Origin of the sequence: Photobacterium profundum (assembly GCF_003026285.1) — a bacterium.
Classification (GTDB): Bacteria; Pseudomonadota; Gammaproteobacteria; order Enterobacterales; family Vibrionaceae; genus Photobacterium; species Photobacterium profundum.
Genome location: NZ_PYOD01000010.1, coordinates 1 through 115,343, shown reverse-complemented (window position 1 = coordinate 115,343; position 115,343 = coordinate 1). Strand labels below are relative to the sequence as shown.

The 115,343-nt window shown below is 43.2% G+C and carries 103 protein-coding genes, 2 tRNA genes and 1 other RNA gene (1 of these 106 running past the window's edge); 57 read left to right on the top strand and 49 right to left on the bottom strand.

The window, feature by feature from the left end; all coding sequences use genetic code 11:
• The 4 genes in view from rng to tldD are tightly spaced (at most 45 nt apart) and all read left to right on the top strand, a layout consistent with a single transcriptional unit that may run on beyond the window.
• Positions 1-1,298: the 3' portion of a ribonuclease G gene (gene rng / locus C9J48_RS19720; RefSeq protein ID WP_006232405.1), read on the top strand. 172 nt of this gene lie to the left of the window's left edge; the window shows 1,298 of its 1,470 coding nt (coding positions 173-1,470); its start codon lies off the left edge, out of view; its stop codon occupies positions 1,296-1,298.
• 20 nt (positions 1,299-1,318) lie between these two features.
• Positions 1,319-5,212, top strand: a complete 3,894-nt coding sequence (locus C9J48_RS19715) for a YhdP family protein (protein ID WP_006232406.1) — start codon at positions 1,319-1,321, stop codon at positions 5,210-5,212.
• Positions 5,213-5,257: 45 nt separating this feature from the next.
• Entirely contained in the window at positions 5,258-6,076 is an 819-nt protein-coding gene (locus tag C9J48_RS19710; protein ID WP_006232407.1) for a carbon-nitrogen hydrolase family protein, read from the top strand.
• Positions 6,077-6,094: 18 nt separating this feature from the next.
• Positions 6,095-7,540 carry a metalloprotease TldD gene (gene tldD, locus C9J48_RS19705; RefSeq protein ID WP_006232408.1) on the top strand — a complete coding sequence of 482 codons (1,446 nt, stop codon included), beginning with the start codon at positions 6,095-6,097 and terminating at the stop codon, positions 7,538-7,540.
• A 101-nt stretch (positions 7,541-7,641) separates the two neighbouring features.
• Here the strand turns inward: tldD and yjgA are convergent, their stop codons facing one another.
• The gene (yjgA, locus tag C9J48_RS19700; protein ID WP_006232409.1) at positions 7,642-8,166 is read right to left on the bottom strand and encodes a ribosome biogenesis factor YjgA; all 525 of its coding nucleotides are present in this window, start codon (positions 8,164-8,166) and stop codon (positions 7,642-7,644) included.
• A gap of 123 nt (positions 8,167-8,289) precedes the next feature.
• On the opposite strand from yjgA, the gene pmbA reads away from it, so the two are divergent.
• The gene (pmbA, locus tag C9J48_RS19695; RefSeq protein ID WP_006232410.1) at positions 8,290-9,633 is read left to right on the top strand and encodes a metalloprotease PmbA; all 1,344 of its coding nucleotides are present in this window, start codon (positions 8,290-8,292) and stop codon (positions 9,631-9,633) included.
• Positions 9,634-9,759: 126 nt separating this feature from the next.
• On the opposite strand, the gene mgtE is transcribed toward pmbA, so the two are convergent.
• The 12 genes from mgtE to C9J48_RS19635 all read right to left on the bottom strand — a co-directional run bounded on the left by mgtE (position 9,760) and on the right by C9J48_RS19635 (position 19,118).
• The gene (gene mgtE / locus C9J48_RS19690) at positions 9,760-11,118 is read right to left on the bottom strand and encodes a magnesium transporter (RefSeq protein WP_006232411.1); all 1,359 of its coding nucleotides are present in this window, start codon (positions 11,116-11,118) and stop codon (positions 9,760-9,762) included.
• A 220-nt stretch (positions 11,119-11,338) separates the two neighbouring features.
• Positions 11,339-11,614 carry an HPr family phosphocarrier protein gene (locus C9J48_RS19685; protein WP_006232412.1) on the bottom strand — a complete coding sequence of 92 codons (276 nt, stop codon included), beginning with the start codon at positions 11,612-11,614 and terminating at the stop codon, positions 11,339-11,341.
• Complete coding sequence (rapZ, locus tag C9J48_RS19680; protein ID WP_006232413.1) at positions 11,614-12,462, bottom strand: RNase adapter RapZ; 849 nt, start codon at positions 12,460-12,462, stop codon at positions 11,614-11,616. The genes C9J48_RS19685 and rapZ overlap by 1 nt, the downstream gene beginning before the upstream one ends.
• 36 nt (positions 12,463-12,498) lie before the next feature.
• The gene (gene ptsN / locus C9J48_RS19675) at positions 12,499-12,948 is read right to left on the bottom strand and encodes a PTS IIA-like nitrogen regulatory protein PtsN (RefSeq protein ID WP_006232414.1); all 450 of its coding nucleotides are present in this window, start codon (positions 12,946-12,948) and stop codon (positions 12,499-12,501) included.
• Between the two features lie 2 nt (positions 12,949-12,950).
• A complete protein-coding gene (gene hpf / locus C9J48_RS19670) occupies positions 12,951-13,238 on the bottom strand; it encodes a ribosome hibernation promoting factor (protein WP_006232415.1) in 288 nt (95 codons plus the stop codon).
• Between the two features lie 26 nt (positions 13,239-13,264).
• Positions 13,265-14,779, bottom strand: a complete 1,515-nt coding sequence (locus C9J48_RS19665) for an RNA polymerase factor sigma-54 (protein ID WP_006232416.1) — start codon at positions 14,777-14,779, stop codon at positions 13,265-13,267.
• 53 nt (positions 14,780-14,832) lie between these two features.
• Complete coding sequence (lptB, locus tag C9J48_RS19660) at positions 14,833-15,558, bottom strand: LPS export ABC transporter ATP-binding protein (RefSeq protein ID WP_006232417.1); 726 nt, start codon at positions 15,556-15,558, stop codon at positions 14,833-14,835.
• 9 nt (positions 15,559-15,567) lie between these two features.
• Positions 15,568-16,071 (bottom strand): lipopolysaccharide transport periplasmic protein LptA, encoded by a 504-nt coding sequence (gene lptA, locus C9J48_RS19655; protein WP_006232418.1) that lies wholly within the window; start codon positions 16,069-16,071, stop codon positions 15,568-15,570.
• Complete coding sequence (gene lptC / locus C9J48_RS19650) at positions 16,052-16,615, bottom strand: LPS export ABC transporter periplasmic protein LptC (RefSeq protein WP_006232420.1); 564 nt, start codon at positions 16,613-16,615, stop codon at positions 16,052-16,054. Before lptC ends, lptA begins: the two co-directional genes overlap by 20 nt.
• Positions 16,612-17,169 (bottom strand): 3-deoxy-manno-octulosonate-8-phosphatase KdsC, encoded by a 558-nt coding sequence (gene kdsC, locus C9J48_RS19645; RefSeq protein WP_006232421.1) that lies wholly within the window; start codon positions 17,167-17,169, stop codon positions 16,612-16,614. The genes lptC and kdsC overlap by 4 nt, the downstream gene beginning before the upstream one ends.
• A complete protein-coding gene (locus tag C9J48_RS19640) occupies positions 17,169-18,140 on the bottom strand; it encodes a KpsF/GutQ family sugar-phosphate isomerase (protein WP_006232422.1) in 972 nt (323 codons plus the stop codon). Before C9J48_RS19640 ends, kdsC begins: the two co-directional genes overlap by 1 nt.
• Before the next feature lie 12 nt (positions 18,141-18,152).
• The gene (locus tag C9J48_RS19635; protein WP_006232423.1) at positions 18,153-19,118 is read right to left on the bottom strand and encodes a calcium/sodium antiporter; all 966 of its coding nucleotides are present in this window, start codon (positions 19,116-19,118) and stop codon (positions 18,153-18,155) included.
• 496 nt (positions 19,119-19,614) lie between these two features.
• Between C9J48_RS19635 and mlaF the strand changes: the two genes are divergently transcribed.
• From mlaF to murA, 7 genes are all read left to right on the top strand, one after another.
• Positions 19,615-20,430: a phospholipid ABC transporter ATP-binding protein MlaF gene (gene mlaF, locus C9J48_RS19630; protein ID WP_006232424.1), complete on the top strand. Its 816-nt coding sequence runs from the start codon at positions 19,615-19,617 to the stop codon at positions 20,428-20,430.
• 219 nt (positions 20,431-20,649) lie between these two features.
• Complete coding sequence (gene mlaE, locus C9J48_RS19625; RefSeq protein ID WP_006232425.1) at positions 20,650-21,432, top strand: lipid asymmetry maintenance ABC transporter permease subunit MlaE; 783 nt, start codon at positions 20,650-20,652, stop codon at positions 21,430-21,432.
• Between the two features lie 88 nt (positions 21,433-21,520).
• Positions 21,521-22,000: an outer membrane lipid asymmetry maintenance protein MlaD gene (gene mlaD, locus C9J48_RS19620; protein ID WP_036804056.1), complete on the top strand. Its 480-nt coding sequence runs from the start codon at positions 21,521-21,523 to the stop codon at positions 21,998-22,000.
• Positions 22,001-22,011: 11 nt separating this feature from the next.
• Entirely contained in the window at positions 22,012-22,656 is a 645-nt protein-coding gene (mlaC, locus tag C9J48_RS19615; RefSeq protein WP_006232427.1) for a phospholipid-binding protein MlaC, read from the top strand.
• Positions 22,649-22,960 carry an STAS domain-containing protein gene (locus C9J48_RS19610; RefSeq protein WP_006232428.1) on the top strand — a complete coding sequence of 104 codons (312 nt, stop codon included), beginning with the start codon at positions 22,649-22,651 and terminating at the stop codon, positions 22,958-22,960. Before mlaC ends, C9J48_RS19610 begins: the two co-directional genes overlap by 8 nt.
• Before the next feature lie 19 nt (positions 22,961-22,979).
• On the top strand, positions 22,980-23,234 hold the full coding sequence (gene ibaG / locus C9J48_RS19605; protein WP_006232429.1) for a BolA family iron metabolism protein IbaG: 255 nt from the start codon (positions 22,980-22,982) through the stop codon (positions 23,232-23,234).
• 10 nt (positions 23,235-23,244) lie between these two features.
• The gene (gene murA, locus C9J48_RS19600; RefSeq protein ID WP_006232430.1) at positions 23,245-24,501 is read left to right on the top strand and encodes a UDP-N-acetylglucosamine 1-carboxyvinyltransferase; all 1,257 of its coding nucleotides are present in this window, start codon (positions 23,245-23,247) and stop codon (positions 24,499-24,501) included.
• A gap of 98 nt (positions 24,502-24,599) precedes the next feature.
• Here murA and degS read toward each other — a convergent pair whose 3' ends face one another.
• From degS to zapG, 3 genes are all read right to left on the bottom strand, one after another.
• Positions 24,600-25,688 (bottom strand): outer membrane-stress sensor serine endopeptidase DegS, encoded by a 1,089-nt coding sequence (gene degS / locus C9J48_RS19595; protein WP_006232431.1) that lies wholly within the window; start codon positions 25,686-25,688, stop codon positions 24,600-24,602.
• A 263-nt stretch (positions 25,689-25,951) separates the two neighbouring features.
• Positions 25,952-27,322: a Do family serine endopeptidase gene (locus C9J48_RS19585; RefSeq protein WP_006232433.1), complete on the bottom strand. Its 1,371-nt coding sequence runs from the start codon at positions 27,320-27,322 to the stop codon at positions 25,952-25,954.
• A gap of 150 nt (positions 27,323-27,472) precedes the next feature.
• On the bottom strand, positions 27,473-27,910 hold the full coding sequence (zapG, locus tag C9J48_RS19580) for a Z-ring associated protein ZapG (RefSeq protein WP_006232434.1): 438 nt from the start codon (positions 27,908-27,910) through the stop codon (positions 27,473-27,475).
• 178 nt (positions 27,911-28,088) lie between these two features.
• On the opposite strand from zapG, the gene zapE reads away from it, so the two are divergent.
• The 8 genes from zapE (at position 28,089) to sspB (ending at position 34,468) form a co-directional block, all read left to right on the top strand.
• Positions 28,089-29,192 (top strand): cell division protein ZapE, encoded by a 1,104-nt coding sequence (gene zapE, locus C9J48_RS19575; RefSeq protein WP_006232435.1) that lies wholly within the window; start codon positions 28,089-28,091, stop codon positions 29,190-29,192.
• Between the two features lie 287 nt (positions 29,193-29,479).
• Entirely contained in the window at positions 29,480-29,908 is a 429-nt protein-coding gene (gene rplM, locus C9J48_RS19570; protein ID WP_006232436.1) for a 50S ribosomal protein L13, read from the top strand.
• Between the two features lie 15 nt (positions 29,909-29,923).
• Positions 29,924-30,316: a 30S ribosomal protein S9 gene (gene rpsI, locus C9J48_RS19565; protein ID WP_006232437.1), complete on the top strand. Its 393-nt coding sequence runs from the start codon at positions 29,924-29,926 to the stop codon at positions 30,314-30,316.
• A gap of 329 nt (positions 30,317-30,645) precedes the next feature.
• Entirely contained in the window at positions 30,646-31,236 is a 591-nt protein-coding gene (gene petA / locus C9J48_RS19560; RefSeq protein WP_006232438.1) for a ubiquinol-cytochrome c reductase iron-sulfur subunit, read from the top strand.
• A complete protein-coding gene (locus C9J48_RS19555) occupies positions 31,236-32,501 on the top strand; it encodes a cytochrome b (RefSeq protein WP_006232439.1) in 1,266 nt (421 codons plus the stop codon). The genes petA and C9J48_RS19555 overlap by 1 nt, the downstream gene beginning before the upstream one ends.
• Positions 32,498-33,235 carry a cytochrome c1 gene (locus C9J48_RS19550; RefSeq protein WP_006232440.1) on the top strand — a complete coding sequence of 246 codons (738 nt, stop codon included), beginning with the start codon at positions 32,498-32,500 and terminating at the stop codon, positions 33,233-33,235. The genes C9J48_RS19555 and C9J48_RS19550 overlap by 4 nt, the downstream gene beginning before the upstream one ends.
• Positions 33,236-33,322: 87 nt before the next feature.
• Positions 33,323-33,961, top strand: a complete 639-nt coding sequence (gene sspA / locus C9J48_RS19545; protein ID WP_006232441.1) for a stringent starvation protein SspA — start codon at positions 33,323-33,325, stop codon at positions 33,959-33,961.
• The gene (gene sspB, locus C9J48_RS19540; protein ID WP_006232442.1) at positions 33,962-34,468 is read left to right on the top strand and encodes a ClpXP protease specificity-enhancing factor; all 507 of its coding nucleotides are present in this window, start codon (positions 33,962-33,964) and stop codon (positions 34,466-34,468) included. It abuts the gene before it with no gap.
• 59 nt (positions 34,469-34,527) lie between these two features.
• Here the strand turns inward: sspB and C9J48_RS19535 are convergent, their stop codons facing one another.
• Genes C9J48_RS19535 through C9J48_RS19520 form a run of 4 tightly spaced genes read right to left on the bottom strand, consistent with a single transcriptional unit; the run spans position 34,528 to position 37,848 of the window.
• Positions 34,528-35,067 (bottom strand): BON domain-containing protein, encoded by a 540-nt coding sequence (locus tag C9J48_RS19535; protein ID WP_006232443.1) that lies wholly within the window; start codon positions 35,065-35,067, stop codon positions 34,528-34,530.
• A 3-nt stretch (positions 35,068-35,070) separates the two neighbouring features.
• A complete protein-coding gene (locus C9J48_RS19530) occupies positions 35,071-35,661 on the bottom strand; it encodes a phosphoheptose isomerase (RefSeq protein ID WP_006232444.1) in 591 nt (196 codons plus the stop codon).
• A 2-nt stretch (positions 35,662-35,663) separates the two neighbouring features.
• Positions 35,664-36,041 carry a YraN family protein gene (locus C9J48_RS19525; protein WP_011219787.1) on the bottom strand — a complete coding sequence of 126 codons (378 nt, stop codon included), beginning with the start codon at positions 36,039-36,041 and terminating at the stop codon, positions 35,664-35,666.
• Positions 36,016-37,848, bottom strand: a complete 1,833-nt coding sequence (locus C9J48_RS19520) for a penicillin-binding protein activator (RefSeq protein ID WP_006232446.1) — start codon at positions 37,846-37,848, stop codon at positions 36,016-36,018. The genes C9J48_RS19525 and C9J48_RS19520 overlap by 26 nt, the downstream gene beginning before the upstream one ends.
• Before the next feature lie 61 nt (positions 37,849-37,909).
• Here C9J48_RS19520 and rsmI point away from each other — a divergent pair, with 61 nt between their 5' ends.
• From rsmI to lpxC, 16 genes are all read left to right on the top strand, one after another.
• Positions 37,910-38,770, top strand: a complete 861-nt coding sequence (gene rsmI / locus C9J48_RS19515; RefSeq protein ID WP_036803949.1) for a 16S rRNA (cytidine(1402)-2'-O)-methyltransferase — start codon at positions 37,910-37,912, stop codon at positions 38,768-38,770.
• A gap of 136 nt (positions 38,771-38,906) precedes the next feature.
• Positions 38,907-39,289: RNase P RNA component class A (gene rnpB, locus C9J48_RS19510), an RNA gene on the top strand.
• 560 nt (positions 39,290-39,849) lie between these two features.
• Complete coding sequence (rsmH, locus tag C9J48_RS19505; protein WP_006232450.1) at positions 39,850-40,797, top strand: 16S rRNA (cytosine(1402)-N(4))-methyltransferase RsmH; 948 nt, start codon at positions 39,850-39,852, stop codon at positions 40,795-40,797.
• Complete coding sequence (gene ftsL, locus C9J48_RS19500) at positions 40,794-41,114, top strand: cell division protein FtsL (RefSeq protein WP_006232451.1); 321 nt, start codon at positions 40,794-40,796, stop codon at positions 41,112-41,114. The genes rsmH and ftsL overlap by 4 nt, the downstream gene beginning before the upstream one ends.
• A 3-nt stretch (positions 41,115-41,117) precedes the next feature.
• Positions 41,118-42,872 carry a penicillin-binding transpeptidase domain-containing protein gene (locus C9J48_RS19495; RefSeq protein ID WP_006232452.1) on the top strand — a complete coding sequence of 585 codons (1,755 nt, stop codon included), beginning with the start codon at positions 41,118-41,120 and terminating at the stop codon, positions 42,870-42,872.
• A gap of 14 nt (positions 42,873-42,886) precedes the next feature.
• Positions 42,887-44,407, top strand: coding sequence for a UDP-N-acetylmuramoyl-L-alanyl-D-glutamate--2,6-diaminopimelate ligase (gene murE / locus C9J48_RS19490; protein ID WP_006232453.1), 1,521 nt, complete (start codon positions 42,887-42,889; stop codon positions 44,405-44,407).
• On the top strand, positions 44,404-45,810 hold the full coding sequence (gene murF / locus C9J48_RS19485) for a UDP-N-acetylmuramoyl-tripeptide--D-alanyl-D-alanine ligase (protein WP_006232454.1): 1,407 nt from the start codon (positions 44,404-44,406) through the stop codon (positions 45,808-45,810). Before murE ends, murF begins: the two co-directional genes overlap by 4 nt.
• Complete coding sequence (mraY, locus tag C9J48_RS19480; protein ID WP_006232455.1) at positions 45,807-46,889, top strand: phospho-N-acetylmuramoyl-pentapeptide-transferase; 1,083 nt, start codon at positions 45,807-45,809, stop codon at positions 46,887-46,889. The genes murF and mraY overlap by 4 nt, the downstream gene beginning before the upstream one ends.
• Positions 46,890-48,233: a UDP-N-acetylmuramoyl-L-alanine--D-glutamate ligase gene (gene murD / locus C9J48_RS19475; protein WP_006232456.1), complete on the top strand. Its 1,344-nt coding sequence runs from the start codon at positions 46,890-46,892 to the stop codon at positions 48,231-48,233.
• Complete coding sequence (ftsW, locus tag C9J48_RS19470) at positions 48,227-49,462, top strand: cell division protein FtsW (protein ID WP_006232457.1); 1,236 nt, start codon at positions 48,227-48,229, stop codon at positions 49,460-49,462. Before murD ends, ftsW begins: the two co-directional genes overlap by 7 nt.
• Positions 49,449-50,513, top strand: coding sequence for an undecaprenyldiphospho-muramoylpentapeptide beta-N-acetylglucosaminyltransferase (gene murG, locus C9J48_RS19465; protein WP_006232458.1), 1,065 nt, complete (start codon positions 49,449-49,451; stop codon positions 50,511-50,513). Before ftsW ends, murG begins: the two co-directional genes overlap by 14 nt.
• A gap of 15 nt (positions 50,514-50,528) precedes the next feature.
• On the top strand, positions 50,529-51,989 hold the full coding sequence (gene murC / locus C9J48_RS19460; RefSeq protein WP_006232459.1) for a UDP-N-acetylmuramate--L-alanine ligase: 1,461 nt from the start codon (positions 50,529-50,531) through the stop codon (positions 51,987-51,989).
• Positions 51,990-52,259: 270 nt separating this feature from the next.
• Positions 52,260-53,021, top strand: coding sequence for a cell division protein FtsQ/DivIB (locus tag C9J48_RS19455; RefSeq protein ID WP_006232460.1), 762 nt, complete (start codon positions 52,260-52,262; stop codon positions 53,019-53,021).
• Between the two features lie 15 nt (positions 53,022-53,036).
• Positions 53,037-54,293: a cell division protein FtsA gene (gene ftsA / locus C9J48_RS19450; protein ID WP_006232461.1), complete on the top strand. Its 1,257-nt coding sequence runs from the start codon at positions 53,037-53,039 to the stop codon at positions 54,291-54,293.
• 33 nt (positions 54,294-54,326) lie between these two features.
• On the top strand, positions 54,327-55,511 hold the full coding sequence (gene ftsZ / locus C9J48_RS19445) for a cell division protein FtsZ (protein WP_107281224.1): 1,185 nt from the start codon (positions 54,327-54,329) through the stop codon (positions 55,509-55,511).
• A gap of 186 nt (positions 55,512-55,697) precedes the next feature.
• A complete protein-coding gene (gene lpxC, locus C9J48_RS19440; RefSeq protein WP_107281223.1) occupies positions 55,698-56,612 on the top strand; it encodes a UDP-3-O-acyl-N-acetylglucosamine deacetylase in 915 nt (304 codons plus the stop codon).
• A 97-nt stretch (positions 56,613-56,709) separates the two neighbouring features.
• On the opposite strand, the gene C9J48_RS19435 is transcribed toward lpxC, so the two are convergent.
• Positions 56,710-57,171: a DUF721 domain-containing protein gene (locus C9J48_RS19435; RefSeq protein ID WP_006232464.1), complete on the bottom strand. Its 462-nt coding sequence runs from the start codon at positions 57,169-57,171 to the stop codon at positions 56,710-56,712.
• Between the two features lie 354 nt (positions 57,172-57,525).
• Here C9J48_RS19435 and secA point away from each other — a divergent pair, with 354 nt between their 5' ends.
• The gene (gene secA / locus C9J48_RS19430; RefSeq protein ID WP_006232465.1) at positions 57,526-60,258 is read left to right on the top strand and encodes a preprotein translocase subunit SecA; all 2,733 of its coding nucleotides are present in this window, start codon (positions 57,526-57,528) and stop codon (positions 60,256-60,258) included.
• A 176-nt stretch (positions 60,259-60,434) separates the two neighbouring features.
• Positions 60,435-60,833, top strand: a complete 399-nt coding sequence (gene mutT, locus C9J48_RS19425; RefSeq protein WP_006232466.1) for an 8-oxo-dGTP diphosphatase MutT — start codon at positions 60,435-60,437, stop codon at positions 60,831-60,833.
• 90 nt (positions 60,834-60,923) lie between these two features.
• Here the strand turns inward: mutT and yacG are convergent, their stop codons facing one another.
• The 8 genes from yacG to nadC all read right to left on the bottom strand — a co-directional run bounded on the left by yacG (position 60,924) and on the right by nadC (position 68,229).
• Positions 60,924-61,139 (bottom strand): DNA gyrase inhibitor YacG, encoded by a 216-nt coding sequence (gene yacG / locus C9J48_RS19420; protein ID WP_006232467.1) that lies wholly within the window; start codon positions 61,137-61,139, stop codon positions 60,924-60,926.
• A gap of 8 nt (positions 61,140-61,147) precedes the next feature.
• Positions 61,148-61,885, bottom strand: coding sequence for a cell division protein ZapD (gene zapD / locus C9J48_RS19415; protein ID WP_006232468.1), 738 nt, complete (start codon positions 61,883-61,885; stop codon positions 61,148-61,150).
• 54 nt (positions 61,886-61,939) lie between these two features.
• Positions 61,940-62,542 (bottom strand): dephospho-CoA kinase, encoded by a 603-nt coding sequence (gene coaE / locus C9J48_RS19410; protein ID WP_036803953.1) that lies wholly within the window; start codon positions 62,540-62,542, stop codon positions 61,940-61,942.
• A 2-nt stretch (positions 62,543-62,544) separates the two neighbouring features.
• On the bottom strand, positions 62,545-63,444 hold the full coding sequence (locus C9J48_RS19405; protein WP_006232470.1) for a prepilin peptidase: 900 nt from the start codon (positions 63,442-63,444) through the stop codon (positions 62,545-62,547).
• A 147-nt stretch (positions 63,445-63,591) separates the two neighbouring features.
• Complete coding sequence (locus C9J48_RS19400; RefSeq protein WP_006232471.1) at positions 63,592-64,812, bottom strand: type II secretion system F family protein; 1,221 nt, start codon at positions 64,810-64,812, stop codon at positions 63,592-63,594.
• Between the two features lie 55 nt (positions 64,813-64,867).
• Entirely contained in the window at positions 64,868-66,553 is a 1,686-nt protein-coding gene (gene pilB, locus C9J48_RS19395) for a type IV-A pilus assembly ATPase PilB (RefSeq protein ID WP_006232472.1), read from the bottom strand.
• A gap of 6 nt (positions 66,554-66,559) precedes the next feature.
• A complete protein-coding gene (locus C9J48_RS19390) occupies positions 66,560-67,012 on the bottom strand; it encodes a pilin (RefSeq protein ID WP_006232473.1) in 453 nt (150 codons plus the stop codon).
• Positions 67,013-67,341: 329 nt separating this feature from the next.
• On the bottom strand, positions 67,342-68,229 hold the full coding sequence (nadC, locus tag C9J48_RS19385) for a carboxylating nicotinate-nucleotide diphosphorylase (protein WP_036804057.1): 888 nt from the start codon (positions 68,227-68,229) through the stop codon (positions 67,342-67,344).
• Between the two features lie 209 nt (positions 68,230-68,438).
• Between nadC and ampD the strand changes: the two genes are divergently transcribed.
• The 5 genes from ampD (at position 68,439) to lpdA (ending at position 76,415) form a co-directional block, all read left to right on the top strand.
• The gene (gene ampD, locus C9J48_RS19380; RefSeq protein ID WP_006232475.1) at positions 68,439-68,999 is read left to right on the top strand and encodes a 1,6-anhydro-N-acetylmuramyl-L-alanine amidase AmpD; all 561 of its coding nucleotides are present in this window, start codon (positions 68,439-68,441) and stop codon (positions 68,997-68,999) included.
• 331 nt (positions 69,000-69,330) lie between these two features.
• Positions 69,331-70,104, top strand: coding sequence for a pyruvate dehydrogenase complex transcriptional repressor PdhR (pdhR, locus tag C9J48_RS19375; protein WP_006232476.1), 774 nt, complete (start codon positions 69,331-69,333; stop codon positions 70,102-70,104).
• An 80-nt stretch (positions 70,105-70,184) separates the two neighbouring features.
• Complete coding sequence (aceE, locus tag C9J48_RS19370; RefSeq protein ID WP_006232477.1) at positions 70,185-72,848, top strand: pyruvate dehydrogenase (acetyl-transferring), homodimeric type; 2,664 nt, start codon at positions 70,185-70,187, stop codon at positions 72,846-72,848.
• A 13-nt stretch (positions 72,849-72,861) separates the two neighbouring features.
• Positions 72,862-74,739 (top strand): pyruvate dehydrogenase complex dihydrolipoyllysine-residue acetyltransferase, encoded by a 1,878-nt coding sequence (gene aceF / locus C9J48_RS19365; protein WP_006232478.1) that lies wholly within the window; start codon positions 72,862-72,864, stop codon positions 74,737-74,739.
• Between the two features lie 248 nt (positions 74,740-74,987).
• Positions 74,988-76,415, top strand: coding sequence for a dihydrolipoyl dehydrogenase (lpdA, locus tag C9J48_RS19360; RefSeq protein ID WP_006232479.1), 1,428 nt, complete (start codon positions 74,988-74,990; stop codon positions 76,413-76,415).
• Between the two features lie 90 nt (positions 76,416-76,505).
• On the opposite strand, the gene C9J48_RS19355 is transcribed toward lpdA, so the two are convergent.
• The 3 genes from C9J48_RS19355 to C9J48_RS19345 form a co-directional block, all read right to left on the bottom strand.
• The gene (locus C9J48_RS19355) at positions 76,506-77,003 is read right to left on the bottom strand and encodes a hypothetical protein (protein ID WP_006232480.1); all 498 of its coding nucleotides are present in this window, start codon (positions 77,001-77,003) and stop codon (positions 76,506-76,508) included.
• Positions 77,004-77,012: 9 nt separating this feature from the next.
• Complete coding sequence (locus tag C9J48_RS19350) at positions 77,013-79,085, bottom strand: LruC domain-containing protein (RefSeq protein ID WP_006232481.1); 2,073 nt, start codon at positions 79,083-79,085, stop codon at positions 77,013-77,015.
• 202 nt (positions 79,086-79,287) lie between these two features.
• On the bottom strand, positions 79,288-81,204 hold the full coding sequence (locus tag C9J48_RS19345) for a methyl-accepting chemotaxis protein (protein WP_006232482.1): 1,917 nt from the start codon (positions 81,202-81,204) through the stop codon (positions 79,288-79,290).
• A gap of 64 nt (positions 81,205-81,268) precedes the next feature.
• On the opposite strand from C9J48_RS19345, the gene C9J48_RS19340 reads away from it, so the two are divergent.
• The gene (locus C9J48_RS19340) at positions 81,269-83,599 is read left to right on the top strand and encodes a patatin-like phospholipase family protein (RefSeq protein WP_006232483.1); all 2,331 of its coding nucleotides are present in this window, start codon (positions 81,269-81,271) and stop codon (positions 83,597-83,599) included.
• Positions 83,600-83,835: 236 nt separating this feature from the next.
• The gene (gene acnB / locus C9J48_RS19335) at positions 83,836-86,433 is read left to right on the top strand and encodes a bifunctional aconitate hydratase 2/2-methylisocitrate dehydratase (RefSeq protein ID WP_006232484.1); all 2,598 of its coding nucleotides are present in this window, start codon (positions 83,836-83,838) and stop codon (positions 86,431-86,433) included.
• A gap of 84 nt (positions 86,434-86,517) precedes the next feature.
• Here the strand turns inward: acnB and C9J48_RS19330 are convergent, their stop codons facing one another.
• The 4 genes from C9J48_RS19330 to C9J48_RS19315 form a co-directional block, all read right to left on the bottom strand.
• On the bottom strand, positions 86,518-87,006 hold the full coding sequence (locus C9J48_RS19330) for a DoxX family protein (protein WP_006232485.1): 489 nt from the start codon (positions 87,004-87,006) through the stop codon (positions 86,518-86,520).
• Between the two features lie 228 nt (positions 87,007-87,234).
• Positions 87,235-88,371: a glycerate kinase gene (locus C9J48_RS19325; RefSeq protein WP_006232486.1), complete on the bottom strand. Its 1,137-nt coding sequence runs from the start codon at positions 88,369-88,371 to the stop codon at positions 87,235-87,237.
• A 13-nt stretch (positions 88,372-88,384) separates the two neighbouring features.
• The gene (locus C9J48_RS19320) at positions 88,385-89,650 is read right to left on the bottom strand and encodes a GntP family permease (protein WP_006232487.1); all 1,266 of its coding nucleotides are present in this window, start codon (positions 89,648-89,650) and stop codon (positions 88,385-88,387) included.
• Positions 89,651-89,829: 179 nt separating this feature from the next.
• Entirely contained in the window at positions 89,830-90,987 is a 1,158-nt protein-coding gene (locus tag C9J48_RS19315; RefSeq protein WP_006232488.1) for a sugar diacid recognition domain-containing protein, read from the bottom strand.
• A gap of 77 nt (positions 90,988-91,064) precedes the next feature.
• Between C9J48_RS19315 and C9J48_RS19310 the strand changes: the two genes are divergently transcribed.
• From C9J48_RS19310 to C9J48_RS19285, 6 genes are all read left to right on the top strand, one after another.
• A complete protein-coding gene (locus tag C9J48_RS19310; protein ID WP_006232489.1) occupies positions 91,065-91,433 on the top strand; it encodes a YacL family protein in 369 nt (122 codons plus the stop codon).
• 188 nt (positions 91,434-91,621) lie between these two features.
• Positions 91,622-91,960, top strand: a complete 339-nt coding sequence (locus C9J48_RS19305) for a P-II family nitrogen regulator (RefSeq protein WP_006232490.1) — start codon at positions 91,622-91,624, stop codon at positions 91,958-91,960.
• Positions 91,961-92,014: 54 nt separating this feature from the next.
• Entirely contained in the window at positions 92,015-93,244 is a 1,230-nt protein-coding gene (gene amtB / locus C9J48_RS19300) for an ammonium transporter AmtB (protein WP_006232491.1), read from the top strand.
• Positions 93,245-93,451: 207 nt separating this feature from the next.
• Positions 93,452-94,465: a Fe(3+) ABC transporter substrate-binding protein gene (locus C9J48_RS19295; protein WP_006232492.1), complete on the top strand. Its 1,014-nt coding sequence runs from the start codon at positions 93,452-93,454 to the stop codon at positions 94,463-94,465.
• Positions 94,466-94,658: 193 nt separating this feature from the next.
• Positions 94,659-96,287, top strand: coding sequence for an ABC transporter permease (locus C9J48_RS19290; protein ID WP_006232493.1), 1,629 nt, complete (start codon positions 94,659-94,661; stop codon positions 96,285-96,287).
• Entirely contained in the window at positions 96,287-97,327 is a 1,041-nt protein-coding gene (locus C9J48_RS19285; RefSeq protein WP_006232494.1) for an ABC transporter ATP-binding protein, read from the top strand. Before C9J48_RS19290 ends, C9J48_RS19285 begins: the two co-directional genes overlap by 1 nt.
• A gap of 96 nt (positions 97,328-97,423) precedes the next feature.
• Here C9J48_RS19285 and C9J48_RS19280 read toward each other — a convergent pair whose 3' ends face one another.
• Positions 97,424-98,032: a TetR/AcrR family transcriptional regulator gene (locus C9J48_RS19280; RefSeq protein ID WP_006232495.1), complete on the bottom strand. Its 609-nt coding sequence runs from the start codon at positions 98,030-98,032 to the stop codon at positions 97,424-97,426.
• A gap of 228 nt (positions 98,033-98,260) precedes the next feature.
• Between C9J48_RS19280 and hpt the strand changes: the two genes are divergently transcribed.
• Positions 98,261-98,794, top strand: a complete 534-nt coding sequence (gene hpt, locus C9J48_RS19275; RefSeq protein ID WP_006232496.1) for a hypoxanthine phosphoribosyltransferase — start codon at positions 98,261-98,263, stop codon at positions 98,792-98,794.
• A gap of 117 nt (positions 98,795-98,911) precedes the next feature.
• Here the strand turns inward: hpt and can are convergent, their stop codons facing one another.
• Positions 98,912-99,568, bottom strand: coding sequence for a carbonate dehydratase (gene can / locus C9J48_RS19270; protein WP_006232497.1), 657 nt, complete (start codon positions 99,566-99,568; stop codon positions 98,912-98,914).
• A gap of 127 nt (positions 99,569-99,695) precedes the next feature.
• Here can and C9J48_RS19265 point away from each other — a divergent pair, with 127 nt between their 5' ends.
• Together C9J48_RS19265 and C9J48_RS19260 are read left to right on the top strand one after the other, a co-directional pair.
• Positions 99,696-100,634 carry an ABC transporter ATP-binding protein gene (locus tag C9J48_RS19265; protein ID WP_006232498.1) on the top strand — a complete coding sequence of 313 codons (939 nt, stop codon included), beginning with the start codon at positions 99,696-99,698 and terminating at the stop codon, positions 100,632-100,634.
• Positions 100,631-101,401, top strand: a complete 771-nt coding sequence (locus C9J48_RS19260; protein ID WP_006232499.1) for an ABC transporter permease — start codon at positions 100,631-100,633, stop codon at positions 101,399-101,401. The genes C9J48_RS19265 and C9J48_RS19260 overlap by 4 nt, the downstream gene beginning before the upstream one ends.
• Positions 101,402-101,504: 103 nt before the next feature.
• Here C9J48_RS19260 and panC read toward each other — a convergent pair whose 3' ends face one another.
• The 4 genes from panC to pcnB are packed head-to-tail and all read right to left on the bottom strand — an operon-like array spanning position 101,505 to position 105,098.
• A complete protein-coding gene (gene panC, locus C9J48_RS19255; protein ID WP_006232500.1) occupies positions 101,505-102,392 on the bottom strand; it encodes a pantoate--beta-alanine ligase in 888 nt (295 codons plus the stop codon).
• A 10-nt stretch (positions 102,393-102,402) separates the two neighbouring features.
• Positions 102,403-103,197: a 3-methyl-2-oxobutanoate hydroxymethyltransferase gene (panB, locus tag C9J48_RS19250; RefSeq protein ID WP_006232501.1), complete on the bottom strand. Its 795-nt coding sequence runs from the start codon at positions 103,195-103,197 to the stop codon at positions 102,403-102,405.
• 27 nt (positions 103,198-103,224) lie between these two features.
• Positions 103,225-103,710 (bottom strand): 2-amino-4-hydroxy-6-hydroxymethyldihydropteridine diphosphokinase, encoded by a 486-nt coding sequence (gene folK / locus C9J48_RS19245; protein ID WP_006232502.1) that lies wholly within the window; start codon positions 103,708-103,710, stop codon positions 103,225-103,227.
• Entirely contained in the window at positions 103,707-105,098 is a 1,392-nt protein-coding gene (gene pcnB, locus C9J48_RS19240) for a polynucleotide adenylyltransferase PcnB (RefSeq protein WP_036803959.1), read from the bottom strand. Before pcnB ends, folK begins: the two co-directional genes overlap by 4 nt.
• On the opposite strand from pcnB, the gene C9J48_RS28295 reads away from it, so the two are divergent.
• Positions 105,051-105,182 (top strand): hypothetical protein, encoded by a 132-nt coding sequence (locus C9J48_RS28295; RefSeq protein WP_258191565.1) that lies wholly within the window; start codon positions 105,051-105,053, stop codon positions 105,180-105,182. The genes pcnB and C9J48_RS28295 overlap by 48 nt on opposite strands.
• Positions 105,183-105,231: 49 nt before the next feature.
• Here C9J48_RS28295 and gluQRS read toward each other — a convergent pair whose 3' ends face one another.
• The 4 genes from gluQRS to C9J48_RS19220 form a co-directional block, all read right to left on the bottom strand.
• The gene (gluQRS, locus tag C9J48_RS19235) at positions 105,232-106,122 is read right to left on the bottom strand and encodes a tRNA glutamyl-Q(34) synthetase GluQRS (RefSeq protein WP_006232504.1); all 891 of its coding nucleotides are present in this window, start codon (positions 106,120-106,122) and stop codon (positions 105,232-105,234) included.
• Between the two features lie 165 nt (positions 106,123-106,287).
• Positions 106,288-106,737 carry an RNA polymerase-binding protein DksA gene (gene dksA / locus C9J48_RS19230; RefSeq protein ID WP_006232505.1) on the bottom strand — a complete coding sequence of 150 codons (450 nt, stop codon included), beginning with the start codon at positions 106,735-106,737 and terminating at the stop codon, positions 106,288-106,290.
• A 136-nt stretch (positions 106,738-106,873) separates the two neighbouring features.
• Positions 106,874-107,578 carry a DNA/RNA nuclease SfsA gene (sfsA, locus tag C9J48_RS19225; RefSeq protein WP_006232506.1) on the bottom strand — a complete coding sequence of 235 codons (705 nt, stop codon included), beginning with the start codon at positions 107,576-107,578 and terminating at the stop codon, positions 106,874-106,876.
• 39 nt (positions 107,579-107,617) lie between these two features.
• The gene (locus C9J48_RS19220) at positions 107,618-108,253 is read right to left on the bottom strand and encodes a 2'-5' RNA ligase family protein (protein WP_006232507.1); all 636 of its coding nucleotides are present in this window, start codon (positions 108,251-108,253) and stop codon (positions 107,618-107,620) included.
• A gap of 62 nt (positions 108,254-108,315) precedes the next feature.
• Here C9J48_RS19220 and hrpB point away from each other — a divergent pair, with 62 nt between their 5' ends.
• Both hrpB and mrcB read left to right on the top strand, forming a co-directional pair.
• A complete protein-coding gene (gene hrpB, locus C9J48_RS19215) occupies positions 108,316-110,826 on the top strand; it encodes an ATP-dependent helicase HrpB (RefSeq protein ID WP_006232508.1) in 2,511 nt (836 codons plus the stop codon).
• A 146-nt stretch (positions 110,827-110,972) separates the two neighbouring features.
• Positions 110,973-113,447 (top strand): penicillin-binding protein 1B, encoded by a 2,475-nt coding sequence (gene mrcB, locus C9J48_RS19210; RefSeq protein WP_006232509.1) that lies wholly within the window; start codon positions 110,973-110,975, stop codon positions 113,445-113,447.
• A gap of 97 nt (positions 113,448-113,544) precedes the next feature.
• Here the strand turns inward: mrcB and C9J48_RS19205 are convergent, their stop codons facing one another.
• The 3 genes from C9J48_RS19205 to C9J48_RS19195 form a co-directional block, all read right to left on the bottom strand.
• Positions 113,545-114,801, bottom strand: coding sequence for a cyclic di-GMP phosphodiesterase (locus C9J48_RS19205; protein WP_006232510.1), 1,257 nt, complete (start codon positions 114,799-114,801; stop codon positions 113,545-113,547).
• Between the two features lie 293 nt (positions 114,802-115,094).
• Positions 115,095-115,170: transfer RNA gene (locus tag C9J48_RS19200), tRNA-Thr, on the bottom strand.
• A 46-nt stretch (positions 115,171-115,216) separates the two neighbouring features.
• Positions 115,217-115,292, bottom strand: a tRNA-Asn gene (locus tag C9J48_RS19195).
• Positions 115,293-115,343: the final 51 nt, after the last annotated feature.

Here is a 115,343-nt window from a genome sequence, read left to right as displayed (position 1 = left end):
TGGATATTGGTTTAGATAAAGCGGCATTTTTACACGCATCAGATATTGTTCCTCATACAGAATGTGTTGCTGAAAACGAGAAAAAACAATTCCAAGTTTTGGACATTTCAGAATTAGTTCGTCAAGGGCAAGACATTGTTGTTCAGGTGATTAAAGATCCTCTCGGAACGAAAGGCGCACGTCTAACGACCGACGTTACATTACCTTCGCGTTATTTGGTCTTTATGCCAGGGGCGAGCCATGTTGGTGTGTCTCAACGCATTGAAAGTGAAGAAGAACGTGAGCGTTTAAAAAAGGTTGTTAAATATCACTGTGACGATCTTGGTGGCTTTATTATTCGTACTGCAGCCGAAGGTGCAAGTGAAGATGAGCTAGGGCAAGATGCAGCATTCCTTAAGCATCTATGGCGCAAAGTTATCGAACGCCGTGCCAAACTGAAGCCAAAATCGATGCTGTATGGTGAGCTGGGTTTAGCGCAACGTATTTTACGTGACTTTGTAGGCACAGAATTAGATCGTATTCAGGTCGACTCTCGTCTTGGCTTTGAAAAATTAAAAGAGTTCACTGAAGAGTTTGTCCCTGAAGTGAATGACAAAATTGACTACTATGCCGGTGAGCAGCCAATTTTTGATTTGTTCGATACCGAGAATGAGATTCAGCGCTCGCTAGATCGTAAGGTTGAATTGAAGTCTGGTGGTTACCTGATCATTGATCAAACAGAAGCGATGACGACGGTTGATATTAATACCGGTGCCTTTGTGGGCCGTCGTAATCTAGAAGAAACCATTTTCAACACTAACATCGAAGCAACTAAAGCCATTGCCCGTCAATTACGCTTACGTAATCTGGGTGGCATCATCATTATTGATTTTATTGATATGGCAATTGAAGATCACCAACGCCGAGTTCTCGCTACATTAGAGCAAGCTCTGTCTTTCGATCGGGTTAAAACCAATATCAATGGCTTTACTCAGCTAGGCTTAGTAGAGATGACGCGTAAACGTACCCGAGAAAGTATTGAACATGTACTGTGTGGTACTTGTCCTACTTGTGAAGGGCGTGGCACGGTTAAAACCGTTGAAAGCGTGTGTTATGAGATCTTGCGTGAAATTACGCGAGTGAATCGTGCTTACGATGCCGATCGTTTTGTCGTTTATGTGTCACCCGCTGTTGGCGATGTGCTGGCGGGTGATGAGTATCATGCATTGGCTGAATTGGAAGTCTTTATTGGTAAGCAGGTAAAAGTGAAACCTGAGCCGCTTTATATCCAAGAACAGTTTGATGTAGTGATGATGTAATTGATTGTAGAGGTTATCGAGTGACAACAGTTCCAGTTCGTCTGGTACGTGGATTAATGTGGCTAGTACTGACATTGTTGGTGCTGGCCGCTATTGCTATTAGTGGTCTGCGTCTTTTTCTTCCTCAGCTAAACGAATTCCGTGAGCCGATCCGTCAATGGGCATCTGAGCAGGCAGGCATGAGTCTGCAAATTGACAGTGTTGAAGGGCATTGGCGCAGTATTGGTCCGTCGTTAATGTTGCAAGGCATTGATATTGCAGCAAGTGATAATTCTCAATCACTGGCGTCGGTTGGTTCGATTGATATGCAGCTTGATATCTGGCAATCAGCCTGGCAATTTCGTCCAATTTTCAAAAATATTACAATCAATCAACTAGGTATCGATTTAACACAAATCCCAGGTTTTGACCTTTATGCGGGTTCTTCCCCAAAAGTCCCAGCAAACCAAGCTACGACTGCCGTCCAGAAATTAGAACGTTTATTTTTCGTCCGCCTTGGGGACTTTTCTTTAACAGATTCCAAAGTGTCGTTGTTAACACCTGCTGGTGAAAAAAAGCAGGTGGATATCAGTGAATTGAAATGGGTAAATGTTAACGGCGAGCATCTTGCGGAAGGGGTAATCAGCATTGCTGATACGCACCTTAGCCAGCTTAAAGTTATCGCTAATTTATCTGAGAAAGGCGATCTACCGAGTTTATCGGGACATATTTACGCGCAAGCTCAGAACTTGTCGATTACGCCGTGGTTGAATAAACAGTTAACAAAAGGCACCGAAATTACAAGCAGTGATATCGGCTTTGAGGTGTGGTTAGATTTATTCGACGGTAAAATAACTAACAGTCGCGTTCAAATTGAAAATAGTAAGGTTGAATGGAAAAGAGCGGATCAACTACATAGCATTCAGATCCAACAAGGTGTTGTTGCTTTAACACCAACGACGTTGACCGATGATGTCACGGCTTGGCGAGTTGATAGTGATGATCTAAAAATTCAAACAGATAACACGCAATGGCCCGATCTCGATCTTGTTGCGCAATGGCAGCCTAAAAAGTGGATGTTGGCTGTAAATAGCCTTGATATCGCACGTTTACAGTCTTTGGCTAGCTTCTTTCCTGCGGATAACAGCGCTGTATCTATGTTGAATACGTTAAAGCCTACGGGAAATTTAACCGATATTCGCGTTGCCAGTACTGGTGAAGAGTCACCTCGTTTTTCTGCAAAACTAAAACACTTTGGTATGCAGCAATGGGAGCTTTTACCGGGCATCAGTAAGTTAGATGCTGATATTTCCGGCGATTTAGCATCAGGTAAAGCGGTTCTAAAACTGAAAGATGATGCATTACCTTATGGTGAGGTTTTTCAAGCCCCTTTAAAAATTGATAATGCGGATGTAACCGCTTATTGGCAGGTAAACGATCAAGGCTGGCGATTATGGAGTGACAAGCTGCATGTTGCGACCCCTCACTTAAAAGTCGATGGTGAGTTTCGTTTAGATTTTCCTGCAGAAAAGCCTGCATGGTTATCTTTCTATGGTGAAGCCTCGCTCAATAATGCCGGAGAGACGTGGCGTTATTTACCTACATTAGCTTTAGGGCATGATTTAACGGATTATCTCTCAGCAGCAATTCGTGGTGGTAAAGCGGATGTTGCTCAGTTGCTTTGGTATGGAGAGCTTTCTGATTTTCCTTATAAAAATCACGAGGGAATATTTCAAGCGAAGGTGCCACTGAAAAAGGCAAAATTTAGCTTTGATACTGCTTGGCCGATATTAACGGATCTACAATTAGATTTATTGTTTGAAAATGACTTTATGTACCTTGATTCGCGCCATGCGATCACTATGGGGGCTACCGCTTCTCGTGTCACGGGAGCTTCAGAGCTCAGCCCTGATGGACATTTAAAGTTAAAGGTGGATATTGCCGCGAAAGGAGATGCGGTACGTGACTATATGCTGGCGACGCCATTAGTCGATTCTGTTGGTGCAGCATTAACCACGGTAAAAGTAACTGGTCCTGTTACCTCTCGCTTTAAGCTTGATATTCCTTTCGATGGCACTGATGTGAGGGCGTGGGGTACTGCTGACTTTAAAGATAATCAAATTGCGATTGAAACCCCAGCTATACAGTTAGCAAATGTTAATGGGCAATTAATTTTTGATAATGATGTGATTAAAGCTACTGACTTAAAAGGTCTCTTACTCGAACAGCCGATCAACGTTGGTTTTAATGGCAGGAGTGTTGATACAGGTTATAACGTCGACATTGATCTTGGTGGTGATTGGCAAGTTAGTCAACTTCAGCAACAACTCAATGATCCACTGCTCAATCACGTATCAGGGCAGGCGCAATGGAAAGGTACTGTTGGCGTTAGCCTGCATGATACGGGCTTTAATTATAAGGTGGATTTACAGGCCCCACTTTCACGTATTAATAGCAATCTCCCTTATCCGTTAACTTATGAAGGGGCGTTGTCTCCCAAGCAATTTGCTACTGTAAAAATAAACGGTACTGCTGAGGCATTATCTGGGGGAATTGTCGTACCTGATGCGAAGTATCAAGCTCAAATAAGCTTACTGCAGTCTCGCCCAGTGATTAAACAGAGCTTTTTAAGTATCGGAAAGGGAAAGTTAAAGCCTTTGCCATTGTCTGGGCATCAGGTGCGAGTGAATAGTAATCGTATTAATGGCGATCAATGGATTGATTTGATTAACGAGATCACGAGTGATTTGGATCTGGCGGAAGCAAAAGGCAAGAAGCAAGGTATGCCTCAAATACCGATGCCGACACAGCTGGATATTCAATTGAAGACACTTACTCTCGCATCTCTAGATTGGCATGATCTGACTTTTAACGCACAAAGAAAACGGAGCCAATGGGGCTTTACCCTTGATAGTCGAGAGTTAAAAGGGAATGCCGTTTGGGTTGATAATAACCCGTTAAAATTAACGTTAGATAATGTGTACTTAAATTTCCCCAAGCTATTATCTACAGATAAACAGGATAAAACCAAGTACGTACCACAACGCGATATTCCAGAAGCCACTGAACTTGATAAAACCTTGATGGCGAATATGCCTGATATAGATTTACAGGTGAACAGTATGTGGTTGCAAGGCTATAGCTTGGGTAAAGTATCAGGAAAACTGCGCAAAGATAATAATACGCTGGTGCTGCAAAACCTTCAGGTGAAATCTGGGGCAACAGCATTGAACCTTGATGCCCACTGGACATTAGACGGTGGGCAAAATGAAACCCAGATAGCTTTTGATGTTGAAGGTAAAAACAGCTCTGATTTAATGGGTCGTTTTGGGATTTCGGGCGGCATTCAGGATGCTTCATTTAGCAGTTATGCATCAATTCAGTGGCAAGGTTCGCCGTGGTCTATTCATAGAGAAACCTTGACGGGTGAAATTAAAACAGAAACTGGTAAAGGCATTATTAGTGGGGTTGGTGGTGCGGGTCGTTTACTGGGTTTATTTAGCCTAGATTCGATTATGAGAAAGCTGCAGCTTGATTTTTCTGGCGTATTTGATGATGGCTTAGCCTTTAATTATATCAAAGGGTCGGGGAAAATTGAGAATGGTGTATTTAATAGTGACAATATAAAAATGCAGGCGTTAGCAGGCGATCTTACCATTAAAGGTTCTGCTAATTTAGTGAATGAAACGGTTAATGCTCAAGTCAGGTTTACCCCTGACTTTACATCGGGTATACCTGTATTAACGGCCTTTGCTGTTGCGCCTCAAACCGCATTGTATGTGTTTGCTATCTCAACAGCATTATCACCCGTGTTAGATGTCTTTACTCAGGTTAATTATTTGGTGAAGGGACCATTGGATTCTCCAACAGTCACCGAGCGTTCTCGATTTAAAGGTGAGATCGTCGTTCCTGAATCAATCGATAAAAAGAAATAATAGATTGATGAAATTAAGAGAAAGTAGAATTTCAGGGAGTGAGTTATGACAAAGATTGGTTTAGTGCAAATGAACTCAGGTCCCGATCCTGAGGCAAATCTTATTCAGCTTAAAAAGAAGCTTAAAGGGTTACAATTACAAGGTGCGCGTTTAGTTGTAACGCCTGAAAACACGCTTGTTTTTGGTTCTAATCATGACTATATACGCCATGCTGAAGCTTTAGGCGATGGTCCTTTACAAACGGAACTTGCTGCTTTTGCAAAACAGTTAGGTATTTGGTTGTTAATTGGGTCGATGCCCATCCTTCAGCCTGATGGCAAGATCACTTCAACAGCACTACTGTTTGATGATCAAGGGATATGTACTGCCCACTATAATAAATTGCATATGTTTGATGTAGAGATTGAAGATAAACACCATAGTTACCGAGAGTCTGATACTTTTCAACCTGGCAATGAGATAAAAGTAGTAGAGACTCCCTTTGGTAAAATTGGATTATCAATCTGTTATGATGTGCGATTCCCTCAAATGTATTCCGCACTACGAGAACAAGGTGCCGATATTATTGTTGTGCCTGCGGCTTTCACAAAAGTAACAGGCAAAGCGCATTGGGATATCTTATTACGTGCTCGAGCCATTGAAACCCAATGTTGGCTAATTGCCGCTGCGCAATGGGGTGAACATAATCAAGGTCGAGAAACCTGGGGGCATTCAATGATTATTGACCCTTGGGGGCAGGTGTTAGCCTGTCAGCAACAAGGTACTGGTGTGTTAACGGCTGATATAGATTTAGATTTCAGTCAAACTATAAGAACAAATATGCCGTTGGTTGAGCACGCCCGTTTTAGTGTGCACCCGCGATAAATGACAAGAGCAGAATTAATGTCCCTGAAAACTGTAGAAAATACCATGCTAACCCAATCTGGGTTAGGGCGTGAAGAGCTTCATAAAATCTTGAGCATGATTGCGGTTCGCGATGTGGATTATGCTGATATCTATTTCCAATCATGCTGGCATGAATCTCTGGTGCTGGAAGACAGTATCATAAAGGACGGTTCTTTTAATATTGACCGCGGCGTTGGTGTGCGTGCTGTAGCGGGTGAAAAAACCGGCTTTGCTTATTCAGATCAGATTAACGAGTTAGCGTTAACGCAAAGTGCGAAAGCAGCGCGTGGTATTGTGCGTCAGGGCGGCAATGCGAGTGTTAAAGCCTTTAGCCCTATTTCGCCTTCTGGTATTTATGCACCCGTTGATCCATTAGGCAGTTTTGATAAATTTCAAAAAATAGCATTACTGGAAGAAATCGACAGTTATATCCGTACTAAAGAACCATTAGTTAAAGAAGTATCAGTCAGTATTAACGGTGTTTACGAGCAAGTATTGGTTGCTGCGCTTGATGGTACTTATGCTGCTGATATTCGTCCGCTTGTCCGTTTATCTATCAGCGTATTAGTTGAGAAAGGTGATAAACGTGAACGTGGTAGTGCTGGTGGTGGTGGTCGTTACGGTTATGAGCATTTCTTGCATGAAGAAGATGGCAAGTCAGCGGCACTCAACTTTGCCGATGAAGCAATTCGTCAGGCGCTGGTGAACCTTGAAGCTGAAGCAGCCCCTGCGGGTACAATGCCCGTTGTGTTAGGTAATGGTTGGCCTGGGGTATTATTACACGAAGCCGTCGGTCATGGTTTAGAAGGTGACTTCAACCGTAAAGGGTCTTCGATGTTCTCGGGTCAGATGGGGCAGCAAGTTACCTCACCACTTTGTACGATTGTTGATGACGGTACGTTAGTTGATCGTCGTGGTTCGATTAATATCGATGATGAAGGTGTGCCAGGGCAATATAACGTCTTAGTCGAAGGCGGTAAGTTAAAAGGGTATATACAAGATAAGTTGAACGCTCGTCTTATGGGTGTTGATCCTACCGGTAATGGCCGTCGTGAATCATATGCCCATTTACCTATGCCACGTATGACCAATACATATATGCTACCAGGTGAGCATGCGCCTGAAGAAATTATTTCAAGCGTGAAAAATGGTATCTACGCCCCTAACTTTGGTGGTGGTCAGGTGGATATCACATCTGGTAAATTTGTTTTCTCTGCATCTGAAGCATACTTAATTGAAAACGGTAAGATTACGCGTCCAATTAAAGGTGCAACCCTGATTGGCAGCGGCATTGAAGCGATGCAGCAAGTATCGATGGTGGGTAATGATCTATCTATTGATCGCGGAGTTGGAGTCTGTGGTAAAGCTGGGCAGAGTGTACCTGTAGGTGTCGGTCAACCGACATTGAAGATTGATTCGATGACGGTAGGTGGTACAGAGTAATTTTCTGTTACTTACTTAATTGATATAAAAATGCCAGCATCCGTTGCTGGCTTTTTTATGCTCTGATTTCAAGCATGGAACCTTGCTATATTGCCGCTAGATTAGTTTTCTAGGTACAGCTCTTTCAGATATTGAAAAATTTCACGGTAAGCTTTTGCTGGCTTATTATTTGCTTTTTCTTTATTCGCTTGGCGAGTTAGTTGACGCAAGTGCTGACGGTCTGCATCAGGATGATCAACCATTATGGCATTAATCATACTGTCGCCATTTTCGATTAAACGATCACGCTTTTGCTCAAGCTTCTTCAAAGCAACAGTGTGCTGTGAGTGCTTGTTACGTAGTTTATCAAGAGCTGCTTGAATCGGATCAAGATCGATATGCTTCATCACTTTACCGATGTATTGCAGTTGACGACGGCGAGCTTCATTCTTGAAGCGCTGTGCATCTTTGATTGAATCCATTAACTCTTCTTCAAGCGGGATTTTCGCTAAAGCATTTGGTGTTAGAGCAACAAGCTCTTCGCCTAGCTTTTGGATTGCATCCATGTCGCGTTTCATCTCGGTTTTACTTACCCAAATGATTTCTTCTTCTGGTTCCCAAGGTGCTTTTTGGTTTTTACGGCTCATAACTGGCTCACTAAGAATGCTAATGTATCTATTTTATCAGTTTACTAACGATTTTGGGCGTAAATTACATTATTCTGTAACTATCATAATTATATAACGATTAAAAGCCAGATAAGTGATCCTATGGACGTAAGAGAACAGGTTGCACATCAGCGTGTTGAGCTGGAAGCTGCAGTTGCTAAAGCGTTAGAAGTCGCAGGACAGCAAGCCGATGCTGCTGAAGTTGCTATTAATAAAACCACGGGTATCAGTGTTTCCACGCGCATGTGTGAAATCGAGAATGTGGAATTTAACAGTGATGGTGCTCTGGGTATCACAGTGTACCGTGGCCAACGTAAAGGCAGTGCTTCTACATCAGATTTGAGTGAAAAAGCCATTGCCCAAACAGTTGCAGCTGCACTTGATATTGCTCGATACACCTCAGAAGATCCCTTTGCAGGCCCTGCTCCTGCAGAATTGATGGCAAAAAATATTCCAGAATTAGATCTGTTTCATCCTGATGAACCAGAGCCTGATTTTGCAGCATCGATTGCCTTTGCTGCAGAGCAAGCGGCATTAGATTTCGATCCCCGTATTAAGCAAAGCGATGGTGCAAGTTACGATAGCCATTACGGCGTGCGTGTTTATGGTAACAGCCATGGCATGCTTGCGAGTTATGCTTCTAGCCGCCACAGTACGAGCTGTTGTGTGATTGCTGAAGGTAAGAATGGTCAGATGGAGCGAGACTACAGTTACACGTCTTCACGCGTAGCCTCTGAACTTTGGACGCCTGAGCGTGTAGGTCAGCACGCCGCAGAGCGTACGCTAGGTCGTATTGATGCACAGAAGTTGTCGACACGTGAAGCACCGATCATGTTTTCTGCTGATATAGCGACAGGTTTGTTTGGCCACCTGATTATGGGGATCAGTGGTTCGAACTTATATCGAAAGTCTTCATTCCTATTGGATCAGCTTGGTGAGCAGATTTTCCCTGAATGGTTAGGCATTAGCGAGCGCCCACATATTCTTCGTGGTATGGCGAGTACGCCATTTGATAGCGAAGGTTTGGCGACGCGGGATTTAGAAATTATTACCGATGGTGTGCTGCAAACATACCTGATGACAAGTTATGCTGCGCGTAAATTGGGGCAGCAGCCAACGGGTCACGCTGGTGGTATTCATAATTGGTTAGTGAAATCGACGGGTGAAAGCTTTGAGCAGATGCTGAAAAAGATGGATCGTGGTTTATTGGTTACAGAGTTAATGGGCCAAGGCGTTAACATTGTAACGGGAGATTACTCGCGTGGTGCTGCTGGCTTTTGGGTTGAAAACGGTGAGATTCAATATCCTGTCAGTGAAATTACCATTGCTGGTAACTTAAAAGATATGATGAAAAACATTGTCGCAATCGGAGCAGACACGGAAACACGTAGTCAAATCCAAACAGGCTCTATTTTGTTAGACACAATGAAGATTGCTGGCGAGTAATAATATATCACGACGAGCTATCTAAGGCGGTATTAAGCCAATAAAAAGGGGGGGAGGTTTTTATCTTAAGTGATAAATACCTCGTCCCTTTTTATATGAGGCTAAATAGAAAAAGCTAACGGTTTTCTAGATTAAAAAGATCGTTGCAAGACCGAGGAAAACCGACAGGCCAACAATATCGGTGATGGTAGTTAACGCCATACCTCCAGCAAGCGCTGGGTCGATATTATATTTTTTCAATAGTATTGGAATTGTTACACCCGCCACACCCGCCATAAAGAGATTGGTGAGCATCGCACCGGCAATAATGGCACCGAGTACAATATTTCCTTTCCACACGACCACCACGCCGCCGATAATCGCCGCCCATAGTATGCCGTTAATTAAACCGACTCGGGCTTCTTTGCTTAGCAACCAGCGCGTGTTTGAATCACCAATGTGTCCAACCGCTAAACCTCGAATAACCAAGGCAACAGTTTGGTTTCCTGCCACACCACCCATAGAGGGGACGATTGTCATCAAAACAGCAATGGATGCCATTTGTGCCAGCGTTTCTTCAAACATGTTGGAAACAGATGCGGCAGCTAATGCTGCAAGAACATTGACACCGAGCCAAATACTTCGTCGACGTGCCGATTTCATTACTGGTGCGAAGGTGTCTTCGTCATCATCAAGACCCGCCATACTCATCATCGAGTGTTCAGCATCTTCTCGAATAATATCGACCACATCATCGATAGTGATACGACCGACGAGATGATTATTCGCATCAACGACAGGGGCTGAAACCCAATTTCGACGTTCGAATAAGTTGGCGATTTCGCTATCATCCATATCGACAGGAATCGCTTCATCAGCATCTTCCATAACCTCACGGATTTCGATATCAGGCTGCGTGGTTATTAAGGCCGAAAGAGAAAGGTGGCCAATTAATTTTTCTTGTTCATTAACCACGTACAAGGCATCAGTTGCTTCAGGGAGCTCCCCTTTCATGCGTAGATAACGTAGAACAACATCTGCCGTAACATCACCACGAATTGTGATGAAGTCGGTGCTCATCATTCCGCCAGCGGTCTCTTCTGGGTAGGCGAGGGCTTTTTCTATTCGATGACGGTCGGTGGCATCCATTTGCGCCAACACTTCCTGATATCTCTCATCAGACAAGCTACGCAATACATAGGCGACGTCATCACTCTCCATCCCCTCGGTTACGGCTGCCAGTTTTTCTGGCTCCATTTGCGAGACGATACCGTCTTTTACATCTTCTGATAGCTCATCAAGAATCTCACCTTGCTCTTCAGGATCGGTTAGCTGCCAAAGTACCTGACGTTCTTTAGGCGGAGAAGCTTCTAAGAGGTGAGCAATATCCTCCGGTTCCATATCTTGAAGAATACGGCGGACATGAACAAACATCCCGTTCTCTAGGGCTGTGTTCACTTCTTGCAGTGTTTGATGTGTTTGATCTTGTTCTAAAGCATCCGCCATAGGCAATGGGACCTTATGAATTGATGGCGCAATAATTTGAATTTTAACGTATTACAAAGGCTGTTGTCTCACCAGATTTAAGAGGAATTAAATATTTAATGCTGGTGTTAAAACGACAATAACGGTGAAGGTGTTAATAGTCGCTATAAATTACGTCTTTTACCGTCATTATCGATTCATTTATCGATGTTTAGTGTTTATTTAACTGCTAGAACATCGATTAATTATCTTCATCAAAACCTGCTTCTATGAGGTCAGTGACAGCATTGAGCGCTTGCTCGGCATCACTTCCTTCTGCACTAACGTTGATTTGCTGACCTTGCGCTGATTCAAGCATCAATAATCCCATTACGCTGTCTGCGGTAGCACTTTTCTCATCATTACTGATAGTGATAGTTGCTTCGAAACTTTGGGTTAATTCAACCAGCTTTATAGCTGCTCTTGCATGTAGACCTAGGCGGTTTTTAATGAACAGTTCACGGCTTAATACTGGCATTATTTACTTTCCAGTGTACGGTGGCGAATTTGTACTTGTTGTCCATCATGAAGAAAATGATCTGCGAGTTGTTGGGCAACATAGACAGAGCGGTGTTGACCACCAGTACAACCAATCGCAACGGTAAGATAGCTGCGGTTATTTTTTTCGAGCAGAGGCAGCCAAGTTTCGATGAAGTTACGGATCTGGTAAATCAATTTATTGACTTCAGCATGCCCGACAAGGAATTCTTTGACCTCTTGATCTAAACCTGTTTGGGGTTTGAGTTCAGGAACCCAATGCGGATTAGGCAAAAAGCGAACATCAAATACGTAATCGGCGTCTGTGGGTAAACCATGTTTGAAACCGAACGATTCAAATACTAATATCAGCTTACGTGATTCTCGCCCAAGTACACGTGCTCGAACCGTCTCACTTAAATCATGAATCGATTTATTGGTTGTATCGATCACTAAGTCAGCGTGTTCTTTAATATCAGCGACAATCGCACTTTCAGACTGAATAGCTTGCTCTAAGCTCATATCATGTTTTGAAAGAGGGTGTAAGCGTCTGGTTTCGCTATAACGTTTTACCAATTCTTTGTCGTCAGCATCAATAAATATGACGTTAACATCCAATTTATCATCGAGTGAATTCAATGTTTTTTGGATCGCGCCTGATTCAGAGGGCATGTTACGTACATCGATACTTACCGCAATATCTTGTTCGTTATTTTCAACCGTGCTGATAAATTGTGGCAGTAGAGTCACGGGAAGGTTATCAACACAGTAATAACCAAGATCTTCTAACACACGTAGTGCTACGGATTTTCCTGAACCAGAGCGTCCACTTACGACCATTAACTGCATGGTTAACTTACCTCAATCATTACGGGGTATAGATAATTATGATTCATTTGTCATGATTTGATAAAGCTCTTCATCACTTTTAGCCGTTCGTAATTGTTTACAAACCTGCTTATTACTGAGCTTTTCTGCCATGCTTGAAAGGGTCTTTAAGTGCTCTTTGCATTGTGCATCTGGCACGAGTAAAGCAAAAAGAAGATCGACAGGTTGGTTATCGATGGCATCAAATTGAATGGGATCCTGACACTGAATTAGAATAGCGATAGCTTGATCACTGTTTTGAATTCGACCGTGCGGGATAGCTATACCGTTACCAATTCCTGTACTGCCCATTTTTTCACGATTTAAAATACATTCAAATAGAGGCTGTGGATTTTGGTCAAGGTGCTCAGCGGCAATCTCGCTGATAATTTCTAGGGCGCGTTTTTTGCTGGAGCAGTGAACTGCACTTTTTGTGCAGTCCAGGCTCAATACGTTACTAAGATGCATGATTAGTGACTGTTGAGCTTATCTTTGTGTTTGTTTAATTGACGGACGAGTTTATCAGTCAATGAGTCTATAGCGGCATACATATTTTCAGAATCCGCTTTTGCGTGGATTTCACCACCGTTAATGTGCAAGGTAGCTTCGGCTATTTGATGTAGTTTATCTACGGTCAAAATCACTTGAACATTATTAATTTTATCGAAAAAGCGCTCTAGCTTGTCAAATTTAGTTGTGACATATTCGCGAAGCGCTTGAGTAACTTCAACATGGTGCCCAGTGATATTGATTTGCATAGACATCTTCCTTTCGTTATATCTGGTTAGATCAGACGTTTTCGTTGGTTAGATGGCGAAATTCCCAAGGATTCACGGTATTTAGCAATGGTTCTTCTCGCTACCATGATGCCTTGTTCTGCCAATAAAGTCGCAATTTTACTGTCACTAAGAGGTTTTGCTTGGTTTTCTGCCGCAACTAACTTCTTAACAAGTGCTCGAATGGCGGTTGATGAACATTCACCTCCGCTATCGGTATTAACATGACTTGAGAAAAAGTATTTTAATTCGAATATGCCACGTGGCGTATGCATGTACTTTTGCGTAGTAACACGAGAAATCGTTGATTCGTGCATTTCAACGTCGAGCGCAATATCATTCAGTACCATCGGTTTCATGGCTTCTTCGCCATACTCAAAGAAATCTTGCTGATGCTCAACAATACAACGAGATACTTTTAAAAGGGTTTCATTTCGGCTTTCTAAGCTTTTAATTAACCATTTAGCATCTTGTAAATGGGTGCGGATAAATAGGCTATCAGCACTGTTGCGTGTCGTTTTGCTGAGTGCAGCGTATTGTTGATTCACTCGAATGCGAGGTACGCTATCAGGGTTGATGGTGACTACCCACTTGCCATGATCTTTTATAACAGACACATCAGGAATGACATATTCAGTTTCTGACGCAATAATACGATTGCCAGGGCGTGGGGCTAAATTATGAATCAGTTGCATGACTGATTTGAGTTCACTCTCTTTTAATTTAGTTTCACGCATCAACTGGCGATAATCACGGTTACCCAATAAATCAATATGTTGATTGAGCAAAACTTTCGCTTCAATTAGCCATGGTGTATCTTTGGGGAACGTTGCAAGCTGAAGTAGTAGGCATTCTTGCAAATTTCGAGAGGCAACACCTAAAGGGTCAAATTGTTGCACCCGTTTCAATACGGCTTCTACTTCATCTAACTCAACTTCTTCATCGCCCATACTTTCCAGAATGTCATCAGCTGAACAAGTCAGATAACCTCTATCGTCAACGGCATCAATGATAGCGGTCGCAATGGTTAAATCAGTTTCTGAGAAGGGCGTTAGGTGAACTTGCCACATCAAATAATCTTGAAGTGATTCAGTTGTTTCACCTTGATAGACGGGCATTTCATCATTAACAGCAATGCCAGTACTACCTGTCCCTGAACTATAAACATCATCCCAAGTTGTATCGACAGGCAGTTCTTCGGGCATTTCATGTTGCTCGATAACTTCTGATGTGTCGAATGGTTCAGGTTCTGATTGAATATTGTCTGATGAGTCAGTATCGGTCGGACCTTCTGAATCATTCTGTTCTGAACTCACGGATTCCGTATTTTTATCATTATCGGATGAGCTGGAATCTGAATCACTAGGGTTTTCCTCGAGCTCCAACAAAGGATTGCTGTCCAAAGCTTCTTGGATTTCTTGCTGTAGATCCAAAGTCGATAATTGCAACAAACGAATCGCTTGCTGTAATTGCGGCGTCATTGCCAATTGTTGGCCTAGCTTAAGCTGGAGCGAGGTTTTCATTCGTGTTTATACACCTTATTATTATATTTATTGGGCCTGCCATCTATTTCTAACTATAGACGGAACTGGTCACCTAGATAAACACGTTTCACATGCTCATCATTCAATACATCTGATGGTGTGCCATTTGCGATCAAATGACCTTGGCTTACAATATATGCATGCTCACAAACATCCAATGTTTCACGCACGTTATGGTCGGTAATCAGTACACCAAGGCCACGATCGCGTAAATGTTCGATGATTTTCTTAATGTCGATCACAGAGATAGGATCGACACCTGCGAACGGTTCATCAAGCAGAATGAATTTTGGATTTGCAGCGAGAGCTCGTGCAATTTCTACGCGGCGGCGTTCACCACCTGATAGCGCCATGCCTAAACTATTGCGGATGTGCTGAATGTTGAATTCATCTAATAATTCTTCAAGTTTATCTTGGCGTTGCTGCTTGGTGATTTCTTTACGGGTTTGCAGCACAGCCATTAGGTTGTCGTGAACAGATAAACGACGGAAAATAGAGGCTTCTTGCGGCAGATACCCAATACCCATGCGAGAACGATTATGCATAGGTTGAAGGCTGATGTCGGTACCATCAATCGTAATTTTACCTTCATCACGTGCCACTAACCCGACAATCATGTAAAAAGAGGTGGTTTTGCCTGCACCGTTTGGTCCAAGTAAGCCAACAATTTTGCCTGATTCCACTTCAAGGCTTACGTCTGAAACGACTTTACGTCCGTTATAACTTTTGGCTAAGTGTTCTGCTTTTAGTATTGCCATTGCCGCCGCTTATTTTTTGTTATTGTTAAGGTTTTTAGGTTGAAGAATGGTAGTAACACGCTTTTTATTACCACTTTCAGCAACTAATCTTTGCTCATCAATTTTATAGGTGATGACTTTACCTTGAATCTCGCTGCCTTCTTGAATCAAAATGGCTTCGTCAGTCATTTTTAAGAAGTCGATAGCTGTTTCATAACGCATTTTTAACGAAGCACCATCGATAGGTTTACCATCATCCATGATTTGATGGAAGGTTGCTGGCTTACCATAGGCATCGATAGTTTCTTGACCGTCCTGACCATTTGGGCGGGTAATCACGACTTTATCAGCACGAATGTCGATGCTGCCTTGGCGCAAAATAACATTACCTGTAAAGGTCACGATGTTTTTTTGAATATCCAATTCTTGGTTATCAGAGTCGATATAAATTGGTTGCTCTGTATCGTTGCTTAATGCCCAGCTTGGTGTGCTTAAACACAGAAACAGCAGAGTGCTAATTTTGTAAAGCTTCATATCTACCTTTCACATTATTCAATAAGGTTGCCACGCTTCGGTCCATATTACCTTTCATTCCTGTGCCTTCATTTTGGAAGCCAGTGCCAGTAATAACAACGTGATCTGCGGTATCAAAATCTTTGGTGATTAAATCCAGTCGTAAAGTATCGGTTTGCATAACTTTCATGATGGATTCTGGTAATAAGTTAAATATACGTACATTACCCGTCATTTGAAGGACTTGGTCTTTATCTAGTTTGGCGGTATTTGAACTGATTCGCCACTCTGTATTTTCACCATCGCGATATACCCATAATACGGGCTTATCAAAATCGGTATCACCACTCACACTAAAGTGTTCTAAATAATCAGAATCAATTTGGTAACTACGCATGCCTGATTCATTAAACGCGGTATTGGTAACAATACTACCCGTAAATAATGGTTTTTCCGCATCAGGCTCAACTTGAATATCATCTTTCCATCGATTTTCAAGCAAGTAGTAGCCAAACCATGCACAAATCACAATAAGTAGTGCACAGAATAGCCGTTGTAACGTCATATACTTAGCCCTTTATGCTGTTCTAATTCCCCTCGAGCTTCAAGAATAAGATCGCAAACTTCACGTACTGCACCGCAACCGCCTTGAATGCGAGTGACAAAGTCAGCACGCTGAGCCAGAAGTGGATGGCCATCCGCCACACAAACGGATAAGCCAATTTTTTCCATTACAGGCCAATCAATTAAATCGTCGCCAATATAGGCTGTATGTTCAGCATCAATGTTAAGGTTTGCGATAATATCGTTATAAGCCGAAATTTTATTATCTTGCCCCTGATAGATGTGTTTGATGCCCAATGCGGTCATACGATTTTCTACAATCGCAGATTGACGACCTGTAATGATCGCAATTTCAATACCTGCATTCATAAGGGACTTAATGCCATAGCCGTCACGGGTATGAAACGTTTTTAATTCTTCACCATTATTACCCATGTAAATACGACCATCTGAAAACACCCCATCAACATCACAAATTAATAAACGAATGTTTTTCGCTTTTTGATAGTTAGTTAAGCATACCGGACCATAAATTGTATCGACTTGATCTGTCATTACATAACTCCGGCTTTTAATAAATCATGCATATTTAATGCACCCACTAATTGGCCATTTTCAGTGATAAGCAATCCATTGATCTTGTTATCTTCCATCAATTTTAAGCCTTCCGCTGCTAACACATTTGCTTCAATGGTTGATGGGTTGCGTCCCATCACATCACCAATCGCGGTATTATGAATGTCCACGCGTTTATCCAGTAAGCGACGTAAATCACCATCAGTGAAAATACCCGTGAGTTGCTGCTCACTATTGACCACTGCCGTCATACCTAAGCCTTTACGTGATACTTCAAGTAGGGCGTCTTTAATGGTGGCTGCTTCATTAATAATAGGAAGCAAGTCGCCAGTGTGCATAACATCTGCAATACGCAGCAGTAATTTGCGGCCTAAAGCACCACCTGGATGTGATAAAGCAAAATCATTTGCAGTAAAGCCACGCGCTTCCATTAGTGCGATAGCCAAGGCATCACCCATTGCTAAGGTTGCCGTTGTACTTGATGTCGGTGCCAGATTCAGTGGACAAGCCTCTGCAGCAACTGTGATCTGCAAATGGACTTGCGAGAACTTTGCCATGCTTGATTCAGGTTTGCCCGTTACGCTGATCAATGGAATGCCAAGGCGTTTTATAACGGGTAGCAGTGATAAAATTTCACCGGCTTCGCCAGAGTTTGAGATTGCTAGAACGACATCACCTTTTTCAATCATACCAAGATCACCATGGCTGGCTTCACCAGGGTGAACGAAGAAAGATGGGGTGCCAGTACTTGCTAGCGTTGCGGCGATTTTATTGCCAATATGACCCGATTTCCCCATTCCCATGACGATGACTTTGCCGTGGCTACTTAAAATGAGTTCACAAGCCTGAGTAAAACAGCCATTAATGTATTGGGAGATCTGCTGTAATGCAGCAATTTCAATTTCTAAAACTTTACGGCCATGGGCGCAAAAATCAAACTTCTCTGACATAGGGAATCTCCGTTAAGCTGCCATAGTATAAAAAAGGTGGAACTGATAAGCCATAAAACAAAAAACTAGAATGCCACCTTCTACACGATTGATTCGACGACGCTTACCCAGTGCCATTAAGAGTAATAAAACCGACAAACCTAACATAACGTAAAAGTCGCGACCCATCGCGAGAGGACTAATTACTGATGGGTTAATTAAGCCTGGAATTCCCATAACGGCGAGTATATTGAATACGTTTGAGCCAATTATATTACCGACAGCCATATCATCTTCACCTTTGAAGATGCTGGCAATTGAAGCGGCAAGTTCAGGTAAACTGGTACCAATAGCAATAATGGTGAGTCCGATAAGAAGATCGCTCATGCCGAAATGTTTCGCAATGGTGACGGCTGAATCAACCAGCATACTTGCGGCATAAGGTAGTAGAATGATGCCGACAACAACCCAAATAATCGCAGCTTTGTTGCTTACGCCAGTTGGGATTTCTGATTCTTGTTCTTCTGCAAGTGGGTCGCCAATGTCTTTAGCATTGCGGCTAATTTTAAGCATCGCAAGTAAAAATATGATGAAAAGTACGACAAGCAGCACACCTTCCATAAAGCCTAGGTAGTCATCCCATAACAAGAAACCCGCAATGAGCGTAACACCAAGCATGAGAGGTAATTCGCGACGAATAATAATGGAGCTAATCGAAAGTGGCTTCATTAAAGCGGTAATGCCAAGAATAAGAGCGATGTTGGCGATATTAGAGCCCAGTACGTTACCGACAGCAGTGTCAGTTTTACCTGCAAGTGCCGCTGTTGCAGATACCATCATTTCAGGGGCTGAAGAGCCCATCGCAAGAATAGTCATGCCTATAACAAGCGGTGCAATACCGAAGTTTCTTGCTAGTGCTGCTGCACCAAACACGAGTCGATCTGCACTCCATACAAGTAAGGCTAAACCGATACATAGCAACACAATGGCTTCGAGCATTCTTATCCCTTTATTTTTTTAAATACGCTTTGCGATTAATTTAAACGTTAACGAACGAATTTTACATATTATTAGGGCAATTTTGACGGGAAGCTTAGCAAAAGGGAAGCGATAGTCGTGACTAATTGATATTGCTAATGACTATTTCTCTGGTATACCCGACTAGATTGTCTGATTACTATCTTAAAAACGATCGAGTAAGCCATATAGATAAAGGCATGCTATCATCATTAAAACAATGTTCAAAATGATGTAAGCTATTTATTATCACTATAAAAGACAGTTAAAGATGTGACCGTTAATTGATTATCGTGACTAGCTAAACTCACATAATGAGAGCGATAACGATGAAATGACAATAAACTAACCGCTATCACCTTGAGTTGGTTGCATAAAGTACCTATCATTTATAATCGATTGTAAAAAAATACATTTTTTCAAAGTGATGCGTCTCAACATGTAAGTGCAGAAGACGGAATAACTAAACAGGGCGGGTATGGAATCGAGTGAAACATTAGTCTCAATTAAAAATGTATCGTTTTCTCGTGGAGACCGGAAAATTTTTGATGATGTCAGCTTAGACGTACCTAAAGGTAAAGTGACGGCGATCATGGGACCTTCAGGGATTGGTAAAACGACATTATTACGCTTAATCGGTGGCCAGATCGCTCCCGACCACGGTGAGATATGGTTTGATCAAGTTAATGTTCCTCAGTTAAAACGTGCACAGCTTTATCAAGTAAGAAAGCGTATGAGCATGTTGTTTCAATCGGGTGCGCTATTCACCGATATGACCGTATTTGACAACGTAGCCTTCCCATTAAGAGAGCATACAGATTTGCCGGAAGACCTATTAGATACGTTAGTATTACTTAAGCTAGAAGCGGTAGGGTTGCGTGGTGCCGCAGATCTTATGCCTAATGAGTTATCCGGTGGTATGGCACGTAGAGCGGCATTAGCGCGGGCAATTGCACTCGATCCCGATTTAATGATGTATGACGAACCGTTTGTGGGCCAAGATCCTATAACGATGGGAGTATTGGTTGAATTGATTAGCAGTTTAAATCAAGCTTTAGGTATTACCTCTGTGATCGTATCGCACGATGTACCTGAAGTGATGAGTATTGCCGATAAAGTTTATTTATTATCTGGCGGTAAAATTATCGGTAGTGGTACACCTGATGAATTACGAGCAAATACTGATGAACGTGTACGTCAGTTTTTAGATGGTGATGCTGATGGACCCGTTCCTTTTCAGTACCCAGCTCGAGCATTAGAGCAAGATTTGTTTGCAAAAAGAACATCAAAATAGCGATTAAGAATAAATATATATAACAATAATCATAAGACTATTCTAGATAAGTAAATGGTCTGGTTTGTTCCTCGGAAAATAGTCAATAACGAGATAGTCATTGAATTAACGAGTGGATCTCATTGTTAAATGACTAACGTTATTTTGGCTATGTTAACCGACAAGGGTGAGTCAAATACTTATCTAAACTGGTATAAATAGGGAAAGGCAGTTTTAATTATGCTCATTGACTTTATTGCGAGCGTCGGACGTCAAGGGATTGAAAAGTTTCAGACTATCGGTCGTGCAACATTATTACTGTACGGCGCGCTAGTCAGTAAACCGCAACCGAAAAAAATGTTTCCACTGTTGATGAAGCAATTGTATTCAGTGGGTGTGTTATCTATCGCCATTATTATGGTATCAGGCTTATTTATTGGCATGGTACTTAGCCTGCAAGGCTATATTGTTTTAGTGGATTTTGGAGCCGAAACAAGTTTAGGCCAAATGGTCGCATTGTCATTGTTACGGGAGCTCGGCCCTGTTGTGACGGCATTACTTTTCGCGGGTAGGGCAGGTTCTGCATTAACTGCCGAAATTGGCTTAATGAAAGCAACGGAACAGTTGTCCAGCATGGAAATGATGGCGGTTGATCCCCTGCGGCGAGTTATAGCACCACGTTTTTGGGCGGGAGTTATTTCAATGCCTTTACTGGCGATGATGTTTAGTGCTGTCGGCATTTGGGGGGGGCAGCTCGTAGGAGTTGATTGGAAAGGCATTGACTACGGAAGCTTTTGGTCTGTTATGCAGGCTTCTGTGGAACTAGGGGAAGATATTGGTAATAGTTTTATCAAGTCAGTGGTGTTTGCTATTACCATTACATGGATTGCAGTATTCAATGGTTATGATGCAGTTCCTACCTCTGAAGGCATTAGTCGCGCAACAACACGAACCGTGGTTAATTCATCATTAGCAGTATTAGGGCTAGACTTTGTGCTAACAGCCTTAATGTTTGGTAATTAGCTCGAATAGTAAATATTTTTACTGCGCACCCGCAAAATATTAATGCGTTTAAGGTGTGCTGTTATTAATGGATGTTGGGAATAAACGGATGCATCAAAATAAGAAATTAGAATTATGGGTAGGTACATTTATCATGGCAGGTATTGCCGCGTTACTTGTACTGATTTTTAAAGTGGCAGATGTGCAGAACCTCGGTACTAATGATACGTACACTTTGAAAGCACATTTCGATAATATTGGTGGGTTAAAAGTCCGTTCACCGATAAAAGTCGGTGGCGTTTCTGTTGGACGTATTACCGATATTAGCCTCGATACTGAAAGTTTTACGCCTGTTGTGACAATGGCAATTGAGAAAAAGTACGGGTATTTCCCTGAAACCAGTTCTGCGGCTATTTTGACGGCAGGCTTATTGGGTGAGCAATATTTAGGCATAAGCCCTGGTTTTATTGATGATGATATCGAGATGCTACATGATGGCGATTTAATGGAAGATACGAAATCAGCCTTAGTTTTAGAAGATATGATTGGTCAAGTGCTATATAGCATTGGCGGCGATAGTGATAAATAAGTAGGTAGATAATGAAATTAATTCGATATGTTTTATTTTGTTTAGCGTCATTGCCATTGTTTGCCAGCGCTGCAACGGTTGATGCTACAAACCCCTATACGATGATGGCAACAGTTTCTCAGACAACGTTTGATCGTCTGAAGGCTGAGCAGGGAAAAATCCAAGCCAACCCAGACTATTTACGTATTGTCGTTAAAGAAGAGCTATTGCCTTACATTAATACGCGTTATGCCGCGTATAAAGTGTTAGGCCCTCAACTTAAGAAGACCACGAAAGAGCAGCGTAATGACTTCGTTGATGCGTTTACTGATTATCTGGTGGCTTCTTATGCACAAGTGTTAACGCAATATACCAATCAGGATATAAAAATAGAGCCACCGAAAGCCATTCCAGCGGATCGTACCATCGTTTCTGTGCGTGTTGATATTGTTGATACGAAACGCCCACCTATTCGTTTAGATTTTAAATTACGTAAAAATAAAAAAACCAAAGAATGGCAGGGTTTTGACATGGTGGCTGAAGGCGTCAGTATGATATCAACCAAGCAAAGTGAGTGGAGCGGGCAGCTTCGTACCGAAGGTGTTGATGTTGTAACAAAAAATTTGATAACCCTTGCGGCTAAACCAATTCGCCGTGAGGCGAGTGCGAATGAATAAAGCAAAGATTACGTTACAGAGCTTGGATAATGGTGATTATTGCTTGTCAGGGGTATTGGAACGTGACACAGTTCCAGCTTTTTGGCAGCAAAGATGTGAATGGATGCCACAGGGTTCAAAGGTAACACTCGATCTTTCGGGCTTATCTCGGGTAGACTCTGCCGGAATGGTGATGTTGCTTCATTTATCTCAGCAGTTAATCACTGCGGGGTGTGACTTCACATTATTAAATGTACCAGAGCAGCTCAAAACTTTGCTACGCCTAAGTCATGTTGAATCAATGTTAGCTGCCTATATAAAGTGAGCAGCAAAGAGGATAGCTTGTGGAAATCGCTGAAATTAAACAAATTCTTGAAACAGCCTTAACATTAGACGAAGTCATTGTTAAAGGTGAAGGTAGCCATTACGAAGTGATCGCAGTGGGTGCTATGTTTGACGGTATGAGCCGTGTTAAAAAACAACAAACTGTCTATGCACCATTGATGGAGCATATTGCTACTAACGCGATTCATGCGTTGAGCATTAAGACATACACGCCTGCTGAGTGGGCGCGTGATAAAAAGCTAATGTCGCTGTAAGAGGTTTATGATGCAGAAGTTTCGAATCCAGGGCGGTGGTCCATTAAGCGGCGAAGTCTCCATTTCTGGAGCTAAGAATGCAGCATTACCGATTTTGTTCGCCTCTTTATTAGCTGAGAAGCCAGTAGAAATTGCGAACGTACCAAAATTGCGTGATATCGATACAACGATGGAACTGTTGGGTCGCTTGGGGGTAAATATTACCCGCAACGGGTCAGTTCTCATTGATGCTAGTGGTGTAAATGAGTTCTGTGCTCCTTACGATCTAGTCAAAACCATGCGAGCTTCTATTTGGGCGCTTGGACCATTGGTTGCACGTTTTGGTCAGGGACAAGTTTCTCTACCTGGTGGTTGTGCAATTGGTGCTCGTCCTGTTGATCTTCATATTCATGGTTTAGAGCAGCTTGGTGCGACGATTACTTTAGAAGAAGGCTACGTTAAAGCTTCTGTCGATGGTCGCCTTAAAGGTGCTCATATTGTCATGGATAAAGTGAGTGTTGGCGCGACAGTAACGATTATGTCTGCTGCGACATTAGCAGAAGGCACAACAGTTATTGAAAATGCTGCACGTGAGCCTGAAATTGTTGATACTGCCGATTTCTTAAATGCGATTGGTGCAAAGGTCACAGGTGCTGGTACTGATACCATTACGATTGAAGGCGTTGAGCGTTTGGGCGGTGGTTATCATGAAGTGGTTGCTGACCGTATCGAAACCGGTACTTTTTTAGTGGCTGCAGCGGTTTCTGGCGGAAAAATACTGTGTCGTAATACTCGACCAGCATTGCTAGAAGCTGTATTGGCGAAGCTTGAAGAAGCAGGCGCTGACATTGAAACTGGCGATGATTGGATCAGTATCGATATGACTGATCGAGAATTAAAAGCCGTCAACATTCGCACTGCGCCACATCCTGGTTTCCCTACTGATATGCAGGCTCAGTTTTCATTGCTTAACCTAGTTGCGAAAGGAACGGGTATTATTACTGAAACGATTTTTGAAAATCGTTTTATGCATATTCCTGAACTTATTCGTATGGGTGCTCGTGCTGAAATTGAAGGTAACACAGTTATTTGCGGTGATACTGACGGTTTAAGTGGTGCGCAAGTTATGGCAACAGATTTACGTGCATCAGCAAGTTTAGTTATTGCAGGTAGCATTGCTGAAGGCGAAACCATTGTTGACCGTATTTACCACATAGACCGTGGTTACGAGCACATTGAAGGTAAATTTAGTGCACTAGGCATGAACATTGAACGTATTAGTGAGTAATCACTAATGTTGTTTGATGGATGACAAAAAAACCTCGCAGTGCGAGGTTTTTTTATATGGCAGCCTGTAAGAATCGGCTAGTTGCTAGTTGCTAGTTGCTAGTTGCTAGTTGCTACAGGCTCAGGTACTTCTGGTTCATCAGCAATAAGCACTGATAATATTAAAGGCTTGCCATTTCGAAGCACTTTCATTGCAACCGTACTACCTGGGCGTAATTCTGTCACAATATCGAGTACATTACGCATATCAGTGACAGGCTTGCCATCTATTTCAACTAAGATGTCTTGCGCCTTAAACCCTGCTTTTGTAGCGGGTCCATTCGGATCCATGCCCATCACAATAATCCCGCTCACTTGATCGGCATCGTATAAGCGCGCCATAACAGGATTAATTTCACGACCATCAATACCTATATAGCCACGAATGACACGTCCATCAGCAATGAGTTTTTTCATTATCTTATGAGTTAATTCATAGGGAATAGCAAAAGAAATACCGTATGTTTCAATATCAGTTGCTTGCTGGAAAGAGGCAGTATTGATGCCTACAAGTTCACCACGTGTATTGACTAAAGCACCGCCAGAGTTTCCTTCATTGATCGCTGCATCTGTTTGCAAGAAATCTTGGCGACCATAAAAACTCATCCCAGAACGCCCAGTCGCAGAAATAATGCCATAAGTTGTCGTTTGACCCAGATTGTAGGGGTTACCTATCGCTAACACGACATCGCCAACGACCGGGTTATAGTTAGGGTTTAGCGGAATCACGGGTAAGTTTTCAGCTTGAATTTTTAATACTGCAATATCTGTGCGCTGATCTTTACCGACAAGTTGACCAGTGAAAAAACGGCCATCTTGTAACGCGATAATAACTTGATCGGCTTGTGCTACGACATGATAGTTCGTAATGATATAGCCCTTATCACTCATGATGACACCTGAACCCAACCCTTGAGTACTCAGCTTTAAGCGATCATTCGCATCATATCGTCGGTTATAAATATTAACGACAGCAGGTGATGCTCGGCGTACGGCATTATTAAAGGATATTTGTGCTGGCTTGGTATCCGGTTCAGATAATGAAACTGAAGAGGTAAACATTTGGCTACGTAATTCAGGAATAGCCACGAGTAATATCGCAGCAGTAGCGATGCCTAGTAAGACAGAACGACTTAAGAAAGCCAGCATCAATGCTCCCTGAATATATTAAAATACGAAAAGTGACTGCGCAGGATAGCATCCCAAGACTTCGATACCAAACGGATTCATTCAGCTTATTTGGTGTAATCCATACGTTTCGTACAGTTCTTGATAAGTATCGGAGATCAAGAGAGATATACCAAATAAATTTAACGGCGATGAGCGCGATGGTGAAGCGAGGTGGAGAAGGGCTCAGATTTAATATTGCCCCGAGAGAGAAGCTCGAGGCGAGGTAAAGCGCGAATAGTCGATCAGCGAATGATCAAATAAAGTACAGCGTCTTTACGTTGTACTTCTAACGCTAATACTGCTGGTTTCTTTTCAAGTGCTTTTCGCAATTCACCTAAGTTTTTAATGGGGCTACGATTGAGCCCGATGACGATGTCACCTTTCAGTAAACCATAGCGAGCTGCGAGAGATTTTTCTGCAATGTTAGTGACTTTAACCCCTTTGGTTTTATCGCTAGAGCTTGTGTTAGCAAATTCAGCCCCGACTAATCCTGGATGTAAATTATCAGCTTTCATAGTGTTTTGAGCCATTTCTTGTAGTGTTACCGTGAAATCCTTTGCTTTACTACCATCACGCACTATGCCCAGAGTGACTTTTTTCCCCGCACCAAGTGTGGCAATTTTGGCTCGCAATTCTCCAAAGGTACGGATGTTTTTACCGTTAACCGAAACGATGATATCCCCGGCTTTTAATCCCGCTTTTTCTGCCGATGAATCAGGCATTACTTGGTTAACAAAGGCACCTTGGTTAGTCTCATAGCCAAATGCTTCCGCTAGTTCAGCGGTTAATTCACCACCTTGAACGCCAAGAACGCCACGTTTCACTTCGCCAAATTCTAATATTTGCTCGGCAAGGCTTCTGACCATATTGGATGGAATGGCAAAACCAATCCCGACGTTGCCACCATTAGGGCCAAGAATCGCGGTATTGATGCCAATAAGTTCGCCATTAAGATTAACTAAAGCACCGCCAGAGTTACCGCTATTAATTGCAGCATCGGTTTGAATGAAGTTTTCAAAGTTTTCAATGTTTAAGCCACTTCGCCCAAGTGCTGAAACAATGCCTGATGTTACCGTTTGACCTAAACCAAATGGATTACCTATTGCGACCGTATAATCCCCCACACGCAGTTGATCAGAATCAGCGAGCTTGATTTCCGTCAGATCTTTAGGTGCTTTAACTTGCAATAAAGCAATATCCGACATTTTATCACTGCCAATCAGCTCTGCCGTTAGTTCTTTACCATCATGAAATTGAACGATAATTTTGTCTGCGCCATCAATAACATGATGGTTGGTAACGATATAGCCTTTACCTGCATCGACAATAACACCAGAGCCTAAGCCTCGAAATGGCTGTTCTCTAATTTGTTCTTCGGGGAAATCTGGACCAAAAAAGAATCGGAATGAATCAGGCAGTTGTTGTGTGGATGTATGCTTCCCTTCGACCGCAATACTGACAACAGCAGGTGTCACTTTTTCTAGCATAGGTGCTAGGCTAGGGAGTTGTTGGTTATTGACAGATACAGGTAAGGCCGCGGTTGCTGTTACAGGGGCTATAACAGAGCTGATACCTAGTGCGAGAGCACTTAAAACAAGTAAAGGTTTCTTCATTTTAGTTAACTCCGATTTAACAAGTGATTATTTCGACCTGTAAACCAGAGCTAAGTTCCCAGCATTAAAGACAACTATTCATCGAACTGATTGAAATTAATGCTGGTATACCCATGATGCAAAGTCAGCAATATATGGGTATATATTTGATTAGCTAGCTTTTGATTCTTCAACTTTTTCAGGTATTTCTTCAACAGGTTTGTCGTTGAAAAGACCCGTTGCACCGCTGGCATAATCACGAGGTTGATCATGCAATGGCTCTGCTGGCTGCTTAACTGCCTCTAGTGTACTAATACGTCGAGCAAAAGGATTATCTTGCTCTGGTAAATTAGGCATTAGCTCGGTCGATGTTTTTGCCATATGCTCATAGAGTTTACTGTAGTCTTTAGCGACATTATCAAGTAGTTCTGCACTGCGAGCAAAATGGTCAACGAGTTCTTGACGGTACTGCTCAAGTTCGTATTTTGATTTATCGAGATCTTTCTTTAGTTCTTTTTGTTGTTTTAGGCTTTTGTTACCTAAACGTGCGGCAAACGCACCAACAATAGCACCAGCAACGAAAATAATAAGCGCATAAATCCAAGCCATAAAAAACTCCTTTTGACTGAATTGAAATTAGGTTTAAGCCTGTCTATTTACTATACATGCAGAGAATCAGGCATGGTACTCTATTTATTGAGATTAACGATGGTCTCACGTTAACGCAGATTGTAATTGACAGTCTTAAAAGCATTTGTACGGATCTTAACAAGGTAGTGGGTTCAGGATGACGCCAAAACAGCAATATCAACAAGACCTTAAGCAAGAAGACTTTTTTGCTGATGAGGCACAAGCAAATGCAGTTACACACCTCGATGATCTCTACCATCGCATGCTACTTCCGCAACCGGAAGTGAAACCGTCTTTAGTTGGCCGTTTTTTTAAACGGCAACATAAGCCTCTGGCGTTAACGCCCGTTAAAGGCGTCTATTTCTGGGGAGGTGTTGGGCGAGGTAAAACGTATTTGGTTGATACATTCTTCGAGTGTTTGCCAACAGAGCGAAAAATGCGGGTACACTTTCATCGCTTCATGCATCGCGTTCATCATGAGATGCAGCAGCTTGGTGCGCAATCAGATCCTCTTGAGCAGGTTGCTGATATTTTTAAAGTCGAAACCGATATTATTTGCTTCGATGAGTTTTTTGTTTCTGATATTACCGATGCGATGATCTTAGGTACGCTATTTGAAGCATTGTTTAAGCGCGGTATTACATTAGTCGCAACATCAAATATTCCCCCAGAAGACCTGTATCGCAATGGTTTACAACGTGCGCGTTTTTTGCCTGCAATCGCGCTAATTCAGGAACATTGTTTTGTTGTTAATGTCGATTCTGGTATTGATTATCGACTTCGTACTTTAGAGCAAGCTGAAATCTATCATTCCCCGTTAGATGAACAAGCCCAGATCAATATTGAACAGTACTTTATGCAACTGTCGGTAGAGCCAAGAACCCAACAACACGAGATTGAAATTAACAACCGCATGTTACCTACGGTGCGAGAAGCTGATGGGATTGTCCATTTTACTTTCAAGACGTTATGTCAGACAGCGCGTAGCCAAACCGATTACATGGAAATTGCACGTATTTATCACACGGTATTCTTATCTAACGTTATTGTAATGGGCGAAAAAGAAGATGACGCCGCGCGTCGATTTATTGCCATGGTCGATGAGTTTTATGAACGCAATGTAAAACTGATTATCTCAGCTGCGGTAGGGCTAGATAGTCTTTATTGTGATGGTCGCTTGGATTTTGAGTTTAAACGCTGTTGTTCACGTCTTATTGAGATGCAAAGCCACGATTACCTAGCAAAACCGCATTTACCTTAACAATCATTCAGAACGAATTAAGGTTAATACTGCTAATGAAGGCATCAAAAGATCTGACTTTTAAGCGATATTTTGACTAAAAAGAAAAAATATCATTTTTTTTTGAAAAAAAGGTGATTTTTTCTCCACCCTTCCCTATAATCTTGCGACCCACCGTACCTGTATCGACGAAAGTCGGGAGTGCCAACCGCTCGAAGGGGTGATGACTGGGCTCTGTACAGTGAGGGAGTATCTTTTGGGATATTCCTTTGTAAGTGAATCAATTTTATTATCGGGTAATTATTAGCATGAAAACTTTCGTTGCTAAACCAGAAACTGTAAAACGTGACTGGTATGTTGTTGACGCTGAAGGTAAAACTCTTGGCCGTCTAGCAACTGAAATCGCATCTCGTCTACGTGGTAAGCATAAGCCGGAGTACACTCCGCACGTTGACACTGGTGACTACATTGTAGTTATCAACGCTGAAAAAGTTGCTGTAACTGGCGCTAAGAGAACTGACAAGATGTACCACCACCACACAGGTTTCATCGGTGGTCTTAAGTCAATCAGCTTTGAAAAGCTTATCGATAAGAAGCCAGAAATGGTTATCGAAACTGCTGTTAAAGGCATGCTTCCTAAGGGTCCTCTAGGCCGTGCAATGTACCGTAAGCTTAAAGTTTACGCGGGTACTGAGCACAACCATGCTGCACAGCAGCCTAAAGTACTAGACATCTAATTGGGAATTATGACAATGGCAGAGAATCAATACTACGGCACTGGCCGTCGCAAAAGCTCAGCTGCTCGCGTTTTCATCAAACCGGGTACTGGCAAAATTGTAATCAACAAGCGTAGCCTTGAAGTTTACTTTGGTCGTGAAACAGCTCGCATGGTTGTTAACCAGCCGCTAGTTCTTCTAGACATGGTAGACAAGTTTGACCTAAACATCACTGTTAAAGGTGGTGGTATTACTGGTCAATCTGGCGCTATTCGTCACGGTATTACCCGTGCACTTATGGAATACGATGAGACTCTACGTCCTACTCTACGCGCAGCGGGTTATGTTACTCGTGACGCACGTAAAGTTGAGCGTAAGAAAGTTGGTCTACGTAAAGCACGTCGTCGTCCACAGTTCTCAAAGCGTTAATATTACGCGCCAGATTTTATATCTGGTTACTGTGTACCAGAAAAGCTCAGCCCTCGGGTTGGGCTTTTTTTTGTCTTGAAAATGTCGTTTTTTAATGTATTTAACTAGGTTTTGAAACAAAAAGAACATACCTCTCACATTTGTTGCAAAAAGGTAGCTTTAACTTGTCAAAAAGTGGGGTTTTCTTTATCATTTGGCTTGTTAATCATAGCTATAAATTGTAACAAAATACCTGTTGTATCTTTTTGTTTTAAAGTTAGTCGTAAGCTCCAGGGACGCATAAGGAAATAATAATAATCCAGCGCGGGAGCACATTGGAGAATGTTTGGATGAGCAATGCGCCAGTAAGTAACGGCAGACGCCGCTTCCTAACTGCGACGACTTCGGTTGTTGGAGGTCTGGGTGCAGTAGCTGTAGCCGTACCTTTTATCAAATCGTGGAACCCAAGTGCGAGAGCGAAAGCTGCCGGGGCTCCAGTTGAAGTTGATATCAGTAAATTGGAAGATGGCCAAATGGTTCGCGTCGAATGGCGTGGAAAACCAGTTTGGGTTGTGCGTCGTGGTGATGCCATTTTGAAAGAGTTAGGTGAGCATGATGCTCAGCTTCGTGATCCTAATTCGGATGAACCGCAGCAGCCTACTTATGCCCACAATAAGTTCCGTTCAGTTAAACCTGAAATCTTTTTAGCCGTAGGTATTTGTACCCACCTCGGTTGTTCCCCTACCTATTTACCAGACAGTTTTAGTGAGCAAGTGAGCGGTGTCAGTGCAGGTTTCTTCTGCCCTTGTCATGGTTCAAAGTTCGATATGGCTGGTCGTGTATTTGCTGGCGTACCGGCACCGTTAAACTTGGTGGTACCGCCGCATATGTTCGTAAACGATCATTCGATTATTATCGGTATTGATGAGGGGGCTGCCTAATGGACGCTTTACTCGGTTGGATTGAAAAACGTTTACCCGTGATGGATGCCTATAAGAAGCATTTGTCTGAATACCCTATGCCGAAAAACTTCAACTTTTGGTATATTTTTGGTTCATTAGCCATGTTGGTACTAGTTAATCAGCTAGTAACAGGTGTTTGGCTAACCATGAACTATGTACCGTCTGGTGATGGTGCATTTGCTTCTGTGGAATACATCATGCGTGATGTGGACTACGGTTGGCTATTGCGTTATATGCACTCAACGGGCGCATCAGCGTTCTTTATTGTTATATACCTGCATATGTTTCGTGGGTTAATTTACGGTTCTTATCAAAAGCCTCGCGAGTTATTGTGGCTATTTGGTATGCTGATTTTCCTTGTGTTAATGGCTGAAGCCTTCATGGGCTACTTGCTACCTTGGGGACAAATGTCTTACTGGGGTGCGCAGGTGATCATTTCACTGTTTGGTGCTATTCCTGTTATCGGTGATGATCTAACACTATGGATTCGTGGTGATTATGTTATCTCTGGTGCGACGTTAAACCGTTTCTTTGCACTTCACGTGATTGCTCTTCCGATTGTGCTGCTGTTGCTGATTGTATTGCATGTTCTTGCACTGCATGAAGTCGGTTCAAACAACCCTGACGGTATCGAGACTAAGCTTCCGAAAGGCAGTAAAGGGGAAGGTTACAAGACGCAATTCCCATTCCATAAGCAATACAGTGGTAAGTATGACGTCATTGATTCAATCCCATTCCATCCTTACGGTACGGTAAAAGATTTAGTCGGCGTCGCTGTGTTTGCATTTTTGTTCAGCTATGTGTTGTTTTTCAATCCAGAAATGGGCGGTTACTTCCTTGAGCCACCGAACTTTGAAGCAGCAAACCCGCTAAAAACACCTGAACATATTGCACCTGTTTGGTATTTCACTCCGTTCTACGCCATTTTACGTGCGGTACCTGATAAGTTGTTAGGTGTGGTTGCGATGGGGGCATCGATTGTCTTCTTATTCTTACTGCCATGGTTTGATCGTTGTAAAGTGCGTTCTTACCGCTACCGTAGCAAGTTGCACTTAGCGAATATTATTCAGTTTACAATCTGTTTTGTTGCTCTTGGTATTCTTGGTGCGCTACCTGCAACGGCACTTTATACTTTAATGGCTCAGATTTTCAGTCTTGGGTACTTCATGTTCTTCATTTTATTGTTTGTTTACAGTAAAAATGAAGCGACGAAACCACTACCAGAGAGGGTGACATTCAAATGAAAAAATTGATTGTAATGCTACTAGCTCTGTTGCCGTCTGTGGTTATGGCGGCGGGTGGTAACGTACATTTAGATGCAGCGAACAATGACATATCGGACAAGGCATCGTTACAACGTGGTGCAAAAACGTTTGTAAACTATTGTTTTGGTTGTCACGCAACGCAATATCAGCGTTATGAGCGTGTTGCTACCGATTTGGATATTCCATTGGATCTGATGAGAGATAACCTGATTTTCGATGAAAATGCGAAAGTGGGTGATCTGATGACGAATTCCATCTCTACGGAATACGCAGCGGCATCGTTTGGTGCACCTGCTCCAGATTTGACGTTGGTTGCTCGAGTGCGTGGTACCGATTGGTTATATACTTATTTACGTTCTTTTTATGCTGACCCATCACGCCCATTTGGCGTGAATAATGTCATATTCCCAAGCGTGGGTATGCCGCATGTGTTGGAAGAACTGCAAGGTGTACCAACAAAAGTATATGAAACACGTCTAGTTGATGGTGAAGAAGTTCAAGAATATGTAGGGCTAAAGTCTAATGGCGCCGGTGAATTAAACGCCGACGAATATGACGAAGTTGTACGTGATCTTGTTAACTTTCTTGAGTATTCAGCTGAACCGATGAAGCTTGAACGTCAGCGTTTAGGCTTATGGGTAATGGGCTTTATCGTTATATTCTTTGTATTAACAGTGTTGTTGAAGAAAGAATATTGGCGTGATGTCCACTGATCGGGTAATCTAGACGGTTAAGAATCTCGCAATGGGGGCTCCAGCCCCCATTGCTTTTTGTGTAATTTAATTATACTGGAGGGGTCAATGGCTGTTGCTGCCAATAAACGCTCTGTGATGACTCTGTATTCTGATGCGTCGGATATTTACAGCCATCAGGTGCGTATCGTACTAGCTGAAAAAGGTGTTAGTGTTGAAATTGAGCTGGTTGATCCAAATAACCTGCCTGAAGATCTGCTTGACCTAAATCCATACAATTCAGTGCCAACTCTTGTTGACCGTGAACTCGCTTTATATCAAGCAGGCATCATTATGGAGTACTTGGATGAGCGTTTCCCTCACCCACCTCTAATGCCTGTGTACCCTGTTGCTCGTGGTAATAGTCGTCTGATGATGTACCGCATTGAACGTAACTGGTACACGTTAGCTGAAAAAGTGAACAAAGGTACTGCGGATGAAGCAGACAAAGCACGTAAGCAATTGCGTGAAGAACTTCTAGCACTTGCACCTGTTTTTGCTGAATATTCTTACTTCATGAGTGATGAATTTAGCTTGGTAGACTGTTACCTTGCTCCGCTACTATGGCGTTTACCTGAAATGGGTATTGAGCTAAGTGGCGTTGGTTCGAAAGAAGTTAAAGCATACATGACTCGTGTGTTTGAACGAGATTCTTTCCTTGCATCTCTTACTGAAGCTGAGCGTGAAATGCGCTTGACTGGACAGTAAATGGACATGGAAAAAATGACGCCGCGTCGTCCTTATTTGGTGCGTGCGTTTTACGATTGGCTGGTGGATAACGATTTGACACCGCACTTGGTCGTGGATGCCACGTTACCTGGTGCACAAGTGCCAATGGAGTTCGTAAGTGATGGTCAGATTGTTCTGAACATTGCGCCGCGTGCGGTAGGCAACTTAGAATTGGGTAATGAAGCTGTTAGCTTTAATGCGCGTTTTAGTGGCCGTCCACATGCTGTTATTGTACCTATGTATGCCGTTGTTGCGATTTATGCGCGAGAAAATGGTGCGGGTACAATGTTCGATCCAGAACCAGCTTATGCGACTGACCTTGATGCTTTTGATGAAAATGAAGAAGCAGAAATTGACGGTATCGTAGAAGTTCAGGCAGAAACGTTAGCACCTGTAGCAGTGACTGCTGAAATAAGTGATGACAATGAACCTGATGATGAACCACCTCGCCCTAGAGGTCGTCCAAGTCTTCGTGTCGTAAAATAAAAAAACGCAGCCTTTGAGCTGCGTTTTTATTTTCTAGTGAGTGGCGTTGCTAGCGAAGTTTAACCTTCAGGGTATTGAAATACTTTGATGACATTCTTAACGCCTGACACATTACGGGCAATTTCTGACGCTGTATCGCCCTGTGTGCGAGTAACGTAACCTAATAGGTATACTTCCTGTCCTTCAGTAATGACTTTAATAGAGGCGTCTTTTAGCTGCTTACTTGCCACCATCTGAGATTTTACTTTTGTGGTGATCCAGCTATCACTACTGATCTCACCAAGTGTAGGTAGAGCACGAACCTTCACCTGATTGTAAACATGCTGCACATTACTCAGTTCTCGTACTTTTTCTCCGAGTAACGATTGGGTTTCCTGATCGACCGCTTGACCAACCAGTAAAACATTTCCCTCTGTCGCAATGGCATTTATTCTTGCCAGTTGGCGAAAAGGGGCTTTATTGACGAGCCCGCCGACTTCCATTTCAATTTCTTGATCGTGCCACTGTTGTGTCGTATTTCGAGGATCATTCGACGATAACCCCGAACAACCCTGTAATAGCATCAACAGAGCAACCACCAATACTTGGCGTAGTATCATTGTTTATCCTTCGTGCTGTGGAAATAATACTTGATCAATAAGATCACATAAGCAGTGTAACGTTAGCAGGTGACCTTCTTGAATTCGGGCTGTGCGTTGTGACGGAATGCGAATTTCAACGTCTTGCACACCAAATAAGCCCGCCATTTCACCGCCATCTTTACCGGTGAGAGCGATTATTGTCATATCACGAGTAAGTGCTGCTTCCATGGCTTTAATTATGTTTTTACTGTTACCACTGGTAGAAAGTACAAATAAAATATCACCCGCTTGACCTAACGCTCGTACCTGTTTAGAGAAGACTTCGTCATGATGGTAGTCATTCGCTACCGCAGTTAGTGTGGTTGTGTCTGCGGTTAATGATAATGCCGGTAGGCTAGGGCGCTCTGTTTCAAAGCGGTTGATCAAACAAGAAGCAAAGTGCTGCGAATTTGCAGCGGAGCCGCCATTACCACAACAAAGGATCTTATTACCGTTAAGAAGACTTTGCACCATAACTTGTGCGGCTTTAGATATCGCATCAGGTAATGCTTCTGCAGCGGCTATTTGGGTTTGGATACTTTCTTTAAAACTCTCACGGATGGTTTCTTGCATGACTAACCTTCAACTAGGGTATTGGTAAACCACTCAATCTGCTGATCGGGGCCTTGAATTGCGACCACATCAAAACGAAACTCGGTATGTTCTGTCGATAGGCTATTTTTTTTAAGCCACAACAGTGCCGCACGTTTCAGTTTCTGTTGCTTACGCCAGTTTACCGCTTCGGCGGCAGAACCAAAATGATTCTGCTTACGAAATTTCACTTCGACAAATACGACACAGCTTTTATCACGCATGATCAAGTCGATTTCACCTGATCGACAAGTGAAATTTCTTTCAACAGGTTTGAGGTGATGGCGCTGCAAATACTGCTCTGCCATTACCTCATACACCTGTCCTTGTTGACGCTTATTCAGCGGCAGGGGTGATACCATCAGTCGTAAATACAGCCCAGTCCATTTCGCGCTGAACGACGCATTGGTTATCAATACCTAACTGGCCAGTCATACCTTGAACGGTGTAATTATCAACCACACGCATCTGCGGTAATTCATTCACCATCTTATAAGCATCCATACCAAAAGCGTGTAAACGAATGCTGGTATTGCTTTCATTTGGCCATAGGCGATCAAAGCGTTCCATAAAACCTAATTCAGGGTTTATGATTAAAGGAATATCGCTAAATTCAATCCCTCGTAATTCGCTATTGTCGCTATTAGCGTTAGGGTTGCCACGTGAGCTTGCGTAAAGTTGTGGTGGTTTAACTTCTGGGTTAATTGCCACTTCGATAAATGGCTTAAGAAGTGTTAACTCACCTTTATTCGCAATCAGATAGACGGCATCAGTATCACGACGGCTACGTTGCTGCGACTCCAGCTTAACACCCGTCAATTGATTCATTTGGCTAATACGCGCTTGGCTGTCGTTCAGGCCAAAAATACGCGATATCTGTTGCTGAATCTGTTTGCGTGAGCCGAAGGTATCAATATCGGCATTACGACCTGTTAGCTGTAGCCATTGCTCGTTAAACGCTTCAGTCACACGCTCTCCAAACTTGCTCTTTGGTGCGAGCACTAACGGATATTGGTGACCCTTGGCAAACAAATGCTGGGCGGCTTGTTCTGCTTCTTGCTCTGGTGATAGCGAAAAGTAGCAAGACTGAGTTTGGCTTGCATCTAGCTGTTCTGGTTGGTTAAGTGCCAGCAGGTTGATTTGGCTGGTATTGCTTTGTTGAAATGCGGTTACTTTATCTTTGCGTAAAGGTCCGATAACAAACTGCGTACCATTGGCTTGTAATTTTGCCATGATCGCAGTCATTGACTCCGCTTCAGTGTCAAAAACCGTCAACTCAGTGTCGGTATCTCTACCTGTATCATCAAGCATTGCATTGATAAAACCATCACGCACGGCTTTACCTTGAGATTCAAATCGGCCTGTTAGAGGAAGTAATAACGCGACATTATCGAGTTGCGTTACTTCCAGTGACATGATGGCTTCAAGTTCAGTCGGCAAATATTGATGTGCAGGGTGATAAGGATTCATACTTAACCATTCATCAACGGCGCTTTTAAGGCGAACAGGTCGTTGTGAATAGGTATTTTTCAAGATGCTTAATTGAATCCAGCCTCGCAAGACTGTTTCATCTTCCTTCAAACTAACAGATTGAAGTTGGCTGTTATTATAGTTTGATAGATCTTGCCATAGGTTTTGCCAATTGGCGTTTTTTTGGTCTGATGGCAAATACTGAGCAAGCATCGTGCGTTCACGAGCGGCTTTGGAATGTTGACCTAGTTGACCAAGTAGCTCTGCGCGTAGCATAAAATAACGTTTATATTGGTTATCAGGAAGCGGCCACCAAGGTTGGAAATTTAATGTATCCAATGCCTCTTGTGGTTGTCCTTGCTGATAGCGCAATGTTGCACGTGCAAGCTGCCACTCAGCCATTTGTATTGGGCTAAGAGACATGCGGCTCAAGTGTTTTGCTTGGTTATCTGCTTGAGTCCATTGACCTTCTTTAATTAAGGCTTTTAAAGCAAGAATATTCCAGTCGATGCTTTCAATACCATCACTGGATTCTGCTTTTATGAGGTAATTTGCCGAAGTATCAGTCGCTATTGCGGTGATATTAGAGGCAGAAGCCTGTTGTTGGTTTGACGAACTACAGCCCGCCAAAATCACGGCAAGGGCTACAGGTGCCAAGAGTCGTGATACACTTTTACGCTTATGGGTAAAATTGAGCATTGAATTCATTCAACTGTGAAAAATTACTTACTATATTAATTGCAGATGAGATCTTAAACAAATGAGAGAGACCAATTCATGCATGGTAGATGTTGCAACTTTGTACATCGTACCCACACCAATCGGTAACTTAGCAGACATTACACACCGTGCATTGGATGTTTTAGCAAATGTTGATTTAATCGCTGCTGAAGACACTCGTCACACGTCGCGCTTGCTGTCGCATTTCTCTATCTCTACCCGCACCTTTGCGCTTCATGACCATAATGAACAGCAAAAAGCTGATTATTTGATCGAGAAGCTTCAAGCGGGTACCAGTATCGCACTTGTATCCGATGCTGGCACACCTCTGATTAGTGATCCAGGATATCATTTAGTTAACCGCTGTCGTCAGGCGGGTGTAAAAGTTGTGCCTTTACCTGGCCCTTGTGCGGTTATTACTGCACTAAGTGGTGCCGGTTTACCGTCTGATCGCTTTAGTTTTGAAGGATTCCTTCCACCAAAGAGTAAAGGACGTCGCGATACGTTTCAATCACTTGCTGACGACGAGCGCACATTAATTTTTTATGAATCACCGCACCGAATTACAGATTCCTTAGCTGATATGTTAGCGGTGTTAGGCCCAGAACGCCAAGTTGTGTTAGCGAGAGAGTTAACAAAAACGTATGAAACAATCCATGGGGCACCATTAGGGGAGTTAATCGATTGGTTAAGTGAAGACAGCAATCGTGTCCGTGGCGAAATGGTGGTGTTAGTTGCCGGACACCGTAAAGCAAAAGATGACTTGCCTTCTGAAGCGCTACGTACCGTGGCTTTACTAGTTAAAGAGCTTCCTCTTAAGAAAGCGGCAGCACTGGCTGCTGAGATCCATGGTGTAAAGAAAAATGCGCTTTATAAGTGGGGATTAGAAAACCTCGATTAAGATCTTAATCGCAATGCACGGCGTTTGTTTGTAATGACGTAATAAAACGGATTTATTGTTCGATATTTAGACGCTTTTTGCTTGTGTGTGATCTTTTACTGGTAACTGGTGCTGGACTCTTATAGAATCCGCCACCGGAGTTGGTCAGGCGATCGCTGCTTCGTTGATGTCCTTAGGGAGACTGACGGAGGGGAGGAAAGTCCGGGCTCCAAAGGGCAGGGTGCCAGATAACGTCTGGGGGGCGCGAGCCCACGACAAGTGCAGCAGAGAGTATACCGCCGATGACTCGCTTGCGAGAACAGGTAAGGGTGAAAGGGTGCGGTAAGAGCGCACCGCGCGGCTAGTAATAGTTCGTGGCATGGTAAACTCCACCCGGAGCAAGACCAAATAGGTCCCTAATGGCGCGGCCCGCGTTGGGGACGGGTAGGTTGCTTGAGCCTGTGAGCGATTGCAGGCCTAGAGGAATGGTTGCCACTGCGAAAGCAGCTACAAAACCCGGCTTATAGACCAACTCCACCTATTCGAATAAAAGGTGATGTTGACTTCTCTTATTGAAGTTAACATCACCTTTTGTCGTTTCTATCGTATGAAATTATCCATCAAACCTAAAACCGTTAACTTATGACGTATCTCTGACGTTAAATGTTCTTACTTGCTTGACAACTTTTTTGTCTCATACGTACACTTTGTAGTACGGTTTATGGGAAAATAAGTGCAGCACAGCCTTCGTAACGATAAATACTCATTATACTGTTATAAGTTATTGATGAATTTAGGTATATAAACGATAGCGGTTTATGTTTAAAGCTGCGATGACAGTGTCAAGGCGAAAAGGCTGTTAGCGATGACAAAGCGCTATTGTGATACCTGTGATAGTCTCTTTGTTGATACGATAATTTATCCATTTTTAGGTTTGCTGTCTTAAGCCTATTTATAACTCGTTTTATTACGTTAAAATTGGCTATAAACCGCTTTAACAGTAAATTGTTAGATACAAGATCCAACTTCAGGCTGGGGTGACATTTTAATGAACCGCTCACCTCAGTAAGCTTTCACTTTAGCTGAAACCAATTAATTATATGTCTGAACAATTTGAGCACATCTCCGTCCTACTTCATGAATCGGTTGACGGTCTAGCGATTAAACCTGACGGTATTTATATCGATGGTACTTTTGGTCGTGGTGGACACAGTCGCCTGATCCTATCTCATCTAGGTGAAAATGGTCGCCTATATGGCATCGACCGTGATCCTCAAGCAATTGCAGAAGCACAATCTATTGATGACCCCCGTTTCAGTATTATCCATGGTCCGTTTTCGGGCATGGCTCAATACATGGAAGAGCGTGATTTAATCGGTCGTGTCGACGGTGTATTACTTGATTTAGGTGTGTCATCACCGCAGCTAGATGATGCTGAACGTGGTTTTAGTTTTATGCGTGACGGCCCGTTAGACATGCGTATGGATCCTACATCAGGCATTTCAGCGGCAGAGTGGCTAGCAGAAGCAGAAGCAGATGACATTGCATGGGTGTTAAAAGAGTTTGGGGAAGAGCGTTTTGCTAAACGTATTGCACGCGGCATTGTTGAGCATCGCGAAAATCCTGATAAAGCGCCATTAACTCGTACAACAGAATTAGCGGCTTTAATCTCAAATGTATCTCCGTTTAGAGACAAGCATAAGCACCCTGCAACGCGCAGTTTCCAAGCGATTCGTATTTATATTAATAGCGAACTTGATGAAATTGAAACAGCGCTAAATGGTGCGGTTAAAGTGTTAGCACCACAAGGTCGCTTATCTGTAATTAGCTTCCATTCATTAGAAGATCGTATGGTAAAGCGCTTTATTCGCAAGAATAGCAAAGGGCCTGAAGTACCTGCGGGTTTCCCATTAACAGAAGATCAAATTAAAGCATTGGGTTCTGCTGATTTAAAGATGGCGAGCAAAGCCATTAAGCCTTCGAAAGATGAGCTAGGTGATAATAAGCGAGCCCGTAGTTCCGTACTGCGTCTTGCTGAACGTCTATGAGTCTAGACCCACAACCGCCTTCTAATTTAGCCCGTCTGATCGCACGAGATATCGTGTCGGTCGGACGCGTTCCTGCGATCTTGTTGATCCTGATATTAATATCTGCTTTGGCTGTGGTGTATGTCACCCATCAATCACGGCAACTGATAGCTCAGCAGGAGCAGCTGCTCATAGAACGGGATCAGCTAGATATAGAATGGCGGAATCAAATTCTAGAAGAGAATTCACTAGCGGAGCATAGCCGAGTTGAGCGCTTTGCCGAAGAGGAAATCGACATGAAACGACCTTCTGCTAAGAATGAAATCGTTGTGCAATAATTTATGGCATTATTTAAAAGCTCAAAGACAAAAAATCAGCGACGCCAGAAAGCGCCATCGGCATTTATTCCGTGGCGCTTTGGTGTTATATGCGGTTGTATATTTCTTGCCTTGGTCAGCCTCATCGGCCGTGCCGCATATATTCAAGTGCTCGAGCCTGGAAGATTAATTCAAGAAGGCGATTTACGCTCACTACGTGTAAAAGCCATGCCTTCAGCTCGAGGGATTATTTCAGATCGTAATGGCGAGCAATTAGCTGTTAGTGTCCCTGTTCAAGCCGTTTGGGCAGATCCTGTTCAAATTTATAAAAATGGCGGAATGCAGCAAGTTGAGCGATGGCATGCCCTCGCGGATGTGCTGGGTTTAAATCGACAAGAATTACTAGCCCGTCTGGAAAAATACCAAAAACGCCGTTTTGTTTATTTAGCCCGCCAAGTTAGCCCTGCAATGGCAGATTATGTCAGTAAATTGAAATTACCGGGTATTGGACTCAAAGATGAATCTCGTCGTTTCTATCCATCAGGTGAAGTCAGTGCCCACTTGATCGGTGTGACTGGGATTGATGGTCATGGTTTAGAAGGTGTCGAGCGCACCTATGACGGTTGGCTAACAGGTGAACCCGGTCGACGCACGGTACGAAAAGATCGTTATGGGCGTGTGGTTGAAAATATTTCTCTGCAAAAACGTGAACCCGGCAAACCACTAGAATTAAGTATTGATCAGCGTATTCAATCGGTAGCGTATCGTGCGATGAAAGAAGCCATCGTTAATTTACCAGCAACATCAGCGAGTCTTGTGCTTGCAGATGTGAATACTGGCGAAATATTAGCAATGGTTAATGCGCCATCATTTAATCCTAATAATCGTAATGATCGCCAATCGTATAAAATGCGTAACCGCGTAATCACCGATTCTTTTGAGCCAGGTTCGACAGTGAAACCGTTTGGTGTTTTAGAAGCCATGGAAAGTGGCATTGTTGATGAAAGCACACTAATTAAAATACCGGGGCGTCGTTTACGTGTTGGTAGTAATTATGTTTCTGATGTCTCTCGGATCGAGAAAGAAGCGACAGTTGGTCGCATTTTGCAAAAATCCAGTAACATCGGTATGACGAAGCTGTCGCTTGCTATGCCCATTGAAGATCTTATTGAAATGTATCAGCGCGTTGGGTTTGATGAGCCATCGGGTATTAATTTAGTGGGTGAAGCTGTGGGCTTGTTCCCTAATCGACGCCGTTGGTCTGATATTGAACGAGCAACATTTGCATATGGTTATGGCTTGTCTGTTACACCCATTCAGTTAGTACATGTTTACGCGACATTGGGCGCCAAAGGGCTGAAACGTCCATTATCGATTTTAAAAACAGAGAAAGTCGTTCCTGGCAAACAGGTTATAGATCCTGAATTAGTCGAAAAAGTACTGACGATGATTGAATCTGTAACCGATAAAGCAGGTGGCGGCGGCGGCTGGCGTGCAGCAGTTCCGGGCTATCGTGTCGGAGTGAAAACAGGTACCGCTAAAAAAGCGATCGCGGGTGGTTATGGTGATGACTATATTGCCTACACCGCAGGTGTCGCCCCGATCAGTAAGCCGCGTTTAGCAATGGTTGTGATGGTGAATGAACCGAAAGGCGAGCAGTATTATGGTGGTGCAATAGCCGCTCCGATTTTTGCTGAAGTCATGCAAAGTGCATTACAAATTTTGAATGTGCCGCCTGATGCCGATACCATTGATAAAATGAATATCGTAAATAAATAATTGAGGCGATGTAAATGTTAAGTCCTAGTCAATCGATCACACTTGGATCATTGCTTTCACCGTGGATGGCCACATCTGATTGGCAAGAAAAGTGGCGTGAACATAGTGTCGCGAATATGACGATTGATAGTCGTCAAATTGAAGTCGATGACTTATTCGTTGCTGTTAATGGTCATGCCGTTGATGGTCGTGGCTTTATTCCAGCGGCAATTCACGCTGGGGCAACTGCTGTTCTCGCTGAAGCCGATAGTATCGCTAATCATGGTGATATTGTTGAGCAAGACGGTATCGTGATTATTTATTTTCAGCAATTGAATCAGTACCTTTCAGCAATTGCCAACCGCTTTTATGCCCAACCCGATACACGTCTTAAATTATTGGCTGTGACAGGTACAAATGGGAAAACCACCATTAGCCAACTGTTAGCACAATGGGCAAACCTCATTGGTTATAACGCAGGAGTTATGGGAACGACAGGTAATGGTTTGTTAAATAGCCTTATACCTGCGGTTAACACTACGGGTAATGCGATTGAAATCCCTCATGTATTGCATGATCTTGTCGAGCAAGGTGCTGATTTTGCCGCAATGGAAATTTCATCACATGGGTTAGTGCAAGGACGTGTTAAAGCCTTGCAATTTGTTGCCAGTATCTTTACCAATTTAAGTCGCGATCATCTTGATTATCATGGTGATATGGCAAATTACGCGGATGCAAAAAAATGTTTGTTTACCGAGCATCAAGCGGGCATCCCTGTTATTAATGCTGATGATGATATTGGATTATCTTGGTTAGCCGACTTACCTAATGCGGTTGCAGTCGTAACGGATAAAGCCCGTTTAGGCGAAGGTTATCAGGGACAAGCGTTATGGTTAACGGATGTCGCGTACAGCACTCAAGGCGTTAATATAAGCTTTGATTCTAGCTGGGGGGCTGGTCAGTTTACAGCACCGCTTGTTGGTTCATTTAATGTGTCGAATCTATTGCTGGCATTAGCGACGTTATTAGCCTTAGGACACTCTATTGATAAATTGATTGCGGCAGCACCACGCTTGACTGCAGTGATTGGTCGAATGGAAGTTTTTCAACGTTCTGACAAACCGATGGTTGTAGTTGATTATGCTCATACGCCAGATGCTTTAGAAAAAGCACTGCAAGCGTTACGTGTGCATTGTCAGGGTAAATTGTGGTGTATCTTTGGCTGCGGTGGCGACCGTGATATCGGTAAGCGTCCTATGATGGCTGAAATATCAGAGCGCTTAGCGGATCAGATTATTATTACGGATGACAATCCGCGCACAGAAGCGCCAGCAGGTATCGTCAGTGATATGTTGCAAGGGTTAACATTGCCACAGCAAGCACAAGTGATCCATGATCGTAAATTAGCGTGCACTTATGCAATAGAACACGCACGAGCGAATGATATTATTTTATTAGCTGGAAAAGGTCATGAGGACTACCAAGTTCTCGCAGATCGAACCATTCATTATTCTGACCGTGAAACGGTGCAAGCTTTATTTGGGGAAACAGCATGATAGAGGTTCAGTTAGCACAATTGGCTGATGTCTTAGGTGCAGAGCTAATCGGCAACGATATCACTGTTGCCAATGTTTCGACAGATACGCGAACTGTCTCTGCTCATACATTGTTTATTGCGTTAAAAGGTGAGCGCTTCGATGCTCACGACTTTTGCCAAAATGCAATGGATAACGGTGCCGCGGCATTATTGGTGAGTCGTCACTTACCTGTTGAACTACCCCAGCTAGTGGTTAAAGATACTCACCAAGCACTTGGGTTACTAGGTGCATGGTTAAAGCAGAGCATGGAGCAAGATCATGGTCTGAAGACGATAGCATTGACGGGCAGTTGTGGTAAAACGACAGTTAAAGAGATGGCGGCTGAAATATTAAGCCAAAAAGGTAACGTGTTATCCACGGCGGGTAACTTCAACAATGACATCGGTGTACCACTGACGTTATTGCGCTTAACCGCTGAGCATGAATTTGCAGTTATCGAATTGGGTGCCAACCACCAACAAGAAATTGCTTACACCACCAACTTAGTCAAGCCACAAGTAGCCTTGGTCAATAACCTTGCTGCAGCGCACCTTGAAGGGTTCGGCTCGCTGGCTGGCGTTGCAAAAGCGAAAGGTGAAATTTTTGAAGGGTTAACCGCTCCCTTAAATGATTCAGGCTTAAGTACAGCCATCATTAATGTAGACTCCAATGATCTCGCGATGTGGCAGCCACTTTTAGCTCAACATGCTGTAAAAACTTTTTCTTTAACAGATATTGATGCAGATTTCTCTGCAACTGATATTTTTATTAACTCTGAAGGGCGAGCTTGTTTTACAATGCGTACCTCCGCTGGCACGATTGATATAACGTTAACGTTAGCGGGCATTCACAATGTGTCCAACGCGCTGGCAGCTGCTGCGTTAGCGATGACGGTTGGTGCAACGTTAGAGCAGGTTAAAGCGGGTCTTGAGCAAGTAGTTAACGTAAAAGGTCGAGTGGATGTGAGTCATCCTCGAGAAGGTTTACGTTTAATCGATGATACCTATAATGCGAGTGTTGCTTCGGTGAAAGCTGCAATTGATCTATTAGCTTCTTTTACAGGGCAACGTTGGTTTGTGCTCGGTGATATGGCTGAACTGGGTGAAGAGAGTGCAAGCTTACACCGGGAAGTGGCAGAGTATGCCATGACAAAAGCCTTAGATAAGGTATTCACATTCGGTTGTGCGAGTGCTGTGGTTAGTGACTTAAATCAAGGGCAGCACTTTGCAGATAAATCAAAATTAATTGAACAATTACAAGCGCAACTTCATCTGCGTAATATTAATCAACAACATTACCAAGAGGTAACAGTGTTAGCAAAAGGTGCACGTAGTTCTCGAATGGAAGACGTGATTGCAGCGCTGCAGGAAGATACACAATGATTTATTGGTTAGCTGATTTACTTGAACCATCATATCCATTTTTCAGATTGTTTGAATACCTGACTTTCCGCGCCATTATGAGCGTATTGACAGCATTGATACTTTCGCTATGGATGGGGCCACGCCTTATTGCACGTTTGCAAATGCTGCAAATCGGTCAGATTGTCCGTAATGATGGGCCAGAATCACATTTTAGCAAGCGTGGTACGCCAACGATGGGCGGTATCATGATTTTGGCTGCGATTACGATAACCGCGTTATTGTGGACTGATTTATCAAACCCTTACATTTGGGCTGTGCTTGCCGTAATGCTCGGTTATGGCGCTGTCGGGTTTGTTGATGATTACCGTAAAGTGGTGCATAAGAACTCTGATGGTCTTATTGCCCGTTGGAAATATTTCTGGCAATCCGTTATTGCACTGGTTGTTGCTTTTGCTTTGTATATGCACGGTAAAGATACCGCAGCTACTCAATTGGTTGTACCTTTCTTTAAAGACGTCATGCCACAACTCGGCTTGCTTTATATCGTATTAACCTACTTTGTTATTGTAGGCACCAGTAATGCGGTCAACTTGACTGATGGCCTAGACGGTTTAGCTATTATGCCTACAGTGATGGTTGCTGGTGGTATGGCATTTATTGCTTGGGCGACAGGTAACGTCAATTTTGCGGAATACCTACACATTCCTTATCTCAAAGATGCCAGTGAGCTGGTGGTCTTATGTACCGCAATTGTGGGTGCTGGTTTAGGGTTCTTGTGGTTTAACACTTACCCAGCACAAGTGTTTATGGGCGATGTAGGTTCATTAGCATTAGGCGGTGCATTGGGGACGATTGCGGTATTAGTGCGTCAAGAGTTGCTATTAGTGATCATGGGCGGTGTGTTTGTAATGGAAACCGTTTCTGTCATTTTACAGGTGGGTTCTTACAAACTTCGTGGACAGCGTATTTTCCGCATGGCACCGATTCACCATCATTACGAGCTAAAAGGCTGGCCTGAACCACGTGTTATTGTGCGCTTTTGGATCATTACGTTAATGCTAGTATTGATTGCTTTGGCAACATTGAAGGTTCGATAAATGAAAGGCTTAGGCGGTGTAAAAAAGGTTGTTGTCATTGGTTTAGGGATAACAGGCCTGTCGGTTGTTAATTTCTGGCTACGTCAAACTGGCGCTCGTGATATCAAAGTGATTGATACCCGCGCAATACCGCCTGGGCAAGATAAACTTCCTTCTAGCGTTGAGCTATGTGCAGGGCAATGGAATATGAATTGGCTGTTAGAGGCTGATTTGATTGTTGCGAGTCCAGGCATTGCGCTGGCTACACCTGAGCTAGTTGCTGCTAAAGCCGCAGGTATTGAAATCGTCGGTGATATTGAGCTATTTGCCCGTGCTGTGACAAAGCCTGTCGTGGCGATCACAGGGTCTAATGGCAAGAGTACGGTGACAAGTCTGATTGGTGAAATGGCAAAAGAAGCCAGTATCAATGTGGGGGTCGGTGGCAACATCGGCTTTGCTGCGTTAGATATGTTAGCGAATGAGCATGATTTGTATGTGCTTGAGCTATCTAGTTTCCAACTTGAAACAACCTCATCGTTAGAGTTAAAAGCTGCGGTATACCTTAATCTTTCTGAAGATCATATGGATCGCTATGACGGGATAGAAGATTATAGCTTGGCAAAAATGCGGATCTTTGAACATGCAGAATTAGCGGTATACAACCGCGATGATCTGGCTACTTTACCCACTAGTTTCAGCCATAAGATCACCAGCTTTGGATTTGATAATCAAGATTATGGTTTGGTAACGTTAGACGGGGAAGAGTTTTTAGCCGTAGATAAACAACCGATCATGAAAACCAATGATATTGCATTGGTTGGTCGACACAATGTAGCGAATAGTTTAGCGGCATTAGCTTTGGCTGATGCTGTTAACATCGATCATCAAGCCGCATGCCGTGCTTTGCAGCGTTATAACGGTTTAGCACATCGCTGTCAGTTGGTAGTGAATCAACATGATGTTAAATGGGTGAATGACTCAAAAGCAACGAATCTAGCCAGCACGTTAGCCGCGCTTAAAGGGCTAAACTTACCGGGTAAGTTACATCTGCTGGTGGGTGGTGATGGGAAAGGGGCTGATTTTTCGGAACTAAAACCTGTTTTGGCTGACTTAAATGTACAGCTTTACTGTTTTGGCCGTGATGGAAATCAGTTTATGTCGTTGGTTGATGCCCCCATTTGTACTGAGGCAATGGCTGAAGCAATGACTATCGCAGCAGATACCGCGCAAAAAGGCGATATGATCTTATTGTCGCCAGCGTGTGCTAGCTTTGATCAATTCCCCAACTTTATGGCACGAGGTGATGCATTTGTTGAACAAGCCAAAGCCTTACAACATCGTGTTGCAGGAGCAAAGGCATGTTAAGCCAAGCTAAGAATGGCGCTTCAACCGTCGGTGAGTGGTTAACTAAACCCCCTGCACCGTGTTTGTATGATCGCCAATTAGTTTGGATTGCGTTATCTCTAATGATCACTGGCCTTGTGATTGTTACATCAGCTTCAGTACCTGTTGCGACACGTTTAACGGGCATCCCTTTTTATTTTGCACTACGCCATGCCTTCTTTCTTGTTTGTTCTTTAGTGATCATCGCAGGGGTCGTACAAGTACCATTATCACGTTGGAAGCAATTCAGCGTGCCAATGTTATTTCTGTCAATTGTATTGCTTATTATCGTTCTGCTTATTGGGCGTTCGGTGAATGGTGCGGCTCGCTGGATCCCACTAGGGATTTTTAATCTTCAACCAGCGGAAGTGGCTAAGCTCTCATTATTTATTTTTTTGGCGGGTTATTTAGTCCGCCAATATAGTCAGGTTCGCGCTAGTTTTATTGGCTTTATAAAACCACTTGCCGTGCTGGGTATTCTTGCTTTTTTATTGTTAATGCAGCCTGACTTAGGCTCATTCGTTGTAATGTTCGTTACCACTGTGGGTATGCTGTTCATTGCCGGAGCTAAGCTTTGGCAGTTCTTAGTGATGATTTCAGGCGCACTGTTAGGCATTGGCCTTTTAATTGTTTTCGAACCTTATCGATTACGTCGAGTGACGTCTTTTCTTGACCCATGGGAAGATCCCTTTGGTAGCGGATATCAGCTTACCCAGTCATTAATGGCATTTGGACGTGGCGAACTGATGGGGCAAGGGCTAGGTAACTCCATTCAAAAATTAGAATATTTACCGGAAGCGCACACGGATTTTGTGTTTGCTGTTTTAGGTGAAGAATTAGGCCTTATTGGCGTTACTGTTGTATTGCTATTAATTTTTGCCTTGGTATTTAAAGCGCTATTCATTGGGCGCAAGTGTTTGCAGTCTGGGCAGCTATTTGGTGGCTTTTTAGCATGTGGGTTTAGCTTTTGGTTCGCATTCCAAACGCTGGTGAATGTTGGTGCTGCGATAGGCATGGTACCAACAAAAGGGTTAACTTTACCCTTGATCAGTTACGGTGGTTCGAGCTTATTTATAATGGCTACCGCGGTGGGTATTTTACTCCGTATTGATCACGAACAGAGGCTGTTTGCCAAGTATGGTCTGGCAGAATCTGAAGAATTGGATGACAGTAGTTTAAATGACAGTAACAACAACGATGAACAAGAATAAACGCTTACTCGTGATGGCTGGTGGTACTGGCGGTCATGTTTTCCCTGGTCTTGCTGTGGCTAAAACATTGCAGCAAGAAGGTTGGGAGATCCGCTGGTTAGGTACCGCTGATCGTATGGAAGCTGATTTAGTGCCTAAACATGGTATTGAAATTGATTTCATTAAAGTAAAAGGACTGCGTGGGCAAGGAATCACGCGTTTGCTTGCAGCACCATTCAAAATTGTAGGTGCTATTTTACAAGCTCGGAAATACATAAAAGCTTGGCAGCCTGATGTGGTACTGGGCATGGGGGGCTATGTAAGCGGTCCTGGCGGTGTAGCTGCTTGGTTATCTGGTGTGCCTGTTGTCTTACATGAGCAGAATGCAGTTGCTGGATTAACCAATCAATGGCTATCACGTATTGCTGCGAAAGTATTACAAGCTTTTCCGGGGGCTTTTGCTAATAAAGACGTTGTTGGTAATCCTGTCCGTCAAGATGTGACGGCACTAGCAAGCCCTCAAGAACGATTTGCAGAGCGACAAGGTCCTGTGCGAATTTTGGTTATGGGGGGAAGCCAAGGGGCACGAATCCTTAACCAAACGTTACCAGAAGTCGCAGGCTTACTTGGTGACAAAGTGACGATCTGGCATCAAGCAGGTAAAGGTAGCCAGCAAGTTACAGAGCAGGCTTATGCAAAGAGCACCAATGTGCCGCATAAGGTAACTGAATTTATCGACGATGTTGCTGCTGCGTACGCATGGGCTGACGTTGTTGTTTGCCGCTCGGGCGCATTAACTGTGTCGGAGCTATCGGCAGCTGGTGTTGGTGCTATTTTTGTACCGTTTATGCACAAAGATCGCCAGCAAGCACTGAATGCTGACCATTTAGTGCAGTGTGGGGCGGCAAAGATGATAGAACAAATGGATTTAACAGCTGCAGGGCTAGCTGAAGAATTGAACCAATTAGATCGTGAAGTATTAAAGCAAATGGCTGTTGCTGCACGGGAAGCCGCGATTGTTGATGCAGATGTACGCGTCGCAGATGTCATTAAATCGTTGGCACGAAAATAAGAAGAGAACAGAGTGATGAGTAAACTGGACAACCAGCAATTAGCAAAAATTAGAACAATGGTACCAGAGATGCGTCGTGTAGAGCGTATTCACTTTGTTGGAATTGGTGGTGCAGGCATGAGCGGCATTGCTGAAGTTTTAGTGAATGAAGGCTATCGCATTAGTGGTTCTGATCTTGCGCCGAATGCGGTAACAGACAGTTTAACCCGAAAAGGCGCTGAAATCTTTTTTGGGCATGCCGCTGAAAATGTGAATGGCGCGAGTGTTGTTGTTGTCTCAACCGCTATTGCTCAAGATAACCCAGAGCTTGTTGCTGCTCGTGAACTTCGCATTCCCGTGGTTCGCCGTGCAGAGATGCTTGCAGAATTAATGCGCTACCGTCATGGTATTGCGATTGCGGGAACACACGGTAAAACGACAACCACGGCATTAATGACTCAAATCTATTTTGAAGCAGGCTTAGATCCAACGTTTGTTAACGGTGGCTTAGTGAAAAGTGCGGGTACAAATGCGCGCTTAGGTTGTAGCCGTTATTTGATTGCTGAAGCTGATGAAAGTGATGCATCTTTCTTGCACCTTCAACCGATGGTTAGCGTTGTTACCAACATTGAAGCTGATCATATGGATACGTATGGCGGTGATTTCGAAGTCTTAAAGCAAACATTTATCGACTTTCTACATAATTTACCGTTTTATGGTTTGGCCGTTATGTGTGTCGATGATCCTGTGGTACGAGAGTTATTACCTCGGATTGGACGTCAGATTATAACGTACGGTTTCTCTGATGATGCCGATGTACGTATAGTTGAATATAAGCAATATGCTCATCAGGGGCACTTCACCATCGTACGTGCAGGAAAGCCTGACTTAAATGTGAAGTTAAATATTCCAGGTAAGCATAATGCGCTGAATGCAACCGCAGCGGTTGCTGTTGCTACCGAAGAAGGTGTTGATGATGATGCCATCATTCGTGCACTGTTGGAATTTGAAGGCACAGGACGTCGATTTGATCACCTTGGTGAGTTTGATACGGGTAATGGCAGTGTGATGCTGGTTGATGACTATGGTCATCACCCAAGTGAAGTTGATGTTACGATTCAAGCTGCGCGTGCGGGCTGGGAAAAGAAACGTCTGGTCATGATTTTTCAACCTCATCGATATAGCCGTACTCGCGATCTTTATGAAGACTTTGCGCATGTACTGGAACAGGTTGACGTTTTACTGATGTTAGATGTCTACTCTGCGGGAGAAGTTGCAATTCCTGGTGCCGATGGGCGATCTTTGTGCCGAACGATTCGTGGACGTGGCAAGATTGACCCTATTTTTGTGCCAACCCATGACGATTTGCCATCAGTATTAGCTAATATTCTTCAGAATGATGATTTACTTCTGACACAAGGTGCTGGTGATGTAGGCAAAATAGCCCGTCAATTGGCGGACTTGCAGTTAGATATCGCAGCAATGCGAGCAGAATAGTCATTTGACCTATTGGTGATGGTAACTTTCAGAATTTTTTTGTGATAATTGGCATTATTTTTGTTTATTCTGCCAACAATAGTAAGATAGTTATTATCATCAAAATGAAATTGATTTCATTTGTTGTGGCTAAAAGTAGTAACAACAGTTGGAGAGCAACGAGTTGGTCGGTATAATCGTCCAACTTTGCTTGTTAGGGCTAAAAAGCATTATGCTAAAGCTTTGGAGGAATATTCTCCTCTGCGATAGGTAAAGGTAAGCGAATTAATAATGACTGAAGCAGTCGTAAAAAGAATAAGCTTCCTTTCACCTTCGGTTGTAATGAAGCGCTGGGGGGGATTGGCGTTTTTTCTTTTTGTTATTGGTTTCACTGTGTGGCTGATTAGTGCCACGATGAACTGGATGACTGATGCAAACCGTTTACCCTTGTCACAACTGGTTATTCAGGGTGATTTGGATTATTTGACGACTGACGATGTACGTCAGGCGATATGGCATCTTGATCATCTAAGCAGCTTCATGACACAAGATGTTGATGATATTCAAGCTGCACTTGAGGCATTACCTTGGGTAGCACAAGCCTCAGTACGAAAGCAGTGGCCAGATACATTAAAAGTATACCTTGTTGAGCACCAACCAATTGCTGTGTGGAATAGTAAGTATTTAGTGAATCAACAGGGAAGTGTATTTAAAGCAGATTCGCAACAAGTTGCTGATTTACAGCTGGTTCACTTGGCAGGTCCAGAAGGCAGTAGTAAAGAAGAGCTTGAAGTGTTGCGTGAAATGCAACCCAGATTACAACGTGCGGGTTTTGAAATTGATACTCTTGCACTTAATGAACGTCGAGCTTGGCGTATTTGGTTAACAAATGGTATTCGACTAGAACTTGGTCGAGAAGCTCGAATCGAACGACTTGAACGTTTTATATGGCTTTACCCTGAATTAGAAAAACAAGGCAAAGAAATAGATTACGTAGATTTGCGCTATGATATTGGCGCAGCTGTGGGTTGGAAAATTGTTCCAGAACAATAATAAGAGCGTGCGCTAATGACGAAGGCGGCAGATAAAAAACTCATAGTTGGTCTTGATATCGGCACCTCCAAAGTATGTGCTTTGGTAGGGGAAGTGCTTCCAGATGGCAATGTGAACGTTATCGGAGTGGGTAGTAGCCCGTCACGGGGAATGGATAAAGGTGGAGTCAATGATCTTGAATCTGTCGTAAAATCTGTTCAACGTGCGGTCGATCAAGCCGAATTAATGGCAGATTGTCAGATATCTTCCGTATACTTGTCGTTATCAGGTAAGCATATTAGTTGCCAAACAGAAAAAGGCATGGTGCCTATTTCTGATAAAGAGGTAACTCAGGATGACGTTGATAATGTCATTCATACGGCGAAATCAGTAAAAATTAGCGATGAACACCGAACTTTACATGTAATTCCTCAGGAATTTGCTATTGATTATCAAGAGGGAATTAAAAACCCAGTTGGTTTATCAGGAGTTCGAATGGAAGCCAGTGTTCATTTGATCACTTGTCACAATGACATGGCGCGTAATATCGTTAAAGCGGTAGAGCGTTGTGGACTAAAAGTGGATCACTTAATTTTCTCTGGCCTTGCGGCGAGCCATGCTGTGCTAACCCCTGATGAGCGTGAACTCGGCGTTTGTGTTGTGGATATTGGCGGCGGCACAATGGATTTAGCTGTGTGGTCTGGTGGGGCATTACGTCATGCAGAAGTGATTCCATATGCAGGCAATGTTGTTACTAGTGATATTGCTTATGCGTTTGGTACTCCTCCGGGCGATGCTGAAGAAATTAAAGTGAAATACGGTTGTGCGTTAAGTGAGTTGGTGAGTAAAGATGCAAAAGTCGATGTTCCCAGCGTGGGCGGTCGACCATCACGTAGCTTACAAAGCCAAACCTTAGCGGAAGTGATAGAGCCTCGGTACAGTGAGTTATTAGGGCTGGTTAATCAGAAGCTCATAGATATACAAGATCAAATGCGAGATGCGGGTGTTAAACATCATTTGGCGGCAGGCATCGTCCTTACGGGCGGCGCTTCACAAATGGAAGGTTTGATTGAATGTGCTGAACGGGTTTTCCGTAATCAAGTACGTATAGGTAAACCTTTAGAGCTCAATGGATTAACTGACTATGTTCAGGCTCCGCATTTTGCAACGGCAGTAGGATTACTGCATTACGGAAAGGACAGTCAGGCATTTGATGATAGTGATATAGAACCTAAACGTTCAGTTTCGGGATTATTTACTAGAATTAGTGGCTGGTTTAAAAAAGAATTTTAACCCTGATGCGAACAGGATGAACGGAGAGAACACATGTTTGAACCGATGATGGAAATGTCTGATGAAGCTGTTATTAAGGTCATTGGCGTTGGCGGCGGCGGCGGTAATGCCGTCGATCACATGGTACGTGAATCGATTGAAGGCGTTCAGTTCATCAGTGTTAATACTGATGCACAGGCACTTCGTAAAACCAGTGTAAGCACTGTTATTCAGATTGGTGGTGATATCACTAAAGGTCTGGGTGCGGGAGCAAACCCACAAGTGGGCCGAGATTCGGCACTGGAAGATCGCGAAGCGATCAAGGCAGAACTTGAAGGTTCTGACATGATCTTTATCGCGGCAGGCATGGGGGGCGGCACTGGAACAGGCGCTGCACCAATTATTGCTGAAGTAGCTAAAGAGCTAGGCATTCTTACTGTAGCGGTGGTAACCAAACCATTTAGCTTTGAAGGTAAGAAGCGAATGGCTTTTGCTGAACAAGGTATCGAAGAGCTTTCTAAGCATGTTGATTCTTTAATCACGATTCCGAATGAAAAGCTGCTTAAAGTGCTTGGTCGTGGCATTACGTTATTGGATGCATTTGCTAAGGCTAATGATGTTCTTAAAAATGCCGTTCAGGGTATTGCAGAGCTAATAACCCGTCCTGGTATGATCAACGTCGATTTCGCCGATGTTCGTACCGTAATGTCTGAAATGGGTCATGCGATGATGGGCAGTGGCGTTGCTACTGGTGATGATCGTGCTGAAGAAGCCGCTGAAATGGCGATTTCTAGCCCGTTACTTGAAGATATCGATCTGGCTGGTGCTCGTGGTGTGCTTGTAAACATCACTGCTGGTCTAGATATGCGTCTTGACGAATTTGAGACCGTCGGTAATACCGTGAAGGCGTTTGCATCAGATAATGCAACCGTTGTTATCGGTACTTCACTTGACCCAGACATGAGCGACGAGCTACGTGTAACGGTTGTTGCAACCGGTATTGGCAAAGAATCTAAGCCAGATATTACTCTGGTAACTGCTTCTAAGCCGGTACAAGCAACACCAGCTGCGCCTGTATCTGTTGAAGAAACGAAACCTTCATCAATGATGCCATCATCAGCGGCACTGGAAAGTAACGTGCAACAGCCAGCATCAGCAGCTGCAGCGCCGAAATCGAAGCCTCAGGCAGATCATGACTATTTAGATATTCCAGCATTTTTGCGAAAGCAAGCTGACTAAGCCTTAATAGTAAGGTCTGTGGTATAGTTATCCATGATTGTATTATTTTGTAAGTACATGATTGGATAGCTAATCTGTAAATTGTTTGGGAAATGACCAGATCCATGGTATTATTTCTGACCATTTCCTGTTTATAGCAGGATGATGAGTAAATGATTGGCTTAAAAACAGTTGAGATATAAGCAGATGATCAGACAACGTACACTTAAAAGCATAGTGCAAACGACTGGTGTGGGCCTCCACTCTGGGCGTAAAGTTACGCTTATTCTGCGTCCTGCCGCAGCAAATACTGGCGTGATTTATCGCCGTACAGATTTAAATCCACCTGTAGATTTTCCTGCAGATGCGAATTCCGTACGTGATACCATGTTATGTACCGCCCTTGTTAACGAGGACGGCGTGCGTATCTCAACCGTTGAGCACTTAAATGCCGCATTAGCAGGCATGGGCATTGATAACGTTATTATCGAAGTTGATGCACCTGAAATTCCGATTATGGACGGTAGTGCTAGTCCGTTCATTTATCTGCTTCAATCTGCAGGTATTGATACATTGAATGCGCCTAAGCGTTTTCTTCGTATCAAAAAAACAGTACGAATTGAAGATGGTGATAAATGGGCAGAACTTGTTCCGTTTAATGGCTTTCGGTTAGATTTTGCTATCGATTTTAATCACCCAGCAATTGATGCCGATCAGCAACGCTTAGTGCTCGATTTTTCGAGCAAGTCATTCGTTAAAGACATTAGTCGTGCACGAACTTTTGGTTTCATGCGTGATATTGAATATTTACAATCTCAGAATTTAGCTCTGGGTGGTAGTTTCGATAATGCTATCGTGTTGGATGACTACCGTATTCTTAATGATGACGGTCTACGTTTCGATAACGAATTGGTGACACATAAAGTATTGGATGCTATTGGCGACCTTTACATGTGTGGTCATAATATTATTGGTGAAATGCGTGCTTATAAATCAGGCCATGCACTTAACAACCAATTATTGCGTGCAGTGTTAGCCGATCAAGAAGCGTACGAATGGGCGACTTTCCAAGACGAAGAAGTGCCGGTGACATTTGCTCAACCAGGTATGGTGTTAGCGTAATTTTCGCTGCATGATAAGAATTAAAAAAAGCCGAACTCAGTTCGGCTTTTTTGTATCTGAAATACGGTCTTAATCGTATATAGATGAAATCTATTATTTATCGCTGGCGCTTGTCTCGAGCAATTTGAGCTAAGCGTTCTAACCTACGTTTCACCTTTTCTGGTGCGTTCGCCGCTGTTGCCAGTAGATGTTGTTCCGCTATTTCACTGATTGGCTTTTGAATGATATCCGGTACTTTATCTTCTTTGGCTCTTTGTATTGCAGCCAGCTCAGGATTCACCTTAACCTCAATATTTGATAATTGAGGCAATAGCTTCTCGCGTAATTTCATCATTAAACTATTACGTTCGTAATTCAAACGCATTGACCATGATGCGGAAGACGTCTCAATGATTAATGTACCTTGGCGGTAATTACTGACACGGCAGTGCTGAGCACAATTCAAGTGTTGTTTCACGGCTGCATTGAGTTTACTTAGTGCAATGGCACGCTGTTGAATGTTGTTTAAGCCTTTGTCATCGAGCAAACTCGAAGGGGTTTGAGGGCGATGGTCTCTCATAACACGTATTCCGTATCAATAATTGAGGTCTAAGTCCTAATTTTTCGAATATGAAAAGAAAGACACCAGCTTTAGCCATAGGCTATGCCGTTAATATGGCTTATTATATCAGTTCTGTAAGTGAAGATACTTGAAACACAGTACTCATTATGAGGATTGTTTCTGTAAAGCCCTTGAATTTATAAAAGGGTGGCACAATATCTCTTACAACCGTATTGTTTCAGTTGTTGGCCTCATTGTCATATTGTATGACAGATACCGGCGGGACAGGGATTAATGCTCCCCGAATGAAACCCTGATTAAGCTATTCAGCACGTATTATAAGCTGATATAACAAAGAGAAACGACATAGCCATGTTATCAAAACTACTGACTAAAGTTATCGGTAGCCGTAACGACCGCAGTCTGCGTCGTATGCGCAAAATTGTCGATGAGATCAATAAATTAGAGCCTCAGTTTGACAGCCTACAAGATGAAGATTTAAAGGCTAAAACCGTTGAATTCCGCGAGCGTCTAGATCAAGGCGAATCATTAGACCAACTTCTACCAGAAGCATTTGCGACAGTGCGTGAAGCATCAAAGCGTGTCTTTGGTATGCGTCACTTTGACGTGCAGCTGCTTGGTGGCATGGTACTGAATAATTGCCAAATTGCAGAAATGCGTACTGGTGAAGGTAAAACCCTAACTGCAACCTTACCGGCGTATTTAAATGCCTTAACCGGTAAAGGTGTTCACATTGTAACAGTGAACGATTACCTCGCCGCGCGAGATGCAGAAACTAACCGTGCGCTGTTTGAATTCTTAGGTATGACCGTTGGTATCAACGTGCCTAATATGCCTCCTCAAGCAAAAAAAGAAGCATACAGTGCCGATGTACTTTACGGTACGAATAACGAATTTGGCTTCGATTACTTACGTGACAATATGGCTTTCCGCCCTGAAGATCGCGTACAGCGTGAACGTTTTTTCGCCGTAGTCGATGAAGTGGATTCAATCTTAATTGATGAAGCTCGTACCCCGCTGATTATCTCTGGTCCTGCTGAAGATAGCTCAGAGCTATACACTAAAATTAATCTATTGATCCCACAGCTAGTAAAACAAGATCAAGAAGATAGTGAAGAGTTCCGTGGTGAAGGTCACTACACCGTTGATGAAAAATCGAAGCAAACTCACCTGACAGAAAATGGTCAAGAGTTTGTTGAAGAGTTATTGATGCAACAGGGAATGATGGCTGAGGACGATACTTTATACTCTCCTTCTAATATCAGCCTATTACACCATATTACTGCTGCTTTACGTGCTCATGTACTCTTTGAACGTGACGTTGATTACATCGTTAAAGATGATGAAGTCATTATCGTCGATGAGCACACGGGCCGTACTATGCCTGGACGTCGTTGGTCTGAAGGTCTTCACCAAGCAGTTGAAGCGAAAGAAGGCGTTAAGATCCAGAACGAAAACCAAACATTGGCATCTATTACTTTCCAGAACTACTTCCGTCTGTACAGCAAGCTATCCGGCATGACGGGTACGGCAGATACAGAAGCATTTGAATTCCAATCTATTTATGGGCTGGAAACCGTTGTAATGCCAACTAATAAACCGATGGTCCGTGATGATATGGGCGATCTGGTTTATATGACAGAAGCTGAAAAGTTCGCGGCTATTTGTGAAGATATAAAAGAACGCTTTGCTAAAGGTCAGCCTGTTCTTGTCGGTACGGTTTCGATTGAAAAATCAGAATTGCTCTCTAATGCGCTGAAAAAAGCGGGTATTAAGCATGAAGTACTGAATGCTAAATTCCACGAGAAAGAAGCGTATATCATTGCAAATGCGGGTCAATCTGGCGCTGTAACCATCGCAACTAACATGGCTGGTCGTGGTACCGATATCGTGTTAGGCGGTAGCTGGCAGGAAGAAATTGCGAATCTGCAAGATCCAACTGATGCTCAAATTGCTCAAATTAAAGCGGATTGGAAAATTCGTCATGAAACAGTATTAGCTGCTGGTGGCTTACATATCACGGGTACTGAACGTCACGAATCTCGTCGTATCGATAACCAGCTTCGTGGTCGTTCTGGTCGTCAGGGTGATGCAGGTTCATCGCGCTTCTATCTTTCAATGGAAGATGGCTTAATGCGTATCTTTGCTTCAGATCGTGTATCAAACATGATGAAGAAGCTAGGTATGGAAGAAGGCGAAGCGATTGAACACCCTTGGGTAACGAAAGCAATTGAAAATGCGCAGCGCAAGGTTGAAGGTCGTAACTTCGATATTCGTAAGCAATTACTTGAGTTTGATGATGTAGCCAACGATCAACGTAAAGTGGTTTATGAACTACGTGATGAGTTGATGAATGCTGCAGATATCAGCGACATGATTACGCAAAATCGTGATGATGTGATTCTTGCTGTTGTTGATGCATATATTCCACAACAGTCTCTTGAAGAAATGTGGGATATTAAAGGTCTTGAAGAACGCTTAAAAGCGGACTTTGATTTAGAGCTTCCTATTCAAGAGTGGCTAGATACAGAAGAAAAACTTTACGAAGAAGCACTTCGTGAGCGTATTGTTGCAACAGCGATTGAAGTTTACCAGAAGAAAGAAGAAGTGGTTGGTGCTGAAGTTCTGCGTAACTTCGAGAAAACTGTGATGTTGCAGAATCTTGATACGTTGTGGAAAGAGCATTTAGCGGCAATGGATCACCTTCGTCAAGGTATTCACCTTCGTGGTTATGCACAGAAAAACCCTAAACAGGAATACAAGCGTGAATCGTTTGAACTGTTTGAGGAAATGCTAGATAGCTTGAAGTCTGATGTAGTATCGATTTTGAGTAAAGTACGTGTGCAGCAACAAGAAGAAGTTGATCGCATGGAAGAAGAACGCCGCCAGCAGGCTGAAGAGCTTGCACGTCGTCAGCAGTACCAACATCAAAATGCTGCAAGTCAAATTGCAGATGAAAGCGATGCAGAACAGCCTGCAGAGTCTGGTACGTTTGAGCGTGAAGAACGTAAGGTTGGCCGTAACGAACCTTGCCCATGTGGTTCTGGTAAGAAATACAAGCAATGTCACGGTAAGATCAACTAAACGATCTTCTCTTCATTGCTGTGTTAATAAAGAAGGCCGCTGATGCGGCCTTTTTATTAAGATAAATTAGAAGCGAGAAAGTGATGATAATGATTGTGGTGAGCAGAGAAATACACTGACGGTCGACTTATCAAGCATGCTTAAATCACTTGTCATTGATACAAAAGGGAAAGGCGTTGAATAAAAAAACTATTTGGATTTCTGCTGGGATCATTCTAAACCCTCAAGGGGATCAGGTTTTTATTACTCGTCGTGCTGATAAGGCGCATCAAGGTGGGTTTTGGGAATTTGCGGGTGGCAAAGTCGAAGTTAATGAAACTGCAGAGCAGGCAGTCGTACGTGAGTTATTTGAAGAAGTGGGCATTCGCGTTACTGAGATCGAACATTTCATGGCATTGGATCATGATTACCCAGATAAAGCCTTAAAGTTTGATTTCTTTTTGGTGAAAGCGTTTAGTGGTGAAGCGTACGGGAAAGAAGGGCAACCCGGTGTGTGGATTAATCTGTGCGATTTAGCTAACTACCGTTTTCCTGAAGCAAATGAAGCGGTGTTGCGTAAGCTGATGAGCAAATAAAATTAATATCTAACGTATGGATATTGGCAGGTACATGATTGTTAACCTGCCTTCAGCGATTTATCAAAGAAGAGTTATTTACGCCATCTTTTAATAATTCATGTCTTCCGACCAGCCATCTGAATCAGATAAATCAGGTGCGCCTGGAATTGATTTCTCTTCTTCTGCCCATTCACCCAAATCAATTAGTTGACAACGTTTGGTGCAAAAAGGGCGGTAAGGGCTTTGCTCTCCCCATTCGACTTCTTTCTTGCACGTTGGGCATTTAACAATAGTGGGTGTTGTTGGCGTGTTTGATTGTGACACGGGTAACCTCAGCAAATAGCTAATTTAAATTCAATGGTATCAGCAATCGTTGCACCTTCTTCAAAAGGAATGAAGCGAATAGCAAAACGACCACGATGTCCTGATATCATAGGGTATACACCATAGCTAGGGCAAATTTGTAAGCGTAATAGGCTGGCATCTTCTGCGGTATGTTGAAAGAAACCTGCACGGGCTATTTGTGGCTGTAACTGTCCCGACTCACGGGTAAAGCGTAGCCATAAGTTTAATGCGTCAGTCATTTCAGTTAGTTGGGATAGCCAAGTACTTAAGTCATTTTGCTTATGCGCCAGAGGCAAATGTAGCCAATGATGCAAGGTCGGTAAATCAAAACAACAACTACCACCTGGAATTGAAAAGCGCTGTTTAATCCCACTTAAGAAACGATCATCTCGTAAATCTTGACCTAGTCGGTTGGCTGCAATCAATTTATGATGTGCCATATCCATACTATCAAGTAGCTCTAATAAGGCATTTTGATCAACCCCATCGATATTGAGCCAATTTTTCAGTTTGCATCGCTGTTTTTCAAGATCTTTTGCGAGCTCTGTTTTGAGTTGCACTTGATCTAAAATTTCTAATAGATCAAACAAAGCACGGAAAAAGATTTGATGCTGCCATTGATCGCTCAATTGGCTCGCGTGAGTCATTTGTCGAATTAAATATTCAAGACGTAAGTAAATACGTACTTTCTCATTTAGTGGGTGTTCAAATCTGTTTGTTTGCATATGTTGTCATCTACTTAATTTTGACAGCTGTATCATTGAGAAATAAGCAGCCCTTTAATAAAGATGGCTCATTTTTATGTAGTTTTGATGTAATTCGGCTACTTTATTTTTAAGTTCTGCACTATTACCATTATTGCTAATAATGTCATCAGCGGCTGCATTTCGATTTCGGCGAGACGCTTGTGCCATCAGGATTTTTTTTACTTGTTCTGGTGCCACATTATCTCGTGCTTGAGTGCGCTCAATTTGTACCGACTCGTCGACATCAACCACTAGTAAACGATGAGTCATCGTTTGCAGGTTATTTTCTACCATTAAAGGAACAACCAATAAGCAATATGGCGATGTTGCTTTGCTGATATTTGAGAGCATTTTTTCTCGAATCAACGGGTGCAATAAACCATTGAGCCAGTCTTTTAGTTGATGCTCGTTAAAGATAGCGTCTCTTAGCTTACTGCGATCAAGCGTGCCGTCTGTCAACAGGATGTCAGCGCCTAATTTGTCTACAATTGCATTTAGCCCTGCCGTGCCGGGTTCAACGACCTCTCGGGCTATGATGTCGGCATCAATAATATCAATGCCGTAATCACCAAAATGGTTGGCAACTGTTGTTTTACCGCTACCAATACCGCCTGTAAGCCCAATAACCATCGTCATCATTACATTCCTATATATGAATGGAGATACCAACCAATAATTTGATCGCCCCATAGAATGCTAATCCAGCCCGCCATCGCGAGGTAAGGTCCAAATGAAAAAGGTGTTTGTGAATCAGAACGTTGCACTCTTAATAAGATAATGCCACAGACTGCGCCAACCAAGGAAGAAAGTAATACCACAAAAGGTAAACTTTGCCAGCCAAGCCAAGCGCCCAAAGCGGCTAATAGCTTAAAATCACCGTACCCCATGCCTTCTTTACCCGTTATCAGCTTAAAGCACCAAAACAGGCTCCAAAGTGACAAATAGCCCACCATCGCACCAATAATGGCATCTTGCAGTGATACCGGGCTCAAGCCCACGAGGGCAGCCGCAATACCAGCCCACATCAAAGGGAGGGTAATTTGGTCGGGCAGTAACATGGTATCGATATCAATAAAAGTCAGGGCAATCAGGGCGAAGCTGAAAAAGATAACCGCAACAGCCCATAATGATGGCGGTAATATGAGCGCGATAATGGTGGTCATTACTGCGGTTAGCAATTCAATCGCGGGATAGCGAGCACTGATTTTTACGCCACAGCCACTGCATTTCCCTTTTAACACTAACCAACTAATGACAGGGATATTTTCCCACATAGTGATGGCGTGTTGGCAATGAGGGCAACGTGAACGTGGCACACTAAGATTAAAAACAGCCGTAGTTGTAGCGGGATTGTTGTCTTTCTCGTTCTTCTTTTCATTATCAAATTCAGGAAAGCATTCGATGCAATCTGCTTTCCATTGATGTTCCATCATGATCGGTAAGCGGTGGATCACCACATTCAAAAAACTACCAATGAGTAAACCAAAAATAGCGGCAAAAACCGGAAATAACCAAGGGTAGTATGTAAACAATTCCATTGCGGGCCCGAATATTGATAAAGGATTGAGACTAAATGTATTTTACCGTGTTTTTTACCACAGAGTGAGCAATAGGAGATAAAGACGCTTATCTCCTGCAAAAAATACGTAAGACTGGGTGATTTAGAGTGAGTATGAGCGCTAGCGTTAACCCATTACACTCATTAAGCTGAATATTGGCATGTACATCGCTACTAATAAGCCGCCGATTAACCCGCCTAAAATTATGATAATTAAAGGTTCGAGAATTTTACCCAGATTATCAACGGTATTATCGACATCATTCTCGTACAACAGTGCCATTTTATTGAGCATGTCATCCAGTGAACCGGACTCTTCACCGATCATTGTCATCTGCAACATCAGCTCAGGAAAAACACCAGACTGGCGTAGGGCTAGATATAACGGCATACCAGCAGCAGTATTGGCATGTGCCTCATACACCGCATTCGCAATATACAAGTTACCGGCCGTTTTACCTGCGGACTGTAAACCGGAGAGCAAGGGAATACCGGCAGTAAAGGTAGTGGCAAGGGTACGCGCAAACCTTGCAATGGTCGCTTTCAATAATACATTGCCTAAAATGGGTAACCGTAAACTCAACTTGTCGACTTTCAATCGAAAGGTATGCGATTTTTTATGGCTGTAATAATACAGGAGCATTACCGACACAAGCGCGATAGCGAGGTAAAGCCCATGAGCGATCAAAAAATCTGAGGCATTAATTACTAGCTGGGTAAACAGTGGCAAGTCGGCGCCAAAACTGCTGAATATGCTAGCAAACTGAGGGATCACAAATACCAACATCATCACTGTTACGATTAATGCGGTCAGGGTAACCATGGAAGGGTAGATCATCGCTTTGATGACCTTTTTCCGCATAATTTCACCTTTTTCACGGTAAGTGGCTATACGCGAAAAGACCTCAGCAAGATGGCCAGTTTGCTCACCAGTTGCAACCAAATCACAATAGAAATCATCAAATAGCGGTGAACTGGTTTTCAAGGCTTTAGACAGCGAAGCCCCAGCTTCAACTTGCATGGTGACTTGGGTGAGTGTTGCGCGTACTTCTGCTTTGTGATGGCTGTTAGAAATCAGTTTTAACGATTGAACAACAGGCACGCCCGATTCGATCATAGTGGCTAACTGACGTGTGGTTTCTGTGATGTCTTCAGGTTTTATTTGGTTTCTGAGTTTACTGAAGGTGGAAGGCTTACGTCGTTTAATTTTTTTTATATGGATCTTTTGTTCGGTCAGTTTGCTACGAACTTCTTGTTCTTGATAGCCAATAATGACGCCAGAGACTTTACGCCCTGCTTGGTTAAAGCCGCGCCAGTGGTAATAACGCAATTTAGTGGCTGGATTCATGATTGGTCCTACTTAAGGGATGAATGAGCAGTGTTTAGTGGCAAGAGTCTAGTAATCAGTAATGCAGTATTCGCTGTAGCTCGATTAAGCTGGTGGTGCCCGCCATTAATTTTTCTATGCCAGATTGCTGTAATCGCTGCATACCTTGCTGGCAGGCAATACGTTCAAGCTCTAGGGTTGATGCGCCCGCGACTAGAGCTTGGGCTAGCTCTGGGCTAAATGGCATCACTTCATAGATGCCGACACGCCCGATATAGCCTTTATTACAATCATCGCAGCCTCGTTCGCTGGCTTTATAAATTGGGCTACTGACTGGTATTTCAAATTTGTCTCTGATAACAGCGTCCAGATCATGTATTTCTTTGCAGTACGGACATAAACGGCGTGCTAAACGTTGGGCGATGATTAAGCTGAGTGATGACGCAAGGTTAAAATCTTCAATGCCCATATTGGTTAAGCGAGTAATGGTTTCGGCTGCTGAATTGGTATGTAGCGTCGAGAGTACCAAGTGACCAGTTTGGGCGGCTTTTACCGCAATTGCTGCGGTTTCAATGTCTCGTATTTCACCCACCATTACCACATCAGGATCTTGGCGAAGAAATGATCGTAGCGCATCAGAAAAGTTGAGCCCAACTTGAGTATTGATATGAACTTGGTTAATGCCCGGCAGATTGATCTCGACCGGATCTTCTGCGGTGGAAATATTGCGCTCTTCGGTATTTAAGATTTTAAGTCCGGTATACAGCGAGACGGTTTTACCGCTGCCTGTTGGCCCGGTCATTAAGATCATGCCTTGCGGTTGCGTTAATGCGGCCAGGTAGTCGTGTTTTTGTATGTCGTTATAGCCCAGAATATCAATATCCAAACTAGCAGCTGAGCTATCAAGGATCCGCAGAACCACCTTTTCACCCCATAAGGTCGGCAGCGATGATACCCGCAGATCAATTGCTAACGTCGGGGTTAATTTCAGTTTAATGCGACCATCTTGAGGCTTACGGCGCTCGGCAATATTGAGCTTCGACATAACCTTTAAACGGGTTGATAAGCGGCGTGACAAATTTGTGGGTGGGGTAGCGTGTTGATGCAAAATACCATCGCATCGAAAACGGATCCGGTAGCTTTCTTCATAAGGTTCAAAGTGAATATCAGAGGCTTTTTTACGCACTGCTTCTAATAATATTTGGTTGATATAGCGAGTAACGGGGGCGCTGTCTCGGCTTAGATCAGTCGTGTCGTCAATTTCCCCGTCGCTAATATCAACCAAGTTATTTAAATCTTGGTTACTGATATCGCGCGCGTGTTCGGTTTCACCGATATCATTGCCGTAAATGCGTCGAATGGCGCTTTCTAGCTGCTTATTGTCTAACAGTAGTAGCTCAACATTTTTACCGGTAGCAAAACGAAATTCGTCTTGTGCATCGAGGTTGGTGGGGTCGCTAATGCCCAGAAATAAGTTGGTATCGTTAAATTGCAGCGGAATCGCCCGGTGGCGCAACACTAATTCACGCTGGTAAATTTTTTTACAGCACTCTGCGTAATCGTACTGGTGAATATCAATCAGCGCGATAGCAAAAATGTGTTCGATATGGCGGGCAAGTTCACTGTCGCTGAATATACCCAAACGTGTTAACGCAGAAGGCACGTTAATGCCTTCTGCATGTACTATATCGACCACGTTTTGCTCTTGCACCAAGCTGATTAAATCAGCCTGATGCAAGATAGAAGCGAGGTTGGTTTGCATTATGTTTTATTGGAAAATACAGTTCTTAGGTATAAGAGCTGTATCTGTAGATGATCCAAAATTAACAGTACATGCCCAGTTACCACTTGTATCACGAGTTAATGTAAGAGTTTTAGCAACCAATTCAACGCTTGCCTTTCCTTTAGTAAATAGGTAATTCACGGCCCCATTAGCTGCGTCTTCAGCTCCTACAAAGGCAATAGTACCTGTAGTTACTTTTGGTACACCATATTGTGCATTACCAGCGTCTGTAGCTGTTAATGATGGAAAGGTTCCTGTTTCTGCGATAGCTGTTTCGATGTTTGTTTTTAGACCAGCAACCGTTGCTAGTGCGGATGCAGCTTCAGATTTTGCAACATATTTTTGATACTGTGGTACTGCAATTGCGGAAAGCACTCCAATAACTGCTACCACAATCATCAATTCAATTAAGGTAAAACCTTTTTGCACCTTTTTCATTATTCTTTCCCTGATATTGCCCGCAAGCATTAAATTTAAGTGGGAGCAGAATACGAGTAGACCTCAAGCAACTGAATAGTAATGAAAAGGTTACGCGGCGCAGTTCGAATTAATTCAATGCAAACTACATTCGTTGCATATGGTGGTTAGAGGTGAATTTGAGATTAGAGGGAAAATGTGGGTAGTGTTATAAGTGTCAGTTGTAGAAGGAAAAAGTAATAAAAAAGCGAGCAGGTTAGGTAATGAACCTAGAGCCTCGCTCTTCTATTTTATTCGCAGCAATGCTTACATTGCTGCGTGTCTGTTTGGTCTTCTGCTACTTAAAGCGCCTAGACAAACCGCATCGACAAATCCATCGCCTTAAGATGTTTAGTCAGTGCGCCGACCGAAATATAATCGACCCCTGTTTCTGCGTATTCACGAATAGTTTCTAGCGTGACGTTACCAGAATTTTCTAATGCGGCACGACCTGCATTTAGAGCAACAGCTTCGCGCATCATGTCAGTAGTGAAGTTATCGAGCATGATAATGTCGGCACCCGCATCAATTGCCAGTTGTAATTCTGCAAGGCTTTCGGTTTCAACTTCAACTGGTTTACCAGGATTTAAGCGTTTCGCAGTGCTGATGGCTTGGTTGATACCACCACACGCAATAATGTGGTTTTCCTTGATCAGGTAAGCATCAAATACACCAATGCGGTGGTTATAACCGCCACCACAAGTCACGGCGTATTTCAGGGCACTGCGCAGGCCTGGAATCGTTTTACGGGTATCAAGTAGACGAGTCTGAGTGCCTTCAAGTTGTTTGGCGTATTCGGTGACAGTAGTGGCACAACCCGACAACGTTTGAATAAAGTTCATTGCATTACGTTCGCCAGTTAGTAGCGCACGTGATGGTCCGCTTAACGTACATAGCGTTTGGTTCGGCTCGACAGTATCACCGTCTTGTACATGCCATTCGATAGTGACTTCGCCACCTAGTTGCTTAAAGACTTCTTCTGCCCACATTTGCCCACAAAATACGCCATGTTCGCGAGTGATGATCGTCGCAATACCTTGGCTGTCAGCAGGGATCAAACTTGCGGTAATGTCTAACGACGCATCGATTTCGCCACCCAGATCTTCGCGTAGGCTATCAGCGACTGCGCGGGTAATTTCGAGAGGAAGTTGCTGCTTTAAATAGTGTAAGCGCGATTCGCTGTCGTGCTTTCTTTCCATTGTTGTCATGACGTATCCGCAAATAGGTTGAGTGCTAATGAACAGGAGAATGACTTCTCAGAGCTTTATAGGGGTGATCATACCTTGAGCGTGAATAAGATGCGAGATCCGAGGGTCGCGTTTCTTATGATCAAATAACAAGGAAGATAGATCTAACCGCTAAGATCAGCGAGACTAAATACAAGTCCTCTCTATTTTATCTGAAGAATATGAAATTAGCGGTTAACAGTGATCATTGGCTTGATGGGGTAAAACATGTTCCATCCCCTTTTTTTGATCAGCGCCCTGATGCGCAAGATGTGTCTTTGCTGGTGGTACACAATATTAGTTTGCCACCAGGGGAGTTTGGTGGTCCGTATATCGAACAGCTATTTACTGGTAAGTTGGATCCGAACGAACATCCCTATTTTGAGGTAATTTCAGGGTTTCGAGTGTCTGCTCACTGTTTAATTAGGCGAAATGGCGATATCATTCAATTTGTACCGTTTGATTGTCGGGCATGGCATGCTGGAGTGTCACAATTTGCTAAGCGCGACAAATGCAATGATTATTCTATTGGTATAGAACTGGAAGGAACGGACACCCTCCCTTATACCCAAGCTCAGTATGCAACACTGATTGAGTTATCTCGGGTTATCATGACACATTATCCAAATATCGATTCTTCCCGTATTACCGGGCATGAATTTATAGCGCCTGGGCGTAAAACAGATCCCGGCTTAGCGTTTGATTGGCATGCATTTAAAGCGACATTGCGTGTGAATGGATAAATCATAATCAAAATTGAGCAAGACACATTAGCGTTAAGTAATACGCTGTAACAATAAAGCCAATTGGTCAGACCATTGCTTATTTTCTTGCTCATATTTGCGCTACCTTCTGTTACCACCTATGGTTCGCATTGTTTTAACAAGTTTTCATAATTTGACATTTTTGTTAAATCCACACCGTTTCTATGATTTCCGTCAAGCCACAACTAGACATCTACAATTATTTCTGTAAAATTTCGTCCTGTTAGTAAATTGGTAAGACCAATTGTCCACGCTTGATTTGAGAGTGGATATGCCTGAAACGATATAAGTATAAGAAGCATAACGATAAATGACTTATAAACGAATTCGCCAACCTAAGCTCTCTGATGCCATCGAGCAAGAACTGGAACGCTGGATCTTGGAAGGCATTTTGTCTTCTGGTCAACAATTGCCTCCAGAGCGTGAGTTAGCTAAGCAATTCGATGTTTCACGCCCTTCAGTACGAGAAGCGATTCAACGGCTTGAGGCTAAAAATCTGCTAACACGCCGTCAGGGCGGCGGAACATTTGTAACTGATAAACTCTGGGAGAGTTTTTCTGAGCCTTTGTTGGAATTATTAGCGTCGCACCCTGAAACACAATTAGATTTACTTGAGTCTCGTCATGCCCTTGAAGGTTTGGCGGCTTATTACGCCGCATTACGTGGCACAGAAGAAGATTTTATTCGTATTCGTGATTGTCATACACGGATAGAAGAAGCTCAGCAACAAGGTGATTTAAAAGCTGAAGCATCAGCTGTAATGCAGTATTTGATCGCGGTAACTGAATCCGCGCATAACGTCGTACTGCTTCATATCATTCGTAGCCTTGCCCCTTTGCTAGAGCAAAACGTATTACAAAACTTTGAACTATTGAACCGCCGTGAAAACGTAGTGGGGAAAGTGAGAAAGCATCGAGCCGATATTGTGCAAGCGATTGTTTCCGGACAACCTGAAAAGGCCCGTGAAGCGTCCCATGCACATTTGGCTTTCATTGAGGAAACATTGTTGGAATTATCGCGTGAAGATAGCAGGCGTGAACGCTCTCTTCGTCGAATTCAACAGCGCAAGGACGGGCTGGATTAATACCTTCATAAATATATCGTAAGGTATTAAACAGTCGCGACATTGTTAGTTTTGTAGATTATCAACGAAAGGAAGATTGCATGTCTGAAGTCATGAAAAATGACGTTGACGTACTTGAGACTCAAGAGTGGCTAGAAGCTCTAGAATCAGTAGTCCGTGAAGAAGGTGTAGAACGCGCACAGTACTTACTTGAACAAGTTCTGGATAAAGCTCGTTTAGACGGTGTAGATATGCCAACTGGCATGACTACCAACTACATTAATACGATTCCAGCAGCACAAGAGCCTGCGTATCCTGGTGATACTACTCTTGAGCGCCGTATTCGTTCCATTATCCGTTGGAACGCAATCATGATCGTACTACGTGCTTCTAAGAAAGATTTAGACCTAGGTGGCCACATGGCTTCTTACCAGTCTGCTTCTGCATTCTACGAAGTATGTTTCAACCACTTCTTCCGTGCACCAAACGAAGTTGATGGCGGCGATTTGGTGTATTACCAAGGTCACATCTCTCCGGGTATCTATTCTCGTGCGTTTGTTGAAGGCCGTTTAACTGAAGAGCAGTTAGATAACTTCCGTCAAGAAGTTGATGGTAAAGGTATTCCTTCATACCCACACCCTAAACTGATGCCTGAATTCTGGCAGTTCCCAACAGTTTCTATGGGTCTTGGTCCTATCTCTGCTATCTATCAAGCACGTTTCCTTAAGTACTTGGCAGGTCGTGGTCTTAAAGATACATCAGCTCAACGTGTTTACGCGTTCTTGGGCGATGGTGAGATGGATGAGCCAGAATCACGTGGTGCGATTTCATTCGCTGCTCGTGAAAAGCTAGATAACCTATGTTTCCTAATCAACTGTAACCTACAGCGCCTAGACGGCCCTGTTATGGGTAACGGTAGCATCATTCAAGAGCTAGAAGGTCTGTTTAAAGGCGCTGGTTGGAATGTTGTTAAAGTGATCTGGGGTAACAACTGGGATTCGCTACTAGCAAAAGACACTACTGGTAAGCTTCTTCAGTTAATGAACGAAACTATCGATGGTGACTACCAAACATTCAAATCTAAAGACGGTGCTTACGTACGTGAACACTTCTTTGGTAAGTACCCAGAAACAGCTGCACTAGTTGCAGATATGACTGATGACCAAATCTTCGCACTTAAGCGTGGCGGTCACGAGTCTTCTAAGCTGTTTGCTGCGTTCAATAATGCAAAAGAAACTGAAGGTCGTCCTACAGTAATTCTTGCTAAAACTGTAAAAGGTTACGGCATGGGTGAAGCGGCTGAAGGTAAGAACATTGCACACGGTGTTAAGAAAATGGACATGACACATGTTCAACACCTACGCGATCGCCTTGGCTTACAAGACATCGTTTCTGACGAAGACATGAAGTCTCTTCCATATCTAAAACTGGAAGAAGGCTCTGCAGAGTACAACTACCTGCACGCTCGTCGTAACGCACTGCACGGTTACACGCCTAAGCGTCTGCCTAAGTTCACACAAGAATTTAAGGTACCTGGATTAGAGGAATTCGCACCTCTACTGGGTGAGCAGAAGCGTGATATCTCTACGACTATGGCTTACGTACGTACGTTAAATATCTTACTGAAAGATAAAAGTATCGGTAAGAATATCGTACCAATCATCTGTGATGAAGCACGTACGTTCGGTATGGAAGGTCTGTTCCGTCAGGTTGGTATCTACAACCCACACGGTCAAGAATACACGCCTGAAGACCGCGGTGTAGTTTCTTACTACAAAGAAGCGACGTCTGGTCAGGTTCTGCAAGAAGGTATCAATGAGCTTGGCTCAATGGCATCTTGGGTTGCTGCGGCAACGTCTTACAGCACCAACGATCTACCAATGATCCCATTCTACATTTACTACTCAATGTTCGGTTTCCAACGTGTTGGCGACATGGCATGGCTAGCAGGTGACCAACAAGCACGTGGTTTCCTATTAGGTGCTACTGCTGGTCGTACAACGCTGAATGGTGAAGGTCTACAACATGAAGATGGTCATTCTCATGTTCTGGCGAACACAATTCCAAACTGTATCTCTTACGACCCAACGTTTGCTTACGAAGTTGCGGTTATCATGCAAGACGGTATCAGTCGCATGTACGGTGAGAACCAAGAGAATATTTACTACTACCTAACGGTAATGAACGAAAATTACGCAATGCCAGCAATGCCAGAAGGCGCTGAAGAAGGCATTCGTAAAGGTATCTATAAGCTAGAATCTTACGCAGGTAGCAACAAAGTTCAGCTAATGAGCTCTGGTACTATCATGAATGAAGTACGTAAAGCCGCTCAAATCTTAAGCGACGACTACGGTGTAGCATCTGATATTTACTCTGTAACTTCATTCAATGAACTTACACGTGATGGTCAAGATGTTGAGCGCTTCAACATGCTACACCCAGAAGCTGAGCAAAAAGTACCTTACATCACAACTGCAATGGGTACTGAACCAGCAATCGCCGCGACAGATTACATGAAGAACTACGCAGAGCAAGTACGTGCATTCATGCCGTCTGAGTCTTTCAAAGTTCTTGGTACTGATGGTTTCGGTCGTTCTGACAGCCGTGAGAACCTACGTCGTCACTTCGAAGTTAACGCAGGCTACGTTGTAGTTGCAGCACTAACTGAACTGGCAAAACGTGGTGATATCGAAAAATCTGTTGTTGCACAAGCAATCGCTAAATTTGACATCGATGCAGACAAGACGAACCCGCTATACGCGTAAGAGGCAATAAAACATGGCAATCGAAATTAATGTACCTGACATTGGTGCAGACGAGGTTGAAGTAACTGAGATTCTTGTTAGCGTTGGCGACAAGGTTGAAGAAGAGCAATCTCTGATCACTGTAGAAGGCGACAAAGCTTCTATGGAAGTACCAGCTTCTCAAGCGGGTATCGTTAAAGAAATCAAAATCGCTGAAGGCGACACGGTTTCTACTGGTTCTTTAATCATGATCTTTGAAGCAGAAGGCGCAGCAGCTGCGCCAGCACCTGCAGTTGAAGCGGCGGCACCTGTTGCTGCAGCTCCTGCGGCGGCTGAGCTAAAAGAAGTACATGTTCCAGATATCGGCGGTGACGAAGTAGAAGTTACTGAAATCATGGTTGCTATCGGCGACAGCATTGAAGAAGAGCAATCTCTTCTTACTGTTGAAGGCGACAAGGCTTCAATGGAAGTACCTGCACCGTTTGCTGGTGTTCTAAAAGAAATCAAAATTGCAGCTGGCGATAAAGTATCAACTGGCTCTTTAGTGATGATCTTTGAAGTGGCTGGTTCTGCACCTGCAGCACCTGTTGCTCAAGCGGCGGCGCCTGTCGCTGCTGCACCAGCAGCATCTGCAGCGAAAGAAGTGAACGTGCCTGATATCGGCGGTGATGAAGTAGAAGTTACTGAAATCATGGTTGCTGTTGGCGATACAGTAGAAGAAGAGCAATCTCTTATTACTGTAGAAGGTGACAAGGCTTCAATGGAAGTTCCTGCACCGTTTGCTGGTACTGTAAAAGAAATCAAAATCGTTGCTGGTGATAAAGTGTCTACGGGCTCTTTGATCATGGTCTTCGAAGTAGCTGGCGCAGCACCTGCACCTGTTGCTCAAGCAGCAGCTCCAGTAGCAGCATCTGCTCCTGCAGCGAAGCCTGCACAAGCAGCAGCTCCAGCAACAACTGGCGACTTCCAAGAAAACAACGAGTATGCGCATGCATCTCCTGTTGTTCGTCGTCTTGCACGTGAATTTGGCGTTAACCTTTCTAAAGTAAAAGGTACTGGCCGTAAGAGCCGTATCCAGAAAGAAGACGTACAAAACTATGTGAAAGATGCGCTTAAGCGTCTTGAATCTGGTGCTGCTGCATCAGCTAAAGGTGGCGATGGTTCTGCACTGGGTCTACTACCTTGGCCGAAAGTTGATTTCAGCAAGTTTGGTGAGATTGAAACTAAGCCTCTATCTCGCATCAAGAAGATTTCTGGCGCTAACCTGCACCGTAACTGGGTAATGATCCCTCACGTTACACAGTGGGACAACGCAGACATCACAGCTCTGGAAGCATTCCGTAAAGAGCAGAACGCAATTGAAGCGAAGAAAGATACAGGCATGAAGATCACTCCACTTGTGTTCATCATGAAAGCTGTTGCGAAAGCACTTGAAGCATTCCCTTCTTTCAACTCTTCTCTTTCAGAAGACGGTGCAAGCCTTATTCTGAAGAAGTACGTGAACGTGGGTATCGCTGTTGATACACCTAACGGTCTAGTTGTTCCTGTCTTTAAAGATGTGAACAAGAAAGGTATCTACGAGCTATCTGAAGAGCTAATGGCTATTTCTAAGAAAGCACGTTCTGGAAAGCTAACTGCATCTGATATGCAAGGCGGCTGTTTCACTATCTCTAGCCTTGGTGGCTTAGGTGGTACTGCATTCACACCAATCGTGAATGCACCAGAAGTGGGTATCTTAGGTGTATCTAAGTCTGAAATGAAACCTGTATGGAATGGCAAGGATTTCGAACCTCGCCTAATGCTTCCTCTATCACTATCTTACGATCACCGTGTGGTTGATGGTGCTGAAGGTGCACGTTTCATTACTTACCTAAACGGTTGTCTATCTGATATTCGTCGCTTAGTACTGTAATTCGTACTGCCGATATTTATTTGATATATAAATCGCTGTTTAGATAAAAATCAGAACAGTAAGGTTATTACTGCTAAATTTCGGCATCAGTGAAAAAATCTGATGCCGGAATTGTTGTCTAGCTCACAGGCTACACGATTTTATTTTTCACTCTGTTAACACACCTGTAAAATGTTCAGGTCGAAAAACGATAAAAATCGAATCTTTATTTTAGCCTGTCAGGGATAAATGACTATAACGAGGTCAAGATGAGCAAAGAAATCAAAGCCCAGGTCGTGGTACTTGGTGCCGGTCCTGCCGGTTACTCCGCAGCTTTCCGTTGTGCTGACTTGGGTCTGGAAACAGTACTCATCGAACGTTACAGCACCCTTGGTGGTGTTTGCTTGAACGTGGGTTGTATCCCATCTAAAGCGCTACTTCACGTAGCTAAAGTTATTGAAGAAGCGAAAGCGATGGCCGACCACGGTATCGTTTTTGGCGAACCACAGACAGATATCTCTAAGATCCGTCTTTGGAAAGAAAAAGTTGTTAACCAGTTAACTGGCGGTCTTGGCGGAATGGCTAAGATGCGTAAAGTAACGGTTGTTAATGGTTTCGGTAAGTTTACTGGCCCTAACAGCATTGTTGTTGAAGGTGAAGAAACGACAACCATTAACTTTGATAACGCAATTATTGCGGCGGGTTCTCGTCCAATTAAATTGCCGTTTATCCCTCATGAAGATCCACGTATCTGGGACTCTACAGATGCGCTAGAACTGAATGAAGTACCTGAAAAACTGCTTGTTATGGGTGGCGGTATTATCGGCCTAGAAATGGGTACGGTTTACCACGCACTAGGTTCTAAGATCGACGTTGTTGAAATGTTTGATCAAGTGATCCCTGCAGCAGATAAAGATATCGTTAAAGTTTATACCAAGCGTATAAAGAGCAAGTTCAACCTAATGCTAGAAACGAAAGTGACAGCGGTTGAAGCAAGAGAAGACGGTATCTATGTATCAATGGAAGGCAAAAAAGCACCTGCTGAGCCTATCCGTTACGATGCAGTATTAGTTGCTATCGGTCGTGTTCCAAACGGTCAACTTTTTGATGCTGGCGTTGCTGGTATTGAAGTCGATGAGCGTGGTTTCATTCACGTTGATAAGCAGATGCGTACTAACGTACCTCACATTCACGCAATTGGTGATATCGTAGGTCAACCTATGCTTGCTCACAAAGGTGTGCATGAAGGTCACGTTGCCGCTGAAGTTATCTCTGGCAAGAAGCACTACTTCGATCCTAAAGTGATTCCTTCAATTGCCTACACGGAACCAGAAGTTGCGTGGGTTGGTAAAACAGAACGTGAAGCTAAAGCTGAAGGCCTTAACTTCGAAACTGCAAGCTTCCCTTGGGCTGCGTCAGGCCGTGCAATCGCATCTGATTGTGCTGACGGTATGACTAAGCTTATCTTCGATAAAGATACTAACCGTGTTATCGGTGGTGCTATCGTTGGTACGAATGCGGGTGAGCTTCTAGGTGAAATCGGTCTTGCGATCGAGATGGGTTGTGACGCAGAAGACATCGCGTTAACTGTACACGCGCACCCAACACTGCATGAATCAATTGGTATGGCTGCTGAGATCTACGAAGGTAGCATCACTGACTTACCAAACGCAAAAGCAAAGAAAAAGAAGAAGTAATTCTCTTCCATTAATTTGCTAAAACGGCGCCTATAAGGCGCCTTTTTTATGTCTACAGTTTGTATAGCGATGGCTTTTTACGACACTGTTTTATGGATAATTTAGCGTTTGCTCTGGTGTAATGTCGTATAGCTTAGTGATGGTTGATAATTGCGATTCAGTAAACAGTACGACAAGTAATAGCTGAGTTTGATGCTTTCCAATTTGAAGGTTGTTATTAAATACACCGTTATCGGTTGTTTGCAGCACGAGTTGTGAGGCTGGGTTAGGCATGTTATCGCCAGCTGCGTTGATAGACCAGTCAGTGTAAAAACCAATGTAAGCCCGTTTATCAGTATGCTGAGATATATCAATATTGGTTGGTAGCGTATAGCTTGTGGAGAAGTCATAATTTTTATTAACAACAATATCCTGCATTGTTTTCTCGGCTACAAGGGGGGCTGGCGTGGGGGGTAGAGTGGCAACGGTGTCCTTGTTGGGTGTTTCGACGGAGGTATTATTGGCACTATCACCCTCTCCGCCGCCACCACAGGCAGTCAAGCCAAAGACAAGCATACTAATACTGGCGGTAAGTTGTAATCTATTCATGGTGACTCCCTATTCCAAGCCATATAAGTGGGTGCTGATGCGTTTGGTCCCGGTGTACCAATCCACGTTGCTACCTTGTGTTGCGTAACTGAAGAAGCTTGGGTAGGCATTGAGCATGTCGATTCTTTCTTTCGGGTGTACCCAGCTTTCGGTAATAATGAAGCCCCATGGCAAACCGTTTGAGGTTCTGTAAACACTACCTGCACCTAAATCACTATTGTCATCCTGGGTAGTCATCAGGTTGATACTTGCCACGCCTAAGTCAGTTGGCTCGTAATCGTCAAGGTGGATTTCCAATGCCCGCCCAGTAACAGCAGCATCTCCGTGGTATTTTTCTGGCGTTCCAAAAATGAATGGGTCATACGGTGGGGCGGGTAATGTCCATAGTTTGGTATTGGCCTGAAGTGGAACAGTGAGTGAGAAGGTAAAGCGTTCTATTTCCTGACAGCTTTCTTGGGTGCGGAAAAAGCGACAGGTCGAGGCAGTATCTGCGCGTAAGTCTTCTGAGATCACGAGCACCACATTACTTTGCCCCGCTTCTAATGCGGCATCTGTGCTTAGTTCTCCATTTTTGGTGAATAGTATATCGGCTTCATTGACCACATTGCGTGCCAGTTCTGGTAAATGAATTGCGAAGCCATTGAAGTAATCTGCCCCCATAGCCTGTAGGGTGCCAGTAAAGGTAATTTGGCTGACGTTATAATTGGTATCGGCTTTGACTTCAACACTGTAGCGCATCACGACATCATTCAGATCAAAGTCGCCCTCTATCGGCCAGCTGTCTTCAAATGCTGCGGTGAAAGGACCGTAGTTATAAGTACTTAATTGGCTATTTTCGAGGGTGATAGCATAATCTTCGACTTCACCATCGGGTGCACCGCCATAGTGTGGCAGGCTGGCGAGGCTGCTAAAGCGGAATCGTGCCCAGGTTTGCCCTTCGCTTGCGAAATCTGGCACATTGAGAAGCAATGAGGTCATCCCCGCATTCAATAACTTGCTATCGAATACTTTTTCATTGTTATCGAGGAAGTCTCCGTCTTTGTTCCAATCGACCCATGCGTTGAGGTAACCAGTATCATTGGCGGTCACAGATATAAGCGAAGTTTCCCCATTTTCTAATGAGGTAAATATCACACCATCCTCATCATCAGCGCCAGTACTATCATCACTTTCGGTGGCGATTAATTCGGCATCACTAGCAACGGTACCTAAATAGAGTGTTGTTGCGGTGGTGAGGTCATGACGAGGACCATTATCCGCGATAGCTGTGAGATAGCTATTCGGTGCATCACCTAGATCGACTTCTGTAATGGCAGCAGGGGCGGAAGCACAACGCACCCCATCATTGAGCCCAGAGTTAGGACCTTTAGCAAAGAGGGTAGCAATAGGAATAATATTGTTAGGGTCCGAAATATCAATGGTATAGATATTACCATCTTGGTTGCGGCTAAAATAAAACTGACCACTGGCTTCAAAATAGGCGGCCCCAAAGGTGCCTGTCACACCGGCATTCCCCAAGGTCGTTTTATTGCCTGTCGTGGGATCGATACGATATAGGTAGCCGTATTTATTATCGATAGCATAAATGTTGCCATCAGCAGGATGAAAGGCAAAATCAGTCAGGCGCATCTTTGTATTACTGCCTGTGACTTTCACTAAATTGAGGTAGTTGGCTTGGGTGCTGTCGAGTTGTATTTTGTATAACCCCTTACCATAACGGTAAAGGTAATAGATGTTGTTGTGTACATCACCGACGAAGAAATTTGACGATAAAAGATTGGTTACGGGTAGGGCAACCGCCGTAAAATCGCTGCTGACTTTCACCACCTGATTGGAGGTCGTGTTGTAGGCATAAATGTAGTTATCGGTTTCATTAAAACCAGCCGCGTTAAGGTTACCGTTCATACCCACATTGGTTTGTAAAGTTTGGTAAGCACCAGTTGATAGATTGACACCGTATACTTTGGTTTGTGCATCTTGCAGTAAAAAGGAGGTATACGGGCATGTATCAAATGGTGCAGCATCCACATTGCTGGTCATCATTGCTGCTGGTAATAAAGTAGCTAAGAATCGTTTATCCATTACATTTCTCCCTGTTGAGGGAGATGAATCAAAAATGGTGCCAGATTGTTGATTATTAAAAAATGAGTAAGAAGGCTATCGCGGTATAGGCTGGTTAGTACTAAGAGGTGAGATTTTTTTGCTCTGGTATGAACTTTTTTGTATTTTGATTCGCAAAAAAGTAAAAGGAGAACCGTAGTTCTCCTTTTTTGTAGGCTTAATATTATAGCTTGAAGGTACCGACCATATCATCAAGGCGTTTAGATAAATCCCGCAATGATTGACTGGAATCGGCTAATTCCGACGCCGTCTCTGCAGTGCGTTGTGTGGTCTCATTAATCTCTTCAATATTACAGTTTATATCATTCACTACCGTTGATTGTTCTTCCGTGGCGGTGGCGACTTGGGTATTCATATCTGAAATTAAGACAATTCGATCGCTAATCGAAACAAGTGCGCCAGATGCTTCATCGGCTGCAGAAACACCATTTGATGTTAGCTGACGACTTTGTTGCATTGCGGTAACGGCATCACTGGCCTCTTCTTGCAGGCGATTGATCATCGTTTGGATTTCGTTGGTTGAATCGGACGTGCGGCTGGCTAAATTACGCACTTCATCAGCGACCACGGCAAACCCGCGTCCTTGCTCACCAGCACGGGCGGCTTCGATAGCTGCGTTTAGTGCCAATAGGTTGGTTTGTTCTGAAATACCGCGAATGGTATCGAGAATACTGCCAATCGCTTGGGTATTGTGTGCCAGAGAGCTAATCACCTCGCTCACTTTATCAACATCATTCGCCAGTTGATTAATTGTATCGCGTGCTTGAGCGACAACAAGCTGACCACTTTTCGTTTCTTCTTCAGCGTTGTGTGCAGCTTCTGCTGCATTCGCGGCATTACCCGCAATTTCATTGACTGTTGCCCCCATTTCATTGATTGCAGTAACAACCTGAATGGTACGGTCGCGTTGGCTATGGCTGTTATCTAAGGTTATTTGTGCTTGTGACGCAACGGATTCAGCAGCATCACGCAGTGAATTTCCTGTTTCAGCAACCTCTTTTACGGAGTAATGAATCTTCCCAATAAAGCTATTAAAACCGACAGAGAGCTGGGCAATTTCATCCTTTCCCTGCACATCGATACGATGACGTAAATCACCTTCACCTTCTCCTAGATCTTTAAAGACAACAGCAAGACGTTCGATAGGGCGAGTAATATTAGTGCCTAACCAAACCGCAATGAAAATGAAAGTAACAGCAATGGCTGCTGTCCAGATCATTATTTCATTTCGTGCTTGGTTTAATGCTGAAAATGCTTCTTCTTTTGGTAATTCAGCAACAACATACCAATCCATTGATGGAATATAGCTGGTAGCAAGCAGCGTATCTTTACCTGCGATTGTATATTCAGAAAAGTTAACGTTGTTTTTATTGAGTAGAGTGCGGGCAACATCAGAACTGTACATTTGAGTCAGGCCAGTATTACCCATCTTACTGCTGTCTTTATGTAGTCGTACTGTACCTTTGGCATCGACAAGATAAACAAACCCTGTTTCTTCTAGCTTAAATTGATTAATAAAAGCCACCATGTCATCAAGAGATTTTGATAACCCTGCCATTCCGCTACCATTTAGCTGCTGGTAGTTGACGAACAGTTTTACATCTCCGTTGTTTTCACGGAAAACATTAAGCATCTTCTCGTTGCCACTATTGATAAAGCCAAAAAACCAGCTATCTTGCTGCTGATTTAATCTGCGTAAAAAACCCGTTTGATTCCAATAATCTCCTGTCGTGCGATCGGCAATAGAAGCATCGAACAAATCATATTGGGTTCTGATATCATTCAATACTTGAATGAGTTGAGCATTTGATTGTTCAGAAGAAGGCTGCTTAAAGGACTCCAGAATGAAGCGATTAGAGGCGAGTTGTTGTGCCGCAAATTGTAATACCGATACTTCTTTATCGATAGTGTTTCTAATTTGCATTAAGGTAGCAGGAAGCTCTGATTTTAACAGTCGTGTTTCCACTACATTACGGGCTTGATTTTGGCTGATAAAACCGACTAAAGCTGTCGAAGACAGAACGGCAATGACCATTGCGAATATCAGTTTTTGTTTAATACTTATCTGATTGAATTTCATTAAATTTATAGTCTTTATTTTAATAGTTATGAGCAAAATACTCAGAGCACGGATTACAAACACAATGACCTTTACTAAGCCATCGATTACAAACTGCTGTTCTAATGTTTATCTGCCAGTTCGTTACATTACTTTAGTGATTTTCATCACTTTTTTGGCTTTTTTTATATCCTTTGATGCGGTTGCCAAAGACAGGCCTAAAATTGGGGTTGTGTTAGGGGGCGGCGGCGCAAAAGGGGCGGCACATATTGGGGTGTTAAAAGCATTAGAAGAAATGCATATCCCAATAGATTATATCGCAGGTACCAGCATGGGGGCGTATGTCGGTGGCTTATATGCGTCCGGTATGAGTGCAGATGAAATAGAGTCTTTTCTTGAGACTGTAAATTGGCGTGATGGATATCAAGACGGTGTTCAACGTAGCGATCGCCGTGTGCGCGAAAAACATCAGGAAGACCGCTTTCAGATTAAAACTGATGTTGGCTTTGACTTGTGGGAATTAAAAGTGCCCAAAGGTTTTGTTCAAGGACAAAACATGGGAGAAATTATCCGTTCTACCTCAGGTAATCAGCCTGAATTTACGAGTTTTGATGATTTAGTTATCCCTTTTAGGGCAGTAGCCAGTGATATTGAAACGTTGAAACCTGTGGTGTTGGATAACGGTGATTTGGCGAAAGCAATGCAAGCGAGTATGTCAATTCCAGGAATATTACCCCCAATGGAGCTGGATGGCCGATTACTGGTTGATGGGGGGATCACCAATAATTTACCTATTTCAGTCGTGAAAGCGATGGGGGCTGATATTGTTATTGCCGTTGATATTAGTAATGACTTTAAAAAGCGCGATGAGCTAAATAATTACTTTGCCATTATGGATCAACTGACTGATTTCATGGTGACCAATAATGCAGAGCAACAAAAAAAATTACTGACAAAGAATGATTATTTAATTCGACCGGATACGAAAGGCATTAGTACAACAGATTTTGATCGTATGGTGGATGCATATGACATCGGATATTTAGCCACCATGGCTCTAAGCCCTCAATTGTCGAAACTGGGCGGCACAATACCTTATCAAAATTATATCGATCATAAGCAAGCACGTCGGCATCAACTCTCTCGTATTGATGATCTGTATATTGATGAAGTGCGGTTAGTGAATAACAGTCAATACTCAGATCAAGCATTGCTCGATCGCCTCGATCTGCACTCAGGTGAAAATATCAGTTCTGAGCAATTAGCCGAAAGTGTGCGCAATCTTTACGCGCTGGATCGTTTTGAGCGTATTAATTACAGCATTGAGAAAAATGAAGGTAAAAACATTGTTCTGGTTGATGTCACTGAAAAGAGTTGGGGGCCTAATTATCTCGATTTTCGTTTTGCGATGGAAGATGATTTTAAGAACTCTACTGATTACTCCATTGGCGTGGCCTTTAATGTTACAGGTTTAAGTGAAGCAGGGGCTGAATGGCGAACTGAGCTTGAGTATGGTTATAACAAACGTGCTGCTACAGAAATATATATGCCTTTTATTAGTGACCAAGAGTGGTTTGGTTTACTACGTGCAGAATATGATAAGAGTAATAAATATCTGACACTTAGTGATGACGATGATGATGAACCTAAGTTAAGTGATACTGAGCTATTTATACCTACTATTTATAACACCACAACATTTGATGCATCTGTTGGCTGGCAGCCTATGCTGTGGCAAGAAATGCGTTTGGGATACCGCTACATTATTGGTGAGGTTGATTATCAAGGCTTAGCGGGTACAGTCTTAGGAGTCAGAGAACGTACTAGCCGTGTGGGCTATATTAACTACAATATCGATACACTCGATGACTTTGAACTTCCCAGTAAAGGAAATTTATTCAGTATTGAGTTGGCTCTTTCTGATGATAGTGTGGATTGGACGGTTGATGGTGAGAGGCTCCAAGGCACTGATCTTGCCTATCACTTAGATATTGCATGGAAAGGGGCTTATACCTATCAACGTCATACATTTATGGGCAAAACTGAATTTGGCCATGTAGAGTCAGAAGAAGACATTCAACTTGACCCGAAAGAAATCGGTGGTTTTCTTAACCTTTCAGGTATCCCTAAAAACAGCTTAGTGGGCAACAATAAAATATTCTCTGCGGCAATTTACCGTTACCGTATTACAGATTATGATTTTGGTTTATTCAAATCACCGGTGTATGTTGGCGGCTCAATAGAATGGGGTGGAGTGTATAACGAATCATCGACCTCATTTAATGATCTGCCTCTGTATTGGGCGGGCAGTGTCTTTACGGGGATTAATTCACCTATAGGACCTTTCCTGGTCGCTTATGGTCGAACAGAAGAAAACTATGACTCTTTCTACTTATTCATCGGTGGTGCCTTTTAATTAATCGTAAACAGCTGTGTTTCAGCCGTAATTTTCTCGAAAGTGTGAATGTTGTAAAAAACGAGTGGATTTTAATTTTAAGTTAAAAATGGTATGGTGTTTGAACGGTTTTGATCTCTTCCGAACGTATATGGTGCTGTATATGCCTGTCTAAATGATACGAGAAATCGGAGAGGTCAATCACTTCCAAGGATGTTTAGTTAATAAAAACTAAACCGTAATAAGAGGAATATGTCGTGCTTGAAGCCTACCGTAAACACGTCGAAGAGCGTGCTGCAGAAGGAGTTGTCCCTCAGCCGTTAAATGCTGAGCAGGTTGCTGCTCTCGTTGAGTTGTTAAAAACACCGCCAGCGGGTGAAGAATCTGTACTGCTTGATCTGTTTGAAAACCGTATTCCCCCAGGCGTAGATGAAGCCGCTTATGTTAAAGCGGGTTTTCTTGCTGCAATCACGACGGGTGATGCTACCTCTCCAATCGTAAGTAAAGAAAAAGCAGCAGAACTGCTTGGCACCATGCAGGGTGGTTACAATATTGAACCACTTATCTCTCTGCTTGATGATGCTGAGCTTGCTCCAATTGCAGTGAAAACGCTTTCTCACACCCTACTAATGTTCGATTCTTTCTATGATGTAGAAGAGAAAGCCAAGTCAGGTAATACATTTGCACAGCAAGTAATCCAATCATGGGCTGATGCTGAGTGGTTTCTATCTAAACCTGAACTAGCAGAAAAAATCACCTTAACCGTATTTAAGGTGACTGGTGAAACAAATACTGATGATTTGTCACCAGCCCCTGATGCGTGGTCTCGTCCTGATATTCCACTTCACGCACTTGCGATGTTAAAGAGTGAGCGTGAAGGTATTGAACCAGATCAACACGGTTCAATTGGCCCAATTAAGCAAATCGCAGCACTGCAAGAAAAAGGCCACCAATTAGTTTACGTTGGCGATGTTGTGGGTACGGGCTCTTCTCGTAAATCAGCAACTAACTCAGTGCTTTGGTTCATGGGTGATGATATTCCATATGTACCCAACAAGCGTGCTGGTGGTTATGTACTTGGCGGTAAAATTGCCCCAATCTTCTTTAATACAATGGAAGATGCAGGCGCATTACCAATTGAAGCTGATGTATCTGCACTGAATATGGGCGACGTGATTGACGTCTACCCATTTAAAGGTGAAGTTCGTAGCCACGATAGCGGCGATGTTGTTTCGACGTTTGCCCTGAAAACTGATGTACTGATTGATGAAGTACGTGCAGGTGGCCGTATTCCATTGATCATTGGCCGTGGTTTAACCGATCGCGCACGTCAAGCATTGGGTCTACCATCATCTGATGTATTCCGCCGTCCTGGCACAGTGGAAGACACTGGCAAGGGTTATAGCCTTGCACAGAAAATGGTCGGTAAAGCGTGTGGTGTTGAAGGTGTTCGTCCTGGCACATACTGCGAACCTAAAATGACCACGGTAGGATCTCAAGATACTACTGGTCCTATGACGCGTGATGAACTAAAAGATCTGGCTTGTCTTGGCTTTTCTGCTGAATTAACCATGCAGTCTTTCTGTCATACATCGGCATATCCAAAACCAATTGATGTCAATACTCACCATACATTGCCAGATTTCATTATGAATCGTGGCGGTGTTGCGCTACGCCCTGGTGATGGTGTGATTCACTCATGGCTAAACCGCATGCTACTACCTGATACTGTTGGTACTGGTGGTGATTCACATACGCGTTTCCCTCTGGGGATTTCATTCCCTGCGGGTTCTGGTTTAGTGGCATTTGCAGCAGCAACAGGTGTGATGCCTCTTGATATGCCTGAATCAATCTTGGTTCGCTTTAAAGGCGAAATGCAAGAAGGGATTACCTTGCGTGACTTGGTGCATGCGATTCCTTATTTCGCGATTCAGAAAGGTTTATTGACTGTTGAAAAAGCAGGTAAAATCAACGAATTCTCTGGTCGAGTATTAGAAATTGAAGGTGTTGAACACTTAAGTGTTGAGCAAGCATTTGAACTATCTGATGCATCTGCTGAGCGAAGTGCTGCAGGTTGTACTGTTAAGTTATCGCCAGAATCTATTTCAGAATACCTAAATTCGAACATCGTGATGCTAAAGTGGATGATCGCTGAAGGTTATGGTGATCGTCGTACTATCGAGCGTCGTATTACCGCAATGGAAGAGTGGTTAGCGAACCCTGAATTGATGGAAGCTGATAAAGATGCGGAATACGCACATATTATCGAAATCGATTTAGCGGACATTGATCAACCGATCCTTTGTGCGCCAAACGATCCAGATGATGCGCGTCTACTATCTGATGTTCAAGGTACGCAAATCGATGAAGTCTTCATTGGTTCTTGTATGACGAACATTGGCCACTTCCGTGCGGCCGGTAAACTACTTGAGAAATTCGGTGGTCAACTTGATACACGTCTTTGGGTGGCTCCGCCAACGAAGATGGACCGTGATCAGTTAACTGAAGAGGGTTATTACAGCATCTTTGGCCGTGCTGGTGTGCGTATTGAAACTCCAGGTTGTTCATTGTGTATGGGTAACCAAGCACGTGTTGCTGATAAAGCGACGGTTATTTCAACATCAACCCGTAACTTCCCGAACCGTTTAGGTACTGGGGCGAATGTATACCTTTCGTCGGCAGAGCTTGCTGCGGTAGGGGCTATTTTAGGTCGTATTCCCACAATGGCTGAATACCTAGAATACGCGAAGCAGATTGATGCGACAGCGGCAGATACATACCGCTACTTGAACTTCCATCGCATGGATTCTTATACTAAGAAAGCGGCTGATGTGATAATTCAAGAAGCCGTATAACACAACTGTTTCTTAGAAATAAAAAGCTCTCACTTTATGTGGGAGCTTTTTTTGTTCTGTTGTCTAAGTTTAATATATCGTTATTTATACTGAAGCCTGCTCAACGTGCGATTTCTTTTCCACTTTCGTCGTTGGCTTTTTTGCTGCCTGTTGCTTGGTTAACCAGCGTTGTTCTAATGCTATTCGCCCACCGCCTAATATTAGCAATGTTAAGTAAATCATTGAGTAAAGGAATGCTAGCTCAATACCTGACCAGCCTTGTACCATTCCGACAAGATACACAGCCATTAGCATGTTGAACATTAATGTCGCAGCACAAACACGTGTTACTACCCCCAAAATTAAGCCTATCGACCCTATTACTTCGGCAAAAATAACCAACAAGAAACTGACTTCAGATCCAACGCCTAATGGATCCATGAATCCCGGTGCCATTTCATTAAAATTAAGTATTTTTGTTATGCCATGTGTCAGCATGGCACTGCCGACGGCAATACGAAGAATGAGCAATAAAATATCTTCTACTCGGTGGGATGTATTTCGTCCTGAAATTAATCTGATAAGTCTAAACATAGTGAGACGTCCTGTTGAATAGCCTGACCTTATTAGACTACTTTCAATATGACTAGAACCTGAATGATATGGGTCAATAAAGAATCACAGGTATATTTTATTGTGTAACAAAATTTGATATTTACGATATAAAAAAAGTGAGCTCTATGCTCACTTTTTTGGGGAGGAAATACAGGGGGAATGTATTATCCGAATTATCTGCTCATAACTGTTATTGTTGACTAACTGCTATCGTCGACCAACGGTTAGCATGGCCGCAACATTACGTGCAGTCATCTGAACATTGAATGCAGCTTCCTCGAAAGCATCTGATAATGCCATCGCGCGTGGAACAACACTGAATACGGCATCAATGCCATGCTCGTACACCACATCACAGTCGTCTGATAAACACCCTGCAATACCAATTACCGGTGTATGAAATTTCTTTGCTGCACGTGCGACGCCAATCGGGGTTTTTCCGTGAATGGTTTGGCTATCAATACGCCCTTCACCGGTAATGACTAAATCAGCATCAGAGACGATATCGGTAAGATTGACGGCATCCATTACAATATCAATGCCTGGGCGTAAGCTCGCATTGAACAGCCCGAGTAAGGCCGCACCTAAACCACCTGCTGCACCTGCCCCAGGAATGTCTTTTACATCTTGGCCTAGCTGTACGTTGATTATCTTAGCATAGTGCGCAAGGTTAGCATCTAACTGCTCAACGATTGCGGGAGTCGCGCCTTTCTGTGGGCCAAAGATGTGCGATGCACCTTTTAATCCGCATAATGGGTTATCCACATCACAGGCGACTTCAAGCTTGATTTTTGCAAGGCGAGGATCAATGCCAGACATATCAATACGCGCAAGTTGTGCTAATTCACCACCGCCGTATCCTAGTTCGTTACCTTCAGCATTCAGCATTTTGATGCCTAACGCTTGCGCCATGCCAAGACCACCATCGTTGGTTGCGCTACCGCCTATACCCACAATGATATGCTCAACACCTTGGTCAAGAACGGCTGTAATCAGTTCGCCAGTACCAAAACTGGTAGTCAGTAACGGATTACGCTTTTCTGCTGGCACTAAATGCAAACCAGATGCTGCTGCCATTTCGATGATTGCGGTTTTACCGTCGCCCATTAAGCCATAAAACCCTTTTACTTGCTCGCCAAGAGGGCCGGTAATCGTGTGTTCGATAATGGTGCCGTCTGTCGCGTCTACTAATGACTGGACGGTTCCTTCACCGCCATCTGCCATTGGCAGTTTGTGGTATTCAGCATTTGGCATAACTTGGCGAAAGCCGGCTTCAATCGCGGTAGCCACTTCCATTGCCGTTAGGCTTTCTTTATAAGAATCAGGAGCGATAACAATTTTCATAATAATGAGCCTCTTAAACGAACAGACCAAATACACCAAAGATGAGAGTAGAAACAACAGCGATCATCAGACCAACAGCAGATTCGTAGGGAATAAGTTTTAAACGTTCTTTAATATCCATGTGCACTGCACCGCCAGTTGCATGGAAGAAACTACCATGTGGCATGTGATCGGTTATGGTTGCACCTGCGTGGATCATTGCAGCACCTGCGAGTGCTGGTACACCGAGCTCAAGAATGGTGTGGCTAAAGACACTTGATGCAACAGCAGTACCCGCCGTGGTTGAGGCAGTAGCCAGTGCCATCATGGCACCAGAGATTGGGGCTAATAAGTAAGAAGGTAAACCAGAGGCTGTTAGAATATCGATTAAACCATCTTTCAAGCCAGAGTTTGCGATAATCCCGGCAAGCGTACCTGTACCCAGTAACATGACAGCGACAGGAGCCATACGGCTAAGACCTGAAACGGCAAAGTGGTTAGTATCACGAAAGCGTCCCATGGCGACAGCACCCATTAGGCCGCCTAAAGGTAGTGCAATTAGAGGGTCAACATTAATACCCGCAATCGGGCGTAATGCTAATAGTGCAATCGCAACAAGAGGTGCAACAATTGAAGGTCCGAATGTGGGTAAGCGACTGTGATCAACGGCAACCACTTCATGCTTTTGGACTTTACTGCCTTTGTTAACTAATTTTTTTGCAATGTAGTAAGCGAAGAACATACCGCATAGACCGGGGATAACACCCGCAGCCATCACTGATGTAAGAGGGACATTAAACGCGTCAGCTGCTGCAATCGCATTGGGGTTCGGTGACATCACGTTCCCCGCTTTACCGCCGCCCACCATAGCTAATAGAATTGCCATTTTCGATAAATCGGCACGGCGTGCAATGGCAAGCGCGATAGGCGCGACAGTAATAACAGCCACATCTACAAATACACCTACAGCTGTTAGAATCATTGTGGCTACTGCAAGGGCTAGTAATGCGCGGGTTTCACCGACTTTTTTGACAATGGTTTCAGCAATCGATGTTGCCGCACCCGACTCAATCAATACACCTGCTAGCACACCAGCCGCTAAAATACGTAATACAGCAGTAACGATACCTTGTGCACCGCCAATCATCAGGCTAACGGTGTCGGTGAGTGATACACCACCGATAACACCACCGACAAGTGCGCCAATGATCATGCCGTAAGCTGGTGGTACTTTCTTTAGGATTAAACTGATTGCGACTACTAGAGCCGCTAGAGCTCCGAGGGTTGATACTTCTACCATCGTCTATTCTTCCATAAAGATGTAATCGCCTGTGGGCGATAACTAAAAATGATAAGCAAACATAGAATGTCTGAGTTGCCGCAACTGTACGGAGTTAGAAGAGGGGATGCTTTAGGCGAATCGACAAATAATGGAGAAGCAGCGCGGCATTAATTGTGCAATTGCACAATTAATGATTTTTATGACTGGCTTAGTAGGGATAAATAAAGCCGAGTTTTGTCACTTATATTATTGAAACTTAACGATGTTTCTTGCTCTATTTTTTCTAGGCGATAACGAAGGGTATTTCGGTGAATATGTAGCATTTCGCACGTTTGAGCTAAATCACAATTTTGAACAAAAAATGCTTTCAATGTTTTGATTAACACACCGCGAGGATCATTTTGTTGCAGTTTGACTAATGGCATTAGCAATTGTTCTTGACGCCAAGTGTCATTTTTTAAACCATTGAGTAATACTGGCAAGATATGATCTTGGTAGAAAAGCACATTTTCTTGTTTACTGTTAATCGTATTACTGGCTTCCATCGTGGCTTTTGCCGTCATGAAGGATTGAGAGAGACCTTGTAATGAAGGAAAGTAATCACCTAAAGCGATTCGAATAGTAAAGTCTCCTTCTTTTGTGACCCGCTTCATTAATTGATTTACGCGTTTTTGCTCTAGTGCGCGAGACCAACCGTTATCGCTCAAGCTTATGGGTTTGAGTACTACAACCTCATTCATCGATACCGAAGCAATTCCGACCAAATTATCCCGCTCTGGGTATTCAAGCAGGTGGACTAAACGTTGCAGGTGATCTAGCGATAAGCTTTTACCTTTTACTGGGTATACTTTTACAATCGCAGCAATACGAGGCTGAGCAAGATCTAAATCTAACCGTTCAGCAATAGAGAGCAGTTGGTTTTCATTTAATTCAGAGCCTTCTTCAATTAATTGCAGAACTAACTCTTCACGGTGGCGCTTATTCCACTGAACCTGTGCCATTAATGCGGCTTGTTCTACGATTAACTCAGCAGTCATCTTTACTAGTTCGCCATAATTGCGCACTAAATCCGGTTCGCCAGATATTCCCACAACACCAATCGCTTTATGTTGAAAGATGATCGGGAAATTAATGCCCGGTTTAACGCCCTTTAGTTGTTTAGAGGTGGCGTCATCTATTTCAACAATACGATGATCGTTGAGTGCCAGAATTGCCCCTTCATGGCGCTGGTTTAGGCGTGAAATATCACCAGAGCCAATAATGCGGCCTTGTTCGTCCATTACATTGACGGAATATTTAATGATCTTCATGGCGCGCTCAACTATTTGTCGAGCAATGGTGGCATTCAGTTGCATTATTGGTTCAGATCCTGAGAATGTGCGGTCTTCCAGATATTATACCAAGAATACGACAGAGTTTGAGGCTAGCTACTATGGACTACGAATTTAAGAAAAACACCCTAGACGGTAGCTATCATGCCACTTTTTCTATGGGTCATGAAATTATTGGCCGTTGGTTGATTGAAGAGGTTGGTAAAGATTTTGAGAAGATGGATACGATCCTGGGCCAAATCGGTGCATTAAAAAATAGCACCAAAGAATGGCGATTATTGGGTGATGAACTGAGTTTGATTTTGCAAGATCATGAAGCAATAATTCAAGCTAACTACTTGTTCTCTGAAGAAGAAGAAGATTTCGATGAAGACATGCATTTTTATGATGAAGAGAGTGTGTCGTGTTGTGGTTTTGAAGACTTTGAGTTAGTACTGCAAGCTTGGCGGGCATTTGTAACCCGTTTTTAAGTGTATTAACACTTTACCTACGGCTTTGCTTACTTATAGTGAAAAGGCTGCATCATATTGGTGCGGCCTTTTTTCGTTTCTATAAGGGGAATATCCTAATGTGTTGATTTTTAGTTGTTTTAAAAGTTGGCATAAAGCTTGTAACTAATTAAATAAGCCAGAAGGAATGTGAACTTAAGGAGCGAAGAATGAAATTGATTAGTGCAATTATTAAACCTTTCAAACTTGATGATGTACGTGAAGCATTAGCTGATGTTGGCGTTGAAGGCATGACGGTTTCTGAGGTCAAAGGATTTGGCCGTCAAAAAGGACATACCGAACTATATCGTGGCGCTGAATACCAAGTCGATTTTTTGCCGAAGGTTAAAATCGAAATTGCAACTCAAGCTGACAATTTTGAAGCAATTGTTGATGCCATCTCTAATGCGGCACAAACCGGCAAAATTGGTGATGGCAAAATCTTCGTTTACGACCTTGATCATGCGGTACGTATTCGTACTGGTGAGACTGATCTCGAAGCGCTGTAGATCCCACTTATAGATATTTGAAATAAAAATTTAGCAGTTACAGGGGAAACGACCATGGAATTGACAACAACTGTTACAGAGCTGCGTTATGCTCTCGATACATTCTTCTTTTTAATATCAGGTGCATTGGTTATGTGGATGGCGGCAGGATTCGCCATGCTAGAAGCCGGCCTGGTACGTTCAAAAAATACCACTGAAATCTTAACCAAAAACTTTTGCTTATATGCGATTGCATGTACTACATACCTTATCGTTGGTTATAACATTATGTACGTTGATAATGGTGAGGGTGGCTGGTTACCTTCAATTGGTGCCTTAATTGGTACGCAAGCAGAAGGTGCTGATCATTCACTTGAATCTGACTTTTTCTTCCAAGTTGTATTTGTCGCAACAGCAATGTCCGTGGTATCAGGTGCTGTGGCAGAACGAATGAAACTGTGGTCATTCCTTCTTTTCTCTGTCGTTTTGACGGCCTTTATTTATCCGATGGAAGGCTACTGGACATGGGGTGGTGGCTTCCTATCTGAAGCAGGGTTTAGTGATTTTGCTGGCTCGGGTATTGTTCACATGGCGGGTGCTTCAGCTGCATTAGCAGGTGTTTTATTACTGGGTGCACGTAAAGGAAAATACGGTAAAAATGGTGAAATTAACCCGATACCTGGTTCTAATATGCCACTCGCTACGCTAGGTACCTTTATTCTTTGGTTAGGTTGGTTCGGCTTCAACGGTGGTTCACAGCTAATGTTGTCTGACTTTGAAAACGCATCAGCTGTTGGTCAAATCTTCCTAAATACCAATGCAGCAGCAGCTGCGGGTGCTATTGCATCGCTGGCAGTGTGTAAAACAATGTGGGGTAAAGCGGATTTAACCATGATATTGAATGGTGCCTTGGCTGGCTTAGTGGCTATCACTGCCGACCCACTGTCACCATCACCGATTGCTTCTGTGATTGTGGGTGTGGTTGCTGGTGTATTAGTTGTCTTTAGTATTCTCGCGCTAGATAAAATCAAGATTGACGATCCTGTCGGTGCTATTTCAGTACACGGTGTATGTGGTTTCTTTGGCCTTATGGTTGTGCCTTTCAGTAACGGTGATGCATCATTTGGTGCACAGTTATTAGGTGCTGCGGTTATCTTTGCATGGGTATTTGTAGCAAGCTTTGTGGTTTGGTTTGTTATTAAAGTGACCATTGGTATCCGTGTTACAGAAGAGGAAGAAATGGCTGGAATGGATTTACATGACTGTGGTGTAGATGCTTATCCTGAATTTGTAAGCTTGAAATAACAGATGTGAGCTAAGTTTGCCTGTGTGAAATTGAATACGAAATAGGTAACATATATTTAGTTCACAACTTTAAAAAAACGGTGCTAATTAGCACCGTTTTTTTTATTTATTTTGTTTCTGAGCATTGTTTTGTTGAAGTGCTACAGTATAATTGTATCGATATTGATAATTGTTATCATTGCATTTTGCATTAAGGGATTTAACTCAATGAAAAAGCTGTTGGCTTCGGCTATCTTATTTGGTCTTGCTGCACCTCAAGCGGCTATTGCTGCTGAAGAAGTGAATGTTTACTCTTACCGTCAGCCGTTTTTGGTTGAACCAATGTTTAAAGAATTTACTCAAGAAACGGGTATTAAAGTAAACGTTAAGTTCGCAAAAAAAGGCTTGTCAGAGAAGCTAAAGCAAGAAGGCGAATACAGCCCAGCCGATGTTGTACTAACAACAGATATTAGCCGCTTAGTTGAACTTGCTGATATGAAGCTTGTTCAGCCAGTTGACAGCAAAGTTATTGAGTCAAATGTTCCTTCACAATACCGTGATTCAGAAGATGAGTGGTTTGCACTGACATTACGTAGCCGTAACGTGTACTCATCACGTGATCGTGTTGGTCACCTACCTACTGAATTTGATTACACAGATCTTGCTAAGCCAGAGTGGAAAGGCAAAATTTGTACTCGCTCAGGTAAACACCCATACAATATTTCACTTGTTTCGTCGATGATTGCTCACTACGGTGAAGCTGAAGCAAAAACATGGTTAGAAGGCGTGAAAGCCAACCTTGCACGTAAGCCACAAGGTAATGACCGTGATCAGGTTAAAGCCGTTAAAGAAGGTCTTTGTGATTTGGCTATCGGTAACAGCTATTACCTAGGCAAGATGGTTAACGATGAGAAGCAGAAGGCATGGGCTGAAGCGGTTTACATCGACTTCCCAGGACAAAAAGGCAATGGCACGCACGTAAACGTAAGTGGCATGGCAATGGCGAAATATGCGCCGAACAAAGACAATGCTCAAAAGCTGATGGAATACCTAACCGGCGATAAAGCTCAGCAGATGTATGCTGAAGTAAACTACGAATACCCAGTTAAAGAGGGTGTTAAGCGTTCAGAGCTTGTTGCATCATGGGGTGACTTTAAAGCAGACGACTTACCACTAGAAAAAGTGGCTGAGTATCACAGCGCTGCAATCAAGCTTCTTGATGAAGTGAAATTTGATTTATAAATTAATACAAAAAATGGGGCTTAATGCCCCTTTTTTTGGTTAAAGCCTAGTACCTTTTCTAATCAGTTGTGGTAGTTTCTCTAGCTTGAAAAATAGTGTCATCAGGCTGCAATGATAATTGAGCACGACGTTGTTATATGTGTGTTAGTACTGATGCCGCAGATTTATTGTTAAAGTGACTAAGTAGTAGGCGATGAAAGAAAAACATATATTTTGGCAATCCAGTAGCTGGGTATTATCCTTGTTGTTGGTGCTACCAATTCTAGCTATTTTTTACACCGCATTGGGTGATTCTGATGAGGTGTTTTCTCATTTAATGAGTACCGTAATGGGGACTTATGCCGCTAATACGGTTTGGTTGGTGTTGGGTACCTCCGTTTTAGCGCTTCTGTTAGGTCTGCCTTCTGCTTGGATTATGGCGATGTGTCGTATTCCGGGAGAAAAAATTCTGCAATGGGCTCTGGTATTACCGTTGGCTATGCCGGGCTATATTGTGGGATATATTTATACCAACTGGTTTGATTATGCTGGTCCGGTTCAAATCTTCTTACGTGATGTGTTTGGCTGGGAAACAATCCATGATTACTGGTTTCCTAATATTCGTTCTTTGGGTGGGGCTTGTGTTGTTCTAGCACTCGTTCTTTATCCTTATATCTACTTATTAGCTCGTGCGGCTTTTATGGAGCAAAGTGTTAGTTTGCTTCAATCTGCTCGTTTGCTGCGTTGTTCGCCATGGCAAAGTTTCCGTCGTATATCATTACCATTAGCTCGCCCTTCTATCGCGGTGGCGTTATCTCTTGTAGCAATGGAAACTTTAGGTGATTTCGGTACGGTGAGTTATTTTGCCGTTAATACGCTAACAACCGCGGTTTATGACACATGGCTAGGCTACTCAAACTTAAATGCGGCAGCCAAAATATCATCGTTGATGTTGTTAGTGATTTTCTTTTTGATTAGCACTGAACGCTTTAGCCGCCGGAAGCAAAAGTTATTTCAGCAGCAGTTTGAGCATGGTGATGATGTTCGCTATACCTTAACGGGTGCTAAAAAATGGTGTGCAATCATATGGTGTTGGGGATTGGTCTGTATGGCCTTTGCATTCCCATTACTTCAGCTTTGTTATTATGCATGGCACTATTTTGCAGAAAGCTGGACCAGTCAATTTCTGCAATACAGCCTTAACAGCTTATCTGTTTCAATTATTGCCGCTGTAGTCGCGGTTATCTTGGCATTAATCGTTAATTTCTATCGTCGCTTAGATGGCAGCAAGTATACCGCAGTGCCGATGCGTTTAGCTTCAATGGGCTATGCAGTACCGGGAACCGTGCTAGCGATTGGCGTGATAATCCCTCTTACATCGGTTGATCATTTAGTAAATGACCTTGCACGATCGTATGAATTAGGTCGACCTGGGTTGATTTTCTCTGGCACCATGTTTGCCATAATCTTTGCTTTTGTAGTGCGTTTTGCGGCGGTAGCCATTGGTAGTATTGAAAGCAGTTTAGCGAAGATATCTCCGTCGTTAGATATGGCATCAAAAACTATGGGGTATGCATCCACAGCGATGTTGCGCCGTGTTCATTTACCATTAATTCGTCGTGGTTGTTTAATTGCAGGTTTGTTGGTGTTTATTGAATCGATGAAAGAATTAAATGCGGCATTATTATTACGGCCCTTTAATTTTGAAACATTGGCGACCTATGTTTTTAATTTTGCCTCGGATGAGCAGTTAGAGCAGGCCGCTCTACCTGCGATTTTATTAGTTATCGTTGGTCTGATCCCATTGGTGATGATTAACCGTTCTTTGGAGCAGAAACACTGATGAGTAGTGCATTATCCGTTACTAATTTAACGTGCCGTTATAACGGCCAGCCGGTATTACAGAACCTCTCATTGCCTGTTGAAGATAACGAAATTGTCTGTTTGCTTGGTGCGAGTGGCTGCGGTAAAACAACCTTACTTAAAGCGATTGCAGGTCTGTTGCCATTAGAGAGCGGCGGCATGACGATTAATGGTCGTGTTGTGGTGGATGAAACGACTTGGTTACCCCCCGAAAAGCGTAATATCGGCATGATCTTTCAAGACTATGCATTATTCCCACACCTCACTGTGGCTGAGAACATTGCTTTTGGCTTGAAAAATTGGGATAAAACCCGCATTCTGGCCAAAATTCAGGAAATGTTAGAGCTTGTTCACCTCACTAAACTTGATGATCGCTATCCACATCAGTTATCGGGTGGGCAGCAGCAACGAGTTGCTATTGCACGCGCATTAGCTTGTGAGCCTGATTTAATTTTATTAGATGAACCGTTCTCGAATATTGATACTCAAGTACGTCACGGTTTGATTAAAGAAATTCGTCGTATTTTTAAAGCGCAGGGCGTTACTGCGATTTTTGTTACTCACAGTAGAGAAGAGGCTTTCGCGTTTGCTGATCGTCTTGCTGTTATGAATAACGGTATTATTGAGCAATTTGGCACCGCGACAGATCTCTATTATCGCCCAAGCAGTCGTTTTGTTGCAGAGTTTTTAGGTACGGGTTCTTACCTTCCGGCGACAGTGAAAAACGACAAGCATCTATTTACACCATTTGGCGACATTGAATTTAGTTCTGAACTTACTTATCGGCAAGACGATAATGTTGAATGGTTATTACGCCCTCAGAATTTACATGTTCAGCCTCAAGTTGATGGAGGCGGGGTCATCGTAGAGCAACAGTTTATGGGCGATAACTGCCGTTATACCGTGAAGTATCAGGGGCATTCATTAGTGGTCAACTCACATTTAATATTGAATATTGGTGATAAAGTGGCGATCAATGTAGAGCCGCATGAGCCTGTAGTTTTTGCCAACGCGAGTTAGAACGTCAAAATTAACGCTAAATTATCGTAATAATAAATGTTTATTTGATAAAAAAGGTCAGCTGGAGCTGACCTTTTTTTGTCTATAAATCTAGACTTACTTAGCAAGGTACAGAGTGCTGATATAGCGTTCTGCTTGCTCGCGCATTCGGTCTTGATCTGGGTGTAAGTTCGTCTGCAAGTATAAGATGTAGCATAGGCCGTGTAGCAGGTGAGCTAAATCATCAGATGAATTATCACTATCAATTTCATTATTTTCTTTGCCTTGCTCAAATGCTACCGCAATGCGCTTCAGACTTTTTTTATTACCACTAATAAACTGTGGCCAAATATCGTCTCGAACAGATGTGCTCCATTCAAACCATACTTTTAACCAGTCTTGTTGTTCGATAACCGCATCGATAAGAGTGTGTGAAATGCAGCGTAGACGGGCATGTAACGTTTTATCTTGCTCATCTAAGCATTCTGACAGTAGAAGGCTAAAACGGTTTTCAACTTGGAGCAATACTTCTTCAACCAATGCTTCACGGGTTGGAAAGTAATTGAAGACGGTGGCCACTGACACATTGGCCATTTCAGCAATATCTGCATGTCCTGCTCGGCCTATTCCGCGGCGAGCAAATACATCTAAAGCAAAATCGAGAAGCTGTTGTTTTCTTTTTTCAGGTGAAAGACGAGTACGCGTTTTTTTTACGATCGTATCCATGAGCACGTGATCCCTAGCCATAAGTATTTATAAGTATTATGTATTTGTTTTGTATGACTAACTCTACATCAGCAACAAAGCGTATTCAAACCCAACTTAATTTAAGTGTGTCGTATAATTGACACTATCGATAAAATAACTATTAGCATCAATGAATGATAGAATGAGCCTTCTTTGGTATTAGATAGCCTGCAGGCGGCTGATGCGGTCGTACTGATGGAGAATAAGATGAAACATACAGTTGAAGTATTAATTTCTGAGCAGGATGTTCAGGCACGAGTAAAAGAGCTAGGAAAGCAAATTACTGAATGTTACAAGGGATCAGAGAACCTTGTTATGGTTGGCTTGTTGCGTGGTTCTTTTGTCTTTATGGCTGATTTAGCACGTGCAATTGACCTTCCTCATGAAGTTGACTTCATGACTGCATCAAGTTACGGCAATACAATGGAAAGTAACCGTGATGTACGTATCCTAAAAGATCTGGATGACGACATTAAAGGTAAAGATGTCCTGCTCGTTGAAGATATTATCGATACTGGTAATACGCTAAATAAAGTGTGTGAAATCTTATCTCTGCGTGAACCCAATTCTATCCGTATTTGTACATTATTGGATAAGCCAGAACGCCGTGAAGTCAATGTAAACGTTGATTGGTATGGTTTTGTGATTCCTGATGAGTTTGTTGTCGGTGTAGGCATCGATTACGCACAAAAATACCGTCACTTACCTTTTATCGGTAAAGTGGTACCACTAGAAGACTAATACCCATTATCCAAATGGTGTAAGAGTCTTGTGCGTGACAAATAGAATACAAAAAAGCGACTGCTCATTGAGTAGTCGCTTTTTTTATATTCTGTTTTTAGTACGTACAATGAAAAATTACAATTCTTTTGGTGGTAGAATTGCAGACATTGCGGCTTGATAAGCTACCTCTAAAGATTCGCGACTGGTTGCAGTTACGCCTAAATCGCGTAATACGCCATTATCAATACCGTAAATCCAGCCATGGATTTTCACTTGTTGACCACGTTCCCAAGCTTGTTGCATGACTGTTGAGTTACCAAGGTTATAGACCTGAGAGGCAACATTGATTTCGCACAGCTTGTTGTCCCAATCTTCACGAGCTAGTGTACCAAGGTCACTGCGATGCTTTAGGTACAAATCGCGGATGTGCAATAACCAGTTATTAATCAGGCCGAGGGGAGGGTTCTCAATCGCTGCGGTAACACCACCGCATCCATAGTGCCCACAAACGATGATGTGTTTGACCTTGAGCACATCAACAGCATATTGAATAACAGAAAGACAATTTAAGTCAGTGTGAATGACTTGGTTCGCCACATTTCGGTGAACAAATAGCTCGCCCGAGTCTAGCCCAGTAAGGCGCTCTGCGGGTACTCGACTATCGGAACAGCCAATCCATAGATATTGTGGTTGTTGTGATTCTGCGAGATGAGAAAAAAATTCGGGTTTATCTTCCTTGATGTTCTCCGACCAAGAGAGATTGTTTGCGAATAACTGCTTAATATCTGCCATGATAATGCCTTTATTTAATATGTCCTCTACTATACACAAGCTGGACTAATAGCAAATCGGATTAGTTACTCTTTTTGTGAAAACTAGTGACATTTGATGAAAATTTCTAACATTAAGATTGTATTTTATGAACGCACTGGAAATCAAAAATTTAAGTAAAACCTATAAGGGTGGCGTTGAAGCTATTAAAAACATGAGCTTATCTGTCGAAGAAGGAGACTTCTTTGCATTACTAGGCCCAAATGGTGCAGGTAAGTCAACAACAATAGGTGTAATAAGTTCATTAGTTAACAAGACTTCGGGGTCGGTAAAGGTATTTGGTTACGATATTGACTCAGATCTTGTTAAAGCGAAAAATCAATTGGGGTTAGTACCACAAGAGTTTAACTTTAATCCATTTGAAACCGTTGAGCAGATTGTTGTTAACCAAGCCGGTTATTATGGCGTTGATAAACCGTTGGCACGAGAGCGTGCTAAAAAGTACCTCAGTCAGCTCGACCTATGGGGAAAGCGCAATGAACGTGCGCGTAATCTTTCTGGTGGTATGAAGCGTCGTTTAATGATTGCTCGTGCATTGATGCATGAACCTAAGCTGCTTATTCTTGATGAGCCAACAGCTGGTGTCGACATCGAGTTACGTCGTTCTATGTGGACATTTCTACGTGAAATTAATCGTCAGGGTGTCACGATTATTCTGACCACCCACTATTTAGAAGAAGCAGAAATGCTGTGCCGTAATATCGGTATCATTAACCACGGCGAGTTAGTGGAATGCACCAGCATGAAAGCGTTACTCGGTAAGCTAGAAGTCGAAACCTTTATTTTGGATATTAAGCTTAATGGTAATAAACCGAAGCTTGACGGCTTAAATTGGCGTTTGCCTGATAACCATACCCTAGAAGTCGATATTGAAAAGGACAAAGGGCTGAATACGATTTTTACCGCTTTGACTGCGCAAGGGATTGACGTAATGTCGATGCGCAATAAATCGAACCGTTTAGAAGAATTGTTTGTGACGCTAATTGCACAGAGTCAAGCATCATCAAACAAAGAGGCACAAGCATGAACCACCAATTTTGGATCGCTTTTAAAAGCCTGATCACCAAAGAAATTCACCGCTTTACTCGTATTTGGGTGCAAACCTTGGTGCCACCTGCTATCACGATGACCTTGTATTTCATTATTTTTGGCAACCTAATTGGTAGCCGAATTGGTGAAATGAACGGTTTTAGTTACATGGAATATATCGTACCGGGTCTGATCATGATGTCAGTGATCACCAATTCATATTCCAACGTAGCTTCATCTTTTTTCAGTGCTAAATTCCAGCACAACATTGAAGAATTACTCGTGGCACCAGTCCCTAATTACATCATTATTGCTGGCTATGTCGGTGGTGGTGTATTGCGTGGTTTAGGGGTTGGTTTCATTGTTAGCGTGGTATCGCTGTTTTTTGTTGACCTCAGTATTGCTCATTTAGGGGTAATAATTGCTACGATCTTGATGACCTCGATTGTGTTCTCACTTGGCGGATTGATTAATGCGGTGTTTGCCCGCACATTTGATGATATTAGTATTATTCCAACCTTTATTCTAACCCCATTGACCTACCTTGGTGGGGTATTTTACTCGATCAACTTATTGCCTGAGTTTTGGCAGGGTGTGTCAAAGTTGAACCCTATTGTTTATATGGTGAATGCATTCCGCTACGGCTTTTTAGGGGTGTCTGATGTGGGTATTGTGACATCATTTGGGGTACTGACTGGATTTATTCTTTTCTTATATTCGATTGCTTACTATCTGATTTCTCGCGGTATTGGCTTGCGTTCGTAAGATGAAAATTTGAAGCTAACTAGTGGTAACAAAAAGGCCGATTATCTTTCGATATTCGGCCTTTTTTAAACAGTGTTATCTGTCGTGCTAAGCGAGTTGTCTATTATGACTCAGACGCTTCTGCTACAGGCGCTGCTGGTTGGGTCAGTTCAACTACTTGATTATCGATTAAGCGGGCTTTACCAAGCTGTGCTGACATCAGAATGACCGCTTGCTGGGTTTCTTCTGATACCGCTTGTAGCGTTACTGCATCACGAATGTAGCTTTCATCAGGTTGAAGCCCCGCAGCACGAAGCTGATCATTGGCATCAACGATAATTTCAGAATAATCCGTACGACCACCGCGCATTTGGCTGCTCACCCAACGCATTGTGCGTGCTAAAACTGGGGCACGTTGACGTTCGTCAACCGTTAGGTAACCATTACGAGAACTCATTGCTAAACCGTCCATTTCACGTACGGTTGGCACACCAATGATGTCGATATCCATTGCCATGTCGAGTGTCATTTGACGCAATAGTGCTAGCTGTTGGTAATCTTTCTCACCAAAACAAGCGACATCAGGTTGCACCATATTGAATAGCTTGGTTACAACCGTTGCAACACCACGGAAATGACCTGGACGCAATGCGCCTTCTAGCATTTGCGATAAGCCTGGTACTTCAACAAATGTTTGACGTTCCAAACCTTGTGGGTACATAACTTCAGGTGTTGGAGTGAATACAAGGTCAACCCCTTCGCTATTCAACTTCGCCAGATCATTGTCTAAAGTACGCGGGTAGTTTGTTAAGTCGTCAGCTTTTTCAAACTGCATTGGGTTAACAAAAATACTCACAACAACAATGTCTGCATGTTCACGAGCTTTACGTACTAACGTTAGATGACCATCATGAAGATTGCCCATCGTTGGAACAAAAGCGATACGACGACCTTCACGACGCAATGCGCGAATCTGCTCTCTTAATAGGGCGGTTTCGACGAATGTTTGCATCTTTTATTCCTTACTCAAAGGTGTGTTGGGGTCCAGGGAAAGTACCGGCCTCAACCTCTTCTAGGTATTTGCTGACAGCTGTACGCATGTCGCCAGTTTCAGCTAGATAATTTTTTGAAAAACGCGGCATGTAGTTGGCAGATATACCAAACATGTCGTGCATCACTAGGATCTGACCATCTGTTACGTTACCAGCGCCAATCCCAATAACAGGTACTTCAACTGCTTTAGTTATGCGCTCTGCAAGACTTGCAGGTACGCATTCCAGCAAAATGATTTGAGCACCAGCATTTTTCAATAAAATAGCATCTTTGACCATCTGTTCAGCGTGATCAAAATCGCGACCTTGAACTTTGTACCCACCAAAAATATTTACAGATTGTGGAGTAAGGCCTAAGTGAGCACATACCGGAACGGCACGCTCGGTAAGCTTTGTGACGGTTTCAGCTAACCATGCTCCACCTTCCAGTTTTACCATGTTAGCACCAGCTCGCATAAGCTCTGCAGCACTCTCACACGCTTGTTCTGGGGTGCTGTAGCTCATGAATGGCATATCAGCCATTAAAAGAGAGTTAGGGCTACCAGCTCGTACACATCGCGTGTGGTAAGCAATATCACTTACACTGACTGGCAGGGTGTCAGGTTTACCTTGTAAAACCATGCCCAATGAATCGCCAACCAGCATTACTGGTACTTCCTGTTGCTCAAATAATTGAGCAAAACTTGCGTCATATGCTGTGATCGACGCAAATTTACGACCTTCGTTCTTCCATGTCATCAGGTCGTTGATTGTTATTTTTTTCATAACTTCTCCCTCACCCTGATCAATGTTTTATGCTTGCCAGATAGCTAAGCCATTGCGGTCTACCTGCGTCAATAACTGCGAAAGCGCAGTACTATCAGGCAGAATCAAATCAGGGATAATTTCGGCAAGTGGATAAAGTACAAATTCACGTACTTTCATTCCATAATGTGGAACGGTTAACCGTTCGCAGTGATGTTCCAGATCGCCATAAAGAATAATGTCGAGATCCAAGGTTCTTGGCCCCCAGCGTTCATCTTTACGGACGCGTCCATGCTCAAGCTCGATAGCTTGGGTTGCGTTCAGCAGCTCTAACGGCGTTAATGTGGTGTCGATTGCAACAACAGCATTAATATAATCCGGTTGATTTTGTGGACCCATCGGGGTACTGCTGTACAGCGATGATTCGGCAACCACTGTGATTGCCGGAATCTGTTTTAGGGCTTTTATAGCACTCATTGCTTGTGAAATGGGATCACCCAGATTACTGCCAATAGCGATATAAGAGCGGATCATGATGATGACTTTGCTTGTGGCTTTTTACGACGTTGTGGACGGCGGCGACGAGGGCGGCGTCCTCCATCATCATTAATTTCTTGAACCATCTTACCGCGAAGTGGGCGGTCAGCATTTTGGAATTCATTCCACCAGCTGGTTAGCTCAACAATATCATCGCCTTCAAAATGGCTACGCATTTCCATGAAATCATACGCTGCACGGAACTTAGGATGTTCCATCATTTTGAATGCACGCTTGCCAGAACGACGGCTAAAGCGAATTTGTTGCTGCCAGATATCACGTACTGTCGTGGTATGACGGCGTGGAATGGCAATACTGCGAACTTGTTCATCTAAGATGTCGTTAGCGGCAACCATAAAGGCATCATAAAATGCTAAACCACTAGCAAAAGATATTTCTTCTGCCCGTGTTGTTAGTGGGTACCACAACATCGCGGCATAGATAAATGCAGGGTTTACACGTTTATCTTCTGCAATACGCTTATCTGTCGCTGCTAAAATGTGTTCAATCATTTGTTCCGTTTGGCTGCTGTGATCTTCAGTAAAGTGATCGGCAAGAATAGGGAACAACTGTTGAAATAGATTGTATTGACGAAGCAGCTTGTATGTTGCTAGACCTTGACCCGCTTGAAGCAGCTTTAAACTTTCTTCAAATAAGCGTGCTGATGGAATATCTCGCAACAATGGTGCAAGTTCTTCAATCGGCGCTGCGGTTTTTTCTTCAATCGTCATGTCTAATTTAGCGGCAAAGCGTACTGCACGCAGCATACGAACTGGATCTTCACGGTAGCGTGTTTCTGGATCTCCCATTAAACGCACAATGCGATTATTGAGATCTTCTACGCCATTCGCGTAATCGGTTACCGTGAAATCTTTAGCACTGTAGTACATGGCATTGATCGTGAAATCACGACGTTCAGCATCTTCATCTATCGTGCCGTAGACATTGTCGCGTAACAACATGCCTTCTTGGCTTTTTGATGAAATCTGCTGTTTGCCCTTTGCATCGGCTTTATCTTTAATTTCTACTTTCACAGGTGCATCAGAGTGATGACCTCGGAAAGTAGCGACTTCAATAACATCACGACCAAACAAAATGTGCGCAAGACGGAAACGGCGTCCAATCAGGCGGCAGTTACGGAATAGACTTTTAATCTCTTCCGGGGTTGCGTTGGTTGCAATATCAAAATCTTTAGGTTGTTTGTGTAATAAAAGATCACGTACACCACCACCGACTAAATAGGCGTCATAGCCTCCTTTATTCAGGCGATAAAGTACCTTCAGCGCATTTTCGCTGATATCTTTACGTGAAATGCCGTGCTCTTGGCGTTGAAAAACTTGCAAGGGTTGGTCCTCGGTATCGCGAGTACTACTGTCGCGATTCAGTACTTTACGGCAAAAGCTGGCTACTCGATTAAAGATAATACACCTCGTATTCGTGCATCTGGTTCAACAAACAGCCGCATATGATATATCACAGCAAGCCATTTTAGAATGGCAGTGCTCATTTACCCTGATTTTAATGTGTCTTGGTTAGGATAATTTCTGTCGTTTTTGGCAGATTATCGATACACCAAGCGTGAATTCCCCATTGCAAAACGTCTTTCAGCTCTTCTTTGATAAGTGCAGCTGGTGGTGCCATACCAAGGAAAGACATCGCTGCAATTAGTGCTGGAACAGGGTTACTTTTATCAATAGCTGGCGCATGATTTTGTTTTGATAACTTATTACCGTTATCGGTGACTGCTAATGGTAAATGCAAATAACTCACTTCAGGGTGCTGTAATTGGCGATATAGGCCAATCTGCCGTCCCGTTGGTTCAATGAGATCTGCACCACGAACAATCTCTGTTATGTTTTGTTCAATGTCATCAAGTACCACTGCGAGGTTATAGGCATACAGCCCATCACGACGGCGAATGATGAAATCTTCTTGTGCTAATGTCGCCGGAATGTCTATTCGACCATGCAATCTATCAACAAAATATGTAATGGGTGTGTCAACATTAAGTCGAACGGCACTATTTTCTGCTGAGCGATGAAGGTGGCGACAAGTTCCGGGATAAAAGCCACCCGCTGTTTTAATTTGTTTTCGAGTACATTGACAGTAATACGCATCGCCATCATGTAACCATTGATCGATTTGAGCTTGATAAGCACCATGACGTTGACTTTGATACATCACACTGCCATCCCATGTTAACCCGTATGCCTCTAATGTACGTAGAATATTATCAGCTGCTCCCGCTATTTCGCGTGGAGGATCAAGATCTTCGATACGAACAAGCCATTTTCCATGTTGTGAACGCGCTTGTAGGTAGCTGCCTAAAGCTGCAATCAGCGAGCCAAAATGAAGTGGGCCTGAGGGGGAAGGGGCGAAGCGTCCGACATAGTGAGTATCAGTGGTCATAAACACATTAAAACAGAGATAGTGGTTAGAAAAGTCCCAATTATATTAAGTAAATGTTTTCAATATTCTTAATATGATTGATGTACGTTATAAAATGATCGTAAAGAAAAGAGGGAGCATCTGCTCCCTCTTTCAATCAGTTGCTGTTCAATACCTTTGAGGGTATTAGCCTGCCATCTGCTTTTCTTTAATTTCTGCAAGTGTTTTACAGTCAATACATAGATCGGCAGTTGGGCGTGCTTCAAGACGGCGGATACCGATCTCAACGCCACAGGAATCACAGAAACCGAAATCATCATCTTCAATACGTTGAAGTGTCTTTTCAATTTTTTTAATCAGCTTACGTTCACGGTCACGATTACGTAGTTCCAAGCTGAACTCTTCTTCTTGAGCTGCGCGGTCTACTGGATCCGGGAAGTTGGCTGCTTCGTCCTGCATGTGGTTTACAGTACGATCAACTTCTTCACGAAGCTGGTTACGCCATGCGTCGAGAATTTGATGAAAGTGCGCAAGTTGCTCCTCTCCCATGTATTCTTCGCCGACTTTTTCTTGGTATGGCTCTAACCCAGCAATAGCCAGGATGCCAAGTGATTTTTTAAGCTTGATCTCTGGCATATAGCATCTCCTAATATACCTAATAACCGTCACTGGTTAATTTTGGGCGCTATCTATAGCAGAAAGGCGTATTGGTAGCAATTACTGTATGTGTTCAATTTTATACCAATGTGAAGAAAGCATCACTTTTTCAACATTATTGATTGAAATTTATACAGTGGTTTAATTTGATCTCATCTTTATTTAAAATCGCTTTATAACAGATGATTTCAACGCCAGCCTGTTCTGCTTGTTTAATTAAACGATAATAGTCTGGGTCTATGTGGTGTGCCGCAGACACATTTTCAATGCCTGAATGCAAAATAGCGAAAAAAAGTACTGATCTTTGCCCATTTTGAGCCACTTCGATCAATTCCCTTAAGTGTTTTTGCCCTCGAGTTGTTACCGCATCAGGGAAAAAACCTTGACCATTATCCAATAATGTTACGCTTTTCACCTCAATATAGCAGACAGGTTTATTTTTATCTTCTAATAGGATATCTATCCTGCTGTTTTCACTACCATACTTAACTTCGGTTCTAAGTGACGAATAGCCTTGTAATTCTGTGATGGTACCAGCGTTAATTGCCTCTACAACCAGTCGGTTAGCTTGTGCTGTATTAACACAAATCCAATGTCCATTTGCCGTTTCTGCAAGCTCCCAGCTATTAGGATATTTACGCTTTTTATTTTCTGATGTTGAGAACCAAACGGTATTTCCGGGTTCAGCACAACCAGTCATCGCTCCTGTATTGGCACAATGAATAGTGCGTATTTCGCCATCGGGTAATTCAATATCAGTAAGGAAGCGTTTATAGCGCTTTATTAATGTGGCAGATTGAAGAGGGGGATCGAACTTCATGGTTATAGGTTCCTAGGCGGTATTGGGTTATTAACATGATCAGTTGTTAATATGAGCAGCAGCTAACGACCATTGTTGCAGGCAACGGTATTGAACGCCGCTACCATGAGCTGTTTTGATAGTCTCTGAAATATACAGACCAAAGTGTTGAAAGTGAAAGTCTAATTGTTGGGGTAACGGTGATAGGTGTGGGCGTGACGTTACCTTTTTACAGAGTGTTATGTGGGGGATATACCCCGATGCTTGGTTACTAACAGCATCACTCGTTACATGGATAGCGGCTTGTTGAAGTAAACAGACTAGCGTCTGGAGTGACGTTGATGGCTGCTGGTGGCGTTGTTGATGCACTGGATGGTAGGCATGGCAATCAAGCCAAATTACTTGGCTACGTGGCCAATAGTGCAATTCTGAGCATGATACTGAAAATGCTTGAGGTGCAATAAGTTGATTCACATTGGTGATTAATCGCTGTTTTTGTTGTTGTTTGACAGCACCCAGAAATACCAAGGTAATATGTAAGTTATTGTTAAAAATAGGCTTACCCTGCATTTCTGCTGCAACCGTATTTTTAAGCTGACATAGTTGCTGATAGGACTTTAGATTACAGTCATTTTTTTCATCAGTTATAGGGGGTAACCCCAATGCGAAAAAGAGCTTTTCTGTAATGTCACTCATTTGACCTCACTTTCTTGTACAATGTTGCCTGCTCTATTAGATCATGACATAAGGTTTTCATCTTGTCGCAATTGCCTATCGATACTGTTTTACCTGATTTACTGACGACATTAGCGAGCAGTCCTCAACTGATCCTAAAAGCGCCGCCTGGGGCTGGTAAATCAACTCGCTTACCCCTTGAGTTATTAGTGTCTCGCTCAAAGGCGATACAGGGTGGGGCTCTCTTTGGGCGAATTATTATGCTTGAACCGCGTCGTTTAGCGGCGAGAAATATAGCTAATTATCTATCGAAACAACTGGGTGAACGCGTAGGTGAAACGGTTGGGTTACGCGTTCGTGGTGAAAGTAAGGTAAGCAAAGCGACGCAGCTAGAGATTGTGACCGAAGGGGTTATGACGCGAATGCTGCAGCAAGATCCTGAATTAAAAGGTATCGATTTACTGATATTTGATGAATTTCATGAGCGTAGCATTCATGCAGATACGGCGTTAGCACTCGCCTTGGAAGTACAAGAAGCCTTACGTGATGATTTAAAGCTGTTGGTGATGTCGGCAACCTTAGATGCCGATGCGCTCAAAGGTTTATTGCCTGATGCTGGCTATATTGAATCGAATGGACGGTGCTTTCCAGTTGAATACCGTTATAAGTCGGTAAGTGATCACTATCAATTATTAGAGAGCTGCTGCCGGGAAACGCTTCAGCTGTTGGATACAGAACCTGGTTCGATATTGATTTTCTTGCCGGGAGCGGGAGAAATAAAGCGTTTGGCCGATATGTTGACAGAGCGGGTCGCAGATAATGTGTTGATCAGCCCGCTGTTTGGACTGTTGAGCAATGAGCAGCAGCAACAAGCGATTATGCCTGCACCGAAAGGCAAACGAAAAGTGGTGTTAGCAACTAATATTGCCGAAACGAGCCTGACCATAGAAGGCATTCGATTGGTGATTGATTGTGGCTTAGAGCGTATTGCACTGTGGGATCCTAAAACAGGTATCAGTCGCTTAGAGCAAGTACGCATTGCACAATCATCAGCTGAACAGCGTTCGGGGCGAGCTGGGCGCTTAGAGCCGGGTATTTGTGTGCGTTTGTACAGCGAAGAGCAGCTTTCTCGTCAACCGATAACACCTCAGCCTGAAATTTTGCGGGCCGATCTGACTTCTTTAGCGATGGAGTTAGCCCAATGGGGCTGTAATGATGCCAGTGAATTACGTTGGTCTGATGTGCCTCCACAACCAGCTTTGCTGCAATCGCGGCGCTTATTACAACAACTTGGTATTATGGATGAGCGCTTTCAGTTAACTGAAGTGGGTAAGCAAACGCAGACAATGGGGACCGACCCTCGTCATGCTGTTATGTTGATTACAGCGCAGCAGTTTGACTCAAACCATACGGTGGGCCGCTCCTCGGCGGTGACAACGGCAGCACTACTGGTGGCTTTATTGGAAGATCCACCGCGTGGCATGAACAGCCCTGATGTGCATTTTCAACTCAATTTACTGGAAAGCGGTAAATTACCTCGTGCTCGCCAGTATCAATTGCGTGCTAAGCAACACCTCGCCAAACTAAGCCAACCTGCTTCGTTATCATTGTCGGTATCTGCTGAATGGATAGCCCCGATAATGGCGGCAGGTTATCCCGATCGTATTGCTTTATCGAGAGGCACCGATGGGCGCTATCAATTGTCGAATGGGCAAGGGGTAATGCTGCCAGCCGATGAGCCGATGGCAAATGAAGCCATGCTGGTGGTTGCTGATGTTGTGAAGACAAGGCAAGGTGATAGTCGAGTCTTTTCATGCGTTGCAACCGATAGTCATCGCTTACAAGAACTATTGCCGTCTTTATTTTCAGAGCAAGAATGGCTTGATTGGGATGATAAAAAAGGGCGCTTAACCGCAGAAAAACATTTGTGTTGCGGTAAGATTATTTTACAACGCAGTGTGATGGATGCACCAGATCCCGCTAAAGCGAGTGAAGCGTTATTAAATGCCATTATACGTAAAGGGTTATCTGTTTTACCTTGGAATGAGAAAACCTCTAATTTGTTGACGCGTGCACGTTGTGCGCATGAGTGGTTACCTGATTTGGATTTACCGGCCATGGATGATCAGACCTTATTGGCTGATGCTGAACTATGGTTGTTACCTTTTATGACCGGAATGACCACGCTTAAATCTATTGCTCGACTCGATTTAAAAGCAGCCCTTGAGGCACGGTTAGGCTGGGAACAAGCGAAAATGTTGGATGTTGTACTTCCAACACATTTTCAAGTACCTACAGGATCTCGTTATCCTATTCGTTATCAAGTTGGACATAAGCCAGTATTAGCAGTCCGGATGCAAGAGATGTTTGGTGAGAAAACATCGCCTCAGATAGCGAATGGACGCGTACCGTTAGTGTTGGAGCTCTTATCCCCAGCCCAACGACCGTTACAAATTACGCAAGATTTAGCTGCATTTTGGCAAGGCTCTTATCGTGATGTACAAAAAGAAATGAAAGGACGATACCCGAAACATGTTTGGCCTGATGATCCGGCTAATCATTTACCAACCCGTAGAACTAAAAAGTATATGTGACTATTCGCCTGAACAAAATAATGAACTAACCATTTAGTTTTAAATAAAAAGAATATGAGAATGTTCTTTTATGATGCTTAAAACGATTACCGTTATGCTGCATATAAAAGAACAATGATTTTGGGAACCACCATAGTTGAAGCATTATGACGATCTTGTCTGACAGCCCATTGGCTCCAGAGCGTAAGCAAGCAAAGTTACACGTTACTAAAAGCAAAACGCTTGATCCTAAAAAGCCTGCAACGCCTCGCCGTAAGTCTCCAACAAAGACGGCTGTAAAAAAAGAACCAGCTAAAAAAGCACCTAAAAAATCAACAGGTACACGTAAAAAAAGTACCCGAAAGAAAAAACCTCAGAAATCTGGTTGGTTACGTTGGTTGATGCTACTTGGTTTCAAGATCAGCTTAGTGGTATGTGCGGTGTTGTTAGTGATCGGCATTTATCTCGATACGATCGTACGAGATAGAATGGATGGTCAGATCTGGAATTTGCCTGCCGTGGTTTACGGGCGTGTATTAACCCTGCAGCCTGGGCAGCCGATCAGCTTACAAGAAGTTCGCCGTGAACTGGACTTGTTGCAATATCACAAGGTACGGAATCCTCAACGTGTGGGGGAGTATTCATCATCTTCGACTCGGATTGAGTTTTTCCGGCGCTCATTTGACTTTGAAACGGGTCCAGAAAGCCAGCGTCATGTGATGTTGACGTTTGATAAGAGTGGATTAAAAAGCATAGAACAAGTCGGTACCAAAAAGCCGTTGGGTTATGTTCGATTAGAACCGAAAATGTTGGGGATGTTAGGTTCAACGACAGCAGAGCAGCGTATGTTTTTGCCTAGAGAGCAGTTTCCAGAGGTATTGGTCGACGCCTTGTTAGTGACTGAAGATCGGGATTTCTACCATCATGATGGTGTTTCTCCTCTGGCGATTGCACGTGCTTTATTTGCGAACATAAAAGCAGGTCGTACAGTACAAGGCGGTAGTACGTTAACTCAGCAGCTAGCGAAGAATTTATTTTTAAGCCGAGAAAGAAGTCTGTGGCGTAAAGTGCGAGAAGCATATATTGCGATGATCATTGATTACCGCTATAGCAAAGATCAAGTCTTAGAAGCTTACTTGAACGAGATCTATTTGGGGCAAGATGGGGCCAAAGAAGTTCATGGTTTTGCTCTTGGGGCTCGTTTATATTTTGGTCGACCTATTCAAGAATTACGGATTGATCAGCTAGCGATGCTGGTGGGTACGGTAAAAGGGCCGTCTTACTATAATCCGTGGCGTAACCCTGAACGAGCGCGTCAACGTCGCGATCTCGTGCTTCGTTTAATGATGGATAACGGGATCTTAAATGGTGGCCAATATGAACAAGCGGCATCTCGCGGATTAGATGTACAGTCGAAGCCAATGATTGCGACCCGTCAGCCTGCTTATTTCCAGCAACTACAGCGTGAACTGAAGCTAAAGGTGGGTGATAAGTTCACTCCTGGTACTGGTTTACGTATTTTTAGTACGTTAGATCCTCTCTCACAACAAGAAGCTGAAAATACAGTGGCAGAGATGATCCCGAAGCTGAATAAAAAAGCTGGGGTGTCTGTTGAAACGGCTTTAGTGGCTGCTGATCGTCAAACCGGTGAAATTCGCGCCATGATTGGCGGAAGTCGTCCTGGTTATGCGGGCTTTAACCGTGCCCTCGATGCGAGCCGTCAAATAGGGTCATTGGTTAAGCCTGCAGTCTATTTGGCCGCGCTTCGTCATCCTGAACGCTTTACGTTGGCCACAACGATTGATGACAAACCTATCGCATTGAAAGGCAGTAAAGGAACGCAATGGAAGCCTCGAAATTACGACCGTAAATTTCGTGGAGAAGTACCTTTGTATTATGCATTGGCAAAATCGCTGAACGTACCGACCGTTAATCTAGGGATGCAAGTTGGCTTAGGGGCGGTGATTGATACCATGGAGCAACTAGGGGTTGATCGAAATGAAGTTCCTAAACTACCGTCAATTTTACTGGGCGCATTTACGCTAACCCCATTTGAAGTAACGCAGATGTTCCAGACGATTACCAATGGTGGGCGAAAGTCCAAACTGACCGCGTTACGTGCCGTGGTCGATCTCGAAGGTAATCTGCTTTATCAAAGCGTTCCTAAAGCCTCTAGAGCAGTGCCAGAGCAAGCTGCATGGCTTACAACATATGGAATGAAAAACGTTGTCAGCCAAGGTACAGCGCGTTTTTTGCAGCCGACATTTGGTTGGGCTGCATTAGCGGGTAAAACAGGTACAACCGATAAAGCGCGTGATAGCTGGTACGCCGGTGCTGACGGGCGTGAAGTCGTCACTGTATGGATAGGTCGTGATGACAATAAACCAGTAAAACTTACGGGTTCTGCTGGTGCGTTACGTTTATATGCCAATTACTTGCAACGTCGTCAACCTACCGTGTTACGACTTGATTGGCCAAATAAGATCACAACGGTGAAATATGATAGGCAGCCGAATGGTACGTTGAGCTTTAATTGTAGTGGTACGCAGTCTTTACCCGCATGGGATACTGATGGCAAATTGAAAGCGCAATGTACGGGTAATCAACCTGAGGCGTGGATAAAAGAGATGTTTACTTGGTAAGTGATTACTTACTAGTTACAGCCTAAAATAAAAGCCCTTATACGTTAAGGGCTTTTTTATGCTTGATGTCTCGTCCTGAGCTAAGTTGAGTTTATCGTTAATCATTAGGATCAAAGTAATATGAAATACGTACCCGAGGATTAAGGTAAACATGCACCTTTTCAGGGAGCTTATTCGGTGGTATCGCTCGCTCGATTTTTAATTCACTTTCTTCCAGATCTAAAATAGGTGCCTCATTGGGAGGAACTGAAGGGTCGTAAATTAAAATATTTGGATACAGTAAGCGATCTGAATTAACTGAAACCACTAACCCTAATTGTTGGTTAGAGAGTTGCACGACGCTACCTGGAGGATACACCCCCATCATCCGGACCAATAGCGCTAAAAAATCATTGTTATATTGTGATTTTTTATTTTTGAATAAATAAGACAGGGCGCTATAGGGAATGCGAGATTGGCTCTTATCCGTGGGATGACACAGATTGTCATAAGCGTTAATGACAGAGACTAGTTGAGCGTATAAATCGATGTCATCGGCTTTCAGCTGTTTCGGATAACCGCTACCATCAAGCATTTCATGGTGCTGAAGCAGAATAGGCATTGCGGCTTTAGGAAAGTTATCAGCAAGGCTAGCTAAATCAAAACTGTATTTAGGGTGCAGTTTCAAATAGTTGATTTCAGGGGCTGATAATGGTGTTGTTTTTCGTAAGATCGCGGTTGGGATTTTAAGCTTTCCCATATCGTGAAACAGTGCGCCCAACGCAATGACTTTAATTTCTGCCGCAGACATACCGTGAGACTTACCTAACAGCATGGACAGTACCGCAACATTCAGAGAATGAAAGTAGATATCTTCGGAATCTTTTTTATCATTCATTAAATGCAATGCGACATTGTCTGCTTCCATTAAAGTATCCACCATGCTTTCAACTAAAAAATTAGCTTCAGTGATGGCATTTAATGGGCGGCTTTTAATTTTCCCCATAATGGAACGTAGCTGTGACATGGAGCGATCAAAATTCTTTTCACAACGTTGAATTTTACGTTTGTAGTTTCTAAGGCGTTCTATTCGTCCTTGTTTTTCTTGCCAGAGTTTTTCTGCTTGTTTATCGAGAAATTTCTCTTCTTGTTCTGAAATGTTATCTACTGTTGTCTCGGGGGCAAGAGGGTTGTTATCACTCTTTTCTGGCAGCAGGTAAACAAATTGAATGCCTAGTTTTTGGATCAGGCGAATTTGTTGCTGATCTTTAATTTTGAAATGATTTCGAAGAAACGGGTGATCAGCCCATTGCAGTGGCAACTTTATATATAAGCCTTCGGTTAGTCGTTCCACCGATATTTTGATGCTGGCCATTTATGAGAATTAACCTTGCTTGTTATGTGTGGGGACGTCGTCAGTTGAAGTGCAAAACTGCTGAGCGGTTTACCTATATATGCAGTGAGCCGTTTAACTGGTATTGATTATACGTATTATGGTCTAACACTAATATCTGAAGTTATACGTATATTCGGTATTTTCTTCATTTTGTTAGGCTTATCAATAGATAGTTTGGGTGAATGAGTTAGGGGTAGCTATTGGTGAAGTCAAATGCCTTTGACAAAAAAGACAAAAAAAAACCTCATCCGAAGATGAGGTTTTCCAAAAGATGGTGCCGACTACCGGAGTCGAACTGGTGACCTACTGATTACAAGTCAGTTGCTCTACCTACTGAGCTAAGTCGGCACACTAAATTTTGTACTATAAGCTGATTTCTCAACTTAAAGTTATTTGGCTCCCTTTGCTGGACTTGAACCAGCGACATACGGATTAACAGTCCGGCGTTCTACCAACTGAACTAAAAGGGAATTGTAATGGTGCCTCGAGGCGGAATCGAACCACCGACACGAGGATTTTCA

Coding starts and splice junctions, on each gene's coding strand:
- sfsA (WP_006232506.1), bottom strand. CDS start 107,578: ATGAAGTTCGATCCCCCTCTTCAATCTGCCACATTAATAAAGCGCTAT.
- C9J48_RS19290 (WP_006232493.1), top strand. CDS start 94,659: ATGAAAGAAAAACATATATTTTGGCAATCCAGTAGCTGGGTATTATCC.
- dksA (WP_006232505.1), bottom strand. CDS start 106,737: ATGCCAGAGATCAAGCTTAAAAAATCACTTGGCATCCTGGCTATTGCT.
- zapG (WP_006232434.1), bottom strand. CDS start 27,910: ATGGCTTGGATTTATGCGCTTATTATTTTCGTTGCTGGTGCTATTGTT.
- C9J48_RS19315 (WP_006232488.1), bottom strand. CDS start 90,987: ATGCAACTGAATGCCACCATTGCTCGACAAATAGTTGAGCGCGCCATG.
- C9J48_RS19665 (WP_006232416.1), bottom strand. CDS start 14,779: ATGAAAACCTCGCTCCAGCTTAAGCTAGGCCAACAATTGGCAATGACG.
- murE (WP_006232453.1), top strand. CDS start 42,887: ATGTTAAGTCCTAGTCAATCGATCACACTTGGATCATTGCTTTCACCG.
- pilB (WP_006232472.1), bottom strand. CDS start 66,553: ATGCAAACCAACCTCGCTTCTATCTTGCATCAGGCTGATTTAATCAGC.
- C9J48_RS19220 (WP_006232507.1), bottom strand. CDS start 108,253: ATGAGTGACATTACAGAAAAGCTCTTTTTCGCATTGGGGTTACCCCCT.
- mgtE (WP_006232411.1), bottom strand. CDS start 11,118: ATGGCGGATGCTTTAGAACAAGATCAAACACATCAAACACTGCAAGAA.
- C9J48_RS19260 (WP_006232499.1), top strand. CDS start 100,631: ATGAACCACCAATTTTGGATCGCTTTTAAAAGCCTGATCACCAAAGAA.
- rpsI (WP_006232437.1), top strand. CDS start 29,924: ATGGCAGAGAATCAATACTACGGCACTGGCCGTCGCAAAAGCTCAGCT.
- C9J48_RS19355 (WP_006232480.1), bottom strand. CDS start 77,003: ATGAATAGATTACAACTTACCGCCAGTATTAGTATGCTTGTCTTTGGC.
- yjgA (WP_006232409.1), bottom strand. CDS start 8,166: ATGAGCCGTAAAAACCAAAAAGCACCTTGGGAACCAGAAGAAGAAATC.
- C9J48_RS19350 (WP_006232481.1), bottom strand. CDS start 79,085: ATGGATAAACGATTCTTAGCTACTTTATTACCAGCAGCAATGATGACC.
- C9J48_RS19685 (WP_006232412.1), bottom strand. CDS start 11,614: ATGCCAGTATTAAGCCGTGAACTGTTCATTAAAAACCGCCTAGGTCTA.
- panB (WP_006232501.1), bottom strand. CDS start 103,197: ATGAAAAAAATAACAATCAACGACCTGATGACATGGAAGAACGAAGGT.
- sspB (WP_006232442.1), top strand. CDS start 33,962: ATGGACATGGAAAAAATGACGCCGCGTCGTCCTTATTTGGTGCGTGCG.
- nadC (WP_036804057.1), bottom strand. CDS start 68,229: ATGGAAAGAAAGCACGACAGCGAATCGCGCTTACACTATTTAAAGCAG.
- ampD (WP_006232475.1), top strand. CDS start 68,439: ATGAAATTAGCGGTTAACAGTGATCATTGGCTTGATGGGGTAAAACAT.
- secA (WP_006232465.1), top strand. CDS start 57,526: ATGTTATCAAAACTACTGACTAAAGTTATCGGTAGCCGTAACGACCGC.
- ftsL (WP_006232451.1), top strand. CDS start 40,794: ATGAGTCTAGACCCACAACCGCCTTCTAATTTAGCCCGTCTGATCGCA.
- C9J48_RS19205 (WP_006232510.1), bottom strand. CDS start 114,801: ATGGCCAGCATCAAAATATCGGTGGAACGACTAACCGAAGGCTTATAT.
- mlaE (WP_006232425.1), top strand. CDS start 20,650: ATGCTCATTGACTTTATTGCGAGCGTCGGACGTCAAGGGATTGAAAAG.
- rsmI (WP_036803949.1), top strand. CDS start 37,910: ATGAGAGAGACCAATTCATGCATGGTAGATGTTGCAACTTTGTACATC.
- ftsW (WP_006232457.1), top strand. CDS start 48,227: ATGTTAAGCCAAGCTAAGAATGGCGCTTCAACCGTCGGTGAGTGGTTA.
- mlaF (WP_006232424.1), top strand. CDS start 19,615: ATGGAATCGAGTGAAACATTAGTCTCAATTAAAAATGTATCGTTTTCT.
- C9J48_RS19330 (WP_006232485.1), bottom strand. CDS start 87,006: ATGTTTAGACTTATCAGATTAATTTCAGGACGAAATACATCCCACCGA.
- degS (WP_006232431.1), bottom strand. CDS start 25,688: ATGCTGGCTTTCTTAAGTCGTTCTGTCTTACTAGGCATCGCTACTGCT.
- lptA (WP_006232418.1), bottom strand. CDS start 16,071: ATGAAGCTTTACAAAATTAGCACTCTGCTGTTTCTGTGTTTAAGCACA.
- C9J48_RS19610 (WP_006232428.1), top strand. CDS start 22,649: ATGAATAAAGCAAAGATTACGTTACAGAGCTTGGATAATGGTGATTAT.
- rsmH (WP_006232450.1), top strand. CDS start 39,850: ATGTCTGAACAATTTGAGCACATCTCCGTCCTACTTCATGAATCGGTT.
- C9J48_RS19495 (WP_006232452.1), top strand. CDS start 41,118: ATGGCATTATTTAAAAGCTCAAAGACAAAAAATCAGCGACGCCAGAAA.
- lptC (WP_006232420.1), bottom strand. CDS start 16,615: ATGACGTTACAACGGCTATTCTGTGCACTACTTATTGTGATTTGTGCA.
- C9J48_RS19325 (WP_006232486.1), bottom strand. CDS start 88,371: ATGAAAATTGTTATCGCTCCTGATTCTTATAAAGAAAGCCTAACGGCA.
- C9J48_RS19710 (WP_006232407.1), top strand. CDS start 5,258: ATGACAAAGATTGGTTTAGTGCAAATGAACTCAGGTCCCGATCCTGAG.
- C9J48_RS19390 (WP_006232473.1), bottom strand. CDS start 67,012: ATGAAAAAGGTGCAAAAAGGTTTTACCTTAATTGAATTGATGATTGTG.
- can (WP_006232497.1), bottom strand. CDS start 99,568: ATGGCAGATATTAAGCAGTTATTCGCAAACAATCTCTCTTGGTCGGAG.
- ftsA (WP_006232461.1), top strand. CDS start 53,037: ATGACGAAGGCGGCAGATAAAAAACTCATAGTTGGTCTTGATATCGGC.
- rplM (WP_006232436.1), top strand. CDS start 29,480: ATGAAAACTTTCGTTGCTAAACCAGAAACTGTAAAACGTGACTGGTAT.
- C9J48_RS19640 (WP_006232422.1), bottom strand. CDS start 18,140: ATGTCAGAGAAGTTTGATTTTTGCGCCCATGGCCGTAAAGTTTTAGAA.
- C9J48_RS19320 (WP_006232487.1), bottom strand. CDS start 89,650: ATGGTAGAAGTATCAACCCTCGGAGCTCTAGCGGCTCTAGTAGTCGCA.
- murF (WP_006232454.1), top strand. CDS start 44,404: ATGATAGAGGTTCAGTTAGCACAATTGGCTGATGTCTTAGGTGCAGAG.
- pmbA (WP_006232410.1), top strand. CDS start 8,290: ATGGACGTAAGAGAACAGGTTGCACATCAGCGTGTTGAGCTGGAAGCT.
- murG (WP_006232458.1), top strand. CDS start 49,449: ATGAACAAGAATAAACGCTTACTCGTGATGGCTGGTGGTACTGGCGGT.
- mlaD (WP_036804056.1), top strand. CDS start 21,521: ATGCATCAAAATAAGAAATTAGAATTATGGGTAGGTACATTTATCATG.
- C9J48_RS19535 (WP_006232443.1), bottom strand. CDS start 35,067: ATGATACTACGCCAAGTATTGGTGGTTGCTCTGTTGATGCTATTACAG.
- murC (WP_006232459.1), top strand. CDS start 50,529: ATGAGTAAACTGGACAACCAGCAATTAGCAAAAATTAGAACAATGGTA.
- C9J48_RS19280 (WP_006232495.1), bottom strand. CDS start 98,032: ATGGATACGATCGTAAAAAAAACGCGTACTCGTCTTTCACCTGAAAAA.
- C9J48_RS19585 (WP_006232433.1), bottom strand. CDS start 27,322: ATGAAGAAACCTTTACTTGTTTTAAGTGCTCTCGCACTAGGTATCAGC.
- C9J48_RS19340 (WP_006232483.1), top strand. CDS start 81,269: ATGACCTTTACTAAGCCATCGATTACAAACTGCTGTTCTAATGTTTAT.
- C9J48_RS19345 (WP_006232482.1), bottom strand. CDS start 81,204: ATGAAATTCAATCAGATAAGTATTAAACAAAAACTGATATTCGCAATG.
- C9J48_RS19550 (WP_006232440.1), top strand. CDS start 32,498: ATGAAAAAATTGATTGTAATGCTACTAGCTCTGTTGCCGTCTGTGGTT.
- kdsC (WP_006232421.1), bottom strand. CDS start 17,169: ATGACAGATCAAGTCGATACAATTTATGGTCCGGTATGCTTAACTAAC.
- tldD (WP_006232408.1), top strand. CDS start 6,095: ATGTCCCTGAAAACTGTAGAAAATACCATGCTAACCCAATCTGGGTTA.
- zapE (WP_006232435.1), top strand. CDS start 28,089: ATGACGCCAAAACAGCAATATCAACAAGACCTTAAGCAAGAAGACTTT.
- C9J48_RS19435 (WP_006232464.1), bottom strand. CDS start 57,171: ATGAGAGACCATCGCCCTCAAACCCCTTCGAGTTTGCTCGATGACAAA.
- lptB (WP_006232417.1), bottom strand. CDS start 15,558: ATGGCAATACTAAAAGCAGAACACTTAGCCAAAAGTTATAACGGACGT.
- murD (WP_006232456.1), top strand. CDS start 46,890: ATGAAAGGCTTAGGCGGTGTAAAAAAGGTTGTTGTCATTGGTTTAGGG.
- C9J48_RS19635 (WP_006232423.1), bottom strand. CDS start 19,118: ATGCTCGAAGCCATTGTGTTGCTATGTATCGGTTTAGCCTTACTTGTA.
- ftsZ (WP_107281224.1), top strand. CDS start 54,327: ATGTTTGAACCGATGATGGAAATGTCTGATGAAGCTGTTATTAAGGTC.
- C9J48_RS19455 (WP_006232460.1), top strand. CDS start 52,260: ATGACTGAAGCAGTCGTAAAAAGAATAAGCTTCCTTTCACCTTCGGTT.
- sspA (WP_006232441.1), top strand. CDS start 33,323: ATGGCTGTTGCTGCCAATAAACGCTCTGTGATGACTCTGTATTCTGAT.
- mlaC (WP_006232427.1), top strand. CDS start 22,012: ATGAAATTAATTCGATATGTTTTATTTTGTTTAGCGTCATTGCCATTG.
- coaE (WP_036803953.1), bottom strand. CDS start 62,542: ATGACGATGGTTATTGGGCTTACAGGCGGTATTGGTAGCGGTAAAACA.
- lpxC (WP_107281223.1), top strand. CDS start 55,698: ATGATCAGACAACGTACACTTAAAAGCATAGTGCAAACGACTGGTGTG.
- murA (WP_006232430.1), top strand. CDS start 23,245: ATGCAGAAGTTTCGAATCCAGGGCGGTGGTCCATTAAGCGGCGAAGTC.
- pdhR (WP_006232476.1), top strand. CDS start 69,331: ATGACTTATAAACGAATTCGCCAACCTAAGCTCTCTGATGCCATCGAG.
- mrcB (WP_006232509.1), top strand. CDS start 110,973: ATGACGATCTTGTCTGACAGCCCATTGGCTCCAGAGCGTAAGCAAGCA.
- C9J48_RS19310 (WP_006232489.1), top strand. CDS start 91,065: ATGGACTACGAATTTAAGAAAAACACCCTAGACGGTAGCTATCATGCC.
- hpf (WP_006232415.1), bottom strand. CDS start 13,238: ATGCAAATCAATATCACTGGGCACCATGTTGAAGTTACTCAAGCGCTT.
- petA (WP_006232438.1), top strand. CDS start 30,646: ATGAGCAATGCGCCAGTAAGTAACGGCAGACGCCGCTTCCTAACTGCG.
- C9J48_RS19525 (WP_011219787.1), bottom strand. CDS start 36,041: ATGGTATCACCCCTGCCGCTGAATAAGCGTCAACAAGGACAGGTGTAT.
- C9J48_RS19265 (WP_006232498.1), top strand. CDS start 99,696: ATGAACGCACTGGAAATCAAAAATTTAAGTAAAACCTATAAGGGTGGC.
- hpt (WP_006232496.1), top strand. CDS start 98,261: ATGAAACATACAGTTGAAGTATTAATTTCTGAGCAGGATGTTCAGGCA.
- folK (WP_006232502.1), bottom strand. CDS start 103,710: ATGATCCGCTCTTATATCGCTATTGGCAGTAATCTGGGTGATCCCATT.
- C9J48_RS19285 (WP_006232494.1), top strand. CDS start 96,287: ATGAGTAGTGCATTATCCGTTACTAATTTAACGTGCCGTTATAACGGC.
- C9J48_RS19400 (WP_006232471.1), bottom strand. CDS start 64,812: ATGAATCCAGCCACTAAATTGCGTTATTACCACTGGCGCGGCTTTAAC.
- amtB (WP_006232491.1), top strand. CDS start 92,015: ATGGAATTGACAACAACTGTTACAGAGCTGCGTTATGCTCTCGATACA.
- mraY (WP_006232455.1), top strand. CDS start 45,807: ATGATTTATTGGTTAGCTGATTTACTTGAACCATCATATCCATTTTTC.
- C9J48_RS19295 (WP_006232492.1), top strand. CDS start 93,452: ATGAAAAAGCTGTTGGCTTCGGCTATCTTATTTGGTCTTGCTGCACCT.
- C9J48_RS19405 (WP_006232470.1), bottom strand. CDS start 63,444: ATGGAATTGTTTACATACTACCCTTGGTTATTTCCGGTTTTTGCCGCT.
- zapD (WP_006232468.1), bottom strand. CDS start 61,885: ATGCAAACAAACAGATTTGAACACCCACTAAATGAGAAAGTACGTATT.
- C9J48_RS19520 (WP_006232446.1), bottom strand. CDS start 37,848: ATGCTCAATTTTACCCATAAGCGTAAAAGTGTATCACGACTCTTGGCA.
- gluQRS (WP_006232504.1), bottom strand. CDS start 106,122: ATGACCACTGATACTCACTATGTCGGACGCTTCGCCCCTTCCCCCTCA.
- C9J48_RS19305 (WP_006232490.1), top strand. CDS start 91,622: ATGAAATTGATTAGTGCAATTATTAAACCTTTCAAACTTGATGATGTA.
- aceF (WP_006232478.1), top strand. CDS start 72,862: ATGGCAATCGAAATTAATGTACCTGACATTGGTGCAGACGAGGTTGAA.
- C9J48_RS19530 (WP_006232444.1), bottom strand. CDS start 35,661: ATGCAAGAAACCATCCGTGAGAGTTTTAAAGAAAGTATCCAAACCCAA.
- panC (WP_006232500.1), bottom strand. CDS start 102,392: ATGCAAACATTCGTCGAAACCGCCCTATTAAGAGAGCAGATTCGCGCA.
- aceE (WP_006232477.1), top strand. CDS start 70,185: ATGTCTGAAGTCATGAAAAATGACGTTGACGTACTTGAGACTCAAGAG.
- lpdA (WP_006232479.1), top strand. CDS start 74,988: ATGAGCAAAGAAATCAAAGCCCAGGTCGTGGTACTTGGTGCCGGTCCT.
- rapZ (WP_006232413.1), bottom strand. CDS start 12,462: ATGCAGTTAATGGTCGTAAGTGGACGCTCTGGTTCAGGAAAATCCGTA.
- ptsN (WP_006232414.1), bottom strand. CDS start 12,948: ATGCATCTTAGTAACGTATTGAGCCTGGACTGCACAAAAAGTGCAGTT.
- C9J48_RS19555 (WP_006232439.1), top strand. CDS start 31,236: ATGGACGCTTTACTCGGTTGGATTGAAAAACGTTTACCCGTGATGGAT.